At 40.8% G+C, this 115343-nt stretch carries 83 protein-coding genes, 1 pseudogene and 1 riboswitch (2 of these 85 cut by a window edge); of the genes and pseudogenes, 32 read left to right on the top strand and 52 right to left on the bottom strand.

The window, feature by feature from the left end; all coding sequences use genetic code 11:
- The 8 genes from IQ274_RS14705 to IQ274_RS14670 all read right to left on the bottom strand — a co-directional run.
- Nucleotides 1-298: the 5' end (the start) of a glycosyltransferase family 2 protein gene (locus IQ274_RS14705; RefSeq protein ID WP_194142686.1), read on the bottom strand. The gene continues 596 nt to the left of window position 1, outside the view; only the first 298 of its 894 coding nucleotides appear in the window; it begins with the start codon at nucleotides 296-298; the stop codon falls past the left edge of the window.
- A 76-nt stretch (nucleotides 299-374) separates the two neighbouring features.
- On the bottom strand, nucleotides 375-1391 hold the full coding sequence (locus IQ274_RS14700) for a hypothetical protein (protein WP_194142685.1): 1017 nt from the start codon (nucleotides 1389-1391) through the stop codon (nucleotides 375-377).
- A gap of 29 nt (nucleotides 1392-1420) precedes the next feature.
- The gene (locus tag IQ274_RS14695; protein WP_194142684.1) at nucleotides 1421-2692 is read right to left on the bottom strand and encodes a glycosyltransferase family 4 protein; all 1272 of its coding nucleotides are present in this window, start codon (nucleotides 2690-2692) and stop codon (nucleotides 1421-1423) included.
- On the bottom strand, nucleotides 2673-3947 hold the full coding sequence (locus IQ274_RS14690; RefSeq protein ID WP_163930858.1) for an O-antigen ligase family protein: 1275 nt from the start codon (nucleotides 3945-3947) through the stop codon (nucleotides 2673-2675). The genes IQ274_RS14695 and IQ274_RS14690 overlap by 20 nt, the downstream gene beginning before the upstream one ends.
- A 32-nt stretch (nucleotides 3948-3979) precedes the next feature.
- On the bottom strand, nucleotides 3980-4906 hold the full coding sequence (locus IQ274_RS14685) for a glycosyltransferase family 2 protein (RefSeq protein ID WP_194142683.1): 927 nt from the start codon (nucleotides 4904-4906) through the stop codon (nucleotides 3980-3982).
- Between the two features lie 56 nt (nucleotides 4907-4962).
- Nucleotides 4963-6285, bottom strand: coding sequence for a flippase (locus IQ274_RS14680; protein WP_194142682.1), 1323 nt, complete (start codon nucleotides 6283-6285; stop codon nucleotides 4963-4965).
- 107 nt (nucleotides 6286-6392) lie between these two features.
- Entirely contained in the window at nucleotides 6393-7349 is a 957-nt protein-coding gene (locus IQ274_RS14675) for a glycosyltransferase family 2 protein (RefSeq protein WP_163930851.1), read from the bottom strand.
- A gap of 62 nt (nucleotides 7350-7411) precedes the next feature.
- Nucleotides 7412-9616 (bottom strand): GumC family protein, encoded by a 2205-nt coding sequence (locus tag IQ274_RS14670; RefSeq protein ID WP_163930849.1) that lies wholly within the window; start codon nucleotides 9614-9616, stop codon nucleotides 7412-7414.
- A 1263-nt stretch (nucleotides 9617-10879) separates the two neighbouring features.
- Here IQ274_RS14670 and IQ274_RS14665 point away from each other — a divergent pair.
- From IQ274_RS14665 to IQ274_RS14645, 5 genes are all read left to right on the top strand, one after another.
- Nucleotides 10880-11302 (top strand): hypothetical protein, encoded by a 423-nt coding sequence (locus IQ274_RS14665; protein ID WP_163930847.1) that lies wholly within the window; start codon nucleotides 10880-10882, stop codon nucleotides 11300-11302.
- Nucleotides 11303-11375: 73 nt separating this feature from the next.
- Nucleotides 11376-11810 (top strand): bifunctional diaminohydroxyphosphoribosylaminopyrimidine deaminase/5-amino-6-(5-phosphoribosylamino)uracil reductase RibD, encoded by a 435-nt coding sequence (locus tag IQ274_RS14660; RefSeq protein WP_194142681.1) that lies wholly within the window; start codon nucleotides 11376-11378, stop codon nucleotides 11808-11810.
- Between the two features lie 185 nt (nucleotides 11811-11995).
- Nucleotides 11996-12256, top strand: coding sequence for a DUF3172 domain-containing protein (locus tag IQ274_RS14655; RefSeq protein WP_163930843.1), 261 nt, complete (start codon nucleotides 11996-11998; stop codon nucleotides 12254-12256).
- A 627-nt stretch (nucleotides 12257-12883) separates the two neighbouring features.
- On the top strand, nucleotides 12884-13903 hold the full coding sequence (locus IQ274_RS14650; protein WP_012408212.1) for an RNA polymerase sigma factor, RpoD/SigA family: 1020 nt from the start codon (nucleotides 12884-12886) through the stop codon (nucleotides 13901-13903).
- An 84-nt stretch (nucleotides 13904-13987) separates the two neighbouring features.
- Nucleotides 13988-14485, top strand: a complete 498-nt coding sequence (locus IQ274_RS14645) for an ureidoglycolate lyase (RefSeq protein ID WP_163930840.1) — start codon at nucleotides 13988-13990, stop codon at nucleotides 14483-14485.
- Nucleotides 14486-14614: 129 nt separating this feature from the next.
- Here the strand turns inward: IQ274_RS14645 and IQ274_RS14640 are convergent, their stop codons facing one another.
- The 4 genes from IQ274_RS14640 to ctpB form a co-directional block, all read right to left on the bottom strand.
- Nucleotides 14615-17254: a CHAT domain-containing tetratricopeptide repeat protein gene (locus IQ274_RS14640; RefSeq protein WP_322745236.1), complete on the bottom strand. Its 2640-nt coding sequence runs from the start codon at nucleotides 17252-17254 to the stop codon at nucleotides 14615-14617.
- A 411-nt stretch (nucleotides 17255-17665) separates the two neighbouring features.
- The gene (locus tag IQ274_RS14635) at nucleotides 17666-19660 is read right to left on the bottom strand and encodes a GGDEF and EAL domain-containing protein (RefSeq protein ID WP_228058196.1); all 1995 of its coding nucleotides are present in this window, start codon (nucleotides 19658-19660) and stop codon (nucleotides 17666-17668) included.
- 654 nt (nucleotides 19661-20314) lie between these two features.
- Nucleotides 20315-21304 carry a glycosyltransferase gene (locus IQ274_RS14630; RefSeq protein WP_194142679.1) on the bottom strand — a complete coding sequence of 330 codons (990 nt, stop codon included), beginning with the start codon at nucleotides 21302-21304 and terminating at the stop codon, nucleotides 20315-20317.
- A 148-nt stretch (nucleotides 21305-21452) separates the two neighbouring features.
- On the bottom strand, nucleotides 21453-22793 hold the full coding sequence (gene ctpB, locus IQ274_RS14625) for a carboxyl-terminal processing protease CtpB (protein WP_163930833.1): 1341 nt from the start codon (nucleotides 22791-22793) through the stop codon (nucleotides 21453-21455).
- A 310-nt stretch (nucleotides 22794-23103) separates the two neighbouring features.
- Between ctpB and IQ274_RS14620 the strand changes: the two genes are divergently transcribed.
- A complete protein-coding gene (locus IQ274_RS14620; RefSeq protein ID WP_194142678.1) occupies nucleotides 23104-23802 on the top strand; it encodes a YdcF family protein in 699 nt (232 codons plus the stop codon).
- A gap of 114 nt (nucleotides 23803-23916) precedes the next feature.
- Here the strand turns inward: IQ274_RS14620 and IQ274_RS14615 are convergent, their stop codons facing one another.
- The 7 genes from IQ274_RS14615 to IQ274_RS14585 all read right to left on the bottom strand — a co-directional run bounded on the left by IQ274_RS14615 (nucleotide 23917) and on the right by IQ274_RS14585 (nucleotide 33254).
- Nucleotides 23917-25749, bottom strand: coding sequence for an ABC transporter ATP-binding protein (locus IQ274_RS14615; RefSeq protein ID WP_194142677.1), 1833 nt, complete (start codon nucleotides 25747-25749; stop codon nucleotides 23917-23919).
- Nucleotides 25750-25841: 92 nt separating this feature from the next.
- Nucleotides 25842-27572, bottom strand: coding sequence for an ABC transporter ATP-binding protein (locus tag IQ274_RS14610; RefSeq protein WP_194142676.1), 1731 nt, complete (start codon nucleotides 27570-27572; stop codon nucleotides 25842-25844).
- A gap of 244 nt (nucleotides 27573-27816) precedes the next feature.
- Nucleotides 27817-28452 (bottom strand): hypothetical protein, encoded by a 636-nt coding sequence (locus tag IQ274_RS14605; RefSeq protein ID WP_194142675.1) that lies wholly within the window; start codon nucleotides 28450-28452, stop codon nucleotides 27817-27819.
- Between the two features lie 70 nt (nucleotides 28453-28522).
- On the bottom strand, nucleotides 28523-29128 hold the full coding sequence (locus IQ274_RS14600; RefSeq protein WP_194142674.1) for a hypothetical protein: 606 nt from the start codon (nucleotides 29126-29128) through the stop codon (nucleotides 28523-28525).
- Nucleotides 29129-29237: 109 nt separating this feature from the next.
- Nucleotides 29238-30377, bottom strand: a complete 1140-nt coding sequence (locus IQ274_RS14595) for a 3-oxoacyl-ACP synthase III family protein (protein ID WP_194142673.1) — start codon at nucleotides 30375-30377, stop codon at nucleotides 29238-29240.
- Nucleotides 30374-32137, bottom strand: a complete 1764-nt coding sequence (locus tag IQ274_RS14590; protein ID WP_194142672.1) for a thiamine pyrophosphate-binding protein — start codon at nucleotides 32135-32137, stop codon at nucleotides 30374-30376. The genes IQ274_RS14595 and IQ274_RS14590 overlap by 4 nt, the downstream gene beginning before the upstream one ends.
- 49 nt (nucleotides 32138-32186) lie before the next feature.
- Nucleotides 32187-33254 carry a methyltransferase gene (locus tag IQ274_RS14585; RefSeq protein ID WP_228058195.1) on the bottom strand — a complete coding sequence of 356 codons (1068 nt, stop codon included), beginning with the start codon at nucleotides 33252-33254 and terminating at the stop codon, nucleotides 32187-32189.
- Between the two features lie 11 nt (nucleotides 33255-33265).
- On the opposite strand from IQ274_RS14585, the gene IQ274_RS37360 reads away from it, so the two are divergent.
- Nucleotides 33266-33394: a hypothetical protein gene (locus tag IQ274_RS37360; RefSeq protein WP_265578545.1), complete on the top strand. Its 129-nt coding sequence runs from the start codon at nucleotides 33266-33268 to the stop codon at nucleotides 33392-33394.
- Nucleotides 33395-33414: 20 nt separating this feature from the next.
- Here the strand turns inward: IQ274_RS37360 and IQ274_RS14580 are convergent, their stop codons facing one another.
- The gene (locus IQ274_RS14580; RefSeq protein WP_194142671.1) at nucleotides 33415-34956 is read right to left on the bottom strand and encodes a class I adenylate-forming enzyme family protein; all 1542 of its coding nucleotides are present in this window, start codon (nucleotides 34954-34956) and stop codon (nucleotides 33415-33417) included.
- A 95-nt stretch (nucleotides 34957-35051) separates the two neighbouring features.
- Nucleotides 35052-36758 carry an HAL/PAL/TAL family ammonia-lyase gene (locus tag IQ274_RS14575; protein WP_194142670.1) on the bottom strand — a complete coding sequence of 569 codons (1707 nt, stop codon included), beginning with the start codon at nucleotides 36756-36758 and terminating at the stop codon, nucleotides 35052-35054.
- A gap of 304 nt (nucleotides 36759-37062) precedes the next feature.
- On the opposite strand from IQ274_RS14575, the gene IQ274_RS14570 reads away from it, so the two are divergent.
- Together IQ274_RS14570 and IQ274_RS14565 are read left to right on the top strand one after the other, a co-directional pair.
- Nucleotides 37063-41331 (top strand): beta strand repeat-containing protein, encoded by a 4269-nt coding sequence (locus tag IQ274_RS14570; protein ID WP_194142669.1) that lies wholly within the window; start codon nucleotides 37063-37065, stop codon nucleotides 41329-41331.
- 42 nt (nucleotides 41332-41373) lie between these two features.
- Nucleotides 41374-41556, top strand: a pseudogene (locus IQ274_RS14565) (Uma2 family endonuclease); the annotation flags it as partial.
- A gap of 75 nt (nucleotides 41557-41631) precedes the next feature.
- Here the strand turns inward: IQ274_RS14565 and IQ274_RS14560 are convergent.
- Nucleotides 41632-43359 carry a ShlB/FhaC/HecB family hemolysin secretion/activation protein gene (locus IQ274_RS14560; RefSeq protein ID WP_194142668.1) on the bottom strand — a complete coding sequence of 576 codons (1728 nt, stop codon included), beginning with the start codon at nucleotides 43357-43359 and terminating at the stop codon, nucleotides 41632-41634.
- A gap of 209 nt (nucleotides 43360-43568) precedes the next feature.
- Nucleotides 43569-43940 carry a hypothetical protein gene (locus IQ274_RS14555; protein WP_163926855.1) on the bottom strand — a complete coding sequence of 124 codons (372 nt, stop codon included), beginning with the start codon at nucleotides 43938-43940 and terminating at the stop codon, nucleotides 43569-43571.
- 648 nt (nucleotides 43941-44588) lie between these two features.
- Here IQ274_RS14555 and IQ274_RS14550 point away from each other — a divergent pair.
- Nucleotides 44589-45284: a response regulator transcription factor gene (locus tag IQ274_RS14550; protein WP_163926856.1), complete on the top strand. Its 696-nt coding sequence runs from the start codon at nucleotides 44589-44591 to the stop codon at nucleotides 45282-45284.
- 596 nt (nucleotides 45285-45880) lie between these two features.
- On the opposite strand, the gene IQ274_RS14545 is transcribed toward IQ274_RS14550, so the two are convergent.
- Nucleotides 45881-46165, bottom strand: coding sequence for an Npun_R1517 family heterocyst differentiation transcriptional regulator (locus tag IQ274_RS14545; protein WP_012408225.1), 285 nt, complete (start codon nucleotides 46163-46165; stop codon nucleotides 45881-45883).
- Between the two features lie 879 nt (nucleotides 46166-47044).
- Here IQ274_RS14545 and IQ274_RS14540 point away from each other — a divergent pair.
- The 4 genes from IQ274_RS14540 (at nucleotide 47045) to IQ274_RS14525 (ending at nucleotide 52862) form a co-directional block, all read left to right on the top strand.
- Nucleotides 47045-47410 carry an NAD(P)H-quinone oxidoreductase subunit M gene (locus IQ274_RS14540; protein WP_114081065.1) on the top strand — a complete coding sequence of 122 codons (366 nt, stop codon included), beginning with the start codon at nucleotides 47045-47047 and terminating at the stop codon, nucleotides 47408-47410.
- A gap of 512 nt (nucleotides 47411-47922) precedes the next feature.
- On the top strand, nucleotides 47923-50208 hold the full coding sequence (locus tag IQ274_RS14535; protein WP_194142667.1) for a protein phosphatase 2C domain-containing protein: 2286 nt from the start codon (nucleotides 47923-47925) through the stop codon (nucleotides 50206-50208).
- Nucleotides 50209-50486: 278 nt separating this feature from the next.
- Entirely contained in the window at nucleotides 50487-52067 is a 1581-nt protein-coding gene (locus IQ274_RS14530) for a CHAT domain-containing protein (RefSeq protein WP_190933941.1), read from the top strand.
- Between the two features lie 147 nt (nucleotides 52068-52214).
- On the top strand, nucleotides 52215-52862 hold the full coding sequence (locus IQ274_RS14525; RefSeq protein WP_163926859.1) for a hypothetical protein: 648 nt from the start codon (nucleotides 52215-52217) through the stop codon (nucleotides 52860-52862).
- Between the two features lie 344 nt (nucleotides 52863-53206).
- Here the strand turns inward: IQ274_RS14525 and IQ274_RS14520 are convergent, their stop codons facing one another.
- The 7 genes from IQ274_RS14520 to IQ274_RS14490 all read right to left on the bottom strand — a co-directional run bounded on the left by IQ274_RS14520 (nucleotide 53207) and on the right by IQ274_RS14490 (nucleotide 63370).
- The gene (locus tag IQ274_RS14520) at nucleotides 53207-54577 is read right to left on the bottom strand and encodes a PrsW family glutamic-type intramembrane protease (RefSeq protein ID WP_163926860.1); all 1371 of its coding nucleotides are present in this window, start codon (nucleotides 54575-54577) and stop codon (nucleotides 53207-53209) included.
- Nucleotides 54578-55193: 616 nt separating this feature from the next.
- Nucleotides 55194-55796, bottom strand: coding sequence for a DJ-1/PfpI family protein (locus IQ274_RS14515; protein WP_194142666.1), 603 nt, complete (start codon nucleotides 55794-55796; stop codon nucleotides 55194-55196).
- Nucleotides 55797-56009: 213 nt separating this feature from the next.
- Complete coding sequence (locus IQ274_RS14510; RefSeq protein WP_194142665.1) at nucleotides 56010-56462, bottom strand: nitrate reductase associated protein; 453 nt, start codon at nucleotides 56460-56462, stop codon at nucleotides 56010-56012.
- Between the two features lie 249 nt (nucleotides 56463-56711).
- On the bottom strand, nucleotides 56712-57170 hold the full coding sequence (locus IQ274_RS14505) for a phosphate-starvation-inducible PsiE family protein (protein ID WP_194142664.1): 459 nt from the start codon (nucleotides 57168-57170) through the stop codon (nucleotides 56712-56714).
- A gap of 289 nt (nucleotides 57171-57459) precedes the next feature.
- Entirely contained in the window at nucleotides 57460-59742 is a 2283-nt protein-coding gene (locus tag IQ274_RS14500) for a molybdopterin oxidoreductase family protein (RefSeq protein WP_194142663.1), read from the bottom strand.
- 290 nt (nucleotides 59743-60032) lie between these two features.
- Nucleotides 60033-61535, bottom strand: a complete 1503-nt coding sequence (locus IQ274_RS14495) for a NarK family nitrate/nitrite MFS transporter (RefSeq protein WP_194142662.1) — start codon at nucleotides 61533-61535, stop codon at nucleotides 60033-60035.
- A 221-nt stretch (nucleotides 61536-61756) separates the two neighbouring features.
- A complete protein-coding gene (locus IQ274_RS14490; protein WP_194142661.1) occupies nucleotides 61757-63370 on the bottom strand; it encodes a ferredoxin--nitrite reductase in 1614 nt (537 codons plus the stop codon).
- Between the two features lie 486 nt (nucleotides 63371-63856).
- Between IQ274_RS14490 and IQ274_RS14485 the strand changes: the two genes are divergently transcribed.
- From IQ274_RS14485 to IQ274_RS14445, 9 genes are all read left to right on the top strand, one after another.
- Entirely contained in the window at nucleotides 63857-64270 is a 414-nt protein-coding gene (locus IQ274_RS14485; RefSeq protein WP_194142702.1) for a ubiquinol-cytochrome c reductase iron-sulfur subunit, read from the top strand.
- A 17-nt stretch (nucleotides 64271-64287) separates the two neighbouring features.
- Nucleotides 64288-65586, top strand: a complete 1299-nt coding sequence (locus IQ274_RS14480; protein WP_194142701.1) for a HEAT repeat domain-containing protein — start codon at nucleotides 64288-64290, stop codon at nucleotides 65584-65586.
- 114 nt (nucleotides 65587-65700) lie between these two features.
- Entirely contained in the window at nucleotides 65701-66303 is a 603-nt protein-coding gene (locus IQ274_RS14475) for a TetR/AcrR family transcriptional regulator (protein ID WP_163926867.1), read from the top strand.
- A gap of 22 nt (nucleotides 66304-66325) precedes the next feature.
- Nucleotides 66326-67612, top strand: coding sequence for an ABC exporter membrane fusion protein (locus tag IQ274_RS14470; protein WP_163926868.1), 1287 nt, complete (start codon nucleotides 66326-66328; stop codon nucleotides 67610-67612).
- A 55-nt stretch (nucleotides 67613-67667) separates the two neighbouring features.
- Nucleotides 67668-68003, top strand: coding sequence for a DUF2834 domain-containing protein (locus IQ274_RS14465; RefSeq protein ID WP_194142660.1), 336 nt, complete (start codon nucleotides 67668-67670; stop codon nucleotides 68001-68003).
- Between the two features lie 13 nt (nucleotides 68004-68016).
- Nucleotides 68017-69183, top strand: a complete 1167-nt coding sequence (devC, locus tag IQ274_RS14460) for an ABC transporter permease DevC (RefSeq protein ID WP_194142659.1) — start codon at nucleotides 68017-68019, stop codon at nucleotides 69181-69183.
- Between the two features lie 120 nt (nucleotides 69184-69303).
- A complete protein-coding gene (locus IQ274_RS14455; RefSeq protein WP_194142658.1) occupies nucleotides 69304-70059 on the top strand; it encodes a DevA family ABC transporter ATP-binding protein in 756 nt (251 codons plus the stop codon).
- 328 nt (nucleotides 70060-70387) lie between these two features.
- Nucleotides 70388-71335, top strand: coding sequence for a LysR family transcriptional regulator (locus tag IQ274_RS14450; RefSeq protein WP_163926872.1), 948 nt, complete (start codon nucleotides 70388-70390; stop codon nucleotides 71333-71335).
- Nucleotides 71336-71434: 99 nt separating this feature from the next.
- Nucleotides 71435-72508: an anthranilate phosphoribosyltransferase family protein gene (locus IQ274_RS14445; RefSeq protein WP_194142657.1), complete on the top strand. Its 1074-nt coding sequence runs from the start codon at nucleotides 71435-71437 to the stop codon at nucleotides 72506-72508.
- Between the two features lie 25 nt (nucleotides 72509-72533).
- Here IQ274_RS14445 and IQ274_RS14440 read toward each other — a convergent pair whose 3' ends face one another.
- Nucleotides 72534-73952 carry an LCP family protein gene (locus IQ274_RS14440; protein WP_163926874.1) on the bottom strand — a complete coding sequence of 473 codons (1419 nt, stop codon included), beginning with the start codon at nucleotides 73950-73952 and terminating at the stop codon, nucleotides 72534-72536.
- Between the two features lie 286 nt (nucleotides 73953-74238).
- Nucleotides 74239-74646 (bottom strand): hypothetical protein, encoded by a 408-nt coding sequence (locus IQ274_RS14435; protein ID WP_175586470.1) that lies wholly within the window; start codon nucleotides 74644-74646, stop codon nucleotides 74239-74241.
- 211 nt (nucleotides 74647-74857) lie between these two features.
- Here IQ274_RS14435 and IQ274_RS14430 point away from each other — a divergent pair, with 211 nt between their 5' ends.
- Complete coding sequence (locus IQ274_RS14430; protein ID WP_194142656.1) at nucleotides 74858-76024, top strand: AI-2E family transporter; 1167 nt, start codon at nucleotides 74858-74860, stop codon at nucleotides 76022-76024.
- Nucleotides 76025-76048: 24 nt separating this feature from the next.
- Here IQ274_RS14430 and IQ274_RS14425 read toward each other — a convergent pair whose 3' ends face one another.
- Both IQ274_RS14425 and IQ274_RS14420 read right to left on the bottom strand, forming a co-directional pair.
- Nucleotides 76049-77380 carry a serpin family protein gene (locus IQ274_RS14425; RefSeq protein WP_194142655.1) on the bottom strand — a complete coding sequence of 444 codons (1332 nt, stop codon included), beginning with the start codon at nucleotides 77378-77380 and terminating at the stop codon, nucleotides 76049-76051.
- A gap of 506 nt (nucleotides 77381-77886) precedes the next feature.
- The gene (locus tag IQ274_RS14420; protein ID WP_194142654.1) at nucleotides 77887-79482 is read right to left on the bottom strand and encodes a S8 family serine peptidase; all 1596 of its coding nucleotides are present in this window, start codon (nucleotides 79480-79482) and stop codon (nucleotides 77887-77889) included.
- 199 nt (nucleotides 79483-79681) lie between these two features.
- Between IQ274_RS14420 and rpe the strand changes: the two genes are divergently transcribed.
- Nucleotides 79682-80389 carry a ribulose-phosphate 3-epimerase gene (gene rpe / locus IQ274_RS14415; RefSeq protein ID WP_114081048.1) on the top strand — a complete coding sequence of 236 codons (708 nt, stop codon included), beginning with the start codon at nucleotides 79682-79684 and terminating at the stop codon, nucleotides 80387-80389.
- An 865-nt stretch (nucleotides 80390-81254) separates the two neighbouring features.
- Here rpe and IQ274_RS14410 read toward each other — a convergent pair.
- The 3 genes from IQ274_RS14410 to IQ274_RS14400 all read right to left on the bottom strand — a co-directional run bounded on the left by IQ274_RS14410 (nucleotide 81255) and on the right by IQ274_RS14400 (nucleotide 85963).
- Complete coding sequence (locus IQ274_RS14410) at nucleotides 81255-81593, bottom strand: HetP family heterocyst commitment protein (protein WP_163926927.1); 339 nt, start codon at nucleotides 81591-81593, stop codon at nucleotides 81255-81257.
- A gap of 172 nt (nucleotides 81594-81765) precedes the next feature.
- Complete coding sequence (locus IQ274_RS14405) at nucleotides 81766-81972, bottom strand: hypothetical protein (protein WP_163926878.1); 207 nt, start codon at nucleotides 81970-81972, stop codon at nucleotides 81766-81768.
- A gap of 1582 nt (nucleotides 81973-83554) precedes the next feature.
- The gene (locus tag IQ274_RS14400) at nucleotides 83555-85963 is read right to left on the bottom strand and encodes a GH116 family glycosyl hydrolase (protein ID WP_194142653.1); all 2409 of its coding nucleotides are present in this window, start codon (nucleotides 85961-85963) and stop codon (nucleotides 83555-83557) included.
- Nucleotides 85964-86509: 546 nt separating this feature from the next.
- Between IQ274_RS14400 and IQ274_RS14395 the strand changes: the two genes are divergently transcribed.
- A complete protein-coding gene (locus tag IQ274_RS14395) occupies nucleotides 86510-87724 on the top strand; it encodes a peptidase (protein ID WP_194142652.1) in 1215 nt (404 codons plus the stop codon).
- 320 nt (nucleotides 87725-88044) lie between these two features.
- Here the strand turns inward: IQ274_RS14395 and IQ274_RS14390 are convergent, their stop codons facing one another.
- The 6 genes from IQ274_RS14390 to IQ274_RS14365 form a co-directional block, all read right to left on the bottom strand.
- Nucleotides 88045-90081 (bottom strand): serine/threonine-protein kinase, encoded by a 2037-nt coding sequence (locus IQ274_RS14390; RefSeq protein ID WP_175586467.1) that lies wholly within the window; start codon nucleotides 90079-90081, stop codon nucleotides 88045-88047.
- 569 nt (nucleotides 90082-90650) lie between these two features.
- Nucleotides 90651-91703 (bottom strand): serine/threonine-protein kinase, encoded by a 1053-nt coding sequence (locus IQ274_RS14385; protein ID WP_194142651.1) that lies wholly within the window; start codon nucleotides 91701-91703, stop codon nucleotides 90651-90653.
- Nucleotides 91704-91959: 256 nt separating this feature from the next.
- On the bottom strand, nucleotides 91960-94188 hold the full coding sequence (locus IQ274_RS14380) for a glycoside hydrolase (RefSeq protein WP_194142650.1): 2229 nt from the start codon (nucleotides 94186-94188) through the stop codon (nucleotides 91960-91962).
- Nucleotides 94189-94266: 78 nt separating this feature from the next.
- On the bottom strand, nucleotides 94267-94497 hold the full coding sequence (locus tag IQ274_RS14375) for a NifU family protein (protein WP_012408256.1): 231 nt from the start codon (nucleotides 94495-94497) through the stop codon (nucleotides 94267-94269).
- Between the two features lie 496 nt (nucleotides 94498-94993).
- Nucleotides 94994-96781, bottom strand: coding sequence for a sensor histidine kinase (locus IQ274_RS14370; protein WP_163926884.1), 1788 nt, complete (start codon nucleotides 96779-96781; stop codon nucleotides 94994-94996).
- Nucleotides 96782-96953: 172 nt separating this feature from the next.
- The gene (locus IQ274_RS14365; RefSeq protein WP_012408258.1) at nucleotides 96954-97190 is read right to left on the bottom strand and encodes a hypothetical protein; all 237 of its coding nucleotides are present in this window, start codon (nucleotides 97188-97190) and stop codon (nucleotides 96954-96956) included.
- A gap of 614 nt (nucleotides 97191-97804) precedes the next feature.
- On the opposite strand from IQ274_RS14365, the gene lepA reads away from it, so the two are divergent.
- The 3 genes from lepA (at nucleotide 97805) to IQ274_RS14350 (ending at nucleotide 104075) form a co-directional block, all read left to right on the top strand.
- Nucleotides 97805-99616 (top strand): translation elongation factor 4, encoded by a 1812-nt coding sequence (lepA, locus tag IQ274_RS14360; protein WP_012408259.1) that lies wholly within the window; start codon nucleotides 97805-97807, stop codon nucleotides 99614-99616.
- 383 nt (nucleotides 99617-99999) lie between these two features.
- Nucleotides 100000-102663: a PAS domain S-box protein gene (locus IQ274_RS14355; RefSeq protein WP_194142649.1), complete on the top strand. Its 2664-nt coding sequence runs from the start codon at nucleotides 100000-100002 to the stop codon at nucleotides 102661-102663.
- Nucleotides 102664-102887: 224 nt separating this feature from the next.
- Entirely contained in the window at nucleotides 102888-104075 is a 1188-nt protein-coding gene (locus IQ274_RS14350) for a glycosyltransferase family 4 protein (protein WP_163926886.1), read from the top strand.
- 202 nt (nucleotides 104076-104277) lie between these two features.
- Here the strand turns inward: IQ274_RS14350 and IQ274_RS14345 are convergent, their stop codons facing one another.
- The 6 genes from IQ274_RS14345 to IQ274_RS14320 form a co-directional block, all read right to left on the bottom strand.
- The gene (locus IQ274_RS14345; protein ID WP_194142648.1) at nucleotides 104278-105084 is read right to left on the bottom strand and encodes a pentapeptide repeat-containing protein; all 807 of its coding nucleotides are present in this window, start codon (nucleotides 105082-105084) and stop codon (nucleotides 104278-104280) included.
- Between the two features lie 10 nt (nucleotides 105085-105094).
- Nucleotides 105095-105736 carry a hypothetical protein gene (locus IQ274_RS14340; protein ID WP_094327655.1) on the bottom strand — a complete coding sequence of 214 codons (642 nt, stop codon included), beginning with the start codon at nucleotides 105734-105736 and terminating at the stop codon, nucleotides 105095-105097.
- A 546-nt stretch (nucleotides 105737-106282) separates the two neighbouring features.
- Nucleotides 106283-106480, bottom strand: coding sequence for a hypothetical protein (locus IQ274_RS14335; RefSeq protein ID WP_163926888.1), 198 nt, complete (start codon nucleotides 106478-106480; stop codon nucleotides 106283-106285).
- A 104-nt stretch (nucleotides 106481-106584) separates the two neighbouring features.
- Nucleotides 106585-107856 carry a glycosyltransferase gene (locus tag IQ274_RS14330; protein WP_163926889.1) on the bottom strand — a complete coding sequence of 424 codons (1272 nt, stop codon included), beginning with the start codon at nucleotides 107854-107856 and terminating at the stop codon, nucleotides 106585-106587.
- Between the two features lie 161 nt (nucleotides 107857-108017).
- A riboswitch (cyclic di-AMP (ydaO/yuaA leader) is annotated at nucleotides 108018-108232 on the bottom strand.
- Nucleotides 108233-108486: 254 nt separating this feature from the next.
- Nucleotides 108487-108699 (bottom strand): hypothetical protein, encoded by a 213-nt coding sequence (locus tag IQ274_RS14325; protein ID WP_194142647.1) that lies wholly within the window; start codon nucleotides 108697-108699, stop codon nucleotides 108487-108489.
- Between the two features lie 292 nt (nucleotides 108700-108991).
- Complete coding sequence (locus IQ274_RS14320; RefSeq protein ID WP_228058194.1) at nucleotides 108992-109399, bottom strand: alkaline phosphatase family protein; 408 nt, start codon at nucleotides 109397-109399, stop codon at nucleotides 108992-108994.
- 342 nt (nucleotides 109400-109741) lie between these two features.
- Here IQ274_RS14320 and IQ274_RS14315 point away from each other — a divergent pair, with 342 nt between their 5' ends.
- Nucleotides 109742-110740 carry a DUF1350 family protein gene (locus tag IQ274_RS14315; RefSeq protein WP_194142646.1) on the top strand — a complete coding sequence of 333 codons (999 nt, stop codon included), beginning with the start codon at nucleotides 109742-109744 and terminating at the stop codon, nucleotides 110738-110740.
- Nucleotides 110741-110847: 107 nt separating this feature from the next.
- On the opposite strand, the gene argC is transcribed toward IQ274_RS14315, so the two are convergent.
- The gene (argC, locus tag IQ274_RS14310; RefSeq protein ID WP_194142700.1) at nucleotides 110848-111840 is read right to left on the bottom strand and encodes an N-acetyl-gamma-glutamyl-phosphate reductase; all 993 of its coding nucleotides are present in this window, start codon (nucleotides 111838-111840) and stop codon (nucleotides 110848-110850) included.
- Nucleotides 111841-112109: 269 nt separating this feature from the next.
- Between argC and IQ274_RS37355 the strand changes: the two genes are divergently transcribed.
- A complete protein-coding gene (locus IQ274_RS37355) occupies nucleotides 112110-112241 on the top strand; it encodes a hypothetical protein (protein WP_265578544.1) in 132 nt (43 codons plus the stop codon).
- 616 nt (nucleotides 112242-112857) lie between these two features.
- On the top strand, nucleotides 112858-114144 hold the full coding sequence (locus IQ274_RS14305) for an MFS transporter (protein ID WP_163926892.1): 1287 nt from the start codon (nucleotides 112858-112860) through the stop codon (nucleotides 114142-114144).
- A gap of 4 nt (nucleotides 114145-114148) precedes the next feature.
- Here the strand turns inward: IQ274_RS14305 and glpK are convergent, their stop codons facing one another.
- Nucleotides 114149-115343, bottom strand: partial view of a glycerol kinase GlpK gene (gene glpK, locus IQ274_RS14300; protein WP_194142645.1) — the 3' portion only. 320 nt of this gene lie beyond the right edge of the window; 1195 of the gene's 1515 nt are visible here — the last part of the coding sequence; its start codon lies off the right edge, out of view; it ends in the stop codon at nucleotides 114149-114151.

Genomic DNA, 115343 nt, shown 5'->3' with positions numbered 1-115343 from the left:
CATTGGGTTCTAGAAATGTGTCATCATTCAACCATAGATAATAATCATATTGATTCTTTATCGCCTCATCAAAGGCAAGATGCATTCCTCCTACCCAAAATAAATGACCATTACCCTGAAGAATGTGTACGTCTGGATATTCTGCTTTGATAGCTTGTGCAGTCCCGTCAGAGCTACCATCATCAGTTAGATAAACATCACAATGATGTTTTTGCTCATATAAAGTATGTAGACAGGCAAGAGTTGTATTACGCCTATTATGACAGGTCATAACTACAGCTATATTTGCTTTTTTCATCTTATTTACCTCACGTAATTTCTATGGAAATGAGCAATACAAATAATAAAGCTAAACGTAATTATTTCCATTACGTTTAAAGTTTAGCCATTTTTTCTATCCAGCTACTCAACTTAATATCTAAATTAAAATTTCGTAATTTTTGTTCCATTCTTCTAACTACCAACATATATCTGTGCAAAACTGATACACGAGGCATTTTTAGTCTGACAACCTCTTGACACAACCATAGATATTTTTCGGAATTGATGTTAAGTTTTTTCAATTTTTTTATTTGTGTATTCCAATCGTTATAGAAAAATAAATTGAAATAATGAATTGATATAATATCATTCCAATGTTTAATTTGTAATTCTGTTGATAAACGGTTATGCAAAGGTAATGGATAACTATAATTAGCAGGAAGATGCTCGACGTTTTCTTCCAAGGCACATAAAGTTACAGACAAAACAGACTGCTCAACAAAATAAATACCTTGGGGAGGAGTGATATCAAGGCGCATGACTTTTTCAAAATTCTCTTTCCAAGCTGTAAATATACCCGCACTCCTTCTCACAACGACCAAACCAGAATTCCAGTAAGCTCTAATCCTTTTTTTACCAATTGGTGTTTCAACAAATAGCTCATGTTTTACCCCCAGCACTTCATATAATTTTTGCCAGTACCATTCTTGAGAGTCTCGAAAACCTGTAGAACCAATTCCTTGACCATACTCAGGACGTAAACGAACGTTGCAATTAATAGGCAACAAAAACTCTTTTGGTGCAGAAAAAAAGCATTTGTCACTGTCTAGAAAAACTAATATTTCTGCATCAATATTTTGTTCTGCATAGGCACATACCAGGGGCTTATTTGCTAAATAATATTCATGGAATTCTTGATTAATAGGGACTTGTTGATGATTTACCTGCAACGCTTCAAATGCTTTTTGGGTTTGCTTTGATATTGGCTCACCTACTCTAGGATGAAAACTATATATAGGTGTATCTTTCAATTCTCCACAGAACTTACGAATACTTTCTGCAAGCATTAAAGACTGAGCTTCTAAGCGCCCAGGTTCTGTACAAATTATAAAAGCTATAGGTATTGACATATTATGAAGTATTTACTTATTTACTAAATTTAGTTACTAAATGGAGATTTTTTGGCTACCATCAATATTTCCTCAAATAAAGCTGAATAACGACGTGCTTGAAGTTCTATGGTGAATTCTTGTTCTGCTTTCTTGCGAGCATAGAATGACAGTTTTTCTAACCTCTGCTCATTTTCAAGTATCCAGGCAATTCCTTTGGCGAAATCGTCAACTTCATAAGGGTTAGCTAAATAGCCATTTTGCTGATGATCGACAATATCTTTTAAGCCAGTAGAATTAAATGCAACAACTGGAGTACCGCAAGCAAGTGATTCAGAAGCTGTCTGTCCAAAAGATTCTTGCAGAGATGGCACAAGCATCACATCAGCTGCCGAGTAAACAGTTACTAAAGATAAATCATCATATAAATGCCCTAAATAGTATGTTTTAAAGCCTAAATCGGGTGGATTCTCCGGTTGAGATGCCCCAAAAATAACCACTTCAAAGTTATCCTTCCATCCGGCCTTACTCAATTTTTGTAGAGCTGGCTGCAACAAATGAAATCCTTTATTTCGATCGCTTGTTGCTTCTATGGCTCCAAAGAGAATCAGCTTCTTATCTTGAGGTAACTTCAGTATTTCTCGTGCAAAATATTGATTAATAGGTCGATATTTTTGAGTATCCAATCCGTGAGGAATCACCTCAATTCGCAAATTCTGGAACAAAGAACTGGAACGAGCACACTCTGCTAACCAAGAACTTGGGGAAACCAGAGTTAAATTAATATTTTTCCAAGCTTTTACTTTACGCCGCCATACCCAACGCGATAAATCCCACTCATTCATACTGTTGAGTTGAGGGCAAGCTCCACAGGATACTTTGTAGCGATCGCATTCTCCAATAACGTGGCACCCTCCAGTAAACCCCCACACATCATGGAGAGTCCAAACTAGAGGGCGCTTTAGCTTAGAGAACGTTTCTATTTGCATAAAAGCTCCGCTAATCCAATGCAAATTGATTATATCTGGATTAATCTGAGCAACTTTAGAAATAACTCTATCTGGCAACCATTGAATAAAAAATGGAGTATTTTTCTTTTGAGTATAAAGCTTTAATGGTAGGCTTTCAAATGTCAATTTGGCTTTGGCGATGCCTTGAAACAGTCTAATTTTAGGAGCAATTACTGTTTTATCATTACTAGATTTTTCCTGAACTAGCATTTTTGACTGTAGTCCTATATCTTGCAAACCTGTGTGCAAACGATAGGCAGCCCTTGCAGCACCTCCACCAATATCGTGAGTATTAAGATGTAAAACTTTCATTTTTTTTAATTTCGTAATTATTAACTAAAACATTTTTATGATTTCGTTCATATTCAAGAGTCAAAGATAGCGACGTAGTGACATACATTAACCAATTCCAACTAGGAGTTAATAATCTTGCTTCTGAAAAATTGACTATTACAATGATAATTAGCATCTGCATTGGCCAATAATCTTCCGGCTTTTTAGCAACAGAAATAATTCGAGTTAATGCCATTGCAAAGAACCGAAAAAAGCCTGCTGCAAAAATCAAAAACCCTAAAAATCCTAATTCTAACAATAGTTCTAAAAAGCCATTATGAGCATTACTTGCCCAATCATAAGTAGCTCTTAAATTAGATGCAGAAGTACTAGTCCAAAATCCAGAAAATCCATAACCTAGCCAGGGTCTTTCCCAAATCTTGGACATCACTAGCTCCCAGAGATCGGAACGTCCATTAAAGGTAAGGTCTTTGCCGGAAGTACCAACTACAGTATCGATATTATTGATAAGTAATATTAAACCGATAATTAGTAACATTAAAGTCGAAGTAATTAGAATAACTTGTAATTTATAATTAGTTTTTTGAAATGATTTATAGACAGGTAAAAGTAATATCATTGTTAATATAATCGTCAAAGATGTTGTGGAACGTGAGAGAATAATTAGACATATAGATATCCCACATATTCCCCACATCAACCAGCGATATCGATTGCTACTAAGAGCAAGGTGTAGAAAAACTCCTACGCTCCAAGCCATCATGTATCCTAATTCATTTTTATGACCATAGATTCCACTCCACATACCTATTAATTCAGGTGATTGGTGAATATAACCTGGTATCAATGCAGAAAATATCATAGATAATAATGCAGATGTACCAAGCGCCCAAGCGATTAATCTCATTTGTTCGCGGAGAGAATAACGCATTGCCAAATAGATTGCCAGAAAATATAGTCGGATTAAACCTCTCATATAAGTAAGACTAGAACTTAAGTCTCCTGACCATAAAAGAGAAAATATAACTATTGTTATCAAAAGAAACTGTAATGGACTTTTAGTAATTACATAAAGAAAACCTTTCCAGTATAAAAGTAGGAAATAAAACAGAATTAAATATGAAACTATATTGAATATAGTATCTAGCTTATCGCCTCCAAGGGTAGATATAGAAATTTCTTGTGCAGGGTGTATGGTCAATGCCCCTACAGTAATGAGTAATAGTAAGACAGTTAGTATTTTTTCTGTTAATTTTACCTTAATTTCTGACATTTAATCTGTCTATTAATTTACTAGATGGGTTACTATTTTTTGACTGTTGAATAATTTAATTTTTTCTTCAATTCTTCTTTAAAAATATCCAATGCAGTTGCTTTATAGACTGTTTTCTGCGTAAAAATATCTGCCTCTATATTCCTAACAATAAACGGTGGATGCTTTAAGGGAAACTCTATTGCTTCCATTGACATATTAATGAAAGAAAATTCTTGCTTGGAATTGAAATGAGTTGCGTCTGCACCAACACCAACATTAGAAATTAAATTGACATTGGGAATAATGCTTAAGCTACCTTGCATCCAGCAAGCAAATGTCCATTGATAATCCCAAGTTATACCTGTAGGATTGTTATAAATAGACTGAAATATTCGTCGCCAATAATTTACTGCTTTTGTATCTATAAGAATGTCATGTAAAAGGTTTTCTGCTTGCACCTCTTTCCAGAGTTTCATAGTCAAATCATAATGTTGCCAAGCACGTCTCCAACTTGCCCAACCCCAACAGTGGTTATAACGAGAAAAGTAGTAACTGTAATTTGTGCGTTTTCGTCCAAATTGAACATTTTGGGCAGATATAGTGCCGATTCTAGTATCATATCTATATTTTTCCAGTAGTTCTTCGCTAAATCTGAAAAAAGTCTGGTGAGGGATACAATCATCTTCTAAAATAATTGTTTCTTCAATATTATTAAATACCCAATCTAAACCACTAGATACTCGTTTCGCACAACCTAAGTTGATATCAGCATAATTCTTAATAACTTCACATTCCCAATCAACTCTCTCAATAATTGCCCTCGTTTCTTCACACTTTTCTGCCTCACCTTCGCGGTTGCTACGGGGACCATCTGCAATGACAAAAAGCTTTTTTGGCTTGGCTTGGCGAATAGCTTCAAAAACTTTCTCTGTTTTTTGTGGGCGATTAAAAATAATTAAAGTTATTGGTGTTTGCATATAGGATTAATTTTGCTAATATGAATTAATAAGTAAAGTCTAAAGATAAATAACGATTAGAATTTATAAAAAGGAAGTAGCGATCGCATCTGAATTTTGAATATTTTTTGTGTTCTTTTATCAAACCCATTGCATAGAAAAGCAGCAGAAGCTTGAGATATTATTGTTGCGATCGCAGCACCAAAACCTGCATATTTAGGAATAAACAATAAGTTAAGAATAATATTCAATATTGCCCCAAATAAAGTTTTACCTAAAGAAACATGATTCAAACTTTCAGCAATAAACCACGGTGATGTTGCAAGACCCATAAATACAAACAAAGAAGTCCAAATATGAACTGCTAATATTGGTCCTGCTTGTGCATACCCACTTCCAAACATCACCATAATTATTTTGTCAGATAGAAATGTCATTGGCAGAGCAATTGCAAAAGATATATATGTGAGGAGACGAAGTAATTGTCCTATTCGCTGATAATAAAGACTTTCTGATTTTTCCTTAGCTGCGTAAATTGATGGACCAACCGAAGAGACAATAGCCGCCGGGATAAAATACCAAATTTCAGAAACACGAACCGCAGCAGAATAAATTCCAACCTCCTTATCTCCAATCATTTGACCTAGCATTACCTGATCGATTCTCATAAAAATCATGATGGCGAACCCCGAAAAAATCAGAGGTAAGCTCTCTTTCAAAAGAATTTTTGCAGCAGTAAAGTTCCAACGCCATAACCACACTGAGGTACCTCTGGCTTGGTAAACAATCAGCAAGCCAATTGCACTCATTGCAAATTCTGCTAATGTTACCCAGGCAAAGGCTAACAATGGTGCTTTTGTTAAAATTAGTGCTATTTTGATGAGAGTATTTAGCAGAAAAGCTATATTTTTAGCGATTACACTGTATTTTGACTGCACCTGTGATTGAAACCACAATTCAATAGTATCAGCCGCCCTAAAAATCCCTGCCATTCCTAAAATTGCAACTAGCCATATCTTCAGTGTTTCATGCTCACCTAAGAAGAACATACTGCCAACCGCCAATAAGACAGAGGCAATTCCACCGAGCAACTTTAGCCAAAAAGTGGTTCCTAAAATTTCCTCTTTGTTTGATGATTGACGGACAATATGGCGAACTACTACATCGTCTAGTCCAAGAGTAAAAATCGGACTAAATAAGCTAACAAAGGCTAAAACATAGTTAAATAGACCATACTGCTGTACCCCTAAATAGCGTGCTACCCATACTCCTACCACCAAACTTGCACCCATACGGAGAATGCGGTCAGCAAACAACCAACCTGTATTAGCAATAATTGCACGTAACCTAGAACGAGATTTTAATTGTGATAAGCTTTTAAGTCTTAATTTACTTAGCATTACTTTGTTTAACCATGTGACACTCTTTATCAAAATATGCAAATTTTACTAGCTTGCTAAATTCACCAAATAGATTGAGTTAGATTAGTATTTTACATAATCATTAATTACCTACTATTTTTTAATTTCCCAGCCATCAAAATTTTTAAAAAGTAGTTAAATAACAAAATCATGCCCTTAATTTTCCAATAAAAATTAGGCTCAAACAAAAATACTATTTTCAAATATGAAATAAAATCTTGAAGGTTTGGGCATGGTATTGTTTTTAGCTCATCAAGAGAGGTGAAAGCCAATAATAATGGTAGGCTAAAATTATTTTTTTTAATGATGTAATTAAATAAAGAATTGCGTTTCCAAAATCTTTTATATTCATAGTTTTTGTCTATATCTAAAAAGCTCTTATTATGATACTGATTATTCTGATGTATTCTATACATCACTAAAGGATTAGACATATAAAACTTTTTAGCCCCTACCAAAGAGGCTCCCCATACCAGGCAGTCATCAGCCCTTACACGCCAATCTTCTGTCTTTGGAATAGGTAAAAATTTTCTAATTATTTCTCGACGTATTGACAATGTTGAAGTTATGGAGCCAATCCATTCACCATTGCATAAAGTTCGGATTACTGAATAACCCAAATCTAAATCAACTGCATCAGCTTGAAATATTCCTTCTTCTGCCCCAAATTTTTTATATGCACAAAATAGGAAGTCACATTCACTACGTCTCTTATAAAAATTTAGGGCAGTTTCTAAATATTGAGGTTCATAAATATCATCGGCATCTAAAAAAAATATAATCTCTCCAGTCGCAGCTAAAAAACCTTCGTTAAAGGATGATAATTGTCCTTGATTTTTTTCTTTGAAGATACATTTAACATTCTCTCTTTGAGTAAATCTAGCAAGGAGTTCCGCAGAATTATCTGTTGATGCGTCATCAACAACAATAATCTCATCAAATTTAACCGTTTGATTTAAAGCACTATCAATTGCGTCTGAAACAAATTCAGCATAATTGTAGTTATTAATTAAACAAGATGTTTTGATTTTGTGTTTATCCATATAGAAATGCTTCCCAAATGCAAAAAAAATAAATTAAGATACTGGTAGTGATATTTATACGATTAATGCTCTTTGGTAAATTTGGTTAAACTGCTAGATACTAAATCTTCTTTAATTTGTCTTTTTTTGCTTTCAGGCAAATAATTATTAGACTCATTTTTAATATTCACACCATTAATGACTATCCCTAACACCTTCTGACCTGACTGATTTAAAAATTCTTTAGCTGCATTGGCACTGTTCAAATCAACTACTCCAGGGCGGACGACTAATAGGATACCGTCAGTGAGGGTGCTTAAAACAGCAGCATCTGCTATTCCTGAAAGAGGTGGCGTATCAAAAATAACTAAATCGTAATCTCTACTAAAGTTACTTATCAATGTTGCCATCCGTTGAGAATCTAGCAGTGCTACTGGATTGGGAGGCAAAACTCCAGAAGTAAGAACTTCTAGATTAGGCATCACTTCTTGAACAACTGCATCTAAAGAAACTTGACCAACAATGACATTACTTAATCCAACTGTATTGTTTAGACCCCAGACATGATGCTGTATGGGATTACGCATATCTGCATCCACGAGTAAAACTCGACGACCCGCTTGAGCCATTGTCACAGCTAAATTTGCAGATACATCAGACTTTCCTTCTTTACCAACAGAACTGGTGATTACAACGCTTTTGAGCGGTTTATCAGAACAGAGGAACTTCAAGTTTACTTGGAGTATTTGGTAGGCGTTACCAAGAGGGAAATAAGGAATATCTCTGCCAATAATTTTGGGAATAGGTCTATCAATTCCTGCTATGGAAGAATGAGTTTTAGGATTTTTGCTCTGTGTAGGAATTACTCCTAAAACAGTGTATTTCAAGACTTCTTTAGCCTCTTTAACTGTCTTCACTGAGCGGTCTATCAAGTCTAAACTAAAGGCGACAATGATACCCAAGAAAAGACCAACTGCTCCTCCACCAACAATAAACAGGATTTTGCGAGGCCCTTCTGCTTTATCGGGGACTAAAGCTAGAGAAATGACACGAGCATTAGGAATCTTTTGGTTCTGTGCAATATCAATTTCTTGGCGTTTCTTTAAGAGGGTTTCGTAAGTCGTTTGAGCTGCTTGCAGTTTCCGTTCTAGCTCTCGTTGAGTCTGTTCTAGTCTTGGCAAATTATTTGCTCGTTTGATGTAAGCATCTTGCTGTCGCAAGAGGGTGGCAATTTGTCTTTCTAGACCAACGCGTTCTGCTTGAGCGCGAGTAATATCTGCAATTAAGCTTTGGCGCAGTTGCCCAAGCTGTAAACTTCCCTCTGTTATCTGGGCTGTCCCAGCGACTTGTCCTGTCCGCTCTTTCAACAAGTTCTTAAGAGCTACGACTTTTTCTTCTAAGCTAGTAATTGTAGGGTGTTCAGGTGAAAAACGAGTCCGCTCTATTGCTAGTTGACTTTCCGTTTCTTGGAGTTGGATAAGCACTTTTTGAACCCCAGGCGCTTGACTCAAGTCAGATGCGATTACACCTTGACGTGAATCTAACTGAGCTTCACTGCCTAACTGTTGTAAACGACCTTTGACATCATCTAGTTGAGCTTGAGCTTGAGAAATTTGATTTCCTAGCTTAGAAATTGTGTCGACTGCTGCGGTTGCTTCTTGTTGGAGGACAACAACTTTATTTTGTTCTTTAAATACCCGCAGTTTTGATTCAGCTCTTCTGACGACTTCCTCAGCTTTGGGTACTTCTGTTACAAGAACCCCTTTGGCTGTCCGTGCTTCATCCTGATTAGCCTGGATATTTAAATCGATATAACTTTTGATAACTTCATTGACGATTTTGGCAGCCAGTTCAGGATCGTTGTTTTTATAAGAAATTTGTACAACATCAGTACCTTTAATTCCTTCTATTTTTAGTTGGGCCGCTAAGTCGCGAATCGACAGCATTTTGCCTTTCTTATCTTTAAGGTTGAGGGTATTAATTGTTCTGTCAATAACTGGATTTGAGCCAATAACTCTCACCTGGGTTTCCAGGGGATTGTCGTTTATATTCAAAGCTTCCAAGCGTCCTATGTCGTCCGGTAAACCAGTGAGTGAGGAAGATCGATTTGTTTTAATCATCAAACTTCCTTCTGCCTTGTATGAGGGTTTTAGTGAAAAGGCATACAAGCATCCAAAGGTAACAGCTATGCTAAAAATTCCGACTAGAGGTAGCCAACGCCGTTGAATAACTTCTAAGTATTTCTGAATATTTACTTCTTCAAACTGTGGTAAAGATTCCATCGTCATAATAAAAAAGTTTTAAAATAATGACTATTTGTATTTGTAGTAGATTTTCCTCGGTATTTCAGCGCAACAGTACTATAGATTACTTCGTGTTGCTAATGTTAGCTGTATCATATTGATGATTTTGTTAATGTTTAATTGTTTTAAAACCAAAGTATTGTCGGATATACTTTTTTACGGAATATATTCAATAAACTACGCACAACCTGTTTGATGCATATATATTAGATAGCTTAACAAGTAGCGATTGTAACTTACAGGGATTTATACTATCCTGATAGAAACAACAGGATAATTTATAATTTTCTTCGTAATTTATTTAACCAGTGTTCTTTTGTTTGGTTCACTCACTTTTGTTTTGATACTGATGTAATTATTGATTAGTAATCTAACATTCAATATCATATTATGTAAGAACACTTAATTGAAGAACTTTACAAAAAATTCATATAATATGCCAGTATATTCCCTGCATATTAGCTAATTTTGAAAAGATGAGAGGAATTAATACCTTAAGGGTAAGGAATATAAAATTTTGCCAGCCTACAAGCAATGTAAGGACTTCAGAGGTAGGCTTTTCGTAGTGAAAAAAGACGATTGGAAAGATTGTATGGATATTTACGTAAGCTTTTTAAAAGTTTTCAGCAACAATTAATTCTTACTTTGAATAACAGTAATTTTGGTAATTATCCAGGATTGGCAATACTAAGATTATGTGAGTTGAGTATTGAAGTTGTAATAAGTCGTACTCAGTTCAATTTGCCCAGAGTAATGAAGGTTTTTTGATGTGGCTTGAGGTGTGAAAATTACAACACAGTTCCATCCTTGGGTTTATATCCCAATATTTTAGGTTTACCTGTAAACTTGCAATCACCTTGGTTATATTCTGCTATGGATGCAAAATGCCCCTTCCAAGATTTATGTAACAGTTTAGATTTTGTCTTATCTGTGTAACTGTATGGTAACACGCTTCAGAGATAAACGGCTAGTAATACGGGTAACGAAATATTAATTAGTACAGTTACAACGAGAAATAGATAACAGGGTAGTGTCAAATTCAGATGTGTTAGAGGGAGGATGGATTGTTTAACTACCCTCTTCTGGATAAAAGTCTATGTACACTTAGACTCCACTATATTTTTAATGAAGTTTAGCCATACTCCATAGTACCTGTGTTAATCTGAAGTACTCAAACTAGACTGCTATTTTTGGGTGTTTGTGTCTAGCGAATTGTAATTATTAGACTGAACATTAAGAGATTGAATTATGAAATCCTCTTTTATCACCTTAGTGGTTGTAATTAGCACACTCTTCCTACCTCAGAGTGTCTATGCTAACCAAGAGAATATTCCCATTGTAACAGTTGATGCTGATGCTCCAGAGGAGCCGTTTCACGATCGCAATCAGGCTGGAGTTTTATTGACGGAACCAGCGACGATTACCACTACATGGAGTAATTTTACAGGACAGACCAATAATCCCAAACAAACTGCTGAATCAGTTTCGCTAGTGCAGGAGCGAGGATGCCAAAAGATGAGTCCGCTTGAGTTCATCAATAATCCAGACGCTTTCTTTAAGGAATGTCAGAAGCCAACAAATACCCAAAGTTCTCAAACTACTGAACCAATTGAGTATTTTAAGGTTCCTAAACTCGATTCTGGTATTAGTGTGACAGTTACTAAATTTTGATATAGGGGATTTTTTGGGCCAGAGATAACTAATTTTTGGTAGTGTAATTTATCTAAATAATTTACGCTCAAACATGGATGATATATTTATGTTGGCTGCTTTAGCTCAAAGCAAAAAAGCTTTGCCGGAATGTTTGCCAAACCCACCAGTAGGTTGTGTAATCGTAGAGACCCAAGAGATAGTAGCTCAAGGGTACACGCAAGCACCAGGAAAACACCATGCTGAGGCTGACGCACTTAAACAGATTCAAGGCAAAGCTTTCAAGTTTTTGAAAATGTATGTAACCCTTGAACCTTGTTCTTTTCATGGACGCACACCTGCATGTGCTTTAGCGATCGCAGAAGATTGTCGTATACATGAAATATATGTATCTATACTTGATCCAGACCCCCGCAATAATGGTCAAGGATTAGACATTCTCAAAAAGGCAGGTAAGACAGTCTATGTCGGGTTATGCGCCAATGAAGTCAATACTTTTCTTAACCAATATCTACTAAGTGATGCTTGAAGAGTGTGGTTAAAATTGCAACCTAGTATTATTTTCCTGAAAATCTTTGCGACAAGTCAATCATCTATCTTGATTGATGAATATGTAATTGTGTCAATGAGGTGAGAAAGCTTCAAGATGTTGTCTCCTTAAGAGTCTTGGATGATTTCCGACTGATTGGATAAGTGGAGAATCTTGTTGTAAGTATGTTATGCAAGAATCAACTACCCACCTCTAAACGTAAATCTTTTCGTTTCCATAAGATATTAGTAGCGATCGCAGGTGCTACTGTCTTGCCAAGTACTATCCTTGGTGCTAGTGTTACCACTGTTACTACTTTTATTCCCAAAAATGTTTCCAAGAGCAATCAAATTGATGATACCGCATTCAATGCAGATGTCTGCGTGCAGTATGACACAAGTACAATTGTCACAAATACCTGCGTCTTCGTCATCCTAAATCCCTAATTATAAGTATTGAACCGGACTCCTAAAGGAAGCTGTTTTTGAGCAGGAGAAGTGCATTCGTTTATATTTCAAAATTGGCTGCTATGTACTCGGCTTAAGATGGTTTTATTATCTAATAAAAAATAGAACTAAAAAAAGAATATTTTATATTTAATTATTTTCACTTAATGGCAATTACATAGATGTATATCCAGACTATGAGAATTTTAAAACCTTTGTGATTTAATAATTCAAAATCATGTTGTTATTTACTGTTAGTGATTTATCTTGTGGCGATGAAATCGTTGCTCGGTCAAGGTTTCATTTTTCCGTTAACTCCATTGGATAATTTAAGTAGACATAATTGTGTTTGAAAATATGCAATTTTTCAGAATAAAATAGTAAGATTATTTCAAAGGATATAGTGATAATACTTTAGGGTAATTGATTTGTGACTGGTGATAATGTTAGTATTATGGGGTGGGTTGATTTTGGGTTTATTATCTCCAACAATTGACTTGTAATGTATCATAGACCAGAATTCATCAGTATTGCCAATTGATTGATTAGCAGTGTGAAATGGTTGTGGGTCTGAATATCTAGACTTGATACCACTAAATTGATGAGGTTACAGAGGAGCAAATAACCATGAGCAACTTAACATCTCCACCTACCGAAGTTCAAAAAACGAAGAAAAAAAGTTTAGCCGCAGATAAAAAACCTCGAGCTACAGATGATATTGTGCGTAGTTATCTGCAAGAGATCGGGCGTGTAGATTTGTTGACTCGCGAACAAGAGGTTATTTTTGCCCAACAAGTGCAGCTGATGATGAATTTACTAGCTGCTAAAGAAGAATTAGCTGTGAAATTAGACCATGAACCCACACTGCAAGAATGGGCAGATCGAGTGGAGTTAGGTGCTGAGGTGCTAGAACTACAGTTAAGTCAGGGCCACCAAGCCAAGCAGAAAATGATTCAGGCTAATCTCCGGTTAGTGGTAGCAGTGGCTAAGAAATACCAGCACCGCAATTTGGAATTTATGGATCTAATTCAAGAAGGTACTTTGGGTTTAGAGCGAGGGGTGGATAAATTTGATCCTGCTCTTGGCTATAAGTTTTCTACCTACGCTTACTGGTGGATTCGTCAAGGAATTACGCGAGCGATCGCTCAACAAGGACGGACAATTCGTTTACCGATCCATGTCTTTGAGAAACTGAACAAAATTAAACGGGTACAGCGAGAATTATCTCAACAGCTAGGTCGCGTTCCTACTACTGCTGAAATTGCTAATGCGTTATCTTTGACACCTAGCCAAGTTAGAGAGTGTTTATACTTGGCTCGTCAACCTTTCTCGCTAGAGGCGCGAGTTGGTGAACAACAAGATACAGAATTGCAGGACATCCTAGAGGATGACGGCCCTTCTCCTGAAGACTATGCTGTTGAAGAATCTCTCCACCAAGACTTACAAGACTTGTTGGCAAAGTTGTCTCCGCAACAGCGAGAAATATTAACCCTGCGATTTGGTCTGACTGATGGCTATGAACTTTCTTTAGCACAGATTGGCGATCGCATGGGTATTAGTCGAGAACGGGTACGTCAGATTGAGCAAAAAGCTCTCAGTCTCCTCCGACGACAAAAGGAACAAGTACGTAGTTATTTAGCTAGCTGAGGTTATTTTTCCACAATTTAGAGCAATAAAATTTGGTCATTTTGGGGGAAAATAAACCTAAGCAATCTCTATCAAAGATTTGATATGGGCACATCAAAGACAGTGCAACAATTGCAAGCGCAATGGGTGAGTTCTGAAAACTTTCGGCGTTATGGACAAGTAATTTTTGCTAGTCTTGATGGCAAAGGTTACGATGTGGAAGATGCCCAGTTAAACCTGCAAAACGGGATTCCACGATTTTATATCATGCGGTTGGAGAAGAGAGGGCGAAAGTTTCACAAAATTACTCGCCATGTACAATGCACTCAATGTCTGGGTTCTTTGGAAGGCAAGGATTGGTTAATTGCTGTTTGTCCTCCTCATAATGATGTGAATGAACCAGTACTAGAAGAGATTGCTGCTTTCCGCATTCCGGGGAATTGTTTTATCAAGCTACATGAGGGTACTTGGCACGCTGGGCCACATTTTGACCATGAAGCTGTAGATTTTTATAATTTGGAATTAGCTGATACAAATGTGGTGGATCATTTCACTCATGATTTTTTTAAGAGCCATCAATTAGAGTTTGAGATGGTTTCATAAATGTGTTTCTCTTATACTTGCGATCGCTTCTTGTTTCACTTTCCGAGTATTTGGCAATAAATCTAGAATAGTTGCAGTGCATCTTCTATTCGCCAACTTTCTCCTCAAAGGAGTTGGCGATTTGGGCTTTCAAAGCCAATTACCGATCGCAATCATTGGTGCCCAATACGCAGGATTGTCATAGCTGGGATTCATCCCCTCAGATGATAATTTCTTAGCATGAATCATTCTAATTTGAGCTTGTTGCAATGCTTCTGCAATACTCATGCCAGCGTTGCGATAGTTGCTGTAAAATGTTTTGACTAGTTCGGATGTTGATTGATCGCTGACACTCCACAAAGATGCGATCGCACTTTTAACCCCAACTTGCAATGCAACTCCAGCTAATCCTAGTGTGGCCCGATCGTCGCCAACTGCGGTTTCACATGCAGTCAATGTGAGTAATTCGACGCTATCCGATTTGCTGGTGAGGTTTCGCAGTGAGTTTTCTAATTGACTAATGGTAAGTTTTTGGTTTTTGCCTGTGACAATGAAGGTGTCTTCAGGAATGATCCCAAATTGGGCATGGCTAGCTATGTGAACAATAGGATATGTGGTTTTGTCAAGTGTTTTCTCAAAATTTTCAGGGGAAAAGTTTTCATCAATGAGGTCGGTATGATTAGGAAATATACTTTTAACTGCGCTAACTTCATTGGGAACAGCAAGAAGTTGATCAAAAGTCTTCCCGTCAATTGTGGCTTTTTCAGTTAAACCCAAAATTAATGCTTTTTGTGTACTGCGATTGCGGGCTTTGGGTGTGGTAAGTCGTAAACTGGGGGTTGTGGCAATTGCATAAGTTTCGACTAAATATTTCTGTTGTTGGCTGTCGTAAAGTGCTGCCATTGGAACACTACGCAAAAATCCATCCTGAATAAACACCAAGGTTTTGACTTTCTCCGGCTTGATATCCTCAGCAAAGGGGCGAATTATCCAATCATAAAGCTGTGCCGCAGTTGTTGTATCGTAGTTAAATTCTTCTTGTCCTTTAACTAATCCTGTGCGAAACTCGGCAATTTTTTGCTGTAGGATGTTGCTGCTAACTATTTTACCTTGTTGATTGGGGTCTTCAATCCACTTAAATTTAGTGGCCTGATTGGGTAATTGCAATAACATCCCAGTTTTGCCTTCTAAAATTATGGAACTCAAAAACCCAGTATTCTTAAAAGCTACACTATTATCCTTGAGGAGTTCTCCCACCTGTTTGGGATTCAAGGCACTTAAAATGCAATCATTACCAAAATAATTCTGTAATTCTGCTAGTTTCAAAGCATCGATGGTTTTAACTACTTCTGATAATTCCTTGGCGCGTCGTTCATCGGCGATTGCACCAACTCCTAGCAAATCGAGCCGTGACTGTGCCAAGGTACGGTACAATGGTTGCACAACATCGCGGAAGTCAAACTGTACATCTCGTTCGGCGGTTAAAATATCGCTGCGGATATCTTCGAGGGTATCAAATGCTCGTTGATAGGATGCGATCGCTTCTTCTTTTCGATTCTGTCGATCTAAAATTCGTCCTGCTTGCCACTCCCACAAATACAAGCTATCTTTGGCACTCAACTTATTATCTGCTGCTACTATTGCAGTTTGAGTATATTTTAATGCTTCTATTTCTTGCTTTGGTTGGCACTCCCAGAAATGACCCAAAGCGCCGTTAGAATAGGAAAGTAGACGATTATCTTGTAATTTTTGACTTGCTGATACTGAATTTTGTAGCAAGCTTAATACATCTGCATTGGGTAAAATAAATTTATTTGGACAGTAAGTAAAAGGTGAAGTTCCTTTAGCATCTGATTGCAAGTATGCTAAATCAATTGCCCCATAGACTTTTGTCGCTGAATCGGGTAAGAGTTCAAGAACCTTCAAAGCATCGTTAACGGTTTGGCTAAACTCCTGATCGTTAATAACTTTGTTCTTATTGGTCTGGGAACCCAACTGAATTAAATTTAACAATCCTCGCATCTCTGCTAAAGTTTGTTTTTGGTCGCTGGCAAGTTTTGCACTTTTCTGAAAATATTGATGAGCTTGGTTATAGTCTTCTATAGACTGTTGAGTAAATTCATTTTCTTTACTATAAATACCAGCTTTATTTGCCGAATCTGCTTGTAACTCTCGCAATTGAGCGCGACTTTTGTAAGCATTACCCAAACTATTTAACACCAAAAAGTCATAAGCTGGATAAACTTGTTGTGCTACGTGCAAATATTTAATTGCTTGGTCATAATTGCCAATTAAGCGATATGCTTCACCGAGAAGGCCCAATGCTGCAACTTGACCGATTTTGTCGTTGTATTTGGTGGCGATTTGTGTAGCACTGTCTAGAGTGCATTCTATTTTTTGACTTTTATCGGCTAGTTGACCACATAAAAGTGCGATCGCTTTGCGGGGTTGTCCCAAATTGCTGTAAACTTGGGCTAGTTCTGACTTCATACGTCCAACTTGCTGGATATTTGCTACACCGCCATAGTCACGAATTGCTGCTAATAAGGATGCGATCGCTGCTTTATTTTCTCCTATTTGTTGGTAAGCACGCGCCAAATTTTCATTTACAACCGCCGTAGCTGAAGGATTATTTTTATACTGATTTAATGCATTTTCCCAGTGTTTTACCGCATTGTGAAAATTTCCGGCATCATAGTCTTTAATTCCTTGTTCAACTAATGCGGTCACATTTGGAGTTTGTGCAGATACGACTTGTCCAAACAAAAGATATGTTAGTAAAGTTGTCAAAAATAATACTTTAATAAATCTATGATGCAGATTTGGTTTTTGGTGTTGCTGAGTAGAGAAATAAATTAGCCTCTTGCAGAGATTTCCAACCTTCAGCAACATCTGCATCCACCAACGCGCAGAGAATAATATTTTAAGATATTTACTTTTAGCTTTCATATTTTTCCACATAGATAAAATGTTTATTTAGCTTTTATTGTTTAAATTACCAGAAATCAGCAGAAAAAACTGAAATTTTGAAAAGTGTGCAGTTTTCTGCAATTTATCTAAAATAGCAAGAAGATTCAGATCGTGGTAGTCAGAGCCTATTTATAAAGTAAATATAAGCAGGTTTAATTATTTATTATGCAGGCAATTTTTTGGAGTGTAGCAGAAGTCGCCCAAAGAACCAAACATTCTTTTAAATAACCTTTACCAGTGAGGATTTGCCATTATTAATGCTTCTGCTTCTGAACTATTTAATGGAACTGAGAAAAAATGTCCCTGACCATATTCACATTTCAACTTTCTTAGAAATGCTAGTTGCTCTTTTGTCTCTACTCCTTCGGCTAGAACATCCACACCCAACTTGTGCGCTAATGTGGCAATTATTTCAATAATTTCTAAATTCTTTTTATTTGCGTTCATCAAGCTGATGAAAGAACGGTCAATCTTCAACACACTAATTGGAAAGTTATAAAGACGACTTAATGAGGAGTACCCTGTACCAAAGTCATCAATTGATAACTTAATACCCATCTCTCGAAGTTGTAAAAATGTAGCAGTTACCTTGTCGCCATTTGCCACAATTACGCTTTCAGTAATTTCTAGTGTTAGCGTGTCAGCATCAAGACCTGTTGAGTATAAAATTTGCCCAATCTGCTCAATCAAATCTGGCTGGGAAAATTGCTTGAGTGAGAGATTGACACTTATTTTTTCTAGCAAGTTGGAATCATGGCACATCCGCCAAGCTTGCATTTGGCGGCAAGCTTCATGCAACACCCATTTGCCAATGGAGAAAATTAGTCCAGTTTCTTCTGCTAGGGAAATAAAATCTGCTGGATTAAGCAAACCACGCTCTGGATGCTGCCAGCGCAACAGAGCCTCAAAACCCAAAATAGAGCCTTTAGTGAGCGAAACAATCGGTTGATAATAAACTCGAAACTCTAGGCGCTCAATTGCTCGGCGTAAATCGGTTTCTAACTGCAATTTCGCCAGAGCATTAGCATACATATCTGAGTTGAATAGTTTATAACGCGCTCTACCTTGCACCTTAGCTTGGTACATTGCTGTATCTGCATCTCTCAATACTTCTTCTGGATGTTTATAATCTAGTGTCGAACTCAAGGCAATACCAATACTTGCTGTTATGAACACTTCTTGTCCTTCAAGCCCAAACGGTAATGCCAGTTCTTGTTGAATTCGTTCAGCTACAGTGATGACATCTGACACATCTTGGATTCCCTCAAGCAGAATTGTAAATTCGTCTCCTCCAAGGCGTGCAGCTGTATCTATAGAACGTACACATACTTGTAGCCTACTTGCAGTAGCAAGCAGTAATTGATCTCCATTTAGGTGTCCAAGACTGTCATTGATCACTTTAAATCGATCTAGGTCGATAAATAGCACAGCAAATAAATAATTTGAATGCCGTTTTGAATAATTTATTGCATGGCTTAGGCGGTTCATAAATGCAGCGCGGTTTGCCAGACCTGTCAGTATATCGTAAAACGCCAGGTGCAGCAGTTGTGACTCGGCTCGTTTCCGCTCTGTAATTTCAGTTAGCAATTTTTGATTTGCTTTTACCAGTTCCGCTGTCCGTTCTGCTACTCGTATTTCTAACTCATCGTAAGCTTGATGCAACATTTCTTCAGTTTTTTTGCGTTCACTGATGTTGCACAACAGCCAACGCCAGCCAACCTGTTTCCCTTGTAATTTGTACACCGCAGATGCTTTAACCATCGCGGGGAAAGGCTTTCCACCCCGTGGTTGTAGGTTAAGTTCCCAATTCAGTAGCTCTTGACAATTGTTCATTTGAGAGCAAAAGAACTGACGGTCTTGTTGAGCAATAAATAGAATTAATGGTTTACCTACTAGATACTTTTGGTTGACACCCAGTAAGGTTGCTGCTGCATGGTTAGCCTCTTGGATTGTACCTACGATATTAGTTACCAAGTAACCATCTGGGGCGAACTCAAACAAATCTTGGTAACGCTGGCGCTCTTTCTCTACTTCGGCTCGTGTTACCTTTAATTCTTCAGAGGCTGTCAATAATTCTTCTATTGCGGTGTTAAGTTCCTCGAAAGCCTCTGTTATGATCTTCTGTTCTGAGTTTGGCTTAGTTGTATCGCATTGCAATAGTTTCTGTATCTGTGAGTGCAATTTTTCTATCTGTTGGCTAAATACATCCACGTTCATATTGCTCATTAGAGGATGTTTTAAAAAGGTCTTTTGCTTCCACAGTTAGCACAGAAAGGTATCTCAGTTCTAGGTAAAATCTTGATTTTTTGTTGCAGTTAAGCCAAATCAGAACTACAAAATTATATTTTTTGAAACTTTTTAAACATGCTTTTAAATACAATTTATTACAGGTAAAATTTTAACCATAATAGCATATTTGCTTCCCGTGTTTTTTAATATACTTCTTAAGATAGATTCAGTAGTTCGATAACTTAGTGAATTTCTAGGGTTCAACCAATGCAATTGGGCTGAGAGGAGCATTTGTTTATTAGTGAAACATTCCATCCGCAATGCCTTGATTTTGCGATGTTTTCCGGCGCTGCAATCAATTACGAGTTAGTAGCTCAAGTGGTCGAAACGCACAGAAATGAAAGAAATTAAGATGGATTGGATCTGATGGTTTAGACTCCCTCTAAATTTGCCAACAATCTCATATTATTCATATTATATTGATGATTTTTGCGAAGCTAGGTACAAATCAATGAGCCTTCTTTCTCGTTGTCTGTTAAGTCAAGTAAATATGGCTACACCACGCTGCGCGAACAAAAATCAAAGCGGGTTCCTATATGAGATGTTGATATGGAAAGAATTGCAGTTATCCTGGCAAACTCCCTAGTATTTTTACAGACGATCAATTATCTTGGCATTTTCTGGTAATTTGGAGTCTTGTTGCCCAGCAGTACGTGCCCTCGCTGTGAACAAACCAATGGGAGTATTTAATAAATTTACAAGGGTGGCTTGACTCGCGATGCTTGCGGCGGGATGCGCCAACGCCTTTTTAATATCCCGTGGTATTTCCTTCAATAACCAACGTGCCAAACGATAGCCACATTCTTTAAGTGTAATTTCTCGCATCAAATCTACGCCGTGCAGTTCGTGCAGATAGCGATTTGAGCGTCCATAGCGCCGCCATTGACTTTGCAGTTCTTTAAGTGTGGCGCGGTGGCGGTGCTGAACGATCGCATTTGGGGCAAATTCCAAACGTCCGATGTTTTCACCCAAAATCCGCCAGCAAATATCGGCATCGCCACCAGTGGTAAGATAGGGACGAAATAAACCCGCTTTTTCTAAGGCAATGCGTCGTATCGCCAAATTAGCGGTTTGTCCATAAGGACGAAAGGCATGGTTAAGGGTATGCTTTTGCGACAAAGTTTCTTCACGGTCTGCGTGTTGTTCTAGTAGAGTTTTACCTGGTAGCGGCAAAATTTCACCAGCGACAATTACTACTTCCTTATTGACAAAAGGCTGAATTAATGAATCTAACCATTGAGGTTGTGGGCGACAATCTGCATCGGTAAAAACTATAATTTCGCTCACAGCAGCGCGAATCCCAGTATTACGAGCAGCATAAGAGCTTTGAATTTGGTTTTCGCTCAAGGGGCGAATTGTAATTGGACAGTTTTCGACAGATGTTTTGAGGATGGTGAGAGTGCGATCGCTACTGTTATTGTCTACCAATAAGTACTCTACCCGGTCTTTTGGGTAAGTTTGAGACAAGAGACAATTGATTAACTCTGGTAAATCGGTCTCACCGTTATAAATAGGAACAACCACCGACACCATTGGTAAAGGGGTGGTGGCGGTGGTTGCATCAACTGGCTGATGATTCATAAATCTGAGATTTGAGAGATGGGATTACTAGCTAGTATTCCCAAACCGAAATCCTAGAACGGTATATTAAGCAGTTTTCGTAACTCCAAAAATCTGGATTTGGGAATACTACTATATAAACACCTATGAAGAAATCATTTGCATCAATCTAAAATTTCAGGTTATCGGCGCGGCTCATGGGTCGAGTGGGCTGATTTGCTGGTGGCTGGGCGAAGTTGTTATTTGATAAAATGGCGATCGCTCTGGCATATTGCGGATCGCTCTTAGTTCCGATTAAATCTGGATTAGAAGCTAATTGCCGCTCTTGTGCCTCTGTCAAGTCTAGCTTGACATCTGGGGCAATCCCTTTATGGTTAATATCTGTTCCCGCCGGAGTGTAGTAATGGGCAATAGTCACAGCCAAGCCGGAACCATCTGCAAGTTCATGAACTGACTGCACTAGGGCCTTACCAAAGGTTTGACCACCTACGACTACCGCCCGCTTATTATCCTTGAGTGCCCCTGTGAGAATTTCACTAGCACTAGCTGAATTCCCATCCACTAATACTGCCAAGGGACGATTTGTTAAAGCAGTGCGATTAGCTTTAGTTTCTTCAGTGCTGCCCACACGGTCTACTGTTTTGACAATTCCGCCGTCATTATACCACATCCGAGCAATTTCAATGCTCGCTTGTAACAACCCGCCAGGATTTCCCCGCAAATCTAAGACATAAGAATCAACTTTCTTAGTGTTCAAATCGCGGATGGCTCGTTGCATTTGCTCTGCGGCGTGGGCGCTAAATTCCCGCAACCGGATATAACCAACGCGGCGATTTCCTTCTTGTCTGAGGGTATAACGTACCGTTGGTACTTCAATACTTGCTCTTGTCAGTTTCAACTCAAAGGCATTTTGCCCTGCTCGTCCCAGCCGTAGTTTGATGGGAGTACCTGCTTTGCCACGAATTAACTTGGAAGCGTCATCCACTTTCATTTTGAGAGTAGATTTGCCGTCAATTGCCAAAATTTCATCGCCTCCTTTGATCCCAGCTTTCAGTGCTGGAGAATTTTCTATGGCTTCGACGACAGTGAGGCGCTGAGTTTTTTCGTTTACTTCCATCCGAACGCCAATACCAGAGACTTCCCCAGATGTTTGGCTAGTTAGGGCTTCAAACTGTTTGGGATCCATGAATCGAGTGTAAGGATCTCCCAACTTTTGTAAAGCTTCGCGGATAGCAGTGTATGCTTCTTCCCGGGAAGAATAGTCTTTGCTCAACAGGGTTTGTCTAGTTGCTTGCCAATCTTGTTGATTAAATTTACCATCAACATATTCATGATTTACCAGTTGCCAAACTTGGTCAACTATCATTTTCGGGCTGTCTTGTAGAGCTAAGGCGGCACGGACACCACGAGTCCAAGCGGAGCCGAATACAGACATCGTAGCAGTCGTAGCGATCGCTCCACCAATCAAGGCTACTTGGAGCGGTGAGTAACTTTTCGCAGATTGGTTCATGTATATTAACTGGAATAATTGTGTTGTTGACAGTTTAGCAATCAGGCTTTCCAGAAATTTTTAAGTTTTTATACCCCAAACTAAGCTATGCTTTCTTCATCATTTTTATCGTTGTAATGATGCCGAAAATACTGCATTATTAACAACCATTTCTCAGTTTGTTAGCCGTCTCCGGAAGGCTATACTAAAGATGTGACACTTTGATTAGCGTCATGTTTGTACTGATTCATTACTTTTATAAGATAGCACTTTGATCGCTTAATTGCAGCCTTATTAGACAGCTATTAAATCAGGTTTTCTTACCGAAGTCATGAAACGTAAATTTACCATCAAATCGTTAATTTCTATTAAAAAAAATTTTTTTAATCTGTGGCAATTGTTACAAAAACTAACTGGTGTATTGTACTTTGTCTTAGGCACTTGGCTGATTTTTACTACTATAACCTTAGTTTTTGCTTCTTCACAGCCAGTAGATGCCTTCTTAGTGCTTGGTGGCAGTATTCGTCGAGAAACTTATGTGGCCCAACTAGCAAAACAGTACCCGCAAACCCCAATTTTAATTTCTCATGGTTCCCCAGACCCCTGTATATGGTTAATTTTTCAGCCGCAATTAGTAGAGTTACAAAATGTTTGGTTAGAAAAGTGTGCGAATTCTACTTTTGAAAATTTTTATTATGGTATTCCAATTCTCCGGCGTTGGGGAGTGCATAAAGTCATGTTGATTACTTCGCCAAGTCACTTACCCAGAGCTAAATGGATGGCACAGATTCTCTTGGGCGCTCATGGTATTTGGGTAGAGCCTGAAATTGTTGAGGAGTCGGGCATTCCTGGCAATAATGAATCTTGGGGCAAAACTGGATTAGATTTAACGCGTAGCCTATTGTGGGCAATTTTCAGTCAAATTATTCAACCGGAATGCTCAAATGTAACAAAGCTTGCTGAAGTAGATATGCAAGCTTGGGAGCATAAAGGTTTTCATTGTGAACACCAGGGGGGGTTGGGGAGATGAGGGGCAGGGGGAAGGGAGCAGGGAGAAGGGGGAAAGAATTAGAGACAAATTATTTGTATCAGAACATTTCGTGGAATAGTATTAAGCTGCTACGCAGTTTACTAACCCTCTATTCTAGTTTCTAGAACCTATTTTCAAGCTAGTTTTGATATTATTTACTAGTTGTAGAGAATAAAGGTTTGCATATACTCCCCTTTGCTCCATCAATTGTGTATGTGTACCTTGTTCGATGATTTGTCCTTGCTCAATGACTAATACCTTGTCTGCGTTAGTGACGGTAGCCAGACGGTGAGCGATGATAAAGCTGGTGCGACCTTGAAGTAAATTAGCGATCGCTTGTTGAACTAAGTTCTCTGTTTGGCTATCAATGTTACTAGTTGCTTCGTCCAAAATCAAGATACGCGGGTTTACCAAAACTGCGCGGGCGATGCTGATTAACTGTTGTTGTCCTTTGCTAAGATTTATTCCACGTTCTCCTAATTGCGTTTCATAGCCTTGGGGTAAGGTCAAGATAAAGTCATGAATATTTGCAATCTTTGCAGCCGCTTCAATTTCTGCCGTTGTTGCTTGGGGATTGCCAAAGGCAATATTTTCGGCAACGCTACAGCTAAAAATCATGGTATCTTGCGAGACAACACCAATTTGACGACGTAGGCTTGCTTGTGTAACTTTTCGGATATCTATATCGTCAATTTTTATAGCACCGCTTGACACATCATAGAAGCGCGAGAGTAGACTAATTATAGTAGTTTTCCCTGCACCAGTAGCTCCGACTAATGCGATCGCTTGTCCTGGTTCAGCGTCAAAAGTTATGTTTTCTAAAACTTTTTGTCCGGGTTTATACTCAAAATTGACAGATTCAAATTGAACTTTACCCTGAATTGGTGGCATTGCGATCGCGTTGTGCCCACCGGAGGCGATCGCGTCTGTGGTATCTTCAATTTGGACTGGCTCATCCAAAAGTAGAAAAATTCTTTCTAATCCGGCTAATCCAGATTGTGCTTGAGTATAAAAGTTAGTGATAAGTTGGATGGGTTGAAAAAATTGCTGGACGTAAAACAAAAATGCGGTAACAGCTCCCACAGTCATGATATTTTTATAAACGAGAAAGCCTCCATAAGCTAATACAATTCCCCAAGTAAGTGTATTAAATAAGTCTATTGTTGGTAGGAAAGCAGCAGTAATTGCTGTTGCTTGGATATTAGCATTTCGGTTATCTGCGTTAAGTTTTTTAAACTCTTGAATGTTGATTTCTGCCCGGTTAAATGCTTGAACTTCTTGAATATTGCTAATATTTTCTTCTAGTTTAATTGAAAGCTGAGAAATTGTTTGTCTAGTAATGCGAAACTTTGCCCTCGCTAATCTGGCAAAAAAAGCAGTTGTTAATAACATAATTGGCACAATTAGGTTAGTAATTAAACCCAATTTCAAGTTGATGGAAAGCATGAATATTGCACTTGCTAATAAGCCAAAAAAGCTTCCAATAACTTGCGGTAGCATAGGGCTGAATACTTGATTTAAAGTATTAACATCACTCAGCAGGCGACTCATTAAATCACCCACTTTACTTTTATCATAAAAGCTAAGGGGTAATGTTTGTAATTTATTCATGATATCTTGACGTAATTGTGCAAGTAAATGCTGCATAATTACACCAACTTTAACAATCAAAGTCCGATTGGATACAAACCCCGTAAGGTATATTATTGTTAATAGAACTAGCATCCATAACAGTCCTAACCAATTGCCTTTAAGTATCAAGTTATCTACCGACCAACCAGTAAGCAAAGGTGGTATTGTTTGGGTAATAGAGCTAATAATAATTATTCCCAGGATGATGGGAATCTCTTTGATATATGGACGAAAATATTGACTGAAGCGGCGGATAACAGGTAATGGTGCATTGACTTGTGATACCGATTCAAAGATATTAATTTTTCTGTTCATGGATGGCAATTTTATCTTAGAGAGTCTAGCAAGGTTGATTTGAGATATAAATAATTTTCTAGAGATCCAAAAATTAGCATTTCTATAAATAACTAGTTTTTTAGGATGGCATTTTCAATTAGCTCTGCACCGGAAGATGTTTTAACTAATTTACCTCGATCAATTATGAAAATTTGGTCAGCATTATTTACCATATTATTAATCCGTTGAGTGAGAAAAATTATAGTAAATTGACGCTGTTCCATCAGAACTTTGAAGGCTTCTTGAATTAATGCTCCTGTCTTGGCATCAACAGCAGAAAGACTATCATCTACAATCAGAATTTTGTAATCATTTAGCAATATCCGAGCAATAGTAATTCTTTGCTTCTGCCCTCCCGATAAACCAATTCCTCGTTCGCCGATAACAGTATCGTAACTATCAGGGAGGCTAATAATAAAATCGTGAATTTGAGCAAACTTAGCTGCTTCAATTACCTTTGAAAGAGGTGCATCTGGTATTCCATAAGCGATATTTTCACGGATGGTTCCAGAAAATAAACTTGCTTCTTGAGAAATCAAACCAATGTGAGAACGTAAACTGACTAAATTTAAGGAGCGGACATCATATCCATCAATCTTTACTATTCCATTTGTTGCATCATAAAAACGTGGAATCAATTTAGCAAGTGTACTTTTACCTGCTCCCGTCGTACCTAAAATTGCCACTGTTTGCCCTGGCTGGATTTCAAATGAAATACTATTTAAGGTATTCTCATTTACTTCTGGGTAGCGAAAATCAACATTTTCAAAAGAAATTTTTCCTTCGCATCTTTGCAAAAAAACTGCATTGGGAGATTCCTTGATGGCAATTTCTGCATCTATCACCTGATAAACTCTAGTGGCTGATGCTGATGCTTGAGCAACAGATTGAAATGCAAAAGTCGTCTGAAAAATTGGTTGGATGATAAATCCTAAATAGGAATTAAAGGCAACTAGTTCGCCTATAGAAAAGCTGTGGCTAATTACCTCTAAACCCCCGTATCCAAAAATAGCAACGGCAAGTAAATTGCTCGCTAAAAAAATTATGGGAAATGTATCTCGTAGTGCATAAATTGTTTTGATACTTGTTGTGCGGAAATCTTCATTAGCAACGGCATAGCGTTTTATTTCTGTTTCTTGACGCACAAAAGCTTTGACTGCACGCACACCGAGTAAATTTTCTTTTAAAATTGAGTTTAAATCATCTAGCTGCCTCTGTGCTTGAGTAAACAAGGAAGTATTTTTTTGAAAAAATCCGCCTAATAACATGAAGGAAATCGGGATAATTGCTAATGCTATAAGTGCCAACTTCCAATTCATGAGTAGCAAAATTGTCGCACTACTGAATAATACGATCGCAGCACCGAAAATTTGCAGCAAGGTTGCACCAATAAAAACGCGAATTTGTTCGATGTCATTATTAATACGTGTGAGCAGTTGTGATCTGGGCGTGCGATCGTAGTAGCTTAAATCTAAATGCTGGGTTTGACTAAAAAATTTATTCCTGATGTCATAAGCGATACTTTGAGATACTATCTCTGAAAAAAAACTTTGCCCAAAATTAAACAATCCCCGAATCAAAGCCACCAAAACCATCAATCCCCCACAAGTCAAAATCACTTGTAAGTTATTTTTGGCAATACCAGCATCAATTCCCCAGCGAATAATTTGAGGTGCAGCGATATTAGCAACTGTCGTCATTAATAAACTAGCGATCGCAGCTAATACCATTACTGGGTATTTCAGCAACATTTTCAAAATTCGCTTTAGTGCCTCAATAGGCACATCTGGTTTTGGCTTCATATATAATTTTACTTATTTAATGTAGTGAGTGAGCTAATCTGTTGCTGGTAATTGCTAATCGTGCGATCGCATCTCGTCGTGCTTGTGTAGCCAGCATAATATCTACAATCGGCGCAGATTGAGCAATTAAACGGTTAATTATACCAATTTCTTGTCTGTAAATAGAAGTATAAAAATCTAAGCTGCGTTGTATACTAACATTTTCTGGCGAGAAAAAACACCTAAGCTGAGAGTCGCAAAATTACTAATTGCTTGCACCAACACCATCATATTGATTTTTTGGCAATGAAAAAATATCTTCAATTGAGGTTTTAACAGGTTGTTCAAATTTGACTTTCCCCATAGTTATAGGAAAATTCCAGTAGGGATGAACAGACATTAATGCCTGATTCGGAACATTTTTTGGTTGAGCTACAGAATTTTGGAAGGTGTTTTCAGGATAGCGAAAACGAACTGATAGCGCATACTTTGATTGACGAGCAACTTTGGGTACAAAAAGGATAAACTCATCATCTTGTGGAGAGTCTTTCGGAAGATTGGGAGAAGCTTTGACTAATTCAGGACGGAGTAAAGTTACAATAGTTCGAGCTTCATCATGGGTTGCTCTTTGAGGGCTTTGGGAACCTTGTTCTGATATTTCATCGCCAATATTTACCGCATATTCGACGACAGAACCGTCGTACTCACTCAACATATCTGGACGAATTGGTGCGCCTCCTCGGATTGAGTCATCAAAGATAAAGTAGCCGTTGGCTTGCTCGCCATTAAAACTAAATTTATGTAAGGCTGCATGGGCTGGGAGATGATCAATTATTCCCTGAGTGAAAAAAACTGCGAAAGTTAAGATGGATGTAATTATTAGTTTCTTCCAAAAGTTCATTATTTTTCCTCTTTTTTACAAGTAATAGTTATCGGCTTGTAAAGACGTTGCCATACAACGTCTCTACATCTTAATCAGATATCTTTTCTATCTTGGTTTTTACAGGTGCTTTAACCAAAGCTTTACCTAATGTTTTGGGAAAATCTACTTTGGGAAATACTTCTATTTCAGCCTTTAGAGGAACCTCTGTTGGTAGTCTTGTAGATCCATTGAACGTTTCTTGGGGATACTTGAAATAGCTAACTAGGGAATAACTGGACTTTGGCTGTCGTTCAAAGTTACGTACTTGTAAAAGGAAGAGATCGGCAGGTAATAAAACATTATGCTCGTCATCTTTCCCATATTGTTTATCGTGTTGCGCTCGAATTTTTGCTAAGACTTTATCTTCTTCTCTGGGCAAAAAGACAATGGCATTACTAACTGTGCCTTGAAATAATCCTTTGTCTCCTAAATCGACTTTATAATCGCGCCCTCCACCGTAATATTGAGTCATGTAGGGCGATTTGGTTTCACCTTTGGCAGCAGTATCATAAATAAAGTAACCGTTGGCTTCTTCACCAGTGAAAGTGAATTTGTATGTAGCAGCCTGAGCGGTAGATGTGCTGATTGTTCCTTGGAATAGGAAGACTGCGATCGCAATCACAGATACAATCGATATTTTTTTCCAGAATTTCATAAAAACCTCGCAAATTTGATAGGTAAGGGAACGAACCGCAAAGGACGCATTCGCGCAGCGTCTCGTCAGAGAAGAGCGCTAAGGAAGAAGGAAAGAAGAGAAATCAAAATTAATGAGATAAAGCACTAGAAATGAGAATTTTCTGATTGTGTAGGGAAAGGCTCAAGGGGGGAGCGGGTGGAGTTCCTAAAGCAACATCGCCCCAACGCATGACGCTAGCACCTGCATTGGATGAAGAACCCATTGTATAAACAAGAACTAAATCGTTTTCACGGATTTTACCTGCTTGGGCGGCGTGGTAGAGATTAGCTACGGGGAAGGTAGGGCCGATATTGGCGTAGAAAGGATTCAGGTTAATAGTCCGTTCTGGATTAATACCTAATGCACGGGTGCAAACCTGCGAATACCAAGCGCTGGGTGTGTTAAAAGCAAAAAAGTCAATTTGATCTAAGCTGACATCAGCAGCTGCGATCGCTCCGTGACAACATAGACGAATAAATTTCACGGTTGTCTCGTTAAACATCTTACTTGCGCCCTTACCTCCCCGGATGAACATTCTGATGTTCCCCTGTTCATCGGTGGTGAATTCGTTATAAAAGGCTCCACAAGTGGCGGCGGTATTGGCAATTTTAGTTCCCAAAATTCCTTGATTGGGTTGGAGTTCACCCACAATAAATGCTCCAGCTGCATCGCCTGACAAGAAGGCGAGGGTATCATTCTCATCGGTATAACGGGAATATGTAGAGGAAACAACCACTAATACATTGCGATATTCTCCCGTTTGGACTAGAGAACAGGCTGTTTGTAGGGAAACTAATACAGATGTGCAGGTTGATTCTATATTCCAGGCTGCGCTGGATAATCCTAATTTCCCGGCGAGAAAGGCTGCATTTCCTGGTGTGACTTGTTCGGGAAATAACGAAGTTACAAGCATCAAGTCGATATCTTCGGGCTGTAGTTTTGCTGCTTGCAGAACATCGATCGCTGCTTGATATTCTAGAGATAAAGAGGTTTCATCTGGGCTGACTACTCGCCGTTCAACAGTACCGCGAAAGGGATCGGACATATAAGGGGCTACTTCCTGTGACCAGATATCTGTAGAATTATCTGTGACAAACAACCTAGCCAAGGTTTTTTGTTCAGCTTCCGCCACCATCTGGGGAAAATTATTTCTGTAATAATCGTTGGTGCGGATGGTGCGAGGAAAATTCAGGGCGATCGCTCGAATGCCAACTGGTTGTAAAATCATGATCGTTCTCCTTTAGATTCGATTGCTCCTTGTTGAATGAGGCTGCGAATTCTACCGCCAATGGGAGCAGGTTGTTTGGGGTCTAAGTTAATGTCAACAACGAAGGGAACAGTAGCAGCCAAAGCTCTTGTTAACGCTGTTTCCAATTCCAATTCTGTGGAAACGCGGATACCGTCTGCACCCATTGATTGGGCAAGTTTGACAAAATTGGTACTCGGTATTCCCGTATCTACGCCTTGAAATCCTTGTAAATTCATGCCTTGGGCACACATATTGTAGCGTCCGTCATTCAGTACAATCCAAACGGCGGGAATGTCGAATTTAACGGCGGTGCTAACTTCGCTATTCATCAACATCGCACCATCTCCCACAATGGCGATCGCTTTACCATTTCTTCCCCAAGTCGCCCCCACGACTCCAGTCACAGCATGACCCATCGCCCCCACGCCAGTACTAATGCGGTAGCGTCCTGGTTGGGTAAAGCGCAGTCTGTTAGTCGCCCAAGCGAAGGAATTACCAGCCTCAGCTAGGATCACAGCATCGCTATCCTCAACGATGATTTTTTGAATTGCATCCATCAAAACTTCTGGTCTGACTAAACCATCTATATGAGGAGAAGGCGGTTGTAACTCTGGATTGGGCAATATTGGGGAATTCCCTCGACGTTGGGGAAAATATGCTAGTAGAGATTTGAGGTAAGGCTTTACTTCCGATTGAATTGCGAAAGTTGGTACAGATGGATAGGCTACTCCCGGTACTTCTGGATCTATATCTACATGGATGAAGCCACCAGTAGGAATCATCAAGGGATTCCAGAAAGAAGTCGGTTCACCTAAACGAGTTCCTAAAACTAGGATGCGATGGGGTGGCTGTGACTGCATATATGTGAGGACAGAAGCATGACCACTGAATCCGGTAACGCCGATAAACTGGGGATGATTTTCGGGAAAAATGCCCTTAGCGCGAGGCGAACACATCACCGCAGCCCCGGTGCATTCTGCTAATTGGCGAACTTCGGCGGCGGCTTCCCTAGCACCAAAACCTACCCAAATGGCAAAGGGTTCTTGAGAAAGCAACCGCACCGATTCAGCGATCGCTTCTTCGCTGGTAACTGACACCCCACGAGTAAATCCGAATTGCGATCGCGCTGTGCATGGTTTGGTTTGAATTGGGGTAGGAATACTGATATGGGCGACAAAACCGCCTGGTTGGGATAATCCTTGCGCCAGTCTGCGGGAAATTTCCGGGATTTCCTCACCAGTTTCGACGATGGTGGCGTAATTGAATAATACACCTGGGGTAAATATACCTGAAATCGGCAACGTATGAGCGCTGGTTTCTTGACAAGCCCAGCGTCCGCGATTTCCAGATGCGGTGGTTGCAGATAATAGAATTACCTTTGCACCTTCGCCTCTGGCAGCCAGCAATCCGGTGAGGGCGTTGGTAATACCGGGGCCAGTGGTGACGAACACAACCACAGGGCGATCGCTAGCAAAGTGGGCTTCACAAGCTGCAAAGGCTGCTCCCGATTCGTGGCGAAAGTGTAAAACTTGAATTTTGCTGCGGTTGAGGGATGCCCACAGTGGCCCAATTCCACCACCAGAAACACCGAATGCAGATTCGACTCCCATATCTTCTAACATCTTGACTACAGTTTCTCCAACGGTGAGTTCGGTTGATGTTAATTGGGTCAGTTTGCTGTTTGTAGGTGGTGAGAAAATGGAAGATCCAGATGTATTTGTAACTGTTTTTGTGTTCATACAAGTAAATTTGATGCGTATAAGTTAAGTAGTCTTTCTTGAGCAAGAATTAGGGTTTACGACCAGTAATGATGCTCCAGTAACTTGAAGCTGGTTTAATTTCAATGTCAATAAAACCTGCTTGTTCCAACATCATTGATAATTCCTGACCTGAATATTGTTGACCTCCCAGCTTTAAAGATATATTTAGGTTTTTAACTGCTACTGGGAAAGGGCCTGTTTTTTGTTCGTTAAATAGCATTTCATGGAGGATAATCCGCCCTCCACTCAATAAGCTATTAAAGCTTTTTTTTGTGAGAATTTGGCATTTATCTTGTTGCCAATGATGATAAATCGCACTGTAAAAATGAAGATCGCCTACGGGAAAAGGATCACTCCACATATCAAAGTCTTGTGTTGCAATCCGATTCTGCAAGCCATAATGTATGATAAATTCCTGAGCTATTTCGCATACTGTAGGTAGTTCGAGAACAACAGCTTGTAAATTCGGCCATTTTGACGTTGCACCAATTGAATGAGCCGCCGAACCTCCACCAATATCAATAAACAATTTATATTCAGACAAATCAATGAGTTCTGGCCAAATTAATGCAGCCGCCATACTTGGCCCATGCATACTAGAGATAAAGCTACGGATAAATTTAACATTATTACCAAAGGTGATGGCACGCATGAAATCATGATTTTTACTCAAAGATTCCATCATATTTTTGCTAGGAGAATTATTGGTAAATAAAGACTTTTTTAAAGTATCAAATGAGGATATATGCTTGCGTTCATCAAAGATCATCATTTCTAATAAAGCACCGAAATATGTGGGACTACTTTCGACCAAATAGTCTTTTGCAAGAGGAGTAAGTGAATAATAACTATTTTCTAATTCTACTAATTCGATAGATATAAGAACTGCTAATACAGCTTCGGCTGGACGTTGGAAAATTTTTAGTTCATCACAAATTTCTGCTAAACTACGTGGTTTTTGAGATAGGAGAGGGAATAGTTTAATATCATAAGCAACTAGCAGTACTTGACGACCTGTATCTGCAAAAATAAGATTCCATAATAGTAGTTCGTCAGTTTTGGGTTTTTGAATTGTCATAGATGTAGTTGTATTCATGATTTTTGGATATGTTTGATGAGTTAATTGAAGTTTTAGGTAAAGTAGCAATTGCACAGATAAGCCAGTGCATTGGGCGGGTTCCTGACTTGCAGCAACTGGCGCGACGCAGAGAGAAGAATGAGGAGAGGTTTCAGTGAATAATTGAGAATTGCTAGATTTATCTTAACTGTGTGGGAAAACTTAGAAATTTATTGGATGTACTGGTAAATTCTTCATCACGTAAAAATCGCTTTATCACCTTGCCTGTAGGATTTTTGGGCAGTGAATTCACAAATTTAATTGTTTGGGGAATCTTGTAAGTTGCTATTTGTTGAGAGCAAAATTCTAGAATTTCTTTTTCTGTAATTTTGTGACCATTTTTAACTACAATGTTGGCTTTGACTATCTCGCCTTTTATGGGATCGGGAAGTCCATAGATAGCAACTTCAGCAACAGCCTGATGTTTATAAATGGCATTTTCTACTTCTGTTGGATATACCTTAAATCCACAGACGTTAATCATATCTTTTAATCGATCGGCGATGTAGAAGAAGCCTTCTTCATCCATACGACCAATATCACCACTGTGCAACCAACCATTTTTAATTACTTTTTGAGTTTCTTGAGGACGATTCCAATAACCAAGCATCACATTGGAACCTTTGATTACTATTTCACCCAATTCTCCTGCTGATACTTGAAAACCGTTAGCATCCACAATTCGCATTTTGACATTTGTAATTGGGACACCAATGGAACCAAACTTATATTTTAAATTGTGGTTATAGCTAGCGCAGGGTGAAGCTTCGGTTAAACCATATCCTTCATGAATCACCTTTTTATACTTGTCTTGCCAAGATTTGGCAATTTCTACAGGCATTGGGGCGGCAGCGCTAAAGTAATAACGCAGGCTGTCAAAGTTATATTTAGAGGTGTCTTGATTCAGTAATCGAATAAATACAGTCGGTACACCAAAAAACATAGTGGCTTGATATTTTTCAATGCTTTCTAAGACTTGATCTAAATCAAATCTCCTTTGCAAAATGATAGTTGCACAAACATTTAGACCAGCATTGAAAATCGCATTTTGACCAAAGCAATGAAACAGTGGTACATACAGTAGCAATCTATCAGTTCGACTCATCTCGCAACAACGATTATGTGCAGAGATATTAGAAATGATATTACCGTGGGAAAGTGTTGCACCTTTGGGGAAGCCTGTGGTACCAGAAGTATAGACAATACTAGCTGGAGAGTTCCATTCCATCTCCATAGCGCGGGTGATGGGAGAAGCGTTTGAAATCAAATCTGCAAAATCTATGTCGTTATTAACTACACCTTCAGCAATGAGAATATGTTGTAAATGGGGTAAATCAGCCTCTGTTAATTGCAAACGACCCGATTCTGTGGTGACAATAGCTTTAGCAGCGCAATCATTGAGAATGTAACTAACCTCGGCAGACTTCAGCATGACATTTAGTGAAACTGCGATCGCACCAATTTTCAAAATCCCCAAATAAGCGATCGCAAACTCCGGTATATTGGGTAAAAACAACGCCACGCGATCGCCTTTTACAATGCCCAATCCACGCAAAGCATTGGCTGTACAATTCACTAAACGGTCAAGTTGCCTGTAGGTATAAGACTTATCTTCGTAAACTATGGCGGTCTTGTTGGGATATAGTCGATGACCGCGTTCTACATGATGTGCGATATTCATAGCTAGGGAATGGGGAATAGAAAAATTTGCTTCTGAAACAAAATAAAATCTCGCTCAAAGTGTCTTTCTTTGCGCCCTCTGCGGTTCGTTTATCTTTATTTATTCAAACTAGATAAAACTCGACTAACAGCAGTCACAATTTCTCCACCAGCCGCAATATCAACCGCAATTTTACTAATATGCAAATCCAGAGCTTGTTCGTTGTCATCCCACACATAGGGGCGTTCCTTAGATGGCGATCGCCCCACCACATTCCGTACCGCCATATATAAATCCCTAGTTGCGGGAGACAAAGTTGCACGCGCATCATAATGTCCTGCGAGCGTGTATGTACGCAAATCCACGGATTGCACCCCAAACATCAAAGCCACAGCCATATATTGCTGAAAAACTTCTACACTGGTTCGCGCTAAATTCGCCGAAGCAAACCCTTGACTATTAATATTCTGGTTGTATTGTTCCGCATGGGTAGGATATCTATCAGCAATAGAATTTCCATAGAAAGTTAATAGGGGCATAATCGAATTGCCAGTAATTTGTAACCCCTTCAAACCCATATTTACACGGCGCTGTTGATTGCCAACTAACGACGGAGACAGCCCATTATTAAACTCTGGTGCAACTAAATAAGCGATTTGCACATCCAAATGTTTCGCCAACATCCCAATATAATAACGCAGTCGATCCATTCCTACGCCAATATATTGCCCTAAAAAATTACCGCCATGATAACTCGCTTGATTTTCAACATCAATCAACGGATTATCAGTCACAGAGTTGATTTCTACCTCAACCTGTTTAGCAATTTCCTCAATCCCATCCACAATTGGCCCCATATACTGTGCTAAACAACGCAAAGAATAACGGTCTTGAATTGGATGCTCATCTCGATAATTATGGGAACCATCTAACTCATCACGAATTAAATGTGAACCTAATAATAAATCTAGCATTTGTGAAGCAGTCCAAACTTGCCCAGAATGAGGTTTTAGTTTGTGAATGAATGGATGAAACGATTGATTAGTACCTGATAAACCTTGAATTGCTAAAGCATGGGTAGCTACACTTAAGGCTAATAAAACTTTCGTCTGTTGTACACAATTAGCTGCAATTCCAGTCATTACCGAAGTCCCATTCATCATTGCTAACCCTTCTTTTGGAAGTAATTGCAATGGCTCTAAACCCAGCTTTTTCAGTGCTGTTGGTGCATCCATTTCTTCACCGTTAAAATCTACGGTGTAGTTAGAATTTAAACCAATCAATGCCCCAGTGATATATGCTAAAGGCGTTAAATCACCACTCGCACCGATTGAGCCAAATTCGCAGACATGGGGTGTAACACCAGCATTTAAAAATACCAGCATTCGCTTGATGAGTTCCAAACGAATCCCCGATGCACCAGTAATATGGGAATTTGCACGGAGAAGCATCGCAGCACGGACATCAGCCAGAGGTAATTTTTTTCCTGCACCCACCTTGTGATACCACATCAAATTATTTTGCAGCAAAGCCGCAGATTCAGGAGAAATCACCACGTTGGCCATACCACCGAAACCAGTTGTCACCCCATAAATCGGGTCGCCAGATTCAACCGCATGATGAATAAAATCGCAGGATGCTTGGACATTGGCTAAACTTTTGAGGTTGTCAGTTAAACGTACCTGTGCCCCATAACGGGCTACACTAATTACTTCTTCGATAGTGAGATAGCGATCGCCTACAAGCACAGTATCATCAGAATTGTGTACAAAAGGAAATGCAGTTTTACCAGCAGTGTTTTTACTTAAGCGAAGCGTATCCATATTTCTGAAAGTTGTGACTAATGAATTGATAATTCAGGCTAAAATATGCAATTAACTTGTAAAAACTTTAAGAAGTGTAATTACTTAGCCTAAAAAGCAAGTGACTAATTAACGTTCAGTAGTTTTACTGTTGCCGATGAGTTACACAATATCCGACATCTTCATGCTACACATCCACTTTTTCTGCTTGTTTGTGTGCAGTTTTGATACCTGGAAAATGCAGAAAAGTGCATAATTAACGTTGTTAATGATCCAAAGGTGCAGTTCTATTAGATACTCAAGTAATCTATATAAATAGCACCCAATGACGAGCAACTACGGATTAAACAGGTGTTTGCAGTTCGGATTGGCAGCGTTGCTGGGCTGCTTAAGTGTAAGTCTCTTCACTAGCAAAACCCAGGCACAGCAAAGCAATATCGTTCCTGATAACACACTTGGCGCTGAGTCCTCTCAAGTTATAGGCAACTTTCAGGGACTACCCATAGAAGTAATTACTGGTGGTGCAACCCGCCAAATCAATCTATTTCACAGCTTTCAAGAATTTAATATCAGCGCGGGGCGGGGGGCATATTTTTTCAGTCCTAGCGCAGATATTCAGAATATTTTGGCACGAGTGACAGGTAATAACCGTTCAGAAATTTTGGGTACACTCGGCACATTTGGTAATTCTAGCCCGAATTTATTTTTGATAAATCCCAATGGCATTGTGTTTGGAAAAAATGCCAGTTTAGATGTGCAGGGTTCATTTGTGGGGACGACTGCCAACGGTGTGCAGTTTGGCAATCAAGGGGTTTTTAGTGCCACAAATCCCCAAGCCGTGCCATTGTTGACTATTAATCCTTCAGTATTGCTGTTTAATCAAATCCAAGCAAGTGGGGGAATTATCAATCAATCCCAAGCACCCGCAGGGACAAATCTTATCGGACAAGATGTTACGGGTTTGCGAGTTGCTGATGGTGAAAGTTTGCTGCTGGTTGGTGGAAATATCAATATAGATGGTGGTGGAATTCACGCTTATGGCGGAAATGTTGAGTTAGTAGGTTTGGCTGCACCGGAAAATGTGGGATTGAATATTGCTGGTGATAATTTGGGTTTAGTTATACCTGAGAATGTGGAACGCGCCAATGTTTCGTTGACTAATGGTGCAGAAGTGAATGTTCGCGGTGCGGGTGGCGGGAATATCAAAATTGAAGCTCGAAATGTAAACTTAGTAGGGCAAAGTATACTCAGAGCAGGAATAGATATAGGTTTAGGTACTCTCAATACTAAAGGTGGAGATATTACTATTAATGCCACAGGAGATACAACGTTAAGAGATGAAAGCCTCATTGCTAACGTCGTGCAAGAAAGAGCATTTGGTAATGCTGGCGATATCAATATTACGACTGGGACATTGACGTTAAGCGATGGTGGAAGAATCAGTGCTAGTATCTTCGGACAAGGTAATGGAGGAAATGTCAATATCAATGCTCAAGGTGATATCAGTTTTCGTAACTCAAGACCAGGGGAACTTAACGGAATTTTTTCCCTGCTAGATGAGGGTGCAATAGGTAATGGTGGGAACGTTACTATTAATACTAGATCCTTGGAAATAAACGATGGTTCGCAAATTCAAAGTAGGACTAGCGGAAAAGGTAATTCTGGTAATATCATCATTAATGCTCGTAATAATATTTCGTTAAATGGTAATAACGGTAATACATTTAGCCGAATTATTAATAATGTGCAATCCACTATTGGAGGTAATGGAGGTAATATAGAAATCACAACAGGTACGCTAAAAGCTACTAATGGAGCGTTTATTGCTAGTAGTATGTTTGGCAAAGGAAATGCTGGAAATATCAGCATTAATGCCCTTGATAATATAGTCTTCGATAATAATAGTGATGTTAGTAGTGAGGTGTTTAATGGGGGGGTAGGTAACGGAGGAAATATTTACCTGAAAACAGGTTCATTCTCGTTAACTAACGGTAGTCAAATATCAACAGATGTATCAGGACAAGGTAATGCCGGAAATATTACCATTGAAGCCTCTGATAATGTCAAGCTAGATGGCGTTTTCATCGACGCGGGGAAGTTTGATCTTAATGACTTGGATTACGATAAATCCAGTGGTTTGCAAAGCAACTTAAACATTGGAGGTGTCGGGAAAGCAGGAAATATTCAAGTGACAACGGGATCGCTTTCTGTTACTAATGGTGCTGAAATATCTAGCTTTACTGCTGGAGTTGGAAATGGAGGGAATATCACTATTAATGCCCGCGATAATGTTACATTTTCAGGTTTTGGAGGCAGAAAAAAAGATGGCAGTACAGTATCAAGTTTCGTTACTAATAATCCCATAGGTAATGGTGGTGAGATTCGCATCACTGCGGGTAATTTACTATTAAAAGATGGCGGACGATTAAATGCTAGCAACGGCGGACAAGGAAATGGAGGTAATATCTTTCTTGATGTTGGCAATACTATTACTTTTGATGGAATTGGCGGTAATGGTTTATCTAGTGGTGCCAGTACGGAAGCATACAATGGTAACGCCGGAAATATTCAAATTGAAACGGGATCGCTGTTTTTCACAAATGGCGGTAGAGTATCTTCTTCACATAGCGAAGGAAAAGGTAATGGTGGAAATATAACCATTAATGCTCGTGATAGAGTAACTTTTGATGGTGTCGTCAAGGGTGGAACTTTTGGTCTTGACAAAATTGGTATTAGCGGTTTATTTAGTTATTTGCTGAGTGGTGAAGGTAAAGGAGGTGACATCGAAATTACAACAGGATCACTTTCCGTCACCAACGGTGCTGCCATTGCTGGAGACACAGATGGACAGGGAAATGGCGGCAATATCACCATCAACGCCCGCGATACAGTTTCCGTTAATGGTGCAACCATTTCTGCAAACACATTGGGACAGGGAAATGGAGGCAATATCACCATCAATGCCGGCGATACAGTAACTTTTGATGGTGGAGAAAATGGTTCACTTGCTTCCGTAGGCACTAATGCGCTAAACAATAGCACGGGTAAGGCTGGAAATATCCGCATCAACGCTAGAGAATTATTTGTAAAAAATTATGCTGCACTCAGCGCTTTTAGTGACGGTCAAGGTAATGGTGGTAATATCTTTATCGATACGCGCGATGCTGTTACCTTTGACGGAACCAATGCTAAAAACTCTTTGACTGGGGCATATACCTTTGCCATTGGAAGCGCGAATGGTGGAAATATTGAGGTTAAAACAGGAACGCTAACGTTAACAAATGGCGGTAGAATCTTCACCTCGGCAAAACAAAATGCTGGAAATATCAAGATTGATACCCGCAATGCTGTCATTGTCGATGGTTCTAGTGGCAATAACACAAGTGGCACTTTTAGTTTTTTGTTGGATGGAGGTGTTGGCAAAGGTGGGGATATCCAAATAACAACCAATTCCTTAAAACTAAGCAACGGCGGACAACTTGTTGCGACCAGTTTAGGTCAAGGTAATGCAGGTGACATTATAGTTAATGCTAACGATGCTATTAGTATTGATGGTGTCGGTAGTAATGGAAGCTTAAGCGGTGCTTTTAGTACCTTAGAAGGTGAAGCTGAGGGTAAGGGAGGCAATATTAACCTGACAACAGGTTCTTTATTTTTAACCAATGGGGGAATAGTCAATGCTGGTACTTATTCTAGAGGCGATGGGGGTAATATCACCATTGATGCACGCGATCGCATTTTGATTGACGGTATTAGCACCACAGGTTTTTCTAGCGGTGTTTTTAGCACAGTCAATCCAATAGCTGTAGGCAATGGAGGTAATATTAACCTGACAACAGATTCTTTATTTTTAAATCGCGGGGGAATCAGTTCAAGCAGCTTTGGGCAAGGGAAAGCCGGAGATATTAATATTAATTCTAGTTCCACAGCACTTGATAACAAAGCAGCTATTGCAGCAATAACTAATTCTGGCGATGGGGGAAATATTAATTTAACTGCTAGCGATCGCTTACTCTTGCGTAATAATAGCCAAATTTCGACCACCGCAGGTACAGCGCAATCAGGTGGCAATGGTGGTAACATCGACATCAATTCAAGATTTATCATCGCCATCCCCAAAGAAAACAGCGACATCACAGCCAATGCCTTCACAGGAATAGGTGGAAATGTCGAAATCAATTCACAAGGTGTCTTTGGTATCGAGTCGCGTCCAAAGCCAACCGAAAAAAGTGATGTTACCGCCAGTTCGGAACTAGGTGTTGCAGGTGTAATTAGCATTAACGCACCTGATACCAGTTCCATCCAAAATAGCTTTACCGAATTACCTCCAGTCATCGATACCAACGCACTCATCGCCAATAGTTGCATTTCACGCAGCACCAAGCGGCAAGAAAACTCTTTTACTATCACGGGTTCTGGTGCTTTGACTACAAATCGTCCTGGGGTTTTGGTTTCTAACTACACAACTGGCGAGGTGAGAGGTGTTGAAACTACATCCCGTCCTTGGAAGAAAGGCGATGCAATTATTGAACCACAAGGATTATATCGGCTGAATAATGGACAATTGCTATTGAGTCGAGAATGTTCTAATTAGTGTTGATTCGCTAAAATCAAAACAAATTGGAAAAATCTGACTATGGTAGCCATCCCCCAGCAACTGCCAAAAATGACCATTGAGGAATATTTTGCATGGGAACTCCAGCAATAATTTCGTTAGGAATATGTCAACGGCGAAGTTTTTGCAATGACAGATGGTACAATTCCCCACAATGATATTGCACTTAACTTTTACACAGCTTTACGCCCACATTTACGGGCTCTGTATGAAGGTGTTATTTTTGAAGCAGAAGAATAGCTTGATTTATAGTGCGATCGCTTTTTCTGTAGATGTGGTTCAAAATGGTTGATAGCGGACTGAAAAATTAAAGCCATTCTCTTGCAGTGAAGTACCGCGATCGCTTGTGCCCATAAATGGTATACCATAGTCTGCACGCAATACTAAACCGTTTAAAGGTTGCCAGTTCAAGCCTAAACCCAGGCTAGCAATGGTTTGTGGGTCGGCATTAATACCGCGATTGTTCCAAGCTGTACCGATATCAAAAAAGGGTATTAGCTGTAAAGTTTCCACATTCGATGCTAGGGGAATACGAACTTCCACACCTCCAACTACCCCATTGTCAGCAACAATTTGATTTTGACTATAGCCGCGCACTGTATCAACTCCCCCAATACTGATTTTTTCTAGCGAAAGTAAAGAATCAGGAGTAAGTTGAGTGTTAACTTTGGCCAACATCAAAATGCGGGGAGATAGCCGTTGCACCCATTGAAATTGTCCTACCCAGGAGAAAAAACGCCCATCAGTACCACTATCGTTGATAGTTGGATCAAAAGCATCGATGCCAAAACTAAATTGCGATCGCGCCGCTAAGACACTGTTAGCATTACGTTGTAACCAATCTTGCGAAAAGCGAATTACCGTAACTCTTGATTGCCCATCTTCGGGGCCTTCTGTAAATGAGAAGGGAATATCATTGAGGATGTAGGTTTGACTGCGCCGTAAATCGAATGCCAACGAGAGAGCAAATTCGTTGTTTGGCGTGTGGGTTAGCGGTTGACGGATATTAAAAGAAAGGGTTTCGGCTTCGCTGCGGATATCTAAGTCACGAAATTCGCTTTCAATAATCCGGCTAGCACTGTTACTATAGCGGACACCAATAGTTCCATCTAGAGCGTTAAAGGGAATAGAATAATTGATATTGTAAATATCTAACCCTTCACTACCAGCATATTCAGCGCTGAATTTATCTCCAAACCCTAATAAATTATCGTGAGCAATAAAAACACTTCCTTGTTCTGAACCAACGCTAGGTGATTGATTATTTGCAAAGTTCACCCCAGCATGGAATGGTGGGGATTCGGTAATTGTCACCTGTAAAATATTGCTACCTGGAGTGCTACCTGCGGTTAACTCGGCATTGACTCGTTCAATTACGGGGTCAAGTTGTAATAATTGCAGCGCTTCTTCGAGACGTTTTTGGTTTAAAGGCTTACCTGCCAGCCGTGCAATCCGGGAACGCACGTATGCAGTTTGCAATCTTTGTAACCCTAAAATGGAAATTCCTTCAAGTTCGCCTTCCACAACTTGGATTTGCACAACACCGCTAGCGATATCTTGATTGTTGGGAATAAATGCACCACTGCTGATATAGCCATTATCAACATAGAGTTTGGTAATTTGCGATCGCAGTTGCAATAATTGCTCAAATGTAACGTTTGTATTTTCTAAGGGTTGTTTTAACGCGATAATTTCATCTTTCAAAACAGAATAGCCTGTAATTTGAATTTCTTTGACAAAGAAACTTTCGCCGCTAGGAAAAGTGGTATTGGGTTGATTTTCCTGCTGGCGTGATGGGAGTATAGGAACAGTTTGTGCAGGTGGTGTGGGAGGAATACTTGGTGACGGTGATGGTTGAGGAATGGTTTCTTCTACTTTCCCTGGAATATCGGGAGGAATTGTGATTCCAGATGGCGGTGTCGATTGGGCAAATACTGGGATTGGAGTGATGTTGATGCAGGAAAATAATATTAAAAAAAGCTTTTGAAATCGAAGGTAGGAACCCATTGTTTATATAGTGTGTAAAAGATAGTGTCTAGTGCTATATCAGACTTCTGTTTAATTAGTAATCAACAGACATGATATTAGTAGAGCCTCTGTAATTGTGTTCCCAGACCTCAGCGTGGAAGAGAATATTATTATTTAATTAAAATACCATAATAGATTTCTTGATGATTGCATAAAAGTGCAATCATCAAAATCCCATTGGGAAATTCCTAATATTCTTGATAGTCGCCTCCATGACCGTAAAAAGTTATTCCATAGGTGCTGCAAAGATTAGCTTGACGCATGAGATCATAAGTGCCATCGCTATAAATTGCTTTAACATCATAGGTACATTGATTACTGCTATTACCAAATGTAATCATGTCAAATGAACCGTTAACAATATCTGAATTGAGAATATTATTACCCCAATATCTAGATTTTGCTGAGGATACATATAGTTGAGTAATTTCTAACTCATTGTTGTTGTAAACCAAGAAATCACGGATATCGTTTGCAAGAGCATTTTGACTGGCTAATGGTACTATTGGGAATGCTAAAGTTGTTACTAAAACTGTATTGCGAACTAGTTTAGAAAACATGATAAACCTCTTCATCTGAGTTAATAAAGATTACAAAATTTTTATCAGCAACGGTTAATAAATTTATGCTTTTTGTGTTTTTCGATTTATGAACCGTTTCTTTAATACTCAGATTAAGGGAAATGACTAGGTAATGCATTCACCATTTATGCATATATAGTTGCCTAATTTGTATGGTGCGATCGCATAATAGTACGTGCTATTTTGCAGAAAACTGTATGTAGTATTTTGTAGGGTTGCCAATCAAAAATATAAATATGTCTCACGCAGTCGTTCCCACTTTCTTCGCTCGACTTTATCCAAAATTAAGAACTCGGTTTTCTTTATCCGGCAAAAACCCTGGCTTTTTGGCAAATACTTTTTCCACAAATGATCCAATCTTGTGGGGTGGGCAACATGAGCGCCACATTAACTGGGCGCTCATGTTGCCCACTCCACAATCAATAATTGTATTTTTTTATTTGGAAGTCCCTAAACTTTGCAGTCAGCCCGTCCTTATGAAGGGAGGATGATTACAAAGGTTAAAGGGTTGAACGAGCCCAAGATGTCAACTTTAGAAGTTTTAGGGGCTGTAGAGATAAATTCAGAATGTTCAATGACTGTCAACTTTCGCTAAATTGGAAAAAGGAAAACTCAAGGAAATCTTAAATGTCAGCACAATTGTTACTGGTGGATGATGAACCAGGGATACGGGAAGCCGTGAAAGACTATTTGCAAGAGAGCGGTTTCAGCGTTCAAGTCGCCAGTAACGCCCTTGAAGGTTGGGAATGGATGCAGATGAATACACCTGACTTAGTGATATCCGATGTCATGATGCCCCAGGTGGATGGCTATCAGTTCCTCAAGCAACTTCGAGAAGATCCCCGCTTCCAAGCGCTGCCGGTAGTATTTTTAACTGCTAAGGGTATGACTGGCGATCGCATCCAAGGCTATCATGCTGGTGTTGATGCCTATTTACCCAAACCCTTCGATCCTGATGAGTTAGTGGCTATAGTCGAAAATTTACTAGCCCGCCGCGATGCTAAGGCTAAAACTACAGGAGATGACACTGAAACACCCGATCTTGCTGAACTAGCCAATCAAATTGCCCAAATTAAAGCATTATTAACCCAAAGAAATGCCATTTCCCAATCGCCAGCCCCTTTTAAAATTGATTTGACTCCCAGAGAACAAAGTGTTTTAAACTTGGTCGCTGAAGGGTTGATGAATAAAGAAATCGCCCGTCGTTTGGAAACCAGCGTCCGCAATGTAGAAAAGTACGTCAGCCGTTTGTTTAGTAAAACTGGCACTAACAGCCGTACAGAGTTAGTTCGCTTTGCTCTAGAACACGGTCTGGCTAAATAGGTATTGTGGGCAAAAGAGGCAGAGGTGCAGGGGGCAGGGCGCAAGGGAGAAAATCAATACTTCTTCCTCCTGCGCTCCCTGCTCCCCTGCTTCTTCCTTATTTCCCTCATCTTCCCCTGCTCCCTTACTCTTAGGTAATTGGTAATAGGTAACTGGCTGCCAAACCATAACCTAATACTGGTAATAGATCAAACATAAGTATTTCAGCAAATCAGGCACTTAGCTAAAGTAAAAAGCTAAAAGCAAGGTTATTTATGTTTACTTTGGTCTTTTAGGTTTTCATTGGATTCGCGCCTGTTGTCCAATTCCCCATCTGTAAAGACACAGGTTTTTCTTCCTGCAATTTTTGATAAAAACTCGGTAAAATGCACCCGGCTGAGTTGGCTCTCAGATTCTACCAGTACCCTTTGCTACAAAGTTTTTTAATAGAGGAAACTGTTCCTGGGACTTTGCGCTGCTAAATAAGACTTTCACAAAGTAAAAATCACAAAATTTGATGAATTCTACTTGCTGCTTAGTTTTTATTGCAACGGGGCTATGGGATCAACATTTGATTTGATGCCCAATTCATGCTTCTCACTACTTAAATTACACATTTAAGTAGGTGGATTTTCAGCAGCATTACGCAAGCGCATAAGCTGACGGCGCATTTGAGGTGAAGCTTTAAACTCAGACACTTCCTGCGCTTTAACGGACGCTTGTAGCGTCTCTAGAAAGTCATCAGATCCTTCGGTTAAAGCATCAAGTAGCACTTGTAAGAGTTGCTCGCGATCGCTCAATAGACTCTTTTCCTCAATCAACCGGAATTTGAGATGGATTTCGCACTCATAAACACCTACTTCGAGATTATTTATCTGGCGTGGTAATGCTTTGGAGTTCATAACTATTGAGATTCCTTTACTTGGTTGTCATGAGGGTAAGGAGGTAGATGTCCAGCAAAAATTCTTTATATCTCTTTTGAATCCAAAGTGCTTGAATTAAGAATTTTTCTTCATCAATCACTTTTGTAATCCATTTCACTCTCCTGTGTTTTATTTACAAGCTAAATTTTCACTGTCTAGATTCTGATGTTCCTGTGCCAGATGTAGCTTATGGTAAGCCATAACTATTATTCAGTTTTTAAGATTCTACACAATAAAGTTTCTGTAAGAAGTTGTTCAACCTTTTTAAAGCTTTTTACATCAACTTTATGTGAACGTCAATAACAGTTGGACTTGTTACTTTAATTTTGGTGTTTATACGTAAGTAAAATCGCCTATTTTTTTGAACTTATTACAGCCAGAGGTCGATGTAGCACTATTCAGTGAAATTACTTGATGTACGTTTTTTGCAATAGAAAATTCCGAAGAAATTCATCAGCAGAATTATTAAGGTAAAAACTTTTGTTCTCCATAGAAAAATGTACACAGATCAAATTATTCCTTATGAGTGCTTCACCTTACTGGCTTTTAGGCTTTATGAGTAAGAAAATCCTAGAAGTAGTTAAGATTCACACACCACTATGGCTTGTTTGTATACCCTAAATGAAAAAGTAATTTTTACAGAAAAATAATTGGGCTACTGACAGTACTAGCTGCTAAATGTGTCTTGAACTCATAACAGAAGTAGTAAGTTAATCAGTACAGGTGATATTTTTACTTATGCCCATTCAATATACCCTTTTGAAACTGCGTTCAAAGCTTGTAAATTGAGAGCATTCAAGCTTGAATATAGCGTTTACAATAATTTCAGTGTAATCCACCCAAATCTTACACCCTTTTATGGATAACCCGATGCTGCTCAAGTCCACAACCCGTCATGTCCGCATTTTTGCAGGCGAAATTGACCGGGATGGCGACCTAGTTCCAAGTCAACAGGTCTTAACGTTAGATATTGACCCAGATAACGAATTTAACTGGAATGAAGACGCGCTGCAAAAAGTTTATCGAAAATTTGATGAACTAGTAGAAGCATCCAGTGGCGCAGACCTCACGGACTATAATTTGCGCCGTGTGGGGTCAGACTTAGAGCATTATCTGCGATCGCTCCTGCAAGGCGGCGAAATCAGCTACAATCTGTCTGCGCGCGTTACCAACTACAGCATGGGAGTCCCCCAAGTTGCAATTGACGACAAACAAGTAAGCTAAAAAGTTGCTAGGAGTCTGGCTGAACCCTTCTGACAATTCAGGCAACTTATCAGCAAAAGCCGACTAAAAATCCCCTTTCCCGACGTAGGAAGGGGGAATTTATCCGCTAATTTTGCCAAAATTATATTTGCTATTCTTAATTCTTAATTAAAGTTAATTGTTGCTATCCTACTTATAAACTAAATAAATGCCAACATTCACTGCCTCTTGATGATGCGATAATTCAGCAAAAGCTTGGGGCGCAGTTATGCTTGGGTTATGCTTTGTTAACAGGGTTGGAGCTAGTTGCTTTGGCGATTGAGAGTCACAGAGCAATAGAAGCTATGATGAGGCTGGAGGGTTGACTTAGGAGCGTGTTTTTTAGATAAGTTAAGTATTAGCACCTGCTGATATCGCCAGCTAAAATCATCATCTAAAGTCTGGGTATGTCAATTTTAAGAAAGATGAGCGGTCTAGATTGTCCCTAATAATGCTGTTAAAGAAATTGCCAATCGCTGATCGGTGCGAAAACTATGGAAAATGACGCGGCAACGCTCTACTGTCCAAATGAAAATTGTCAGGCTGCCAACCCCCTGACTCACAAGTTTTGCCAGCGATGTTCCACGCCCTTACCCAAAAATTATCTCTGGGCTGTGGTAGATGGCCCAAGTGTGGGTAGCCCTGGAGAAATATTAGCCGATCGCTATTTAGTCGTTGATAAATTTATTCTTTTAGACACGAAACCTGGTTTCTTAGCGCTAACACCTGAGTTAGAGAATTTACAGCCTCTAAGAGCTTACCTGAGACTCATTCCCTATCGCTTACACGTACCACAGGTATATGGAGTGATTTTTATAGCTGACGGATCTTCCCATGAAAGAGAAATATTACTCTTAGAAAAACCGCCACTATTTAAACCGCCACTATTAGTAGATGACACAATCCAAGTGGATTTGGGCAGCGAGTTAACCACCGCTTGGCGTGATGCAACATCGATGCGCCAACTCAATTGGTTATGGCAAATAGCTCATCTGTGGCAACCTCTGGCAAGTGAAGGTGTCGCTTCTAGCTTGCTTGACTCATCTGTATTACGGGTAGAAGGATCGTTAGTCCGGTTGTTGGATTTGCGTTTCGACAGCGAAATATCGCCAGAATTGCCGCAGTTAGGTGAATTTTGGCAGCAGTTGGTACATGAAGCCAAACCAGCCATAACTGAATTTGTTGAGCAGGTTAGCCTTTCTTTAATTCAGGGAGAGATTAACTCAACTGACCAATTGATTACAGTTTTAGATCAGGGACTTGCACAATTAGGGCGATCGCAAACGCCCACGATCAAAATTATCACCAAAACCGACACTGGCCCAAGTCGCCAACGCAACGAAGATGCTTGTAGCCCTCCCAGTGGAACTCTGATCAGCAAACCACCCCAGCCAACAGCTTTAGCAATCGTCTGTGATGGCATCGGTGGTCACGAAGGTGGCAATGTCGCCTCAAATTTAGCCATTGAAACGATCCAGCAACAGGTACAGCAATTAACAAAAGTTCCCTACGACCACATAGACCCCTCACTACTGCTGAATGACCTAGAAAAAGCAGTGGCAATTGCCAATGACAAAATTAGTCAGCGCAATGACAGTGAAAATCGCCAAGGGCGGCAGCGTATGGGCACGACTTTAGTCATGGCATTGCCTGTTGCACACGAAATGTACATTACCCATGTAGGTGATAGTCGTGCTTACTGGATTACCCGCCAAGGCTGTTATCAAGTTACCCTTGATGATGATGTCGCTTCCCGTGAAGTGCGTCTAGGCTATGCCATTTACCGCGACGCTGTACAACAAAGTTCTGCCGGCTCTCTCGTCCAGGCTTTGGGTATGGGGCCCAGCACTTCATTGCATCCCACCTCGGCACGGTTTATGCTCGACGAAGATGCGATTTTTCTGCTCACATCCGATGGTTTGAGTGATTTTGATCGGGTGGAGGAATACTGGGAAACAGAAATTTTGCCGATTCTAGTTGGGGAAGCAAACATCGCCAATGTTGCCGATAGATTAATCGAAATTGCTAATACTAAAAACGGACACGATAATGTCACCATCGCTTTAGTTCATTATCAAGTCCAATACTGGGAACCAGAAATTACCATCAAAGCCTTCATTCCAGAGAGTTATTCTGCCAAAACTGTTGATTTTGCATCCAGGGCAACAGATACAAGCCTTTTAGGTAGCCCAAACCACAAAACTCAGGTGATTCCCGACACTGAGCCTGCTAAAAATCGCCAATTACCGCTACAGTGGATTGTTCCTTTAATATTTGTGGTGATAGCAGGCTCTTTAGGACTGTTCGTCAAGGAATTGCGATCGCCATCAGGCTTATTTCCATTTCTTCCCAATCCCACACCAACTCAAAAGCCTAACACCCAAGCAACACCCGTAGCGCGATCGCTTGATAACCTTTCTCCTGGCTGGGTAATTCAAACCAACAAGGAAATCCCCTTGAGAAATAAACCATCGCTTCCCCCTGGAGCTTTTTTACAAGTTATCAACACAAATCCAAATTCCAAACCTGCTTCTGGAAATCTTTCGGTTTCTATGCGAGTCTGTCCAAGCAAAAACACGCCAACTCCAGCTAATACTAATAAACCAGCAGTAAATTCCTCAATTCCACCCAATTTGAAACCTTTACCGGAAGCAGTATTGCTGGACTTATCCCAACTAAAAAGCTTTGGTGTATCTGTTTTACAATCAGATGTACCAAATCCCTGTCCAACAGTTACGCAACCGCCAGCTACTCCATCAGCTGACACCAGTCCAACTTAATCAAATACTCGATAAACTGGTAAAAACCTGGAATAATAACAAGTAACAATCAAAGTAAAAAGCTTACAAGGTCAAAAAATAGAAAATTTTCACCTTGAAGAATTGTTATTTTAAATTATCAAGAAAGGCAGGAGGACATTCGGCGATCGCTTAGTCGAGCCGCAGAGGGCAGTTCTTCCTGGAGAAAAACTACCTGATGTTCGTGGACTCGCTTGCCGCCGGCGCTATCCTACCTCCTGCCTCCTTCCATTGTTTTTAGCTTTGAGTTTTATGAATCCATGCCATCCCTGAATTTGGCGATCGCCCGTCTATTAAACACTGGCACTGACAACTTCGCCATTTGGGTGGTCAAGGCTCCCTATCCCAGTGGCTACGTTTTACGTGACTGTGTATGGCCTGTTGAACTCAATCAAGTCTGGCAAGAATGGCAGCAGATGTTTGCTGGCCATAGTCGGCTAGATATTTCCCCAAACTCAACATCTCAAAAGTCGAACCAATTCTCCATCGATTGGATTTCGCCCCCTTCTGGTCAAACCACTGGGCCTTACACCAGTCGTCTGATGCAATACTTGGGAATGAATTTATGGCGCTGGGTATTTGACGGACAAATTCTCGGTAGTCTAGAACGCAGTCGCGGGATTGCTATGGGTCAGCATACACGTTTGCGCTTTCGGCTAGAAATTCGTGACCCGGATCTCATCGCTCTCCCTTGGGAAATTATGCAGCGTGAGCCTGGTCAATCGGCAATGTCTCTCTCCCAAGATTTGCTATTTAGTCGTACCAGCAGTGAAGTTGACCCATTACCGTATTTGCGAACTGACCAAGCTTTAAGTATTTTGCTGGTTTTAGGTCATGATGAAAAGCTGCAACTAGAACAAGAAGCGGCTATTTTACAGCAAAGTCTTGTAGATACACCTGTGGGTGGTAATTCTCAAAGATATGCACCTTGTATAGTGAATAAACTTATACAACCAACTCCACAAGAGTTGATTCAAGAATTAGAAACCAAAGCATATAACGTTTTCTTTTACGCTGGACATGGTTTGCCAGGAGCAGATGGAGGATTACTGTTTTTGCGACCAGATATGCCCCTGAATGGGATAGAATTGGCGCAAGTTTTGACCCGTACAGGTGTGAAACTAGCACTTTTCAACGCCTGTTGGGGCGCACAACCAGCTGCTATTAATCATCAAGCCATACCTGCCAGTAGTTTAGCCGAAGTACTGATCCGTCATGGCGTACCTGCCGTTTTGGGGATGCGCGATGAAATCGCCGATCACGAAAGTCACAGTTTTATTCAAGCGTTTACCGAAGCTTTGCGATCGCATAAACCCATAGATGAAGCCGTATCACTGGCTAGACAAGAGTTATTAACACTGTATAAATTTAATCAACCAGCTTGGACTTTGCCTGTTCTCTACCTGCATCCAGATTTTAATGGCGAACTCATTAAGAATCTAGATGAAGGCATTACCGAACTGCCAGACACAGCCATTCCTGATATAGGTTCACCGCTTCCAACTGCTTCGTTGCGATCGCTTACTCCAAAAGGTAAAACCTGGTTGTTGCGTTATGGAGTTACCCGTATTGGTCGCACGAAAGATAATGATATTGTCATCGCCGAACCATCTGTATCCAAACGCCACGCCGAAATCTTCTGCCGTAATACTCTTACTGATGCTACATTGGTGCGAACTTATTATTTGCAAGATTTTTCCACATACGGTACAACCTGGTTTTTAGGCCCTAATGGATGGCAACAAATCCTCCGAGAGGAAGTACCCCTGAAATCGGGAATGCAGTTAAAGTTTGGAAGTGCTAGAGGCGAAACTTGGGAGTTTATTATTGAAGACTCCTAGTATAGCTATTGCAGAAATGAATTTTCATGTTTAACATCAGCTTTTAAAATCTATTTTTTCCAGAGAAAAAATCAACTGTTTTTGCGGAAATCTCTTGTAAGGAATTGTAGTTGTCAATACCACCAAATAATCGGGAGAAAATAAAAAATGGCTAAACAAATCAACGGCTCAGACACCTTCTCTTCTTTGCCATCTCAAGTAGATTTAGATTTATTAGAAGCACTACTAGAACCAGACGATGCTACCTATCCCTGGAATCCAGCTGATGAAGAATCTGAAGCTTATTTTCAGGAATTAGAACAACAGTTCGGAATGCAAGATTTACTTGAGGAAGAACTGACAACGCGATCGCAAGATTTTTATAGCAATCTGGATACACTTTGGTCTAATATCTCCCTTACGTCAAGCTATAATGACAATCCCCAACAATCACTAGTGCTGAATCTTCAAGAAACACTACGTAATACTTTTGCTGCCTGTGTCCCCCAAACATTGCTCAATACCATCGCCCAGAAAGCTGCTGAGATTTTTGCTGCCCAGCAATCAATAGGTGAACAACTAGTTGAGTGCGTTCAGACAGTGTTACCAACTTGGGGAACTGAGGATCTTTTAGTTTTAGCTCGTCCTTTTGCTTACGCTATGCGAAGTAGCGAATCGAAAAACTCGGCATCTGCCATAAGTAATCTTAACAATAGCGAGTGGACAGCTTTATCAGAAGTAGAGAAAGCAAAGGTCACTTTAGCGATCGCTTCTTATGCTTTTACTCAACTCAACCAGTCTCAGTCTGAACTATAAAATCGGGAATCAGTGACAGTTGATCGGTAACGGGCAATAGAAAAAGTAGAGAAAGCCAAAATCTTTTCATCATGCGCTGTGTTCGGATAGCCCACGCTTTGTAATCGCTATACGTTCAGCGTCATCTCTTGCAAAGATGTTGATTTACATTATGCAGAGGCGCAAAACAAGAGTCAAAAATCAAGACTTTTGCAAGAAGTTAAATGATTTTTATTTTTCAGGCATAGTTACCCCAGAGTAAATTTACAGTACGCTTATTTTCTAACTAGGCCATCTATCCAAAGATATAAATATTCAAATTATTCCCTTGCTCCTCTGCTCCCTGATTCCAGCTTCTTCATCTCTTATTTTGGGCCTAGAAATCGGGTAGCGAAATTTTGCGATCGCGTAGGTGATAGCGCCCGTGCCTTCAGAATTGCCGCCATCAAAAAGGCGTAAGATAACACCCCAACAACTACCAACAGCAAGGCATTAATAGATCCTGTAGCATTCCACAGGGCATGGAGCGCAGCAGCACTAAGATAACCAATAGAAAGAATTTGCCAACTTCTACTGGGCTTGAGAACAGCCAACCCGATAAAATAGCCCAGGTAGCCACTATAAGCCATGTGTCCTGCTACAGAGCCTAAAATTCTCGGAATTAGCAGTTGTAAACCCGCTAATTGACCAGCAGCGCCTATACCTACCTGTTGTGCAATATCGGGCACATATTGTCCAAGAGTTTCCAATAGAGTGAAGCCTACAGCAGAAGCCGTTCCCAGGAGAATACCATCTAGGGGTTCCCAAACGCCGATCTTTTCCCGCCAAGGTGAAGATAACATTCTACCGATGGCAAACGCCCCTAACACAGGTAATGCCTTGAGTAATTCCTCCATCAACCCAGCACCAAAAAACATCCGTACCAGTAACTCTGTAAAGGTGGTAGATTCTTGGGGTGAGGGCAAGTTTCCCGGAAGAATACCGCGAAACACGAAAATAAATACATCCAATAGTGGACTGAGTAAAATCAACGTTGTACTCAATGCCGCAGCCATTAGCACCCACCAAGGCTTTTGTTTACCGCAAAGTTGGTAAACAAAATAGTAGGCAGCGAAGGCGATATAAGTTGCAACGATAATTTGATTAGCTTGGGGCTGACCGACTGTAGCAAACATTAACACTACAAAGATTACGGTCAGTATTCCCGGTACGAGGTAAGCTTTCCGAGTTAAATCTTTACCAGTGGAAATAATGGGGAAAAGCTGAGTGAAGCTAACAGAATCTGGCTGCTTTAATTGCGTGTGACCGTGGTAATTTGTTGCCGAAGGTAATGGTGTAACTTGGTTAACTGTTGTGGCCGGGGCTTGGTAAGTAAATTCGTACTCAAAAACGTATTGCGGGCCATCAGCACCTAGAGAAATGCGATCGCCTGGGTGCAATTCCTGACATTCATACAAGCGTTGTCCATTCAAATAAGTACCATTAGCACTATTTAAATCACAAAGCACCCAGCTGAATTTGCTATCTGGCGATAAAGAGAGGGGACGAACTACTGCATGACGACGAGATACCATCCGGTACATCATGGCATCCAAGACAACTTGGCAGCTGGGGTCGCGTCCAATTACCATCTCTTTGCTGGGGGGCAGCGAGTAGCGAGATTCTGATCCAGAAGCTGCCCCATTACCAGACACTAGCCGCAGAAATGCATTATGTCTTGCGTTTTTGCCTGTCATCGAGTTAGTGTGCGTTTCTAAACTAATTCTTCTTCATATAATTTGGCAGCAGGACTAACCTTAGCCACATTAACAGCAGCATTGCTAAATCCACTATAGCTTCACTTACTGCTAAGAAATTTAAAATTCTAGAAGGGAAATTTCAAATTGTTTCATCTAATGTTAATAAGTATTCCATGTACTGAGAGTTTGTCCTAAATGGGCTTGTCATGCGGATGAATCAGACTATATGGCTTGTCTGCTTTTGACATCCTAGCGGTAAATTTCATCCAAAGCAATTTATCAAAAAACAGTAGTTTTTACTGCATTTAGTTTCATTTAGAAAATATATAATTTCTCGTGGTCTGTTGCGAGCTAGTATGGTCTTCTTCCAAAGGGACACAGAGGCTGCGCCCTAAGCGGAGCTATACCGGAGGCTTTACGGAACGCTCTGCGAACGCAAAGTGTCTTGTAAAGAAGAGAGTTTCTCAATGAGTAACTGGCGGTAGCGAGTAATCGAGCGTCCGTAGGAGTCTCACTTTAAAGGTCAGCTGTTTTTGCCACAGTCTATTTGAAGTAGGGAGTAGGTAAAGAAACTGCCCTGAATATCGCCCCAAAAGATTTTCGGTGTATTGGCTCAAATAACTGTAGCTAGTTGTGGGTGTTCAATCTTAGTTCCAAGTACTATCAGGAATTCTGCCAGCCAACGGGGGTGAGCAGGCCAAGCTGGTGCCGTTACCAAATTACCATCAACTATTGCCTCATCAACAGCGATATCAACATAAATCCCTCCAGCACTCTTGACATCTGGACTACAAGCAGGGTACCCAGTGCATCTCTTCCCTTGCAGTACATCGGCAGTTGCTAATAACTGTAAGCCGTGGCAGATGGCAGCAATCGGTTTTTTCGTTTGGGCAAAGTGACGGGTGATTTCTAGTACCTGCTGATTCAGGCGGATATATTCTGGTGCCCTTCCTCCGGGAATGATTAAGCCATCATAAGTTGCAGCGTCTACTTCCGCGAAAGTAGCATTTAAAGTGAAATTGTGACCGGGTTTTTCACTATAAGTTTGATCTCCTTCAAAGTCATGAACTGCTGTCCGCACCTTGTCACCAGCTTTTTTGTCTGGGCAAACTGCATGGACGGTATGCCCCACCATTTGTAACGCCTGAAAAGGAACCATCACTTCATAGTCTTCTACATAGTCCCCAACCAGCATCAAAAGTTTCTTTGCAGCCATATTTTCTACCCCCACCTATTAGTTAATAGTCAATAGTCTAGAATCAATATTTAGCAGTTGTTTATAAAATAAATATTAATTTAGAGTTGAGTCTATTAGGCGTGAGCAGACGCACAAATTTTTGACACATTACAGCACTCACTCGGCGATAATGTATCATTTGATGATGGCAAGTTAACAAAGTGTAATGCACTGAATACTTTTATTCTGTAATTAAAGCAGATTAAATTCTGCGATCGCTCTCTTAAAATTTTTGCTTTCATGCCCTGGGCGACTGAGTTTAATTAAGGCAAAACGCTGTAAAGGCGTTAAAGCTGCCCAATGTTGCGGTGTCAGGTTTACACCTATTTCTTGAGCTTTTTCCTGGAGGCTAGGTGGTACGGTATTAGAGTCTAGCCATGCAGGATGTGGCTCAATGGGTAATTTTGTAGCTGGTATACCCGTGCGTTCTAGAATTAATTGTTCGATATGTTCGCGGTAAGACTGAATTTCCGTTTCTGTTGTGCAAGGTAAATCGACTAAAGCTTGACGTTCGGCTGTAGTCATTTGATTCCAATCAGACAATTTTAGCTTAATGCCACAAGTATCTAAATTGCAGCGCACCTGCATGGGGATACAACGCAGGGAATCAACAAAGTCTGCTTCAAATTGAAAAAAATCTGTCATAGTCAAGTATTCAAAATTCGATTATTTAAAATTAACGATTTTAAAGTATGGATAATTTTTTAGATTTCATTTACACCAATTAGTAATTAAAAACAATACATAAATAGTGATCGCACACTAATAATTTATCCAAAATGGAGTTTTGGTTGTTCTTAATTATCCCGTATACTCTATATTTTTAGGTGGATTCAGACCAAACTATATCTTCCTAAATATTATACCCGAAAATATCTTAATCAAGCTCTATTGTTAACGAGTATTTCTGTCATTACTGAGCCGAATTATCAAGTAACTAATTGAGAGGGCGAGAATAGCAATTCCTAAACCAATTATATCAATACCTGAAACTTTTTCTAAATCAAGAATGATAATTTTTCTGGCAACAGCAATTAAAGATGTGACAATAACTAATTCAACTTGAAAGACGTGCTTTCGCAAATAAGCTGTGATATTTTCTAAAATTTCTAAAGCAATTAAAATATTCAAAAATAACCCAAATATTTTATACAAGGTTGTGTTAAACTTTGCATAGGGAGCTGTAAATAACTCTTTAAGAATAAAAACTGCTAAGTCTCCGATCGCAACCAAAATTACAACTACCATAAAAATAGATAGAACTTTAGAAACTAGCACTTCAATGTTTTCAATGATGTGCATGAAGTTCTCATCTGTGGTAGCTCCGAGAATTCGCCTCATTAACTTTTTCATTTGCTGCACCTGATTTTTAAATAAAAGAAAATCCCATAGATGAATCTAGAGGATTAAAAAAAGATGATTTGTAAGTTTACTATCTGATTTTTATTCTTTCCCATAGCTTAACTCGACGCTAGTAAAATATCTGTTTACTAGAAATTTAGCCTTTTTATATATAGTAATTGCTATGAGTCAAGAGTAGAGAGCCATAAAAATTTATAATCACTATTAGTTATTTATTATTGACTAAATTACCTATTAGTGATTGATTGTTAATTCCCTCTTTATAAATACACTTTGCAGCTTACCATTGTGATGACTGGAATTGATAATCTTTGACTGTAACTTCTACAAAAATTGGTATCAGCTGCACAGCACAGGCTTTTAATTCTGGTTGCAGCGAATCTGGGCAAGATTCTGGATGGGTGAGGGCGTTAGCTTCGGCATTATCAGCCCACAGTGAACCCCAGTGCATAGGGACAAAAACTGTACCTGGTGCGATCGCTTTTGTCACTTTCGCAGGAAACTGAGCTTTACCACGACGCGATCGCACTTGTACAGATTGGTTATCTACAATACCTAACTTCGCCGCATCACGGGGATGAATTTCGATAAACGGTTCGGGGTGCATTTTGCAAATTTTTTCAATGCGACCGGTGCGTGTCTGGGTGTGCCAATGTCCGTAAAGTCTCCCATTAGTTAGCACAAAAGGATAATCTGGGTCTGGTGGTTCTGCCAATCCCTTTGAGTAATATGCCCCAAATTGAGCGCGTCCATCAGGGGTATGAAAGTGTAAATCAGTGTAGAGTCGTTTTCCCGTTCTGAGTGTATGGTACTTACGCTTCTTCTCGGCTTCTTTTTGAGAGAAAGTTTCTTCTTCTGGTTGAAAACTTAAGAGTCCTGTTTCACTATCAATAAATACTGACTCTCCTTTCTTGGCTGGGTAAGGCCATTGAGTCGGGCCTTGTGTCAATTGTTCATGACTGATACCTGTCATATCGCAGGGGCGATTTTGAGTTAATTGGACGAATTCAGCATAAACTTCAGCCGAGTTAGCAAAGGCGAACTCTTTTTCAAAACCTAATCTCCGTCCAACTTCAGCGAAAATTTCCCAATCTGCTTTAGCTTCTCTTGGCGGTTGGCGGAATGCTTGACACAAAGTTACCACCCGTTCGGAGTTTGTCATCACACCAGTTTTTTCACCCCACTGGGCTGCTGGTAGCAAAACGTGAGCATAGGCAGAGGTTTCTGTGGGATAATAAGCATCTTGGTAAATGGTAAAAGGCGATCGCAACAACGCCTTCTTAGTTCGCTCCAAATCTGGCATACTTACAGCCGGATTAGTAGCTGCAATCCACAATAACCCGACAGCATCATTTTCCAAGCCAGTAATCATATCCCAAGCAGTCAAACCGGGATTGGGTGAAATCTGTCCTGGTTTAAGTCCCCAAAACTGCTCAACTTCTGCCCGATGCTGGGGATTTTTCACTACCCGATAGCCCGGTAATAAATGCGCCAAACCACCGGCTTCCCTTCCTCCCATTGCGTTTGGTTGTCCAGTGAGGGAAAAAGGGCCAGCCCCAGGTTTGCCGATTTGTCCAGTCATCAGATGCAGGTTGATGATAGTTCTTACCTTAGCTGTTCCCTCTGACGATTGATTCACACCCATTGACCACAAAGACAGTACCCGCCGAGATTCACCCCAGTAGCGTGCTGCTGTTTCTAAATCTTCAATACTGATTCCACATTGACGAGCCACGACTTCCGGTGGATAGTGGCGAATCACCTCAGCATAAGCGGGAAAGTTGCTGGTGCAGTCGTCCATGAACATGGTATCAATGTAATTCCAGCGCATCAATAAGTGGGCGATGCCGTTTAACAAATCGATATCTGTACCGGGACGAATGGCTAAATGTAAGTCGGCGGCTTCGGCGGTTGGTGTGCGTCGGGGATCAACCACGATCATTTTGACTTTGCGGTTTTTTTTATGATATTTCTCCAGTCGGTTAAAAACTATGGGGTGACATTCGGCTGTATTAGTACCAATTAAAAATGCACAGTCAGTTAACTCTAGGTCTTCGTAACAACATGGGGGGCCATCTGCGCCAAAGCTTTGAATGTAGCCAGCCACAGCACTAGACATACATAAACGTGAGTTGGCATCAAAATTATTAGTACCCAGACAGCCTTTCATGAGCTTCTGGGCTATGTAGTAGTCCTCGGTTTGAAACTGACCAGAACCGTACATACATAAGGCTTCTGTCCCCTGGGTGAAGCGGACTGTTTGAATGCGCTGCGTGATGAGATTAAAAGCTTCATCCCAACTAACGCGCCGAAACTCTTGATCTAAAGAGTCTCGCATCATTGGGTAATGTAATCTATTTTTATCTAAAGATTCTGCGATCGTTGCGCCTTTGACACAAACCATTCCTTGACTAGATGGATGGGCTTTATCGCCGCGCACCCGCCAAGTCGGATTTCCTTCACTATCTCGATTAGTTGCTTTGCCAAGTTGGGCTGGGGGTGAAACTTCTAGTCCACAACCAACACCACAGTAAGGACAAAGAGTTTTGGTAAATTCACTCATGGCAGTTGTACCATTTTGTTATTTTGATTGTGCAACCTCAGATTTAGCGACTGTTTGAGAAATGTTAGGGAGTAAAGAATAGTGTAGAAATTATTCTTTAAGCACTTTACTCTGTGTCCTCTGCGTCTCTGCGGTTCAAAAGTAATTTATTTAACCACAGAGGCGCAGAGAGCGCTGAGAAAAAACAATCTTATTTTACGAGTCACCTTGAAGCGGGTAGTCAAGAAATTTCATGAGTTGCACTCACAAGAAAAAATGAAAATCTCTCTTACAATGTCCAATGCAGAAGTCTATTTTTCCGCTATAAAGGTAGGGTTTTGAGTGGCAGTTTCTGGTAATTCACCTTCATAAGCTGCGGCAAAGGAACCTTTTGGTTCTTTGAGGAAGAAAGCACACATAAAAGCACAGATTAGTGCAGCTATACCCATTGTGGTAAATAGTGTGGGAGCGTCGGTTAGGCTAAAAATTGTTAGGTAAACTACGCCGCCAAAATTACCGTAAGCTCCCACATTACCGGCAATTTGTCCAGTGGCTTCCTTTTTAATTAAGGGTACGATACTGTAAGTTGCACCGCAGCCAGCTTGAGCAAAGTAAGCGGCAAACATTGTAACTGCGATCGCTAGCGGAATTGGCCAGTTACCATTAATAAAATGTGCAATCAAATAACTAACACCGATGCCAGCACTAATAATTGTCATTGTCCATTTGCGGGAGCTAAATTTATCAGAAATTAAGCCACCACTAGGACGAGAAACCAAATTCAAAAAGGGATAGGTAGCAGCAATCATCCCAGCGACAACATGCTCTAGAGCAAAAGTTTTTTCAAAGAATGCTGGGAGCATAGAAACAACTGCTAATTCGCTGCCAAAGTTAGTTATGTAAGTAAATTCGAGTAAAGCTACTTGACCAAATTGGAAGCGTTCAGATGCAGGGTAAGTTTTCTTGCCAGTGAGAAGTTCTCGGTTTACTTGCCAAGCTTTATAACTTTGGTAAGCAAACAATCCTGCTAATAGTAACCAAGCCAAATACATTTGGCTCAAAGTTAGGAAGTGAATGTTCTTTTGTTCTAAGCGCCAAGCTAATAAACCTAAAGCGAAAATCAAACCAAAATTCGAGACAATCATCGCCCAGAAGCTTTTAACACTAGTCACTTCTAAAGAACCATTTTTCTTCGGTTTCTTGTAGACTTTACCAGTGGGTGTATCTTGGACGTTGTTGTAATAAATTACGCCGTAGATAGCTGTAATGATCCCTGTAAGTGCGATCGCAAATCGCCAGTTAGAAGCACCACCAGCGAAAAAGCTAGTAGAAACTGCAAGTATCGGTAAGGCAAACTCTGCACCAAAAGCCCCAAAATTACCCCAACCGCCATAAATGCCTTGAGCAATTCCCATCTCCTTCGGCTGGAACCATTCCCCTACCATACGGATACCGACAACAAACCCAGAGCCGACAATTCCCATCAGCAAACGACTGATAACTAGTTGATTAAAATCTTGCGCTAGTGCCGTTGCTAAACAAGGAACAGCCGCAAACATCAGCAAGATTGAGTAGGTGATTCTGGGACCAAAACGATCCAGAAGCATCCCAATAATTAGCCGTGCAGGTATTGTGAGAGCAAGGTTACAGATACCCAAAGTTTTGATTTGCTCAGGCGCTAAACTTAGCTCTTTGCCAATGGTTGTAGCGAAGGGAGCAAAATTAAACCAACAGACAAAGGTAAGAAAGAAAGCAAACCAAGTTTGATGTAAAATTCGGTAGCGATCGCTAAATGAAAATAAGTTTTTAAGCATTCCAATCTTTCTAATTGAATAAACTACGGTGAAGAGGTAGGAGAAGATAAGGCTTTAAGGTCGAACCTTAAGTCTTTAAGGTCGAAGGTTAAGTCTTTAAGGTCGAAGCTTAAGCCTTAAAGTTCGAAGGTTAAGCCTTAAAGGTCGAAGCTTAAGTCTTTAAGTTTGAAGGTTAAGTCTTTAAGGTCGAAGGTTAAGTCTTTAAGGTCGAAGTTTAAGTCTTAAAGTTTGCAGTTACTAACTAGTAAGGCTTCTTGCTTGAGTTTCGCCCCAAAGTTTTCGATTAGTAAATTTTGCAATAGTGGTTGCAAGTCTTCGCAGGGTATGCCTTTGATAACGCAAGTTCCTAAATGAGCGTCTTTGCCGACTTTACCGCCCATATATATGTCAACACCTTCGAGGGTTTTGCCATTTTTACGAGTTTTAGTTCCCATCAAGCCGATGTCTGCAACTTGGGGCTGGCCGCAAGAGTTAGGGCAACCTGTCCAGTGAATTCGGACTGGATTGGTAAAGATTAACTCTTCTTCTAAGGCTTTAATCATTTCCAGGGCGCGGTTTTTGGTTTCGATGAGGGCGAAGTTGCAAAATTGTGCGCCTGTGCAAGATACTAGCGATCGCGCCAGTAAACCTGGATCAATAGAAAACCTTTCTAGTAATGGTTCTGTTAAAAATGTTGCTAACCGTGAGTCAGAAATATTGGGGATGACGATGTTTTGCTCAACGGTAAAGCGGATTTCACTACTGCCAAAAACTTCCGCTAGACGAGCAATTTCAAACATATCTTCGGCATAAAGACGACCGACAGGAATATTTAAGCCTGCGTAATTTAATCCCGGTTGTTTTTGTTTATATACCCCAATATGGTCACGTTTTTCCCAGTCGATCTCGTCTTTTGCGGCTGCGGGTAATAATGATTTACCCAAACGGCTTTCTACTTCTGCTCGAAATTTATCTACACCCCATTCATCAATTAGCCACATCAAGCGGGATTTTTGCCGATTAGCACGCGGCCCGTTGTCACGAAAGACTTCCAAAACTGCTCTACATACAGCTACCACATCTTCTGGAACTACCCAAGCATTTAGAGGAATCGCCGCCTCACAACGTTTAGCTGAGAAAAAGCCACCGACGAGGATGTTAAAACCAAATATTGGGGACTCGGAAGATTTTTCCCCAGTCCCTAGTCCCCAGTCCCCAGTCCCTTCCTTAAATGCTGGAACAAAAGCTAAATCGTTAATTTCAGCGTGAACTGAATTGTCTCTTCCACCTGCGATCGCAATGTTAAATTTCCGTGGTAAGTTGCTAAACTCTGGGTTTCCTTCACCGTTGTTGGTGAGCATATCTTGAATTTGCTGTATCAACTCTCTTGTATCGTACAACTCATCAGCATCCAACCCCGCCACCGGATCGCCTGTAATATTGCGGATGTTATCCATCCCTGATTGGATAGTGGTTAAACCAACTGCGTGAAATCTATTAAAGATATCTGGTAAATCTTCAATTCTGATTCCCCGTAATTGGATATTCTGTCTGGTGGTAATATCGGCGCACCCATCATCTCCGTAACGCTGCACCACTTGGGCTAAAACACTCATCTGACTGCTGGTGAGAATACCATTAGGCATCCGTAACCGCATCATAAACTTGCCTGGGGTAACAGGGCGGAAAAACACGCCTACCCACTTGAGGCGATGATCGCGATCTGTTTCGTCCATTGCTTCCCAGCCCAAGGCGGCAAATTTCTCTATCTCATCCCTGATGGCGAGTCCATCTTTTTGCGCCTTGAATTTCTCGAATTTATTGAGGCTGGTAGTCGTAGTTGTTGTGTCTGTCATGAGGCTGACTCTCGTGAGAATTTTTGCTGCTAATTGCCCAATATCAATCAACCCGTAGTTCCATTAGGTGGTACATCTACGAGGTTTAGGGAATAAAGACTTAATATTTGATTACGGCTGATTATTGTTACTTAAAAGCATTTCAACGTGAAACTTCAAATCCGTGGTTAGTCAAGAAAAACTTGTCTCCATTTGCATCTGTAAAATTTGTCAAGCAGGTTTAGATAATGTTCATGTAACAATTTCGATACTCATAACTTAATGCGAGATTTCTGTTAAAATCGTATAAATTGTTACGATTTTTTAGTAAAATTGCTGAAAAAGGATACGTAATATGCATTTTTTGCATCACAGTCAGCCAATGAGCTACACAAACCGCTTGATGAAGAGGGTTTGAGATGACTGAAGGGATTTTGGATTGCCATAGACTAATTCAAAATCGAGGTGGCAGATGTTAGCGAAAACTTAGATATTATTTCAGCAACTATGAAACGTCGTGATTTTATTAATTGGGTAGGTTTGGGTTTGATAGCGAGTTCTCTACCTGTAGCGATCGCAGCTTGTTCTTCTCAAACACCTTCTGCAACTGGGGATTGGCAAACAGTAGGAACTTCCGCAGAATTAGATAAAACTGGTCAATTACTGGCTAAAAACTCATCTGCTGGGCCTGTGTTGGTAGTCGGCACATCTAAAGGCGCAAATCTAACAGCTGTCAACCCTACCTGTACTCACGCAGGTTGTACCGTCGCATGGAAAGCTGAGGCAAAAAAATTCGCTTGTCCCTGTCATGGTTCAGAATATGGGGTTGATGGTAAGGTGCTAAAAGGCCCAGCGACAGAAGCGCTTAAAACTTACGCCGCCAAAATTGAAGGTAATTCAGTTGTAGTCAAGCCCACTTAAACAATACAATTCAGAGTATCGTGAGTAATATCAACCAGCTTTTGGTGCAAGCCCAGACAGCATATAATGCAGCTGATTGGTCATCACTGATTCAATATTTACAACAATTAATTTTAGGGTCAGACTCACAACATCCAGAGGTAGTTAAAAATCGAGAATATCTGCTGACATTAGCAATTTCAATGTTAGAGATGGGAGATTTTCAACAACGCTGGGAAATCACCAAAGTTTTGACTCACTTGGGAAATATTGCTATCCCACCACTCATTGACATCTTAAAAGATGAAGATGCAGAGGAAGAATTACGCTGGTATGCAGCGCGAACCTTGGGCGAATTTCAGCACCCAGAAGCGATCGCACCCTTAGTTGAATTGTTGAAAACTGATGAGGATGAAGAACTCAAAGCGATCGCAGCTACAGCACTAGGGCAAATGGGTAATGTTGCTATTACTTCACTAACTGAACTTCTATTAGAGGAAGATACACGACTTTTAGCAGTGCGATCGCTTTCCTGTATTCCCCAAACAGAAACCATTGCACCGCTATTGAGTGTAGTACAAGATTCACAAGCCACAATCCGCACTGCTGCAATTGAAGCCCTCAGCAGTTTTCACGACGAACGTATACCACCAATTTTGTTAAACGCTTTAAATGATATTGCTGCTACAGTTAGGCGTGCAGCAGTGCTTGGTTTAGGTTTTCGCCCCGATTTGCGCGAAGCATTAGATTTGGTCACAAGACTGCAACCCAAGCTTTACGACTTTAACCTTGATGTTTGTTGTGCAGCCGCAGTTTCCCTTTCTCGGATGGGTTGTAATGACGCTGCAAAACATTTATTTGATTTGTTGATTTCACCTCAAACACCAACAAAGCTGCAATTAGAAACCATCCGCGCTTTAAGTTGGGTGGGGACACCATCTAGTTTGGAATATTTGCAAACAGCATTTAATCAAATCACTTCAGAGACACTTTGGCAAGAAATTGTCACCGTTTTGGGGCGAGTCCAAAAGTCGCAAACTACACAAGCCGCAGAAATATTATTGCAAATACTGCAATCGCAGCACCCAGCCACAGAGATTGTCAACATCAAAAGTGCGATCGCTTTATCTTTAGGACAGTTAGGCGAAATACAAGCAATTGAACCATTGATTTCACTGTTAGCTGATTCTAATGTATCAGTGAGACTACACGCGATCGCAGCACTCAAAAATTTGGATGGGGAAGTTGCACATCAAAAATTGCAGCAGTTAGCCAATAATGCTGCACTCACACCAGATTTGCAACAAGGAATAGCGATCGCTTTAGCTGAGTGGTAATTTCCCTCAATCTTCCGATATTTTGTATTTCACTCAAGCGAGAACCTCTGTAGCTAAACTGCAAAAGTATAGTATTATAAAATATAACGAGCGTTCGATATAAAAAAATGAGTCATGCCTAAGATTGTTGACCATGAGCAATACCGTAAAGAACTGCTTGACAAGTGCTTTGATTTATTTGCCCAAAAAGGCTATGGTTCCATTACTATGCGCCAAATCGCTGAAGGATTAAGGGTTTCTACTGGTACGTTGTACCACTATTTTCCTAGCAAACAAGCTTTATTTGAGCAATTGGCCCAAGAAATATGTGAGCAAGATTTAAGTGCAGCGTTGGCTGAATTAGAAGGAGCGCAAACCTTACAAGCGGCAATGGAAGCACTAGGCAGGTATCTAGTGAAAAACGAAGATTACTTCATTAAATGGACTTATATTTGGATTGATTTTTGTCAACATCAAGACTCTAAAGAAATGTTGAGTAATAGTGTTTTTAAGCGGACTAACCAGCGTTATCAGCAGGCAGCCTGCGATTTTTTAGGTATTCAAGATCCGGTATTGGCTTCCTTTGTCTTGAGCTTTGTCAACGGTTTAATTTTGGAGAAGTTATGGGGTGATGAAACAATTGATTTTATTGAACAATGTACATTGTTAGGCAAAATGCTCACGGCATATTTGCCGCAAGAGTTAGGAGTTAGAAATAAAACAGATTTTGAGAGTTAGATTTTTTAGGAGAGTAAAAGAGATGGTTTTGTCAAAAAAATCTTCTAATAATAAAGGGTTAATTGCATTAGTAATTGTAGCTACTTTGATTACAGGTGGAATTGTTGTTTATGGAATTTCTCGGTCTGGGTTAGTTGGTCAAACAGAGAAATCTGAGCCAGTAGAAACCATGCCCAAAATTCAAAAAGTGGCTGCATTAGGACGACTCGAACCCGAAGCTGAGGTAATTAGCTTGTTTGCGCCCTTGGCATTGGATGGCGATCGCATTGCCAAAATTTTAGTCAAAGAAGGCGATCGCGTTCAAGCCGGACAGTTGGTAGCAATTTTAGATGCCCGCGATCGTTTACAAACTGCTGTATTACAAGCCCAACAACAAGTTAGAGTTGCTCAAGCTAAACTCGCTCAAGTGCAAGCTGGAGCAAAAGTAGGAGAAATTAACGCCCAGCAAGCCAGTGTTGAACGACTTCAGGCTCAATCCCAAGGAGACAAAACAGCGCAGCAGGAAGCGATATTCCGCATAGAGGCACAGTGGGAAGGCGACAGAATCGCGCAAGAGGCAACAATTAAGAAGCTAGAGGCAGAACTGAAAAATGCCGAAGCTGAATATCAACGTTATCAGCAGCTATATTCTCAAGGTGCAGTTTCTAATTCTTTGTATGACAGCAAAGGCTTGACTGTAGAAACTGCTAAACAACAAGTAGACGAAGCCAAAGCAGTTCTCAACCGGATTAATACTACTGCTAGCAAACAATTATCTGAAGCTAAAGCAGCACTCGCCCGCACTAATGCCACTGGTAGCAAGCAAGTTAGTGAAGCCAAAGCCACGCTTACCAGTATTGCAGAAGTTCGCCCTGTAGATGTAGCCGCAGCTAAGACAGAAGTTGAAAATGCGATCGCTACACTCAAACATGCCCAAACTGAATTGGCGGGTGCTTACATCAAAGCACCAATGGCGGGACAGATCATCAAAATTCATACGCGAGTCGGAGAAAAAATTAGTACTTCTGGCATTGCAGACTTAGCGCAAACAAACCAGATGATGGCAGTGGCAGAAGTTTATCAAACCGACATCGGTAAAGTGAAACTAGGACAACAGGCAGTGATTAGCAGTCAGGCGTTTGTCGGTGAACTGCGAGGAACCGTTGCCCAAATTGGCTTGCAGGTAAATAGACAAAACGTTTTCAGCAACCAGCCAGGGGAAAACCTTGATAGCCGAGTAGTTGAGGTGAAAATTCGCCTCAGTCCTGAAAACAGCAAGCGAGTTGCAGGTTTCACTAATTTACAGGTACAGACAGCAATTGAAATATAGAGTTGTTATTCGCTATCTCGTGTATTTCAGCATTTTTTAGAGGGTGAATTAAATCATGATTAAAGTCATATACCTTTTGCTTTGTGTACTTGGCTTCGTTCTACCTTACTCCCAATTTGTTCCATTCATCTTAGAGCATGGTCTTGATATAAGGCTGTTTTTTGAACAACTTTTTGCGAACAAAATTTCTGGGTTTTTTGGCATGGATGTTATTGTTTCATCGCTAGTCTTGTGGACATTTGTATTTTGGGAAGGGACACGTCTAAAAATGCAAAATCTCTGGGTTTATATTGCTTGTAACCTTTTGGTTGGTGTGTCTTTAGGTCTTCCCTTATTTCTTTTCATGCGAGAGCGCCAGCTTAAGCAGCAAGCTGAAACATTGGATTATTAAGGTTTTTTTGAATATGTTTTCTAAACTATTTCGCAAAACGCCGCTAGCATGGCGGCAGTTAATGAAAGAAAAAAACCGTCTGGCTATTGCAGTCGCAGGTATTGCCTTTGCCGATATACTTATGTTTATCCAGTTAGGATTTGAAAGTGCGCTTTTTGATGCTGCGGTGAAACCTCATCGCAATTTACAAGCAGATTTAGTTTTAATTAATCCCCAATTTCAAACTTTATTTTCTGTAAAAAATTTCTCCAGAGAGCGACTATATCAAACATTAGGTTATGAAGGTGTTCAGTCAGTTAATTCTGTCTACATCAGCACTGGACAGTGGCGAAATCCTGAAACACGTCTTGAGCGTGCCATTTTGGTTTGGGGTGTTGATCCAACACAATCACCATTCAAATCACCTGAAATCAAACAAAATCAGGATCAACTTAAACAGTTGTATCAAGTTATCTTTGACCAGGCAGGTCGCCCAGAATACGGTGCAGTTGCTGATATTTGGAAGAAAACAGGCAAATTTGACACGGAACTGAATAGTAAAGCCGTCTTTGTTAAAGGCTTGTTTACTGATGGTGCTTCTTTTGCTGCCGATGGTAATGTGATCACCAGTGATTCGACTTTTCTCCAGTTATTTCCAGAACGTAAACCCGATCGCATCGAAGTTGGGTTAATCACGCTTAAACCAAATGCAGATCCAGAAAAAGTGCGATCGCAACTTGTCAATGGACTACCTAAAGATGTCAGAGTCCTAACTCCAGAAGAGTTTGCCAAGGTGGAGAGAACTTACTGGGAAGCCGGTACTGGCATTGGTTTTATTTTCGGTTTGGGTACAGCAGTCGGGTTTATCGTTGGCATCGTGATTGTCTATCAAATCCTTTACTCTGATGTTTCTGATCACTTGCCAGAATACGCCACCCTCAAAGCAATGGGATACACCGATAACTATCTTTTGGGAGTTCTAATTCAAGAAGCATTGTTATTGGCTATATTAGGTTTTCTGCCTGGATTCATTCTTTCTTTTGGGTTGTATCAAGTCACTTATGCAGCGACAATGCTTCCTATTTTCATGAAAATGGAACGGGCGATCCAGGTTTGGATTTTGACCGTGATTATGTGTAGTGTTTCTGGTGCGATCGCAATACGGAAGTTACGATCTGCTGATCCTGCTGATGTTTTTTAGACGCGATGAATTATGTCTCTATAGAATAAGGCACGATGAATTATGTCTCTATAGAAGAAGACGCAATGAATCGCGTCTCTACAAGAATTATTTTTTCTACCCAATGCTTTATAAAATCCTATGTTACAAAAATCTTTACCAGAAAATTCCAACTCAACACTTTCTACTTTAGAATCTGTAATTTCTGTTAGTAACCTCAACCACTATTTTGGTGAAGGTGGGCTTCGTAAACAAGTATTATTTGATATTAATTTGGAGATTAATGCAGGGGAAATTGTCATTATGACTGGCCCCTCTGGATCGGGGAAAACTACCTTGTTAACCTTAATGGGTGGATTACGTTCTGCCCAAGAAGGTAGTCTCAAAATCTTAGGAGAGGAAATTTGTGATGCCAAAAAGCATCAGTTAACTAAGCTGCGCCGCAAAATTGGTTATATTTTCCAGGCTCATAACCTGATGACTTTTTTGACAGCTAGAGAAAATGTCCGAATGTCTTTAGAGTTGCATAATGATTTTCTCAATCAGGATATCAACGCCAAAGCGATCGCCATTTTGGAAACTGTCGGTTTAGCAGATCGTGTCGATTACTACCCAGAGAAACTATCTGGAGGGCAAAAGCAACGGGTAGCAATCGCTCGTGCTTTAGTTAGCCACCCTAAGATTGTCTTAGCAGATGAACCTACTGCTGCACTCGACAAAAAATCTGGGCGCGATGTTGTAGAAATAATGCAGAAGCTAGCCAAAGAACAAGGCTGCACGATTTTGCTAGTTACCCACGACAACCGCATCCTCGATATTGCCGATCGCATCATTTATATGGAAGATGGGCAACTGAAGGACTATGACGCAGATTCTACCGCAACGCCAGCAGCCTAATACCAATTCACAATTCGCAATGGGCTAACGCAATTCGCAATCAAAAAACTTAGATGCAGCAAGGCTTTCAGGGTTTACATCTCCATCAAATTTTTCGTGAAATGGTATAACACTGCGCTTTAGCAGACAGAATAGAAATAGTCAGTTCTTTTTTGGCGATATTTATCAAAAAAATCCGTGGAAAGCGGATAATTGACGAAAAAGGCAGTAAAAGCTGATTTACCCAAATGTAAAGCAGAGAAAAATTACTGTAACAAACTATACTAAATTTTGGTTAAAAAGCCGTTAACTTAATGAAACAGATAAATGTAATTCAGGCTACATAAAAATGCGCCTAGAGCAGTTGCAAGCCTTTCTAGCGATCGCACAAACCGGCAGCTTTCAACAAGCAGCGCGAACATCTGGTGTTACCCAATCGACGATTAGTCGCCAAATCCAGGCATTAGAAGCAGATTTGGGTGTAGAACTTTTTCATAGAACTACTCACGCCAAATTAACGCTAGGAGGTGAATGTTTACTACCCCGTGTCCGTAAAATTTGCCAAGAATGGGAGACAGCTACACAAGAATTAGCTGATTTAATCGCCGGAAAGCAACCAGAACTTTGCATTGCCGTGATTCACTCATTATGTGGATCTTACTTACCACCAGTGTTGCAAAAATTTTGTCATGCTTATCCAGATGTGCAATTGCGGGTGACTTCATTAGGAAGCGATCGCGCCCTGAAAGTCCTCAAAGATGGATTGGTAGATTTAGCAATTGTGATGAATAATCGCTTTTTAACCACTGCTAGGGAAATGGTGGTAGAAGTACTTTATGATGAACCGATAGAAGTTCTCACCGCAGCTAATCATCCCCTGGCACAATATGAATGTGTCCCTTGGTCGGAGCTAATTCTTTATCCCCAAGTGGTTTTTAAAGATGGTTATGGGATGCAGCGCTTAATACAAGATAGATTTGAGCGAATGGAAGCTACACTCCAGGCGGCTTTAGAGGTAAATACCCTAGATGCCTTTCGAGGAGTGGTGCGCCAAGGAGAATTAATCGCTTTGCTACCTCAATCAGCATTACTGGAAGCACGTCTTGACCCTACTTTAGCGGTTCGTTCCTTAGAGAACAATAATATTAGTGCTTTAACAGATGGTTCAAGTTTGACTCGGCGGGTAGTTATGGTGACAACTCAAGACCGACTACAAATTCCCCCCATTAAGTACTTTTGGCAACTCGTGCGGGAAAATATCCCATTACAAATTGACCAGCAGCGATCGGCTTCTTGAGTGTCATTATTTATTAGTCATTAGTTATTAGTCATTGGTCATTAGTCATTTTCAGAAAGGACAATGGACAAATGACAGTAGACAAAGGACAAAGGACAAATGAGCAATGTATTTAGGGAATTACTGAAAAAAGTAGGTAGCGGAAACCACACAGGGGAAAATTTAACTCGCGCTGAAGCAGCCAGCGCTACTAAAATGATGCTGCTGGGTGAAGCGACACCAGCCCAAATTGGAGCGTTTTTGATTGCTCATCGAATCAAACGTCCTACAGGGGAAGAGTTAGCAGGAATGTTGGATGCTTATGATGAATTGGGGCCAAAGCTGCAACCATTCGACTCTGGCCGAACTGCGATCACTCTTGGCATCCCTTATGATGGCAGAACCCGTACAGCACCAATTAGTCCGGTAACAGCTTTAATCCTCGCCGCAGTTGGACAACCAGTCATAATGCACGGAGGCGATCGCCTGCCAACAAAGTACGGCTTACCCCTAATAGATATTTGGCAAGGTTTAGGAGTCGATTGGACTAACCTACCACTGGCAGAAACCCAGCAAGTTTTTGAGCAAACGGGAATCGGCTTTATTTATTTACCACAGCATTTTCCCTTAATTACAAGTATTTGGGAATACCGCGATCAACTTGGCAAACGTCCGCCCTTGGCGACAATGGAGCTAATTTGGTGTCCTTATGCTGGTGATGCTCATGTCATTGCTGGATTTGTGCATCCGCCGACAGAAGGGATGTTTAAGATAGCTCTAGGGCTGCGGGGCGTAACGAAATTTACATTAGTAAAAGGACTGGAAGGTAGTTGCGACTTACCGCGCGATCGCACTGCAATTATCAGCTTATCTCCATCCATAGCATCCCAAGAGGTAGAACGATTGCACCTCGTACCGCGTGATTACGGCTTTACTACCAAGAACGTACCCCTTGGAACTACTGAAGAATTGGTGGCGGATATTCAGGATATTTTAGCAGGTAAACCAGGTGAACTAATGCAAACAGCCTTGTGGAATGGTGGATTTTACTTATGGCGGAGTGGTATTTGTTCAGATATGCCAGAGGGTTTAGCTAAAGCAGAGGAATTATTAACCAATGGTGCAGTAGCAGCTAAACTCCAAGAACTCAGCCAAACAGTAAATTCTCTCTCAGCAGCATTTGTGCCAGTGTAATTAATTACGAATTACGAATTACGAATTATTTACTCAGCGACTTCTCCAAAATAGATTTTTGTTGCAACCAATCTTGACCTACTTGAATACTGACATCCGAGCCAAGGTTGCCAGTACTTTCCACACGCACTTCGCCAAATCCCAAAGTTTCACGAATTGATTCGGCGCTGTCACCATCTCCTTGCTGGGCGACAATATGAGTTACCTCTAGAGGTTCACCCCATGCCTTAGCTATATAAATGTTGCGATATCCAGATTTTTCCAAGGCTCTAATTAATGGTTGGAGATTAGAGCGATCGCCACCTGTACTATCTTGAATTGCTACACGCAAAGAGCGTGGATCAGCCATCTGCTGTTCTTGTTCTGATTCCAAGCCAAAATGTTGAGCCATCAGTTTAGCAATACCATTTTTACTGGGCAACCAATAGCTAGCATCAAACTCATTTTTTTCGCTAAAGCGACCTGGCAGCATTAACATTTGCATATTAGAGCGATTTGTCCGCACGCCAAAACCCATTAGCGCCACTAACTCTTCAACCGTCAAATTAGTATCGATGTGGTCTTTAACTACATCCAAAACTTTAGGTAATTGAGCAACAGTAGCTGGGTTGAGTGTTTGATCCATCAAAGCCCGCATGACCATTTGCTGGCGTTGAATTCGACCAATATCACCAAGTTCGTCATGGCGAAACCGCAGCAATTGCAGTGTTTGTTCGCCGTTGAGATGCTGCTTACCCGCCTTCAAATTGATGTACAAATGCTGAGAATCATCTTGGTACTTCATATCTTTGGGGACGTAGACTGTTACGCCTCCTAAAGCATCAATCAGCTTGGCAACTCCCAGAACGTTAATTCGCACATAGCGATCAATTCCCGCCCCACCTAAGAGATTACTGACGGTTCTGGCAGTTAAAGCTGGCCCACCATCAACATTAGCAGCATTAATTTTTTTCACTCCATACCCCTCTATTTCTGTGCGGGTATCTCTGGGAATGGAGAGCATAATTATTTTTTTCGTCTCTGGATCAAATTTGACCAAGAGCATCACATCAGAAAGACCATCAAAGGAGTTTACCTGGGGCAGGTATTTGAGGTTTTTGGTGTCTTCAGGGGGATTTTGGACATCTGGAGGGAGTACACTCATACCCATAACTAAGAGATTAACTGGGCGAGTTAATTGTGAAAATCGCATCACACCCCCAGAAATGCGATCGCCATCAAAGGCCGCTTCTTCCTGTGGACTTAGCTGGGCTTGTTGCAAAGGTGTACTGGTTAAAGACACCGCCAAAAGAGCCCCTGCTGTTGCTGACACCATTGCAATCCCACTCATCCCTACCCAAAACCACAGCCAACGTCCAGATTTCGAGTTCTGAGAAATTTTTTTATTGGACTTTGAGGCTTTTCCCGACTGATTTTCTTCCGCCGAACTTCTTTGAATGGTCACAGACTTCCTCACACTTACTCAATAATCAAATTTGGTAAATTTGCAGACTAAAAATATCCAAACAAATCAACCCATAATAGCTAACTCTTAATTATCAGTGCTAACTTTTTTAATGTAGTGTCAACCACAACACTTATAGCAGCATTTTTTCTGCTTTTGGGTCAACCTAGAGATGTTTTACTGAAGTATGGCAATAATAAACTGGATTTGACTAGATATATAGAGAAATCAACCATAATTTTTTAGGAAATAGGTAAAACTACTGAATAATTCTCATCCTAAAAAATTAAGATAAGTACTTACTAAACAATCGTTCTGCTAAAGTACTAAAGCCTGGTAAACGTCCAGATTTGCCCTGCATTAAGCGCAAAATCAACCAGACACTCACTATAAAATAACCCGACGTGAGAAAACTATTCAGGATAAATAGACGTAGCGAAAAAAAATCTGAAGTTGTGGCTCCGGTACTTAATAATAAATATCCCAACAGCCAAGTAAGTGCCAAAGTGATAGACAGACGGCTAACAGCAAGTTGTTCCCGGCTGGCCTGCCCCCGATAGAGAGTCCACAAAGATGGAAAAAAGCCGATAATCGGAATCAAATATAAAAACAACTGGGTTTTGGGGATTGGGCATGGGGCATTGGGGAGACCGTGCGGTCTTGGGGTTTCCCCTAGTGGAGCAACTGCCGTCATGGGGCATTGGGCATTATTATTCTCCACCTGCTCCCCTGCTCCCCTGCTCCCCTGCTCCCCTGCTCTCCACTCCCTGTTCTCTTTTGATTCAAAATTCTTCATTGGGGTTAGTATAACTCCTAAACTAGAAGGATGAATAAGACTCATATAGTTAGAGATAATAAGCTGTAAAGAAAGATTTAACTTAGTTCTATCCCGCAATTAGCTCAAAATGCAGACACGCAAGCTACTCGACTGGTGGCAAACATTCACACCAATAGCGCGAATCGGGGCGATCGCGTTATTCGTTCCACTGCTAGTTCTAAATGGTTGGGCACTTTCGGTATTTTTTAATTATTTCCATTCTCTCATAGTCATTTTAGTGGGAGCCTCTGTTTTAGCATTTCTGCTCAACTACCCCGTGAGTTGGATGGAACATCATGGTGCTAAACGAGAGCAAGTTGCTATCCTAGTATTTCTCTTGGCTTTATCGATTTTATTGGCGTTGGGTGTGACGCTTGTTCCGTTAGCCCTTACCCAAGCTCAACAACTGGTGGCTCGGTTGCCAGAGTTGATCGACTCTGGACGCTCTCAGCTAATGATATTAAACGAAAAAGCGGAGACTTTTGGCTTACCGATTAACCTCGATGCTCTGGTAGTACAAATCAACGATCGCGTCAAGGGACAATTACAAGCGATCGCTGGCCAAGTTTTAAATCTGGCGGTAGTTACAGTCACTAGTCTGCTAGATATCCTCTTGACGATGGTTTTGACTTTCTACCTTTTACAGCATGGGAGTGAACTCTGGGAAAGTTTAGTAGAATGGCTACCCTCTAAATTTCGCGCTCCTTTCTCCCAAACAGTCCGCCTAAGCTTTCAAAATTTCTTCATCACCCAGCTAATTTTATCTACTTGCATGGCTTCAGCCCTCATTCCTACCTTTTTGTGGCTGAAAGTACCATTTGGACTGCTATTTGGGCTAACTATTGGTCTAATGGCTCTCGTCCCCTTTGGTGGTTCTGTGGGCATTGCTCTGACTACACTATTGGTAGCACTGCAAGATTTCTCAATGGGTGTGAGGGTTTTGATAGCAGCAGTAATCGTACAGCAAATTCTTGAAAACTTAATTGCCCCCCGAATTTTAGGCAGTTTTACGGGTTTAAATCCAGTTTGGATTTTAATTTCAGTTTTAACAGGGGCAAGAATTGGCGGACTTTTGGGTGTAATTGTGGCAGTACCCACTGCTGTTGTCATTAAAACCGCTTTAAGTGCCTTGCGTCTTGGTCGCGAGACAAACGATAGCGGCACAGGGGAAGTAACTGCACCCGTTGCAGCAAACGAGTCCTCGAAAGCAAACGCTAACAACACTTTGAGTATTTCTGAAGCGACATTACCTTAAGGAGGCAGGAGGTTTCCTGCCTCCTCATTGTGGTTCAATAATGGAACCCATAAACAAAACGTTTCCCGTCTGATTATCCCTAATCGCACAGAAGAAGGGACGGTCAACAATCATTCGGAATGGTTCTGGTTCATCTCTCAAAGATGTTGCGACTATTCCCACTGAAGTAGCCGCAGCCGCTTCAGTACCTTCTTCGTTCACTTCGACAAAAGTTTTATGCTTAACTTGGCTAATGGCAAAATTTTTACCCATGCCAGAAAAATTGGCTTTGTTACTGAAAGCCTCTTCCATGCCTAAACTTTTCAAGGCATCATTGAGTGTAACTTCATAATCTGTTTTGAAGCGAGGTAGACGAATAAACCCTTTTTGTTTGTTGAACTGAGTCATCCATTTTTCCCAGTTTTCAACATTCAAGTTCTGATAAAAGGCTTTGAGATTAGAGTTCTGTTTGGGTAGAAAGATATAAAAACTGATTTTCCCATCTTTACCGTAAGGTAAACTAACCGCCTGAAATTGTTCGCTTTCATAGTACCTATAGTCACCTTCTTGTGACATCATTGGGTGTTGCTTTCGTTTACCAGATGTAATGTAAAAAGGGTATTGAGCAGTTTGACTTTTGTCAAATTCGTTACTCCAATTACCTTTAAAATATATGGCATTAATCAGAAACAACACTTGATCTGGTTCAATACTTTCAACTATTTTAGTGATTTTACCCTTAGTATTTTCTTTTACCCAGTTATTTATAATATTAGATGCGGCGGCATCTTTAAAGTTTAAATTGCTGATTTTAGCTTCATAGAAATCCTGAGTTCTCTTGAGAAAGTCTGGTGCAAAGCTAACATCTTGATTTGCCCAAAGCGAGTTAGCAATACTCAGTTGGACTTTCGCATCTGGATTTTCTAAAAGCTGCTTTAATACCGCCGCATAAGAAGAGTTGATTTCTGGTAGATTCATTCCCTGTAATTCCAGGGTTTTTGCCATAGCTTGTTGAGTTGAGCCACTAGCGCCGTTGTAGGTCATGGCTAGAGCAAGAGCGACACTCGAAGGTGAGATAAAAATATTATTCTCACCTTTATCATCTTTCAGAACTTCTGAAAATAGTTTGAAGCCAAACTTATTGCTAGACTCAACTATTCTTGTATCAGTGTTGACTGTTTTTTTTTGCAATGGAGTTTCTGGCTGAGGTAAACTAGATTGGGCGAGGGCACTTTTGTTACTCTCGACTTGAGAACAACCTAATACACTGAATAGAACAACACTTGCAGCTGCCAAAGCATAACGTCTGCCCAGACTCACACCATAACGTCTTTGCAGAAAATTTTCTTTTGCATCACTAAACTTTTGCCGATTCATTCTGCTACCTCACTTGCCAAAGATTCCCGATCTGTGCTTATGGTTGACGCAGACACTGTGTCAATGATTTACTATTGCATTTGATCCAATAGAAAATAAGACTGTTACAGTTTTTGTAACAGCAAGTTAATAGCTCAGAGGAATAAAACACAACTCATTAAAGCTGCTAATTCTTACTTGAGGCGGCTATGCAGACGAATTATGAAAAATCTCAATTTTGAGGAACTTTTCTATTTATCAATAACAGTATTGTAGACTACCTAACATAAAATAACCACTTCTATTGGGTTTTTATAGATATAGGATTTACGCCAAACTACAGGAGTTAGGGGTAATTCATCAAATACCCCTAACAGAAAAATTTTTTTTCGGCTATTGTTTTGCAACTCCTGAGATAGAATAACATTTTTAGTTGCATAAAATACAGAATTTTCATAGGGACGCACGCCTATGCGCCCCGATTGGAGAGTGTTGTTCGAATAAATGAAAATTATGCTGACCTATTTTTAATTGATAGGTACACTCCACCAAGCTAAACTATAGGGTTGAGTCGCTTCATTAAGCTTTTGACGAAACTGGATGCGGATTTTGTAATTGCCAGTAGTAGGAATGGGGCAGAAAATATGTTCTACACTATCGATTTGGCTGATTGAAGAGCAAACAGCACCAGCATCTGAATTTTGAGCATCAGCTTTTACTAAGTATAAGTCGAGATTATTCAAACCGCGATCGCGAAAATTTTCGCCCACATCATATTGTTGGTTGGTATTTCTATCGTTGAGTTCTACCAATCGATCCCAAGTTAGGGTGACAGCAACAAAACTTCCCTGCTTTAATGGTTTTGCTAATACATAGTCAACAGATGCTCCAACATCCACTTTGTGATAATCCCAACCAATAGCTGGCACCGTAGTTGATGGCTGCCATTGACCAGGACTCAATTGCTGATAAGCGCGAAATGTATTTAAATGACCCGCTCCCATTTGAGCATCCAAGGGAATTTTTGGATCTTTATAAGCATCAGAATCTAGCCAGTTTTGATTTTGTTTATCAATTAGCGTCCGGCTCATTCCCAACCGTAAGCCATCGCCACTATCTTGGATTTTGTCTGCTGAATTCAGCAATACAGCTTTCATTACTTGATGATGCCGAGCATCAATGCTCCAGTGGGGTTGTTTTGTGCGTATCTGTCGGTCAGCAAATTCTTGTAATAGAGCAACGGTAGCCGTAACTTGAGGCGCTGCAAAACTAGTACCTGTAACCTTGTTCAATTTGCCATCTGGATTGAGTAAAGGAATATTATTCCCAGGAGCAACTAAACTGATAGCGCGGCGGCCACCAATATCAAATTCCCTTCCAGCTAGCCTTCCACTCACTCCTTGGTTAGCACCCGCCAGATTAGCCACATCTACCTTGTTAAAAATTCCCCCTCGGCGGGATGAAAAAGCCACGTTCATTCCGTTAAAATTATCTGTAGGAATAGGAATACCGCCTTTACCCTGGTTGCCTGCGATCGCATACAAAACATCATGAACACGGCTAGACCAGTCAACACATAAAGTTAGTAAAGCATTGCCGTCTAAAATAGCTTCTGGTCTAGGATCGCGACTGAGAGGTTCACCAAAGCTAAAATTAATGGCACGGACATCGCCACTATTTTGTAGCGCTATGTGCTGGGCTGATAAACATTCTTCTGGCTGACCCATGCTTTTAGTGGAACCCACCGCAGACGAATACAATCTCGCTCCCGGAGCAATTCCCGGCAAAGCTTTGTCTTTACTTACCATTACACCAGCAACATTGTAGGCGTGAGGGTCAACACCGCTATTAGACTTAGCTGGCCCATTGCGTAAGAATACTCCCGCTAAAGATATGGCGCGATTTTTAGACACTGCCTTATCCCACCCAAACATTCCCGGCCGACCAATTTCCACTTGACCAATAGCAATTTTACGACCGATTAAATTATAAGGAGCTTGGTGTAGCTTCAAAGCATCAATACCGTTAGTTCCCAAAGCAGATTCTAAAGCCGAAGCAATTACTGGCGCACTCAGACAAGAAGCACTTAATCCCCAAATTATCCAGGTTAGTTTTTTAGTCATTTGTTATTTGTCATTAGTCATTGGTCATTAGTGATGAAATTAGGGGAGAGGTTACAGGTAGCAGGTGATAGGGAATCTGTACCCTGTAACCTGTACCCTATTCCCTATCTTCCAAAAAAGGCCGGGATCAAAGTTATGAGTCTTGCTCAATGTTTTGTTACAATGCTTACAGACGAGGACGCTTAAAAACCCACTAGCCATGACCCAAAACCTATCTCAAAAGCCCATTGTAATTTCTCCATCTATCCTATCAGCCGATTTTAGCCGTCTGGGTGATGAAATTCGCGCCGTAGACGCGGCCGGAGCAGATTGGATTCATGTTGATGTAATGGACGGTCGTTTTGTACCTAATATTACGATAGGCCCTCTGATTGTGGAGGCGATTCGTCCGGTTACAACCAAGCCACTGGATGTCCACTTGATGATTGTGGAGCCAGAAAAGTATGTAGAAGGATTTGCTAAAGCGGGTGCTGATATTATCTCCGTACACTGCGAACATAATGCTTCTCCACATCTGCACCGTACCTTGGGGCAAATTAAAGAGCTTGGTAAGAAAGCTGGAGTTGTACTTAATCCTGGTAGTCCTCTAGAGTTAATTGAATACGTTCTAGATTTGTGCGATTTAGTACTGATTATGAGCGTCAACCCTGGTTTTGGTGGTCAAAGCTTTATCCCTGGTGTATTACCCAAAATCCGCAAGCTGCGTCAAATGTGTGATGAACGCGGTCTTGACCCTTGGATTGAAGTGGATGGAGGGCTGAAGGCAAATAATACTTGGCAAGTTTTAGAAGCAGGAGCTAATGCAGTTGTCGCCGGTTCAGCTGTATTTAATGCTAAAGATTATGCTGAGGCCATTACATCAATTCGCAACAGCAAGCGTCCTACCCCAGAATTAGCCAAGGTTTAATTCATTGTTGGATTAACCATTCTCTACAAAAAATAGGGTGGTCGAATTGTCCACTCTGTTTTTATTTATACATAAAAATACTGGAAGCTCTTCAAGTTTTGAACTTCCAGTATTTACTGTATAAATTGAAAATTTAGAAAGCAGAGATAATCCAGGTTGGGAGGACTAGGATTACAATGGTTGAAAGAGAAGCGTATGACCTACTAGTTCCACCAGCCAAGACAACGGTTTCACCATAACTTTCCTGTTTCCGTCCCTGTTATTGGTGTTAAGCGTTTGCTTTATTAAATAAAGCAACACCAATCACAAGATAGAAAGTTTTCTAAGCATTACTCACATCGTCTGCAGTCAATGAAAGCTGTATAAAATTTGGATTGGGGGAATCCACCTCCCCAAATTCTTTTTGCTCAGACTTCCTCAGAAAAAGAACCACCATTAGCAACGGTTACATCATTTATCTTGGGATAGGAGTTATTTACTCCATGAAATGCTGACTACTTTTGTAATCAGTTTGATTTATTTCATAGTCAGAACTAATCATTGATTTTATGTTTTTAAATTAACTTGCTTGCTGCCAATCACCTCTATTGTGGTTGAAATTGCCGTTCTTATTAGTTTACCAATGTCGTCAGTATATATTTGCCATTTTGGCAGATTTTTGCAAAAAAATATTAATTAAATTAATCACTGCGATAGAAAACCTACCATGCAATCAATTTTAAATTAGCATGGCAGGTTTTCAGATACTCAATCAACTCTAGGGCAGAATTTCTTGATTCCAAATTATTTTTTAATTGGCTCGATAGCCTTTCAAGGACATATCTTGAGTTAATGGCGATTTCCTTGATTAATGTTTGTTAATTGTTTATCCCAATTTCTGGTCTAAACTAACGCCACGGATTTCTGTTTTTTGCTTTCCAACTACTTCAAGATAAGCAGGTCTTGAATCATTAGCATGTTTCAGCATTTTTAGATTTTCACTTTGCTGCTGTTTTGTTCTGTTGGTTTGAGAGTTTTCTTTCAGCAATCGGTTGTAGGTACGGTACGGAATGTAATGGAGAGGATTATAACCAGCAAAACGTAGCATTAAAACACATGCCCAGGAGTACTTTCCAGCAATAATCGCTTCAACTACTTTATCAAATTGTTGAGCCTTTACTGTTGTATCTAAGTTACTACTAATACCAGCAATGTCTTGATTCATCATAGTGTTTAATTATTTTGGATAAAGTAAACTAGTTCAGTTTCTGCGATTTTTAGCGTTTCAATTGAGGTTTATAAACTGCACTAACTTTTTTGCAGTTGTTCAATCGCTTTCGGGAAATTATCAGCAATTTGGTGGTGTTGGACGTTGACGAGGGCTAAAAATCCCTCTATCAACAGATGCGTACATAACTTTCCCAAGCTCTTATTAGCTCCCGCAGCTTTGAGCGGTAAAGATACAGACTGAAACTTTTCTGCTGTTTGAGCTTTACCTTGGCGCTATTAAGCAGAGTTTTAGTGATTTTGGCTGATAACTCCCCTAGTAAACTAGTTTGGGCAAGAGCTAGCTTGTAGTAGGGATACAAATTATATAGATTCATTGCTGAACTGTCCCCTTGGCTTGAGGTTTCGACTGCATTTGACCTGATGATTATTTTCATGAACTAACCTTTGATTAAAAACAATCAAGTTTTTAAGCAAGTTTGTTGGCTGCTCATTGCTAATTATCCAGATTCCATCCGATGAATTGAGGAAACTGTAGCTTTTGCTTGTTAGTAACTGAAAGGAAAAAATTTATCTTTTGTCTTCTCATTTGACTGGTAGGACAAAAGTCTAGGCGTAGCTCTTGGTAGATGCAGTTTTATCCTCTGAAACTTTATAGACTTTTAATTCAATCAATTTTCTCTGTTAAAACGCCTGTATTTCTTACTACTGGTTAATTAAGCAATTTCCGGCAAGTTTTCATATTTTTTTGAGTAGTGGAAAAAATTTATTTATTCTTGATCTTTAACAACGTCATTCGTATATATACTATTTTTTGTCGTTAATGTCATCTACGAAGTTAGTAGATTTTTAAGTTAAATTTACTGAATGTATTTCGATACGTACTTGCCTATTGTGCAACTTTTAATTTTGTCCTCCCTTACTAATTTATGAGGGGTCTGACCCCCCACACAATCTCAATTTAAACCCTTTATTATTGTCGAGTCGCTAGAAAATACTACCATTAACTATGATGTAAAACAACTTCCAAAAATAGTAACTGCTCAACAGTAAAAAACGTTTGCAGCCATAGCTTTGAACATATTTCCTTAATAAGTTCAATTAGATAATAATATTTATTATTCTGATGTTTCTTGGTTTGCAAGAACTACAGATTCAACGTATCTAAATAAAATCACTGTAAACCAATCATAAATATTTTATGATTATTAGCTATTAATAACAGCTAGACTATAGCAATCCGCTTTGATTTTTGAAAAAGTATTTCCTATTGCTTCTTATCTACCCACACAAGTAAGTATGGCTACGCCACGTTACACGAACAAAAATCAAAGCGGATTGCTAGAGTTTTAATTATTATCAATATCTGTACTAAGATGCTTTGAATAGAAATATATAGTAGGTTAAATCTTTAAAATATTAGAATATTGTCAATTTTATTCAACAGTAAATTCTCTATGTATTTATCTTTAAAAATTTTCTCAAGTAGAGATTACGGATGCTGTGACACTTGGGCTAAATGCTAATAAAAACCATCAATTGCCATGAGTTTGTGATGAGTGCTTTGCTCAACAATAATACCTCGGTCTAAAACAAAGATATAGTCGGCATAGAGTAGTCTAGAGTTCTCACTACTTCAACTCTTACCATTACTGAAATTTTCCTTTACTTCCGGAAATACTCGGAAAATAAAATCACAAATTTAAACTCTGCTTTCTCAGATAAAGACAGGCTAATCCTGACAAGGCATATACTATAGCGGTTCTCAATTGCATCGAATACAGACCTAAGCCCCAGTCCCTTCTCCTTAAAGGGGAGTCAGATTCAAAGCCTCTCTCCTTTTAATAAAGAGGTTTGGAGAGAGGTGAAAGTGTATTGCATCCATAGACGCGTAGCGGCTACTCTTACGAGAACGCTTTCAGCGAACTTGCAGGGTATGAGAACCGTTTTGATAGCTAATCAATTCATAACTAAGTAAATTCCCCAGATAGCCATTGCCCGTAAGTAGGTGCTAGCGCGGAAAGTACCAGTTGCGGTGATAGCTTCAGGGGTGCGAAATTGCAGCCCATTTTCATAAATTTGCTCGACTACAGCCTGTGTTAATCTCAACCCTTCATCTTTCATTCCCATTTGCACAAGAAAAGCCGCTAGCCCAAAGTTTATTCCAGTCCAAACTTCTAGGGGATGAGTAGCTTTAGGGTTTTCTGGTGAACCGTCAGGACGAACACCATTTGCAGCACCAAACTCTCCATTGCAGAATTTCAAAAAGCAGGCATCATAAACAGTTTTTAGGGCAGAAAGGGCGCGATCGCTCGGTACAATATCTGGTAAGTCCAATAGTCGGGCGTAGAATTGTCCACACAACTGATCTGCCATTACTACATTGGAACCACTTTCACTATCAAGTTGGTAATATTGCCCATTCCAAAGTTTTTCTTGGTAAATAGGAAGAGATTGTGTCAACCAAGCTTCATAAGTGGACTTTTGCGCCGCCAACTCTGCTGTGTTACCTGTCTGGTAAGTTAATAAAAGATCGCTAATTGCGATCGCAGCCTCCAACGCCGCTAACCACAACCCACCACAATAGGCGCTGACACCCTGTAACCGCCAATCATCAAAGGTTTGGTCAGGCGCACCAGAGTTTTCGGGAATCCCATCGCCATCAAGGTCAAAGGTTTTCAGGTAGTCGAGGGTTTGAACGATCGCAGGCCAGCAATCTGCTAAGAATTCTACATCGTCAGCACCCGTGAGCAGAAAATCCCGGTATACTTGCAAGACAAAATCACTACCCAAATCTTTCCATAAGTTGCAGTCTTGATAGCTGGTATAATTGGTTTTCTGCCAAACGTGTTCATTCGGTGCGCCTAAATCGTGGGGTGTTGCACCGATGACTTTGCGAACTGCAATTGGGCTTTCAGCTTTGATTGTCATGTAATAACCGATGATTCGCGGTGTATCATCACCTTGAGGAATCGCCCGTGCAAATGCCCGAATCACCGACTTCTCCAGTTCTGGAAACAGCATCAACAAGGCAAAAGAGCCATATAATCGCACATCTAGACTTTCATACCAACGATAATCTAGGCACTCCAGCACCGCGAACTGACCGATGGGGTCAAGTTCTGATGCTGCACTCCAGAGAGTACCGCCGCTAGTGAGGTCATAAAGCTCATTAAATAGAGCCATTTTAAACCAGTTGGGTAAATCTTCCCGGTCGAGAATGGGTTGTTGCCAAGTTTGAATTTGCGATCGCCAGGTTTGATATTCTTGTAGAGCAGTAGATGCGATCGCCCAAGCATTATTTCCACTTCTATCAAAGAAGTCTGTATATCTGCGATAATAGTTGACTCCGGCAGCAAATTCTGTAATGGGTAAATCCCAAGCAAGAACAAAGGGGATTTCGAGGGTTTCGCCTGGTTGGAGAGTAAAACGAAGTGCAATCGCAGCCCCTAACTGTTCACCTTCTGCTACTGGATTAGCATCTATATAATTGGACAAAGAACCATCTTTCGCAAAACTTTGCCACACCTCATCACCAGTTCCTTCAGCATTCCAGCGAGTGTGGTGAAATACTTCCACTTGGGGATGTTTCAGTGTTGCAATACACCAAGTTCCATCACCTTCTTGCAAAGGTTTATCACTACCAACCCGACTTAAAAGACAGCCAAACTGTTGTGTATTTTCAACTATTTGGTTATAGTTTCCTTGACTTTCGCCCCAACGTGGTTGGTATTCATAAACCGGACTACCATCATCACGCACTTGCACTTGGGGAGATTTGAGGGCATTTGTAAACCAGCCCACCATATTTTGCCAAGTGAGCATAATGCTGAGAGTAATTGGTGCATTTGTGGGGTTGTGGGCATTCCAGAGGAATATTGCTATAGGGTAGCTAGTTTCTTGATAATTACCTGCCCAAATCGGGGAAAATTGCTCACAAGTCAACTGTGCTTGGAATATATTTTCATACACAAACCAGCTACGTGGGTATAACGCGTGATAATTACCCGTCCCCTCTGTACTGGGAAGCGTTGGATACCACTGCCAAGCTTTAAGAGTACCATCATCGGGCCCTTGGGTAGATAAAGCGTAGGCTTGGGTAGATGTGCCATTGGATTCAAATACACTGAATTGACAAGCGGGGACGTTTTTGAAGGTATGCTCACCGCCGTCGATGTGCCACAGGTTAAAATCTCCCCGTGAAGAACGACCGATGCAACCTGCACCAAAGCCACCTAAAGGCATACCATGCCAAGGGCCATCATCGATATTACTTGCGTAGCGGACAGTATAAGGTTTGTCCCAGCCTAAACCGATGGGACGGCTCCAAGTACAAGAGGGAATTTTCACAGAGAGTTGATTTGTCATCGCCTAATGTTACAGCGTGCAGTTACGTCAATGAAGACTAGCGCGATGTGCGATTTTTCTCAAGGGGCACAAATATCAATACTTGTCGGATTTTGGGGGAAAGGGAAAAGGTTAAAAGGGAAAAAGCTTATATATCAACTCTTCAGCAGTATTGACACAAATATGCCTTCTCGATTCAGTAGTCTAAGTAAGTTGGCACAATAAAATCAAACTAGGCTAAAACCCTTATTGCCTATTTCCTTATCCCGTCGATAATTATTTACGCCCACTTACTTAGTAGCATCTGACCCAGTCAAAAATATCTCGGCAAAAATTCGAAAAGCAGCAATTTCAGCTTGTAGCTCAGTATATACTTACAAAATTAATATTCACTCTAGTACAGCTGCTACCATATCAAACAGGACTTAGAGCAAAATCCTCTTGTTTGATATGGTAGGCAAACTTCCACCACAGTGTATTATGAGTCTCAATAGGAATATAAATTTTTGACTTCAAATTTGTCTATCTGTTAAATACGAAATCATCCGCAAAATTAGGAGCGTAATTATGCTACTAGAAACCAAAAACTATCGCCACAAATTAAGCCGCATTTTAATTTGTTCCTTGGGTAGTAGTTTGTTGATCGCGAGCAATGTGCTACCTATAAATGCTTTAGGGAAACCTCAACATTCTCAAGGCTTCATAATTGCTAAATCACCAGATGAGAGACAACCAGAAGCAGTAAAAAAAGGAATTGAGCAACTTCCTGCTTCTCAAGCATCAATATCTCCAAAAAAGAAGACATCTATTGAGTCGCCAATCCAGAATCGTCCTATATCTTCTAATACAGAAACTTCCCAGCCAACCTCGAACGCTTCAAATGATGACTCTACTTCTAGACCATCTAGACGTAGGACTTCTAACTCAAATTCTAATCGTTCCAATAGTAGTACATCTAGAACGTCTGGAGGTAGGGCTTCTAATTCAAATGGTTCCGGAAGAGTTCGCAAGCCAAGTTCTAATGTAGCTAGAAGTGGCAACCAAAATATCGATCGTCCGGCAGTTTCTGCACCTGCAACACCTACTTATAAAGAGATTAACTTTGTAGATGTCGCATTGGGTATTCTGAGTAAAAGTGACTTTCAATCTCAAGGTCGATATTTTCATGTCTATGAGTTTGAAGGTAGAGAAAATCAACTAGTGCAAATTAGGCTTGTTGGTAGTAAAGATACACGCAGATCAAATAACTTGAGTTTAAATCCTTTGTTATTTCTGCACGATCCTGATGATAATATCATCGTCAAAAAAGGCACTTTGGAAAAAAGCAGTGATGGCGATGATGCCTTCATTTTTGCGCGGTTGCCTAAGAATGGCACTTACAAAATTGCAGTTACTAGCCGAGATACTGGTGAGATCGGTCGCTATAGTTTGGCTTTGAGGAATGACAGAGCTAGCTATACCTTAGATGAAGCAGGCCAACTAAGCGCCAATAGCTCAACCTTGAAACAAAATGGAGGCGCTTACAATGTTTCTAATTTCCAAGGAAGAAAAAATCAGCTTGTAAGTATTCGTGTAGATAGTGTTGATGAAGAATTTTCTCCTTACGTAGCTTTGCTAAATTCAAAAGGCCAGACGATCGCTATAGATAAGGATAAAGATAAAGCTGGCACCTACAGCGCTTTAATTGACCGAGCTAGGTTGCCTGAAGATGACACTTACTATATAGTTGTCAGTTCCAAAAATCCACAGGAACGCGGTAAATATAGATTGACTCTCTTCTGATAATTTAGGTTGCAATAGTTTTCGGGTTTTGGGGGAAAGGGGAAAGGGAAAGGGTTTGAATTTCCCTTTCCCCAGACCAAAAGAGAGATATTGGGTTTAACCGAAAAGTATTGATTTAGGTTGTATAAAAAAAGGGTAAAAGGGGCAAGGGGAAAGGGGAAAGGGATGAACAGGTCGCGCCACTTGCAGGCGAGGTTTTTACCTTCCTCATAAAATTTGGATTATTTCGCGCCACTTGCGGGCGAGGTTTTTACCTTTCCCCTTTCCCCCTTCCCCTTCTTGATAAAAATCTCTGCCTGATTTTAGTAGAGGAAAGATTTTTATTGAGACAACCGCCAAATCTTAATGGTGTTGTCTTCACTACCACTGACAAGGGTTTTACTATCAGGACTGAAGGCTACGGATGTCACAGTGTTGGTATGCCCTGTTAATGTGAGAATTTCTTCTCCTGTGGCCGAATTCCAGAGTTTGATGGCGCGATCGCGGCTACCACTGGCAATAATTTTACCATCGGCACTGAAGGCTACGGTTGTGACTGTGTTGGCGTGTCCTGCCAGTGTGCGAATTTCTTTTCCCGTCAGTAGATCCCAAAGTTTAATGGTGCGATCGCGGCTAGCACTGGCTAAAATTTTCCCATCTGGGCTAATAGCTACAGCTGTTACTGTTTGATAATTTCCCTCTAGTGTGCGGATTGAGTACCCTTTTGTCAGATTCCAGATTTTGATCGTCTTGTCAAAACTGCCACTAGCAAGAATCACGCTATCGGGACTGATAGCTACCGATCGCACCCAAAATGTATGCCCTACCAATGTCCGAATTTGCTCTCCTGTGGCTAAATCCCAGATTTTGATGGTGTTGTCATCACTACCACTCACCAGAGTCTCGCTATCAGCGCTGATCGCTAGGGCCCGAACTGAGTCAGAATGCCCTGTAAGAGTGCGAATTTGTTTTCCTGTTGCTAAATTCCAAATTTTGATAGTGCTGTCATCACTGGCACTTACCAGAGTTTTCCCATCTGGGCTAATGACTAACGTATTCACCTGCTGAGAATAGGCGTTGAGTGAAGATATTTCTTTCCCGGTGGCGAGATTCCAAAGTTTGATTGTGCCATCGCCTCCACTGCTGGCAATGGTTTTACCATCGGGGCTGATGGCGACGGATAAAACCGAGTTTTCATATCCTTGGATGGTGTTAGCTAAGGAAACCCTACCCAAAGTAATCTTTGGTGGTTGACCTAAAAGCACGTCATCTTTGCCAGAATTATTATGCTGACTCAGCCTAGAAACTAAACTGGTTTGAATCCGGCGAAAATGTTTATACCAAGATTCTTGGAATCCGAACAACAGAATAAAAGCACTTACCAAAATTAAAGTTCTCAGTAAGGGATAACTTTTTGGTAAAGATGGGGCTTGAGTTGCGGGAATTTTTCCAGATGACTTCCCGGCTGGTGGTAGGGCAAGGAGTTGTTTTGGAGTTAAGTCTTTGAGAACTTCATCGGCTGATTGGTAACGTTCATGGATATCTTTTTTTAAAAGTTTGTCGATAACAAAATCCAACTCAGCATTTAATGGACTCCGCAAATATTCCCGCCAATTACTCACCCAGGCGTACCCCGATTCCATCCACAACTGAAAGGGGGAAGTTCCCGTTAGCAGATGAAAGCAGGTAGCGCCTAAACCGAACAAGTCACTGGCAGGGAAAGCTTTACCATCTCTAATTTGTTCTAAGGGAGAATAACCATGTGAACCAATGGATGTGCCAGATTTGTGCTGAACTTTGGCGGTGAATTGCTTTGAGGAACCAAAATCAATCAGACTTAATCGCCCATCACTTTTATGGCGGATAATATTTTCTGGCTTGATATCCCGATGAATGACTTTGCGATCGTGGATAAATTTCAGGATGGGCAATAAATCTAGCAAAATAGATTGAATATCCCTAGCGTTATAACCCTTGCGCTGTTGCAACTCCTTTAACAAATTATCGCCATTGATAAACTGCTGCACTAAATATAGGCAGCCATCTTGCTCAAAGTAAGCTATTAAAGTTGGAATTTGGGGATGTTCCCCAAGGTCTTGTAGTCGCTGCGCTTCTTCAGCAAACAATTCCATCGCTTTTTTTTGCGACCAAGTTCCTTGGAACTTTGGAGCTAATTGCTTGATAACACAGCGTTCATTGAGTTTATCGACATCTTCTGATAGATAGGTTCTGCCAAATCCCCCCTCATCTGAAAGGACTCGGATGACACGGAAGCGATTTCTTAAAAGTGACACCAACGGGGTGCTACAACTTTGGCAAAACTTCTTTCCATTGGGATTCAGGGGATTTAGGCAATCGGGATTTAAGCAGCAGATCATGATCTGACAGGCGCGACTGCATAACAACTTAGGCTAAGTTTGCCCCGAACTGTCCCTTAAGAAAATTGACTCTCGCTTACTTGTGGTAGAAAACCCTGTTCTGGGGATTGGGGAATTACTTAATATAGTTAGCGTTTGTAAATAGTAGTCAGTCTTCCTCTTCTGTGGAAAACTACGAGAGCCATAAAATTAATTATTCTTCCGATTATATAATAATCTGAATAGAAATATTTCTCTGAACTAGTACCCCTAGTAATTTTGCTTGTATATTGACAAGCAAAAATTGACTAAGTATTAAGTAAAACCCTGATTAATTAACCATCACTGACGATGAAATGTAGTCGCAATGGTTACTAGATTTGTTTTTGATATTTTCAATTGCTCATGATAATTGTTAATTTGATACTTTAGGTAATAAAAGGTTGTTTGAAAAGGATTTTGCTGTGATTTTAGACACTTTCAGATCCCCCTAATCCCCCTTTCTAATGAAGATTTAGGAGGATATACAACTATTTGATACATCACAAATAACTTTTAAAATATCTTTTAACTTAATTTTACTACCTTATTTACTTAAGCCTCGCTCTCCATTTCCGAATAGCATTAGCAGTTCTGGTGACTGGTGGTATGTAGACATCTGGAGCTTCGTTAGAGTTTTCGTATTGTGTAATACTTTTATTATTTAATTTTTGGGTAGTTAGACAGTTAGCTAAAGTAGGCAAATAGCTTTCATAACTTAAAGCTTTTATTACTTCATCGACATTCTTAAACCGATCGTCTAATGTAATCTTCACCATTTTCCCTAAAGTTTTGGCGAAATTATCGGTAATATTTACTTCTTTTTGCCAGCATATCTCACCAGTATTTGGGTGGTAATCAAATTCTAAAGGACTTTTACCAGTCAACATATAAATACAAGTTACACCCAGTGCATAAATATCACTGGCATAAACTGGGCGAAGAGAATACTGTTCTGGTGGCGCAAATCCCCTAGTTCCAATAAAGTTGGTATTTACAGCTTGATTGGTAGAGTTTTCACAAGCATCAACTAATTGCTCTTTCACTGCACCAAAATCAATCAGCACTACCCGTTTGTCATACTCACACCGCAATAAATTTTGGGGCTTAATATCCCGATGAATCACATGATGTTTATGAAGATACTGTAATACTGGTAATAATTCCTGTAAAAACTGTTTCACCGAGGCTTCACTTTTGGGCCCACCTCGCCGCACTTCTTGGGCTAAAGTCAAACCCGGTACGTATTCTTGAATTAAAAAAAACTCCTCATTCGCCTGAAAGTAGTCTAGCAGCATGGGAATTTGCGAATGACTACCGAGTAGACCTAAAGTTCTTGCTTCTTTTTCAAAACGCGCACATGCCTTTTGCCAACTTTGGGGACTAGTCACTTTCGGGCAAAGTTGTTTAATGACGCACAGAGGATGCCCAGGTAATACGGCATTTTTGGCTAAAAAAGTGATGCCAAAACCACCTTTACCTAGAACTTGCAATATTTCATAGCGATCGCGGAATAGCTTCTTGGAAGCACACATCTGACCTAGTTGAGTTTGCTGTGAAATGCTCTCTTGAGAATTCGTTATTTTCTGAGAAAAGCGATTCATTAGTATAGAATATCTGCTCTGAAATGTCTCTAATCCTACGACAAATATTCCTTAATAACAGTAATATTACTGGAACTTTGCTAAATCATCATTATTCTTCTTAGGACTTACGCAAAAGTACACACAGTATCTGCGGTACTCCTCTGGACAACTCGTAGAGTAGCCATAGATGAAAGATATATCCTCGTAGTGGCGTACAGATGTACGCCACTATTTATTCAAATGAGAATGGCTATAAAACCAAGGGTATTGAGTTCTAAGGCACTTCAATAGGAATCAAAGCATTTTCTGGCAAGTAATTGCAAAAACGCCCTTCATCTGCAAGCACTAAAATCAGACGCAGGGGATAATCTGGCGGAACTTGCAAATCTGCCCACGGTACTGCCAACTCTAAACAACTATTTAAAGCTACTTGAGCGCGACTGAAACGGGGATGCCATTGATAATTGTCTCCAGCTTCCCGAAACTGAATCGATTGCGTCAGCAAGTTAACTTCTAGAAGATGGTGGAAAAGGTAATTGAGTGGGGCTGCATCTGGTACATCTGCCAAGGGAACTGGGCTATTAACCATTGTTTTTTCTGGGTAAAACCACAGCAAATTCAACTCTGTAGGAAAATCCCTCCCTGGTGCAACGCCACCTTTAAAGTCCAGCCGCAAATAGAAATTGAGGTGATCTACTCCATACCAAAGTCGCTGGATGACACTGCTATTGTGCATCGTCCCCCGCGCCCCGCCGATTTCTATGCGTCCAGCTTTGTCCCAATCTTGCTCATCACCCTTACCATCGATGACAGGATGGATAAACCCTTGTGGGGTATGGCTTCCTTGTGCTTCGTGGATTTCCACTGGTTGCTTGAGATAAGGCGGTACAGGTTCATTTAATGCCTTGTAAATGCCAAACAGGTGTTCTCGAAACAACTGGTCAAAGATGGCATCTTGATTTGAAGAGTGTCCTGCACCAAACCACCAAAACCAGTCTGAACCCTCTGCGGCATACAATGCTTCCCATGCTTCTGGGTTGTTTTCTTCCGTTGCTTCGGGATGACTTGCGAGCATTTCTCTTGCTTCCGTTAAGTAATCCCAAGCCCGATTTTTGGCGCGATCGCCAATCCAAGTGGTGAAGCTGCCATCCACCCAAGAACCACTATGTAGTTGCCCTCCGGGAATGGTGGCTGTGGCTGGGAATTCTTCAAGAAATTCGGAGACGGTGACGAGTTTGAGGTGGGGTTCATCGCTCAAACTTTGATACAAAGCTTCTAAGAAGGGTTTGCCATCTTCGGGGTAAAATTCCCAGCAATTCTCCCCATCCAAGGCGATGGTAACTAGCCAAGGTTGCTCACTGTGACTATCTCTTTGCATTTTAGCGATCGCTTGCAAATGTCCCACTAAGTCTGCTGCTGCTTTTTTTGCTGGCATCGCACTGTAGGTAAAGCCAATCAAATCTGATAATCTGTGGTCACGAAACACAATTGACAAATCACCCTCTGCGGTTTGCAGTCGATAGGGTCGGTACAACAGTTCTGGTTGCTGTACATTCCCCGCCCCATCCCGATGAAAAAAGTGTTTCAGCGTCCACCCTAAGACCGCTTCATCTGAGCATATCCACTTAAATCCTTGGTTAATAATGTGTGGAAGTGTTGCCGGACTAACTGACTGTTCCGAAGGCCATAAACCACGAGGTATTTGTCCAAAGCGGTCTTTATAAAAGTTCCAAGCTTTCCGTAAGTGACGGGGAATATCTTCTTCCCACTGAAAGCGCTGCTTAGGTAGTGTCATATTGGGCACAGCTACCCGACCGGAATTAGTATCAGCGAGTAAGGGTAAAATCGGGTGGGTGTAGGGCGTAGTGGTAATTTCTAGCTGCCCAGCCTCCTGCATTTTGCGGTGTTGGGGGATGATGCGGCTGAGGATTTCTCGTTGTTTGGAATAAATGCGCTGGCGATCGCTTAAAGTAAAATTCCGACCCTGTTTTAACCAAGTAGCAATTTCCGGGTCATCCCAAAACAGTGGATCGATCCAAGCTAAATTGTGCCAAGCTAGCAAATCACCATAATCAGGCAATTCCCAATTTGCTAAACACCAGGCTTGCCCCTTCTCCTGCCTTTGCTGATACAACTCGCTATAGCGGGGATGTGGGTCAATCAACGTATGGTGATTGGCATCAAAAAAGTGTTGGATAATGAATTCCCTCTGTTCCTGGCTGAGTTGTTCATCCGGTGTCAAGCAGGCTGTGAGGTAAGGGTCAAAAGCAGTCCCAGCAATATAATCTTCTAGTTGTAATATCAGCGATGGAACTAAATTCACCGTTTGGTGTAACTTAGGATACCGCTCTAAGAGCAATACCAAATCCAAATAATCTTTAGTCCCATGTAAACGTACCCAAGGTAGGCGGTACTGCTGACTGGGAGATAAGGCACTACCAGGAGATTTGTACAGAGGCTGATGTTGATGCCAGATAAAAGCGATATAGAGAGGATGGGACATAGGAATAGTTAGGAGTTAAGAATGAGGAGTTAGGAGTTGATTCAAAACTCATAACTCCTAACTCCTAACTCCTAACTTTTACACCACTTGTTCAATTTCCGCAATTTCAGGAATCATTTCTTTTAGGCGGCGCTCAATACCCATTCTCAGGGTCATTGCAGAACTGGGACAAGAACCACAAGCACCTTGCAGGCGAAGTTTTACAACAGGCCCATCGAGTTCTACGAGTTCCACATTGCCGCCATCAGACATGAGATAAGGGCGCATTTCATCTAAGACTGTTTCAACGTTGTCAATTGTGAGTTCCATAGTTTTAGACCTGCTAAGTTAATGGTGGGCATTGGGAATGGGGCATGGGGCATGGGGCATGGGACATTGAATAATAATGATTCCTGTGCCAGATGCGCTGTTACTCGTTAACTATTATCCAAAATCTTATTTTCCATGTTGTCTGAACAAAGTTTTCGTGTGAGCCTCCTACTTTACTTTAGCTTTTAGGTTCTGCTTTGCAGTCAGACGAAAGACAGGATTTAATTCTCCAAGTACACGTCACCGTAAAAAGGAGTCAAAAATCTATTTTTTGTAAATTTTGAGTAAAACGGAGCAAAAGCCAACATTTAGGCGTTTGTTGTGTTTTGTTCTTCAACCCAGCCCATAATTATACAATTTTGTGGTCTAGGGACGGAATTACTTACCATCTCCTATGCCCAATTTTGTTATTTATTGAATAATAATTACTAAGAAACTTTAAATTTTAAAACTCCAAACCTAGTATTGGTAATGTTCCAGATGACCAATGACTAAATCATAACGGACTAAATGCCCCGCTATCGCTAACAGCACTGTCTGTTGAATCGCTATCAGTAGACGAAACCATAACTGGCTGTTGATATAGTGGCACTGTAAATGTCACTGTTGAACCAAGTCCTTCACCCAGACTATAAAAATGTACCTCGCCGCCCATTGCTTCAACTAGCTTCTGGGATATTGCCAGTCCTAAACCTGTGCCACCATACTGGCGAGTGCGTGAGCCATCGACCTGAGAGAATAATTGAAACAGTTTATCTTGTTTGTCTAGGGAAACACCGATGCCTGTATCTGCCACACGAACTCTTACCATGCCAGGAAATTGCTGGTCTTGAAGCTTCGATTTTTTGAGTACTAAATCGGCGCTGACGGTGACACCGCCTTCATGGGTAAATTTGATGGCATTACCTAGTAAATTGAGCATCACTTGGAGCAAGCGTTGGTAGTTGCTTTGGACAATGATTTCATCCGAGGTAGCAGGCATTTGCATCCGAAAGCTGAGGTTTCTCATTTCTGCTTGGGGACGCATAAAACTTTCTACATCACTAAATAGCTCATTTAGCTTAACTGGAGCGTAAGCTAGCTCCATTTTACCAGCTTCGATTTTGGCAATGTCCAAAATGTCGTTGATGATATTTAGTAGATGTATCGATAAGTTGTGCGCTTCTGCCAAAAATTGGTTTTGTTCTTCTGGGTCATCTGCCATCCCTTCCAAAATCAGCTTTAAGAAGCCAATCATGCCATTGAGGGGGGTACGAATTTCATGGGATACATTAGCCAGAAACTCGCTTTTGAGACGGGAAGCTTCTTCAGCTTTTTGACGCGCTACTTCTAATTCTTCGTATAAAGTAGCATGTGCGATCGCAGTTCCCAATTGATCTGCTGCTTCTTTTGCTAGCTCTAATTCCGATTCTGTTAATGTATAGCATTCATCTTGCCAATTCAAGGCAACCAATCCATTGGCTTGGTCTTGATAGCAAGTCGCAACCACCAAAGTTTTCTGCCGCCCAGACTCTGTGCATCCAGGCACTTCCATCACAACTGGTTCTAGGGTTGTCAAAGCCTGAGCAAAGGCAGGCTCAGAAGCTACATCTATTTCTAAGCCTAGCATTGATCTGAGTTCTAGCTGGCGATACTCAGCCTTCACTTTTACTTTTGAGCTAGAGGGCTGATAAGGACAAATAATACAGCGCTCTAGCCGCAGTGCTTTTCCTAAACTGTCAACTGTTTGCTGCCAAATAATATCTAAATCCAATGTCCGGCGAATATTTCTGGTAATCCGATTTACCAGTTTTTGATGTTGCTGTGAACGTAAAGCCAACTCTATTTGTGTGGGCGTTTTGGATGCCACACGCGCTTGTTTTTTGTTGAGTGTCGCTTGCACTAAGCGTCCCATAACTAAAACTGTAGTGGCAGTTGTTCCCAAACTCGGCATAATCGGACTAATCACTAAGTCCAACTCAAATAATTCCTGATGGTAGCTAAACCAACACTGAAACCTTTCTGGCACCAAACTTGTCAAAATTCGGTGCAATCGTTCCACATAATTAACCTTATCCACTGGGGCAAAGGTTTGCGTCTGGTTCAGCTCGTCAACTATTTTTTCGGTATTTAACCCCAGGAGTTCGCTGTGCTGCCAATGAAAGGTCAGATAGCGCCCTGCCCCATCTTGCGTATACACCAACTCAGCTCCTAGAGTTGGTAATGAGCCATCAGTTTTACTGGCAATAGATTCCAGATTTTGGGAAAATACATTCGGCAATTGGGAATTGGCAGTAATAGTCATTAATTGAGTTGGATAGACAAAGGATATCCGACCGTAATTTTACTAAAGCTGCTAAAATTTATACATAAATTTTTACAGCTTTTTTGCTTTTATTGGGTATTTCTTGGTGTTCTGAAATCCAGCTTGGCAAACTTCACCTTTTTTAACTTGCATTAACAGATGACTGATGGCATTAATCGTTCCATTCACCGCGAGGAGGAACGGGAGTACGCACAGGGGTGCGTGTCAGTTCGTCATCTCTGAGGATTTCACCACGCAACCACTGGCGAATTGCTACCTCAATCACTTTACTTGGGTCATTGGTGAGATGCTGAATTTGCTCTAGTAACTCGGAGTCCAGGCGGACGGCAATTTCTACCTTATCGGCTCGTGTGTTTTCCGCTTCGGTAGTTTTCTCTTGCATATTCATAGGTTTGATATACTCTGAATTGGTTTTGTCTAAAGCTTTGTAAAGTAGTTATATTCATCATTTGGGCTAATTCACTGAAAAATCTTCAATGGGACATTTACATAGTTCCCCGAAATAGCACCAAAGTAACAGCTTTAAGTTTTAAATCGCATTTTTCATATAACTGACTAGACAATGGCTCTAGAAGTTTTGCCGATAAATCAGTGATTATGAGTAATTACAGGTCGTAATTGCCCAAGATCACTACATGATCCCTACATGTACTTATTTACATTTATTGTACGCTCCTAGCTGTTGAATACTAGCAGCGACAAATAGACTTTCATAATATTCTTAAAAGTCCACCTATTTAGATCGAAAGTTAAAGATGGGGTGAAGAGGGTAGGGGAGCAGGGAGCAGGGGAAAAATAATAACTCCTAACTCCTAACTTTTAACTTCTAACTTTTAACTCTTAACTTTTGACTCCTAACTCAGCACGGGCTAAACCCTAGCTATGCGCTAACAGCACTCGGAACTCAGCACTAAAAACGGAGCGTCTTGGCTAAGAAAGCATTAAAATACATTAAGTAAATTGCTCTTTTAACTTTGGTTGCTGCTAAGGCAAAGATAGTATATGACTGACGTTCCCGCAGTTCGCATTCGCAATTTTTGTATTATTGCTCACATCGACCACGGGAAATCAACCCTCGCCGATCGCTTGCTACAAGCGACTGGCACTGTTGAAGACCGAAAGATGAAGGAACAGTTTCTCGACAACATGGATCTGGAACGGGAGCGCGGCATTACGATTAAGCTGCAAGCTGCCCGGATGAACTACACAGCTAAGGATGGTCAGCAGTATGTGCTGAACTTAATTGATACTCCTGGACACGTGGATTTTTCTTATGAAGTCTCCCGCTCTCTTGTTGCTTGTGAAGGAGCGCTATTGGTAGTAGATGCTTCCCAAGGTGTGGAGGCGCAAACTTTGGCAAATGTCTATTTAGCCTTAGAGAATAACCTGGAAATTATTCCGGTTTTGAATAAAATTGATTTACCTGGGGCAGAACCAGAACGGGTAATTGGCGAAATTGAAGAAATTATCGGTCTAGATTGCAGTGGTGCAATTTTGGCTTCTGCTAAAGAAGGACTTGGTATTGATGAGATTTTAGAAGCAGTTGTGGAGCGGATACCGCCACCGCCCAATACCATAAATGAACGGTTACGAGCGTTAATATTTGATAGCTATTACGACAGTTACCGAGGAGTAATTGTGTATTTCCGGGTGATGGATGGCACTGTCAGAAAAGGCGATCGCATTCATTTAATGGCATCCGGTAAAGAATTTGAAATTGATGAGTTAGGTGTTCTTTCTCCCACTCAAAAGCAAGTTGAAGAACTCCACGCTGGCGAAGTAGGCTATTTGGGAGCGGCAATTAGAGCAGTAGCTGATGCACGGGTGGGTGACACAATTACCCTTAGTAAGGCAAAAGCTGAGTCACCCTTACCAGGTTACGCAGAAGCGAACCCAATGGTTTATTGTGGGATGTTCCCCATTGATGCTGACCAATTTGAAGACTTGCGAGAAGCATTAGAAAAGCTGGAACTCAACGACGCAGCTCTGCATTACGAACCAGAAACTTCGAGCGCGATGGGGTTTGGCTTCCGTTGCGGGTTTTTGGGTTTGCTGCACATGGAAATCGTCCAGGAACGCCTAGAGCGGGAGTATAATCTCGATTTAATCATTACAGCCCCCTCGGTGGTTTATAAGGTGATTACTCTCAAAGGAGAGGAACTTTACATCGATAATCCTAGCCGTTTGCCTTCTCCCAACGATCGCCAAAGAATTGAAGAACCTTATGTCCAAGTAGAGATGATAACGCCGGAAACCTATGTCGGCAGCTTGATGGAGTTGTCACAAAATCGCCGGGGCATCTTTAAAGATATGAAATATCTCGCCCAAGGACGAACCACTCTGACTTACGAACTCCCCTTGGCGGAAGTTGTGACTGACTTTTTCGATCAGATGAAATCGCGATCACGCGGTTATGCTAGTATGGAATATCACCTCATTGGCTACCGTGAAAACCCTCTGGTGAAGCTGGATATCATGATTAACGGCGATCCTGTGGATTCCTTGGCGATGATTGTGCATCGAGACAAAGCTTACAACGTTGGGCGGGCAATGGCAGAAAAACTTAAAGAATTAATTCCCCGCCATCAATTCAAAGTCCCAATTCAGGCATCTATTGGCAGTAAAGTTATCGCCAGCGAACACATCCCCGCCTTGCGGAAAGATGTGCTAGCCAAATGCTACGGTGGTGACATCAGCCGGAAGAAGAAACTTTTACAGAAGCAAGCAAAAGGTAAAAAGCGGATGAAATCTGTAGGTACTGTAGATGTACCCCAGGAAGCTTTTATGGCAGTACTGCGCTTGGATCAAAGCTAATAGAATTCAGGAGTCAGGAGTCAGAAGTCAGAAGTCAGAATGAATTTGAGTCCGAATGGCGGATATCGCTACGCAAAGCGAGTCCGCATACTCCTGCAAAGCAGCAAGCTAGCAAAAGCGTCTGAATCTACTATTTTCAGTCCCCCACCAAAATTTTTTGTTCTGAATTCTGAATTCTGAATTCTTTTTCAATATCTGTTAATTTTAATTACAAAGGCTGTCAACAGCAGCCTCAAGCGTAAGAGTTTCAGCCTGCTGCTGGTAGGTTTAGCTTTCAGAAAGCCAGAGACTAACTAGCCATTGGCTCAAAAATCCTTGAGCGTGCCTCTAATGCAGGATTTCTAACAGCAAAATATATATTTATTGTAGAAATTCAAAACATCATGAGTCGCAAGCAGGCCCAAGAACTCTCTGAGGCAGAGCAAAAATACCGCACTCTGGTAGAACAAATTCCGGGCGTTGTTTATATTTTACCGATTAACATCACTGCTCAAGAAGCTTATATTAGTCCGCAACTGCAACAATTGTTAGGCATTGCCCCCGAAAATTGGCATCACAGTTTTTTTAATAGTTGGTTAAATTACACTCATCCAGACGATCGCGATCGCTATTGGCAAGCTGTAAATACGACAATCACCACCGGAGAGCCTTTGAGGGTCGAGTATCGAATGATCAGGCGCGATGGTAGAACAATTTGGGTGCGGGATCAAGCTAATCTTGTTCTCTGTGCGGATGGACAAACTCAGGTACTTCAGGGTTTAGTGTTTGATATTAGCGAACGCAAACAGACAGAAGCAGCATTGCAAGAGAGCGAAGCGCGTTATCGTGCCATCCTCGAAGATCAAACGGAACTGATTGCTAGAGGCTCACCAGATGGTATTGTTACTTTTGTTAATGAAGCTTTCTGTCGATTTTTTGGACTCAAGCGAGAAGAGATTATTGCCCAACACTACGAACCTGTTGTGTTTGAGGAAGACCGGGAACGTGTGTTTAGTCAGGTAAATTCCATTAGTTCCGAAAATCCCGTGATTGCCATTGAAAATCGGGCCATAGCAAACCTTGGCGTGCGGTGGACGCAGTGGATTATTCGAGGCATATTTGATGACCAGGGTACTCTTGTAGAACTTCAATCTGTTGGACGAGATATTACTGACCGCAAACAGGTAGAAGAAGCATTAAGTGAAAATGAGCAAAAATTCCGGGCGATTTTCAATCAAACCAATCAGTTTATCGGATTACTTCAGCCCAATGGAATTGTATTAGAGGCTAACCAAACAGCACTGGACTTTGCTGGGATTACTCGAGAAGAAGTAGTCGGTAAGCCATTTTGGGAGGCAAAATGGTGGACAATTTCTTCAGAGACACAAGCACAATTAAAAACTGCGATCGCAGCTGCTGCTAATGGTGAATCTATTCGCTATGAAGTTGAGGTTTTGGATCGAGACGATCAAGCGATCGCGATTGATTTTTCACTACGTCCCATACTCGATGAAACAGGGTGTGTAACATTACTTATTTCTGAGGGACGAGATATTAGTGAATATCAAGCCGCACTGCGCGAACGCCAAAAAGCTGAAGAAGCATTGCGCTCAAGTCAAGACTTTCTCCAAAAGGTTGCTAATACCGTACCGCATATTTTGTATTTATTTGATCTCTTAAAAGGAACAAGCATTTATCTTAACCAAAAAAGTCTTAGTATTTTAGGCTACTCTCCAGAGGAATTTTGTAACGCAGATCCGCAGTGGTTCCTGAATTGCTTTCATCCAGACGACCAACACCTCTGCTATGACATACCAAGTCGCTTCGTCAACCTTAGCGACAACGAAGTTCTTTCCACCGAATACCGATTCCGACATAAAAATGGGGAGTGGCTTTGGCTGAATACACGAGAAGTCGTATTTGCCAGAGATGCTAGCGGCACTCCGATACAGATTCTTGGCTCGGTAGAAGATATTAGCACTCGCAAACAAGCTGAAGGATTACTGCGACAACAGGCAGAGGGGGAACGGCTAATTACTGAAGTAACTCAACAGATTCGGCAATCACTGAATTTGGAGGAGGTTTTAAATACAACAGTCAACAGTATTCGAGAATGTTTGGGTTCAGATTCCGTCGCTATCTACCAGTTGGAATCTGACGGAAATGGCTATTTCGCGGCAGAATCGCTGAGTGATGACTACCCGCAGAGATTAGAGCAGACACTGCACCCATTTTCGAGAACACGAGATTTTAGCTACTATTACCAGGGATTACCTACAGTCCTGCATAATATTCAGGAGTCTGATCTTTCAGCCGATGTTTTTGAGTTATTGCAACTCTATCAAATCAAGGCTGCGATGGTAGTACCGATTTTGAATGGGGAGCATCTGTGGGGTTTACTCATTGCTCATCAGTGTAGCGCACCTCGTTACTGGCAAGCATTTGAAGTTAATTTGTTGCAGCAGTTAGCCAGTCAGGTAGCGATCGCTATTCATCAATCAGTACTCTACCAGCAATTACAAGCTGCCAATGAAGAACTGCAAAGATTGGCCACTTTAGATGGTTTGACTCAAATAGCCAATCGTCGCCGATTCGATCAGTATCTTGAGAATGAGTGGCATCGACTCAAACGCGAGCAAATACCGTTGTCTTTAATCTTGTTCGATGTCGATTTTTTTAAACGCTACAACGATACTTACGGGCATTTAGCAGGAGATGATTGTTTACGGCAATTGGGGAGTGCGCTTAAAAGTGTTATTAAGCGTCCAGCCGATTTAGTAGCTCGTTACGGCGGCGAAGAATTTGCTGTGATTCTGCCTAGTACAGAGATTGAAGGAGCAATTTCTGTAGCTCAAACTATTCGACAAGCAGTCTCGGACTTGACCATTCCCCATGCTCAATCTAGTGTGTGCGATCGCGTTACTGTTAGTCTAGGTGTTGCCAGCATTGTGCCAAATTCCGAAACTTCGCCGCAAGACTTGATTAATGCTGCGGACAAATCACTCTATATAGCTAAACAGCAAGGGCGCGATCGAGTTCATACTGTTTGCGTCGTTACCCCTTCTTAAAGCCTGAGTTACAAAACGGGCACTCAAGTGTTTTAAATTACGAATTAGTATTATACATTGCTTCCTATCGATAGCACACAGTTGATAACCTTTGATAAACTTTAACAAAATAACTGTTAAAAAATCTAAAAATTTAGTAAAAGTACTCACTGCATTCGCCAGACTTGTATTTTTAGGTAAATGTAGTTGTTTAGATATTTGTAAAGTGTCGGGGAGTCTAACAGATGAAGATATTGGTATTGAGTTGGGAGTTTCCGCCAAGGATTGTTGGGGGAATTGCGCGACATGTAGCGGAATTGTACCCGGAACTGGTAAAGCTAGGACATGAAGTCCACCTGATTACGGCGGAGTTTGGTCACGCATCGATGTATGAGGTGGTTGAAGGAGTAAAGGTACATCGGGTGCCTGTGGCTTATAGTAACGACTTTTTCCACTGGGTAGTGAATCTCAACTTGAGTATGGGAGATCACGGTGGTAAGTTGATCTTGGAGGAAGGGCCCTTTGATTTAATTCATGCCCACGATTGGTTAGTTGGAGATGCTGCGATCGCTCTCAAGCATAATTTTAAAATACCACTAATTGCCACAATTCATGCTACAGAATACGGACGCTATAACGGTATTCATACAGAGGTTCAAGGCTATATAAATGGCAAAGAAACTTTGCTGGCTTACAATGCTTGGCGAATTATTGTTTGTAGCGACTATATGCGCCAAGAGGTAGAACGAGCATTACACAGTCCTTGGGACAAAATTGATGTTATCTATAACGGTATCAGAGCCGAAAAGAAACAGCATCACGTAGATTTTCATGCACTAGATTTTCGCCGCCAATTTGCTACAGACAATGAGAAAATCGTTTACTACCTCGGTCGCATGACATACGAAAAAGGTGTACCTATATTACTTAATGCTGCACCCAAAATCCTTTCGGAAATGGGAGGTAACGTTAAATTTGTCATCGTTGGTGGTGGAAATACTGACCATCTCAAACGCCAAACCTGGGATTTGGGAATTTGGCATCATTGCTATTTTACAGGTTTTCTCTCTGATGATTACTTAGATAAATTCCAAACTGTTGCTGACTGTGCCGTTTTTCCTAGTCTTTACGAACCCTTTGGAATTGTAGCTTTAGAAAGCTTTGCTTCTCGCGTGCCTGTAGTGGTTTCCGATACAGGTGGTTTTCCCGAAGTAGTGCAACATACAAAAACAGGCATTGTTACTTGGGTGAACAATTCCGACTCTTTAGCTTGGGGAATTTTGGAAGTATTGAAAAATCCAGGTTATCGACAATGGCTAGTGGATAACGCTTATGAGGATTTAGAGCGGCGCTTTAGCTGGCCGAAATTAGCTAGGCAAACTCAAGAAGTATATCAGCGAGTTGTGCAAGAGCGATCGCAAATTTCCTGGTAAGAGACTTTTCACAGCGGCGATTTCTTCAAAAAGTAGGACTTACGCCCAATAGAGCCTCAAACCCTTTGTAAAGGGGAGGGAACCGGATTTTTCATTTGCCTTGATGAATGCTCACGTCGCTGATATCTCAGTACTGAAGTGACTGAGCTTTACGCTTACCGCAAACCTTGTAATAATCAACACAATTACCTTTTGTGGCTAACTAATCGTGCTTTGAAGCGTCAGGCATAATTGCCTCCTGAAGATTTACGCCACTGAGGTTAGCTCCTCTCATGTCGGCTCCTCTCAGGTTGGCTCCTCTGAGATTTGCCCCTGCCAAATTCGCGCCTCTAAGGTTAGTCCAACTCAAGTCAGCTTGACTCAAGTCAGCTTCACTTAAGTTAGCCCGCAACAGGTAAGCACCACTGAAGCGAGCCTTATTCAAATTAGCTTTGTATAAGTCAGTTTTATAAAGATAAGCCCCCAATACTTCCGCTTCGTACAAACTTGCCTCGCTGAGGTCAGCCTCAATCAAGTTAGCTTCAATCAGGTTGGCAAAAGATAGATTTGCCCTTATTAGCTTCGCTGCACCTAAATCGGCATCTCTCAAGTTTGCGCCTCTTAGGTCAGTTCCAATTAGATTAGCATGAGCGATCGCAGCGCCTCTCAGATTCGCCTCACTCAAATCGGCTCCAATCAAATTAGCCTGACTCAAATCTGCCTGCGTAAGTATAGCACCACTCAAGTTAGCAACACTCAAGCTAGCATCACTCAAGTTAGCTTCAATGAGAAAGGCTTTGCTGAGGTTGGCACTACTGAGGTCAGCACCACTGAGGTTTGCTCGCACCAGTAAAGCATTACCTAAATCTACCTTTCTCAAATTTACCCCCTGGAGGTTTCCGCCTCTGAGGTTATGCCCTTGCAGATTTGCAGCACTGAGGTCTGGTTCAATCTGAGGATTTTTCTTTCTCCACTCAATCCATGTCACTGCACCTGCTTTGAGTAAAGCTAGATGCTCTCGATTTGCCATTTTCTTTCCTTTACTCCTGACGACCACCTAGAGGATTTGCTCGGCCAGCTACATTTTCAATGGCCGTTAAAGCTCCCGCCGCACCTGCTAGAATATCCTGTTCTTGCCCACCTAAGTAAAGTCGTCCAAAGCTACCTACAGCTTGAACTTCAAGAATGTTAATCCTCGCCGCTTTCTCGGCTTCATTGGCAGCGAGTGCGGCGTAAGCAGCAGGTTCCACTTCTAATACATATAGTGTTTGTCCTGCTAGTAGTAGCTGTCCCCGGCGCGTGCGATTAATCAGTTGTGTTTGATAAGCATCGATGTTGCGGATAATCTGACTGGAAATAACACGCGGTTTCAGACATTCCTCTCTTTTGACTCCTAGTGCCGCTAAAATGGCTTGACCAGCAGCTCGCGTTTCCCCTTGGGAGCTAGAATGAACTTCCAATAGTCCGTATAGTCGTTCAACTACCTGTACTCCCGGACGGACAGAGGCAGATTTCAGAGCTATATCCGTAATCTTATTAATTTCGATACCAGGAGAGATTTCAATCCACAGTGATGTATCCCCTGGTAATGGTAAGAAGCCTTGGGCTACTGTTCCCATATATGCTGCATGTTGAGGTTGCAGGTTGTCGAGAAATACGAAACTGCGTAGTTCTATTCCCAAGATTTTGCTCTCCAGTCATAAGGGTAAAAGTTATCTATTGCAATATAGAAGTGCTTAACTTGGGTAATTTTTGCCACAAGTGAAGCATGGAAAAATACAAAGTAGAAAAATTTTGCTGTCGATAAATTTTACACCTGAGAAATATTCCGGCAGTAAAAACCACCTTGATAATTGTACAAGCTTTATTACGCACAAATCGCTGCCTGCAATCCTAAATCGGGCAATGCTTGTTTTGATTTATTGATTAAGTTAATGTGACAAAAAAAGTCTTTAGCTAAACTGAAGCGGGGAAAGTTCACTGAACTTTCCCCGCTATCTTCAAAATGCTGCCAAAACCGCAGCCAATTAAATTGACAAAAAGAGATTTTAAGAAGTGCCTCACCAAGTATTGTTGGCTTGATAGACTAATAGATTTGTTTTTCTGCGTTTAATAGAAAAACAAATCTATTAGTTTAAGGACTTCCAAAAAATAAATTATCCCAAATTATTTGTAGGGATGCACAGTTGTGCTTCCTGGAGATGAGATGTTTTTTTACTCTAAGTCCCTTATTTTGCCTCTGCCAGTATCCATCTGGAGTAAGCATCTTCGAGAAATCTGCTTTGACGACGAGTTCCTTTATGCTTGCTCACTCTGACTTTGAGGGTGGTTATGTACACTCCATCCATTACCTCATGCCCATAACCGAAAACTTGACCAATTTGCCCTGTTCTTTGATGCAAAGCATAATCCCCGATATGCAACATAATTCTGACTTCCTAATTAACTAGGTTGAGTAGTTTGTCGTTGGCTATTTGTGCGCGGCAAAATAACTCTGATGATATTAGTTCCGCGCATAAAGCTGTAAAAATTAAGCTGCAATTCGGAGTTGGGTATTGGGTGCAGTTTGAGCCAACAAACGAGTGTAAAGTTGAGTCAGTCGGAATCCGACACTGTACCAACTAAAGGCGATTTCTGTCCGTTGTCGAGCCGCTTCACCTAACTGGTCTCGCCAAGCTGGATTAGTAAGAATGCGGTCTATAGCAGTAGCAAAAGCGACTTCATCTTTAGGAGGTGCAAGTAATCCTGTAACTTCTGGTACAACAGTAAACTGCAACCCGCCAACATCACTAGCTATGACTGGTGTCTGACTAGCCATTGCCTCAATAGCAACTAAACCAAAAGGTTCATAGTGGCTGGGGACTACGCAGACATCAGCAGCGGCGTAGTAGAAGGGGAGAACAGTTTCATCTAGGCGACCAGCAAAGGTTGTACAATTTTCTAATCCGAGTTCATTCACTATGGTAGCAATGCGATCGCGTTCTATTCCATCACTCTGACCGGGACGGCTACCACCGCCAATTACTAGCTGGAGGTTAGCTTCACCTCTTAAATTAGACTTGGCAACGGCTCTTACCAAGGTTTCAATACCTTTGCGGCGGTCAAAGCGACCAACATAGAGAACCATTTTGGCATCTGGGGCAATTCCCAACTTTTCTCGCGCCGTAGTTCGCTGAATTCCCCCAAATTTGTCAGTATCAGTGCCACAGGGAATCATTTCAATGTTCCCTTTGCTAGAAACGAGTACCCGCATGTGTTTCTGTTCTTGTGGACTGGTTGCAACTACACAGTCTATAGTTTCCAAGCAGGCTTTTTCTACAGCTAATCGCTGGGCTGCAATTACAGGAACATCACCAATACTTCTGTATTTAACGGCTCCTAAAGAGTGGTAGGTATGTACCTGAATCAGGGGTTGCTGTTTTTTCAACTCCATACCCACCCAAGATGATAACCAGTAGTTGGTATGAATTAAGGAGTAATGAAACCCTTGGCGCTGCTGAAATTTCTGGAATTCTTCGATGAATTCAGGTAAATGGCCAAACAAGTTATCTCGCCCGATAAACTCAGCTGGGCCAGCTTTTAACCGAATAGTACGACAGTTTGGACTATGTTGAGCGATCGCAGATTGTTCAGGATTACTACGACGAGTGAACATATCTACTTGCCAACCTTGCTGGGCTAAGGCATAACCTACTTGACGCACATAAACATTTTGACCCCCAGCTTCTTCTTGACCAATTTCAACCGCCGGGTCGCCATCAACAGAAATTAGGGCAATGCGATGTTTCTTATTCTGGAACATAGCTGATTTTCACCTCAAGGTAAATAATCCTGCCTCAAACGCCAGAAATCAAGATATTATTATCCTCTCTCAAGGCCGAGGGCAGGCACAACGAACCGCAAAGTTACCAGCCAAAGGACACTGACGAGAACAAGGCATTACTTGTTAAGAATGCTGCTCGTTCAGTCTCTTCTCAATGCCGACGAAGTTAGCTGACGGGCTAGGACTGAGAGATGTCCTTCTTAAGAAAGTTATGAGTTATGAGTTTAGTAACTTTTAACTCCTCACTATTAACTACTAACTTTCTTCAAAATACGCCCCAGGTTTGGTTCCTCCGCTCCGGTTTACCCTTTACAAATGTTTGTTGGGAATATAGTGGATTAGGCAGACTGATTTATTTTTCTTTAAATTTTTATAACCTTTAGTCATCAACTATGTCAACAGTATGAACAAAAAAATGGTGATGCTAATCACTTCAAAGCGCGTTGTAACTAGCTTTGAAGAATCAGACTGTAGGGGAAAGTTAGTGTTGTTGAGAAGCTCTCAAGAAGACACTTACTGATGTTGATTGCTACATTTTCTTTAGTTTCTGGGAATGAAATAATTTTGAGAGTTTCAAAGAGTTAAATATAGCAATGGCGTACTATTTTGCTAAACCAAGCGTCCAAGAGGAAAACCTCCAACGTCAAAATATCGAGTTGAGCCAACAGTTTGATACTTCAGGATCGTTTTTAATCCATTAGTATTTAGTTGGGATGTCAAAGTATTAGCTTTAAAAGTAACTTTTTTGACTCCTTTGACCAAAGATTCATGTAAAACACGACCCAATACGGTTCGGTTAAAGGGTAAAGGTTTTGAATACATCCTTTCCCCTTTACCCCTTACCCTTTACCCAGACCACAAGGAAAGTGAAAAATGCTTATCCGAACCGTATTGAAACAAGACCTATAAGTTCTTATTGATGGGGAATATTCAAATTTAAAATCTTAGCTAAGGTAATAGCCACATCAGCTTAGAGACCCGGTGGCATCATCAATTATAATTGTGGATTTACCAGGTCTTTGAGTAATATCTTGAATTAATACTGTCCCAATCCTGCCAACGGCGGCAGTACTAAACCCAGCTTCATGTGCAGCATCTAAATAGGCTTTCTTCTTTAAGTAATTACCATCAAAGTGTTGGCTAATTTCCCCCAAAACAGCATTTTTTCTAAGAAAGGAACGGGGCTGTTACTGGCGCTTTTGACAGAAAAGCCAACATTAATTGTATTGCTAAAATTACCAGTATCACCGAGATAATGTCCAGTTGCGATCGCAGAAGCATTAGCGGTAGTAAAAGTAGGAAACAGCGAATGACTATTGACAAAACTCACACCTTGTTGGCGAATTTGATGAAGATTAGGAGTTTCCTGAGCATTAACTTTACTAGGTCGCAATCCATCTGTAATAAAAATTATTACATTGTGTTGAGGTTTGGTCTTAGCAAATCCTGAAACTGCCAATACTGTAATGAGTGTAACGGTAGCTATTATCAGAAAACTCTTATGTATCTTAGGTAAAACCATCTGCCTACATCTCCAAATATAGATATTTCCGGCGTTTTGGAACTTTAGTATTTAATTTAACCATGTATCAAATTTTATTGCGTGTTAACTGGAATACCAATTTTTTCATACCAGAATAAATTTAGATGGCTGCTTGAACTTCAGTCAATTGAATTTGGTAATCTAAGTATTTATACTTAAAGTGAATATGCCAGCTCTTTGAATCCATATAAGTAAAGTTTATTGGTTGAGATGAGCATCCCAGTTTTGGAAAAATATCTTTTAAATAATCCGAAAAGCAGCAACTTCAGTTTGGAGATTAAGCATACAGTTACCAAAATCAGATAGACTCATTGCTAAATCATGGTCAATACAAATTTAAAACTGAGATTTAAACCCGTTTCTCACAGTTGGGTTGCTCTGCATCCACAGCCTAAAGGAGTAATTCAATTTGTTGCAGGGGCTTTCTTTGGTACATTTGCACCCATGCTTTTTTATCGCCATCTGCTTCAATCTCTATTTGAGCAGGGATATACTATTATTCTTTTACCGTTTAATTTTACGTTTGACCATTATGTAGAAGCGGGTTTTCTCATGAGAGAGCAGTATGAAATTCTGCCAGAGCTTGTGAGGATGGCAACTGTTGAAGGATATGATTATGAAGCCTATCTAGATGATAAAAACTTTTCTTGGATTGGACATAGCCTTGGCTGTAAATATATTTCCTTGTTAGAAGGATTTACTGCTTTACCTCCAGAGCCTCAAGAAAGGGAAAAGTTTATTCGGAATCTGCTAGCTTATACTTCAAATGAGTCACAGATAGAAACTGTTATTGCAGATATTAATATTCTCTTTGAGGAGCTTCAACGAAAAATTGCAGAAGATCAGAAACTAATTTGCACTTATGTAAATCGGGAAGTTAAAATTAATAGTGTATTTATTAAAGGGCAAGTTTCTATCCTCTTAGCGCCTGATATTAGCGATACAGCCAGCGCAATCCGCCCTCAATTTTTAGCGAATATCATTGATAATCTTGGTTGGGGTGTGAAACCAACTCCTGAAGAAACCAAGAATTTAATCAAGGATAGTGGGCTATTTAATATTATGGGTTTAGTCTGCTTCCAGTCTGACAACATTGCTAAACTAACCTGTGAATGGTTTACTGATATTCTTAAAAAACCACCTCAAAAATTTCTGCAAACTCTTGAAGGTGGGCATTTAAAACCTTTAGGTATTCAATTAGGTAAATATGCTATTAATCTTTTTGATAAACCTTTGGTTGAATCAGTTCAAAACCGAAATAAAGGTTTTGAAGATCATGTAATCCAATTACTTAATGAACTGAAAAAAGAATCAAAATAATCGGCATTGGGCATTGGTCATTGAAAAGAGGCAGAGGGGAAAACTAATTTCCCTGCTCCCTTGCTTCTTCCCAATTCCCAATTCCCAATTCCCAATTCCCAATTTTTTTATAACAATCCCAATTCTTCTGGAAAGCCCAGCATGATGTTTAGGTTTTGGATTGCAGATCCTGATGCGCCTTTGCCCAAGTTGTCGAGACGAGCAACTAGCAATGCTTCTTTGGTGGTGTCATTGGCGAATACAAAAACCTGAACAATATTAGTGCCGTTCACTGCGTAGGCGTAGCCCGTCGTAGACATCGCATCCAAAAATATTCCGTCTCGCAGCAGAGTAGAATCTTGGAATGGAGCAACCTGCACAAATTTTTCACCTTGGTAGTAATCAGCGATCGCTTCATAGATTACCTCACCTGATGGTGGATTATCCAAAGTTCCTAACGGCAAAGGCACTTGAACTAGCATCCCTTGCTCAAAATCCCCTACTGAAGGTACAAATAGTGGCGGCGATGCTAACCCTGAATAATAATGCATTTCCTTGACATGCTTATGTCCAAACTGCAAACCGTAGATTCCATAAGGATATAGTGACTCGCCCCCGGCTTGCTGTTCATGGAAGGTATGGTATTGTTTGATAAGATTCTTTCCGCCACCAGAGTAACCTGATACTGCATTCACGGTGATGGGAAAATTACTTTTTAAAAGTCCCTTAGCAATCAACGGACGGATACAGGCTAAAAATCCTGTGGGATAACAGCCTGGATTGCTGACAAACTGAGCGCTGGCGATTTTCTCTCGCTGTCCTGGATTGAGTTCGGGGAACCCATATATCCAGCCATTAGCTGTCCGATGGGCACTACTAGCATCAAGGATTTTAACCGTAGTACTACTTACTAAGCTAACAGCTTCGCGGGCTGCATCATCAGGTAGGCAGAGAATAACAACATCGACGGCATTAATTAGTTTAGCTCGCTCACTTGCATCTTTACGTTTAGATGCCTCAATGCTAACTAACTCGATATCATCCCGTTGATTGAGACGTGAATAAATTTGTAAGCCTGTGGTTCCTGATTCGCCATCAATGAAAATCTTAGGTTTAGTAATCATGCGGGGAGTATCCTTAGATGTCAGTAGTATTTTAAAACAGCTATCAGTTATCAAAGTTCAAGATGGGAATTTACACCCCAAATCAAACTTACCACGCAATAGTTCTGGGGAACTCTGACTCGCAACTGTTTACTCTGCACCTTCTGAAGGATCTTCAAAAAGGCTTTAAATATCTCTTGTCCTATGCGGAAAACGGATGGTTTCAACCCTTTAATTTATAAGGTGGTAAAAAATTAGATAATTACCGACTGAAAAACTCCGCAGACTTGGCATTAACAAGTCACGCTTTCTTCCCCTACTTGGGCTTTACACCAGTATTTTATCGCTTTCTATCTTCTGCGATCGCACGTATGAATACCACCTCAACTTGGCGTATTCTTCATCTTCACCAGGAATAATTCCCAAAAGCCTTCTTTATGCAAGGCTTTCAGCTTACCAAGCTTGCTATTCAACGCTTTGACGAGCTGTTTCCAAGTTCTACTTTGTCCTGATCTTACTGCTAAATACACCTGGAGAATACCTGACTTATTCTTGCTATCTCTCAGTACAATCGCGGTTTACAGTATTTGTTCCAAATTGTTGGAGTGTAAATTGCCAAAAACCTTGCAGATTCATAATTTGAGATTTTTTACAAAAATATTTTCCAATTGATGATTTAAGTGCGGCATCTGGGAACAATCTATGGAACTCAGATTTTTGTTCGGTACTTAGCACTTACTAAGCGCTTAAGAAAAGAACATAAACCTGTTTAAAATACTGTCCCAGTTTACCAAAATAACCCGTGAGTAAAAAACTAGAAACCTTAAAAGTATTTATTCTATTTTAGAGAAACAATAACCGAAAGAATCTAAATTAAAACAGTAATAAATAACACAGGTATTTGTCGCTCTTTCAACTGAGAGATAGATTTTTCATAGCTTTATTTTCCCAATTTTTAACATTCTAAATGCGGATTTTTCAAGCCGGATTTTGGTATGGAATAAAAACTTACCTACACTTGCAGTATCTATAAAAATGCCTAACTCTAAAATTCAAAAAGACCTTCGTCATAACTTAACGGTCAATGTTGTTGAAAGTGCATTTTTTGGTTTAGGAGCTGGTTTTGCCTCTTATATCACGATTATTCCTCTATTTGTTAGTGGTTTAACCAATTCTGCATTGCTCATTGGTCTGATCCCAGCTATTCCGCGTTTAGGTTGGCAACTACCTCAGCTATTAACAGCTGATAGAATAGCTCGATTACAGTATTACAAACCAACTGTAATGTGGTTGACAATTCACCAGAAACTTCCTTTTTTAGGATTAGCACTGGTTGCTTTGTTAGAGCTACAACTCAATCACCAAACTATCTTATATTTGACATTCGCCATCCTCATTTGGCAGGGACTAGGTAGCGGATTTAGCGCTCCTGCTTGGCAAAGTATGGTTGCTAAAATTGTTCCATCGGGAAGGCTTGGCATTTTTTACGGTGCTTTAGCTGCGGCTGCTAATCTAATGAGTATTATTGGTGCTTTGAGTGCTGGTTTACTGCTCAAGCAAATTGCCCAGCCATTTAACTTTGTTCTCTGTTTTTTGTGTGCCAGCCTTGCGATGGCTCTATCTTGGTTTTTTATGTCTAGGACGCGAGAGCCAGTAAACAAATCATTATCGACTATTGAAACTAGACGTGAATTTTGGGCCAGTCTTAATGTGATTCTCCGGTGCGATAAGAATTTCCGTTACTTTGTGGTCGCACGTATGCTTTCACAATTAGCCTTAATGCCACTTCCCTTCTATACCCTCTATGCCGTACACCATCAAGGTATGGGAGAAGCATCTATTGGATTAATTACTGGCGTGCTGATGGGAACGCAAACTATTGCTGGATTGGTTTTGGGTTGGGTAGGCGATCGCTGGGGTAACAAGTTGGTCTTGGAAGTTGGTTCTGTTGTTTGTGCTTTCAGTTCGGTTCTAGCTGGGCTAGCAACAAATATAAACTGTTTTTACTTGGTATTTATAGGAGCGGGAATAGGTATGAGCGCTCTGCAAAATATTGCTGCGGTAATGACCTTAGAGTTTGGTAATCAGCGTCAACGACCAGCCTATATTGGTCTTGGTAATACCCTTGTTGCCCCTGCCACAATGCTTGCTCCCCTTTTAGGTGGATGGATAGTGGATAATATTGACTATAGAACTGCCTTCTTGGTGGCAGCTATAGGTGGATTAGTTACAGCACTAGTTTTGCACCTAGGAGTGCGCGATCCACGTTATCTGGAACAAAATTTTAGTAACCATTCAGTTGAAGTTTTGCCTGAGCAGTAAGCATTTACTCCTCCCAAGCCAGAGTGCGTTTCACTGCTTTTTGCCAAGTATCAAAGTTAGATAATGGCCTATCGCTCCTCGGTTCAAACACACGCTCAATTTGCCGTTGCTGCACCAGCGCTTCGTAGCTCTCCCAAAATTCTATAGCTAAACCTGCTGCAAATGCTGCACCCTGAACGGTCGTATCGCGCATTATCGGACGTTCAACTGGAATACCTAATACATCAGCCTGAAATTGCATCAAAAAATTATTTTCGCAAGCACCACCATCTACGGTTAATCGACCAACTGGAGTACTGCTAGATGAATTAATTGCCTGTACTACTTCCAAAACTTGATACGCGATCGCTTCCAACACGGCGCGTACTAGATGCTCTGGTTGGACACTGGCGGTAATGCCGAAAAAGGCTCCCCTAGCACTCATATCCCAATATGGTGCGCCCAGTCCACTAAATGCAGGCACAAAGTAGACTCCGCCATTATCTGTCACCTGATTTGCCATCGTTTCACTTTCAGCAGCAGTTTTAATCAGCTTGAGGCGATCGCGCAACCATTGAATACAAGCTCCGCTAGTAAACATACTACCTTCTAAGGCATAGCCTATATCCAATGCTCCATTTGGATTTGATTGTGTCCATGCCACCGTAGAAATAAGTTGATGGTGCGAGCGCACAATTCGAGCGCCTGTGTGAGCTACCAAAAAGCTACCAGTTCCGTAAGTACATTTCATCAAACCGGGACGATCGCAACCATGACCAAATAGAGCTGCTTGTTGATCCCCCAAGATCGCAGTAATCGGAATTTCAGCACCCAACAAAGCCGCATCAGTAACTCCAAATACTCCTAAACTAGGCTGAATCTGGGGCAAAATATGAGCCGGAATTTGAAACAGATTTAGTAAATTCTCATCCCAATCACAGGTTTTGAGATTCATCAACATTGTCCGGCTAGCGTTGCTGTGGTCAGTAGCATGGACTTTTCCACCTGTGAGATTCCACAGCACCCAGGTATCAATAGTACCTGCTAAAACATTGTTTAGGTCAACATCCGTAAACTTATCTAATAGCCACCTAAGTTTGGTAGCAGAGAAATAGGCATCAATGATTAATCCAGTGCGATCGTAAATTTCATCAGCATAGCCTTGCTCTTTTAACTCGTGACAAAGAGGAGCAGTGCGACGATCTTGCCAAACGATCGCT

Origin of the sequence: Nostoc sp. LEGE 12447 (assembly GCF_015206985.1) — a bacterium.
Classification (GTDB): domain Bacteria; phylum Cyanobacteriota; class Cyanobacteriia; order Cyanobacteriales; family Nostocaceae; genus Nostoc.
The sequence above is the reverse complement of the archived record's forward strand: the minus strand, read 5'-3'. Positions and strand labels throughout refer to the sequence as shown.

Coding starts and splice junctions, on each gene's coding strand:
- IQ274_RS14570 (WP_194142669.1), top strand. CDS start 37,063: ATGACGAGCAACTACGGATTAAACAGGTGTTTGCAGTTCGGATTGGCA.
- IQ274_RS14645 (WP_163930840.1), top strand. CDS start 13,988: ATGGGCACATCAAAGACAGTGCAACAATTGCAAGCGCAATGGGTGAGT.
- IQ274_RS14410 (WP_163926927.1), bottom strand. CDS start 81,593: ATGAATCAAGACATTGCTGGTATTAGTAGTAACTTAGATACAACAGTA.
- IQ274_RS14540 (WP_114081065.1), top strand. CDS start 47,045: ATGGATAACCCGATGCTGCTCAAGTCCACAACCCGTCATGTCCGCATT.
- IQ274_RS14635 (WP_228058196.1), bottom strand. CDS start 19,660: ATGAGCAATATGAACGTGGATGTATTTAGCCAACAGATAGAAAAATTG.
- IQ274_RS14325 (WP_194142647.1), bottom strand. CDS start 108,699: ATGTATTCAAAACCTTTACCCTTTAACCGAACCGTATTGGGTCGTGTT.
- ctpB (WP_163930833.1), bottom strand. CDS start 22,793: ATGAACCAATCTGCGAAAAGTTACTCACCGCTCCAAGTAGCCTTGATT.
- IQ274_RS14680 (WP_194142682.1), bottom strand. CDS start 6,285: ATGCTAAGTAAATTAAGACTTAAAAGCTTATCACAATTAAAATCTCGT.
- IQ274_RS14695 (WP_194142684.1), bottom strand. CDS start 2,692: ATGAAAGTTTTACATCTTAATACTCACGATATTGGTGGAGGTGCTGCA.
- IQ274_RS14395 (WP_194142652.1), top strand. CDS start 86,510: ATGCTACTAGAAACCAAAAACTATCGCCACAAATTAAGCCGCATTTTA.
- IQ274_RS14605 (WP_194142675.1), bottom strand. CDS start 28,452: ATGAACTTTTGGAAGAAACTAATAATTACATCCATCTTAACTTTCGCA.
- lepA (WP_012408259.1), top strand. CDS start 97,805: ATGACTGACGTTCCCGCAGTTCGCATTCGCAATTTTTGTATTATTGCT.
- IQ274_RS14525 (WP_163926859.1), top strand. CDS start 52,215: ATGGCTAAACAAATCAACGGCTCAGACACCTTCTCTTCTTTGCCATCT.
- IQ274_RS14675 (WP_163930851.1), bottom strand. CDS start 7,349: ATGGATAAACACAAAATCAAAACATCTTGTTTAATTAATAACTACAAT.
- IQ274_RS14315 (WP_194142646.1), top strand. CDS start 109,742: ATGGTCAATACAAATTTAAAACTGAGATTTAAACCCGTTTCTCACAGT.
- IQ274_RS14630 (WP_194142679.1), bottom strand. CDS start 21,304: ATGAATCATCAGCCAGTTGATGCAACCACCGCCACCACCCCTTTACCA.
- IQ274_RS14345 (WP_194142648.1), bottom strand. CDS start 105,084: ATGGCAAATCGAGAGCATCTAGCTTTACTCAAAGCAGGTGCAGTGACA.
- IQ274_RS14515 (WP_194142666.1), bottom strand. CDS start 55,796: ATGGCTGCAAAGAAACTTTTGATGCTGGTTGGGGACTATGTAGAAGAC.
- IQ274_RS14445 (WP_194142657.1), top strand. CDS start 71,435: ATGAGCAATGTATTTAGGGAATTACTGAAAAAAGTAGGTAGCGGAAAC.
- IQ274_RS14305 (WP_163926892.1), top strand. CDS start 112,858: ATGCCTAACTCTAAAATTCAAAAAGACCTTCGTCATAACTTAACGGTC.
- IQ274_RS14560 (WP_194142668.1), bottom strand. CDS start 43,359: ATGGGTTCCTACCTTCGATTTCAAAAGCTTTTTTTAATATTATTTTCC.
- IQ274_RS14330 (WP_163926889.1), bottom strand. CDS start 107,856: ATGTTCCAGAATAAGAAACATCGCATTGCCCTAATTTCTGTTGATGGC.
- IQ274_RS14420 (WP_194142654.1), bottom strand. CDS start 79,482: ATGACTAAAAAACTAACCTGGATAATTTGGGGATTAAGTGCTTCTTGT.
- IQ274_RS14615 (WP_194142677.1), bottom strand. CDS start 25,749: ATGAACAGAAAAATTAATATCTTTGAATCGGTATCACAAGTCAATGCA.
- IQ274_RS14545 (WP_012408225.1), bottom strand. CDS start 46,165: ATGAACTCCAAAGCATTACCACGCCAGATAAATAATCTCGAAGTAGGT.
- IQ274_RS14430 (WP_194142656.1), top strand. CDS start 74,858: ATGCAGACACGCAAGCTACTCGACTGGTGGCAAACATTCACACCAATA.
- rpe (WP_114081048.1), top strand. CDS start 79,682: ATGACCCAAAACCTATCTCAAAAGCCCATTGTAATTTCTCCATCTATC.
- IQ274_RS14470 (WP_163926868.1), top strand. CDS start 66,326: ATGGTTTTGTCAAAAAAATCTTCTAATAATAAAGGGTTAATTGCATTA.
- IQ274_RS14365 (WP_012408258.1), bottom strand. CDS start 97,190: ATGAATATGCAAGAGAAAACTACCGAAGCGGAAAACACACGAGCCGAT.
- IQ274_RS14610 (WP_194142676.1), bottom strand. CDS start 27,572: ATGAAGCCAAAACCAGATGTGCCTATTGAGGCACTAAAGCGAATTTTG.
- IQ274_RS14650 (WP_012408212.1), top strand. CDS start 12,884: ATGAGCAACTTAACATCTCCACCTACCGAAGTTCAAAAAACGAAGAAA.
- IQ274_RS14455 (WP_194142658.1), top strand. CDS start 69,304: ATGTTACAAAAATCTTTACCAGAAAATTCCAACTCAACACTTTCTACT.
- IQ274_RS14405 (WP_163926878.1), bottom strand. CDS start 81,972: ATGAATCTATATAATTTGTATCCCTACTACAAGCTAGCTCTTGCCCAA.
- IQ274_RS14500 (WP_194142663.1), bottom strand. CDS start 59,742: ATGAGTGAATTTACCAAAACTCTTTGTCCTTACTGTGGTGTTGGTTGT.
- IQ274_RS14375 (WP_012408256.1), bottom strand. CDS start 94,497: ATGGAACTCACAATTGACAACGTTGAAACAGTCTTAGATGAAATGCGC.
- IQ274_RS14690 (WP_163930858.1), bottom strand. CDS start 3,947: ATGTCAGAAATTAAGGTAAAATTAACAGAAAAAATACTAACTGTCTTA.
- IQ274_RS14520 (WP_163926860.1), bottom strand. CDS start 54,577: ATGACAGGCAAAAACGCAAGACATAATGCATTTCTGCGGCTAGTGTCT.
- IQ274_RS14435 (WP_175586470.1), bottom strand. CDS start 74,646: ATGACGGCAGTTGCTCCACTAGGGGAAACCCCAAGACCGCACGGTCTC.
- IQ274_RS14505 (WP_194142664.1), bottom strand. CDS start 57,170: ATGAAAAAGTTAATGAGGCGAATTCTCGGAGCTACCACAGATGAGAAC.
- IQ274_RS14400 (WP_194142653.1), bottom strand. CDS start 85,963: ATGACAAATCAACTCTCTGTGAAAATTCCCTCTTGTACTTGGAGCCGT.
- IQ274_RS14335 (WP_163926888.1), bottom strand. CDS start 106,480: ATGTTGCATATCGGGGATTATGCTTTGCATCAAAGAACAGGGCAAATT.
- IQ274_RS14490 (WP_194142661.1), bottom strand. CDS start 63,370: ATGACAGACACAACAACTACGACTACCAGCCTCAATAAATTCGAGAAA.
- IQ274_RS14530 (WP_190933941.1), top strand. CDS start 50,487: ATGCCATCCCTGAATTTGGCGATCGCCCGTCTATTAAACACTGGCACT.
- IQ274_RS14385 (WP_194142651.1), bottom strand. CDS start 91,703: ATGAATCGCTTTTCTCAGAAAATAACGAATTCTCAAGAGAGCATTTCA.
- IQ274_RS37360 (WP_265578545.1), top strand. CDS start 33,266: ATGTTTGATGAGTTAATTGAAGTTTTAGGTAAAGTAGCAATTGCACAG.
- IQ274_RS14465 (WP_194142660.1), top strand. CDS start 67,668: ATGATTAAAGTCATATACCTTTTGCTTTGTGTACTTGGCTTCGTTCTA.
- IQ274_RS14535 (WP_194142667.1), top strand. CDS start 47,923: ATGGAAAATGACGCGGCAACGCTCTACTGTCCAAATGAAAATTGTCAG.
- devC (WP_194142659.1), top strand. CDS start 68,017: ATGTTTTCTAAACTATTTCGCAAAACGCCGCTAGCATGGCGGCAGTTA.
- IQ274_RS14425 (WP_194142655.1), bottom strand. CDS start 77,380: ATGAATCGGCAAAAGTTTAGTGATGCAAAAGAAAATTTTCTGCAAAGA.
- IQ274_RS14700 (WP_194142685.1), bottom strand. CDS start 1,391: ATGTCAATACCTATAGCTTTTATAATTTGTACAGAACCTGGGCGCTTA.
- IQ274_RS14350 (WP_163926886.1), top strand. CDS start 102,888: ATGAAGATATTGGTATTGAGTTGGGAGTTTCCGCCAAGGATTGTTGGG.
- IQ274_RS14510 (WP_194142665.1), bottom strand. CDS start 56,462: ATGACAGATTTTTTTCAATTTGAAGCAGACTTTGTTGATTCCCTGCGT.
- IQ274_RS14600 (WP_194142674.1), bottom strand. CDS start 29,128: ATGAAATTCTGGAAAAAAATATCGATTGTATCTGTGATTGCGATCGCA.
- IQ274_RS14685 (WP_194142683.1), bottom strand. CDS start 4,906: ATGCAAACACCAATAACTTTAATTATTTTTAATCGCCCACAAAAAACA.
- IQ274_RS14450 (WP_163926872.1), top strand. CDS start 70,388: ATGCGCCTAGAGCAGTTGCAAGCCTTTCTAGCGATCGCACAAACCGGC.
- IQ274_RS14485 (WP_194142702.1), top strand. CDS start 63,857: ATGAAACGTCGTGATTTTATTAATTGGGTAGGTTTGGGTTTGATAGCG.
- IQ274_RS14590 (WP_194142672.1), bottom strand. CDS start 32,137: ATGAACACAAAAACAGTTACAAATACATCTGGATCTTCCATTTTCTCA.
- IQ274_RS14475 (WP_163926867.1), top strand. CDS start 65,701: ATGCCTAAGATTGTTGACCATGAGCAATACCGTAAAGAACTGCTTGAC.
- IQ274_RS14665 (WP_163930847.1), top strand. CDS start 10,880: ATGAAATCCTCTTTTATCACCTTAGTGGTTGTAATTAGCACACTCTTC.
- IQ274_RS14670 (WP_163930849.1), bottom strand. CDS start 9,616: ATGACGATGGAATCTTTACCACAGTTTGAAGAAGTAAATATTCAGAAA.
- IQ274_RS14370 (WP_163926884.1), bottom strand. CDS start 96,781: ATGACTATTACTGCCAATTCCCAATTGCCGAATGTATTTTCCCAAAAT.
- IQ274_RS14495 (WP_194142662.1), bottom strand. CDS start 61,535: ATGCTTAAAAACTTATTTTCATTTAGCGATCGCTACCGAATTTTACAT.
- IQ274_RS14555 (WP_163926855.1), bottom strand. CDS start 43,940: ATGTTTTCTAAACTAGTTCGCAATACAGTTTTAGTAACAACTTTAGCA.
- IQ274_RS14580 (WP_194142671.1), bottom strand. CDS start 34,956: ATGAATATCGCACATCATGTAGAACGCGGTCATCGACTATATCCCAAC.
- IQ274_RS14660 (WP_194142681.1), top strand. CDS start 11,376: ATGGATGATATATTTATGTTGGCTGCTTTAGCTCAAAGCAAAAAAGCT.
- IQ274_RS14390 (WP_175586467.1), bottom strand. CDS start 90,081: ATGATCTGCTGCTTAAATCCCGATTGCCTAAATCCCCTGAATCCCAAT.
- IQ274_RS14380 (WP_194142650.1), bottom strand. CDS start 94,188: ATGTCCCATCCTCTCTATATCGCTTTTATCTGGCATCAACATCAGCCT.
- IQ274_RS14575 (WP_194142670.1), bottom strand. CDS start 36,758: ATGGATACGCTTCGCTTAAGTAAAAACACTGCTGGTAAAACTGCATTT.
- IQ274_RS14585 (WP_228058195.1), bottom strand. CDS start 33,254: ATGAATACAACTACATCTATGACAATTCAAAAACCCAAAACTGACGAA.
- IQ274_RS14355 (WP_194142649.1), top strand. CDS start 100,000: ATGAGTCGCAAGCAGGCCCAAGAACTCTCTGAGGCAGAGCAAAAATAC.
- IQ274_RS14320 (WP_228058194.1), bottom strand. CDS start 109,399: ATGGTTTTACCTAAGATACATAAGAGTTTTCTGATAATAGCTACCGTT.
- IQ274_RS14595 (WP_194142673.1), bottom strand. CDS start 30,377: ATGATTTTACAACCAGTTGGCATTCGAGCGATCGCCCTGAATTTTCCT.
- IQ274_RS14655 (WP_163930843.1), top strand. CDS start 11,996: ATGTTATGCAAGAATCAACTACCCACCTCTAAACGTAAATCTTTTCGT.
- IQ274_RS14550 (WP_163926856.1), top strand. CDS start 44,589: ATGTCAGCACAATTGTTACTGGTGGATGATGAACCAGGGATACGGGAA.
- IQ274_RS14620 (WP_194142678.1), top strand. CDS start 23,104: ATGAAACGTAAATTTACCATCAAATCGTTAATTTCTATTAAAAAAAAT.